Source organism: Pseudomonas sp. WSY_20, from assembly GCF_043104335.1.
Classification (GTDB): Bacteria; Pseudomonadota; Gammaproteobacteria; order Pseudomonadales; family Pseudomonadaceae; genus Aquipseudomonas; species Aquipseudomonas parafulva_B.
In genome coordinates this window covers 1-115,343 of the sequence record NZ_JBICKP010000077.1, presented here as the reverse complement: position 1 = coordinate 115,343, position 115,343 = coordinate 1, and the positions used below count along the sequence as shown (strand labels likewise).

Sequence of the window (115,343 nt, the reverse complement as noted above, 5' to 3'; positions counted from 1 at the left end):
GGCTGCCCCTATGCCAAGGGCGCGACCGGTAACGTCGCGACCGAAGATGTCGTTTACCTGCTTGATGGGTTGGGCATCGAGACCGGTATCGACCTGGAGCGCTTGATCGAGGCTGGGCAGCGCATCAGCACGGTGCTGGGAAGGGCCAATGGATCGCGCGTTGCACGTGCGCGACAGGCGCGCTAGGTCATCAAGGTGTCACAACAATGTGGGTGAAGTGTTACCGCTCGCTTGGCGACGAAGCCAGATACGGGTATCCCGGAAACATCCAGTGAGGTTTTCCCGACGTCATGCTCTCATGAATTTCTTCATGCCATTGATTTACAAGGGTTTTTCAAAACTGGCACGGGACCTGCTATATCTCTTGCATAACAAGAACAACAAAGCATCACTCAATAAAAATAATAGAGAACGGCTCTGACAGAACAAGAACAACACGGCAGAGGCGTAGCAAGCAGATTTTTTTGGAGTCGACCCGCATTCCTGGGGCAAGCCCCGCGAATTGGCACAGAACAATAAAACTACCTCAAGGTAGCGGCGGCCAACTCGGATCATGCGTGATGAAGGTCGGTCAGCGCTCAAAAAAATACGTTTGCTCTTGGCCCCGCATGGGGGCCTTGCACCACCAGGGCAGGCTGACAAAAACAACAACAGGCCAGCCCCAAGAATAAAAAGAGCAAGCAGCAACGCTTTGGGGGGAGCTTCGGCTCCCCTTAGTGCTTACCCCTCCTCCTTCTGTTTTTCCTCGTGCTTGCCCTCGGCCTTCTCCACCAGCAGCGGCATCGTGCCCAATACCAGCAGCGCGAGCACCGTACTTATCAATGCAGTGGCTTCCCGGCCCATCCCAGCGGCAGTGCCTATGGCAGCGGTCATCCAAAGGCCAGCGGCGGTGGTCAACCCTTTCACGTGGCTGGTGTCCCGTCCGTTGCCTTTCAAGATGGTGCCTGCTCCGAGAAAACCGATGCCGGCGACGATGCCCTGGATCACGCGGCTAAGGGCCTGTTCGTCGGCGCCTGCCATGCTGGGCGCCAACACGAACAGGGCAGCACCGAGCGACACCAGCATGTGCGTGCGCACCCCGGCGGATTTGCCCCGGTGTTCGCGTTCGAACCCCAAAACCGCGCCGAGCAGCGATGCCATCAACAAGCGAATTAGAATGCGTGTGACCTCGTGCGCATCGGTCACATCCGCGAATTCGATCTGGATGGCGTGCCAGATAGTTTCCATCCTGTACGTTCTCTCCAAAGGCTGAGTGCTTGGCAAACGTCAGGTGCCTAGGTCGTGGGGCCATGCTTGCCCCAAGTGCCAACACATCCACCACGGCCCTTGTGCGAGATCCTGGTTGCCGGCGATGGGCTGCACAGCTGCCCACACCACCGGGCCCTGCATTCCCTGTTCACCTTCATGGACCCCAAGAGCCTCTGCAAAGTGCCGTTGAGCCAAGGGGGTGCAACGATGCTCAATACCCTGCGGTCAACCGTTCGAATTCACATCAGGAGACGTGTCATGCCAGTCGAAATCGATGCTCAAACCCAACGCTGCACGCTCATCAACGACCAGCAGCGTCTCGAAGGCGCCGCTTGTGACATCGAAATCGTGACCGACGAGCGACTGCGCATGTCAGTCGCGGTACTGGGTGCAATGCACACGCCGATCACCGAAATCGAGGCCGATGCGCTCACGGTGGCCGGTGCGGTCGATAGCCGCAGGCATCTTAAGAACACCGCGCCAGGCTCGATCATATAAGGGGCTGCACGGCCTGCACCTCAACTGATATGGTTTTTATCGCCAAGGCTGAGCCTGTGCTGATAGCAGACTGACGGCCATAGTGCACATGCCTGATCCAGGCTAGATGAGCACGGAGCCATGACCGACAGAACGCCTTATTCAGTGATTGCCACTGTCCCTGCCAACCCTTCCCGCCGTGTCGGCGACGCCGCCATCCACACGCGCAGTTTCAGCGGGGTGTACCGCACGCTGCGCATCGGTTTCGCCGGGGCCCTGTTTGCCCTGTTCTTCGGCACTGCCTGGCTGAACTGGAACGGTCGTCAGGCGGTACTGTGGGACCTGGGCAACAGCAAGTTCCACATCTTTGGCGCGACCTTCTGGCCACAGGACTTCATTCTGCTCTCGGCGCTGCTGATCATCTGTGCGTTCGGCTTGTTCGCCATCACAGTCTACGCCGGGCGGGTCTGGTGCGGTTACAGCTGCCCGCAAAGCACCTGGACCTGGTTATTCATGTGGTGCGAAAAAATCACCGAAGGCGACCGCAACCAACGCATCAAGCTGGCCGCAGCGCCCTGGAGTCTCGACAAGGCCGCCAGACGCCTCACCAAGCATTCGCTGTGGCTGGCCATAGGCCTGGTCACCGGCGTGACCTTCGTTGGTTACTTCACACCCATTCGTCCGCTGGCAGCCGAACTGCTCACACTTCAACTGGGCGGCGTTGCGCTGTTCTGGGTGTTGTTCTTCACAGCCGCCACCTACTTCAATGCCGGCTTGCTGCGCGAAGCGGTCTGCCTGCACATGTGCCCCTATGCCCGGTTCCAGAGCGTGATGTTCGACAAGGACACCCTGGCCGTGGCTTACGATCCGCGCCGTGGCGAGGCACGTGGCGCGCGCAAGAAAGGCAGCGACGCCCGCGCCCAGGGCCTGGGTGACTGTATCGACTGCACGTTGTGCGTTCAGGTATGCCCTACCGGCATCGACATTCGCGACGGTTTGCAAATGGCCTGCATCGGCTGCGCCGCCTGTATCGATGCCTGCGACGGTGTGATGGACAAGATGGGCTACAGACGTGGGCTGATCGGGTACAAGTCAGAACACAGCCTGCAAGGGGGTACTACGCATTGGCTACGACCACGCCTGCTCGGTTACGCCGCAGCACTGCTGGTGATGATCGGTGCATTGTGCGTGGCGTTGTACCTGCGGCCGATGGTATCGCTGGATGTGATCAAGGACCGTGGTCTGTTCCGCGAAAATGCACTGGGTCAGATCGAGAACATCTACCTGCTCAAGGTGATCAACAAGACCGAGCACACTCAACACTACGCGCTGCGGTTGCTCGATGCCGAGGGCTTTACCCTCCAGGGGCAGACGGCGCTTACCGTATCGGCCGGCGAAATGAGCGAAATTCCGGTGTCGGTGGCGATGCTGGCCGACCGACCCGAAAGCAGCTCGGTGCCGCTTGCATTCGAAATCAGCGAACGCGACGACGCGTCGGTGCGCAGCGTGGCGCACAGCCGCTTCGTGGCGCCCATGAACCGATGACGCCTACACTCCTCTTCCCTTGCCTGCCAGGCTTCGACAGAAGGCCACAATGAAACGTTACGAACGCTTCGCCGACGACATCGCCGAACTCATCCGCTCCGGCGTACTGGGCCCTGGTGAACGCGTGCCCTCCGTGCGGTACGCCAGCCAGACCCATGGGGTCAGCCCCTCCACGGTTTTCCAGGCGTATTACCTGCTGGAACGGCGTGGACTGATTCGCGCCCGGCCGCGCTCGGGCTACTTCGTCAATGCCCACGCCACTCGTCAATTCAGCGAGCCCCAAGCGCTGCACCCGATCAGCGAGTCCACTGATGTGGACGTCAGTGCCCTGGTTTTTTCCATCCTTGATTCGATCAAGGACCCCAACACGGTACCCTTCGGTTCGGCCTTCCCCAGTCCCTCGCTATTCCCTCTGCAGCGCCTGTCCCGGTCACTGGCCAGCGCCAGCCGTGCCATGGACCCTCGTGTGGCGGTCACCGACCTGTCGCCCGGCAACCCGCAACTGCGTCGGCAGATTGCCCTGCGCTACATGGTCGGCGGGCTGATGCTGCCGATGGAAGAGCTGCTGATCACCAACGGCGCACTTGAGGCCCTGAACCTTTGTCTTCAGGCTGTCACCCAGCCAGGTGACCTGGTCGCAATCGAAGCGCCCGCGTTCTATGCTTGCCTGCAGATACTGGAGCGGCTCAAACTCAAAGCCGTGGAAATTCCCGTGCATCCCCGCGAGGGCATGGACCTGGAGGTGCTGGCCCAAACGCTGCAAAAGCACCCGGTCAAGGCGGTGTGGTGCATGACCACGTTCCAGAACCCGGTCGGCGCCAGCATGCCGGAGGCCAAGAAGCAGGCGTTGGTCGAGCTGGTGACACGCCACCAAGTGCCCCTTATTGAAGACGATGTCTACGCCGAGCTCTACTACGCCCAGCAGGCACCCAAGCCTGCGAAGGCATTCGATACCCAGGGCCTGGTCATGCACTGCGGCTCCTTCGCCAAGAGCCTCGCCCCGGGCTACCGCATCGGCTGGGTCGCCGCAGGGCGGTTTGCGCAGAAGGTCGAGCGGTTGAAGCTCATGACCTCGCTCTGCGCCTCGATGCCCGCCCAGGCTGCCATCGCCGACTACCTCCAGCACGGTGGCTACGATCGCCACCTGCGCAAGTTGCGTTATGCACTCGAAGGCCAGCAAGCCAATATGCTGGCGGCGATCGGGCGTCACTTCCCGGCACAGACACGGGTCAGTCAACCGTCAGGGGGGTACTTCCTCTGGCTGGAGTTACCGCAACAGATGGACGCGCTGAAGCTGTTCCACATGGCCCTGGCGCAAGGCATCAGCATTGCCCCGGGGCCGATCTTCTCGCCCACCCGACGCTTCGGCAACTGCATCCGGCTCAACTATGGCAGCCCTTGGAACGAAGCAGCCGAGCAGGCAATGGCCACCCTGGGGCGGATAATTCGCTCTTTCTGAGGTCTGCGTTCAACCCTTCATGCGCGCACGGCTATAGTTGTCGAAATTTCCAAGCCGAATCGCCCGCATGACATCACAAACGCCTCTGGATGACCGCGCAGCGCTACAGGCCAGGCTGCTTGAGCTCGAGGCCGAGCACGAGCAGCTGCGCCTGAAAGCTGCTGCCTATGACGCCGTCGTCGAGCAAATCGATGAAGGCCTGTGCGTCCTGCAAGTGCTCGAGGATGAGCACGGCCAACTCAATGACTATCGCTACCTGATGTACAACGCGGCTTGTGCCCGCCACACCCTCCATTTTAAAGAGGTAGGTTTGACCGCAAGGCAGACCATCCCCGACGAAGTGGACCAATGGCTCCCACATTTCGCCGAGGTGGCGCGTACGGGTGTGCCCCTGCACTTCGAGCAGCGGCTGGCAGTCTCGAACCGGTGGCTGACCTTGAAAGTTAGCCGCCTCGAGCCCGCCTGCGAGCGGATATTGCTGGTTCTGTTCACCGGCAGGCCCGACGAAAACGCTGGCATCCATCAGTTGCAGGCGCTCAACCAGGAACTGGCGCAGCAAGTGGACAGAGAGCTTGCCAGTCGCAAGCTGCTGGGCAATCTGGTCGATCACAGCGTTGCCAACGTATTCGCGGCCGATTGCAACTTCAGGCTGCTGGCGATCAACCGCACCGCGCAGGAAACCCTCAAACGCTGGCGCGGCCTGGTGCCCAAGGTCGGTGAGTACATCCCCGACTTCATCGCCGACCAGCCGGACATCGTCAAGCAACTGAACGGGCTGTGGCCAAGGATCATGACGGGTGAATCTTTCGTGGACACCGTTGCCGTTGGCCTGGAAGGAAATGTCCGCCACTACGAGGTGCGCTACAACCCGCTGCTCGATGCCGAGCAGGTCGTGCAGGGTGGTTTCATGTTCGCCTACGACATCACTGAGCGCGTCGCTGAACAACAGCGCCTTGAGCAAGTGGAAGAAACCCTAAGGCAGTCCCAGAAAATGGAGGCTATCGGACAGCTGACCGGCGGTATCTCCCATGACTTCAACAATTTGCTCGGCAGCATAATGGGGGCGCTGGAGGTTGCCGCTCAGCGACAAACCGAAGGTCGCTATCCGGATGCTGCCAGGCTCATGGGGTTGGCCAGGCAGGATACGAAGCGAGCGGCCACACTGGTGCAACGACTGCTGGCGTTCGCTCGGCAACAGAAACTGAGCCCGCAGACCGTCGACGTCCATGAGTTGGTGACCAGCATGCACGATCTCATCAAAAGCTCGTTGCACGCCAGCATCGAGTTCCAGGACCTCACCAAGTCTGGGCACTGGCTTGTCCAGATTGACCCTTCCCAGCTGGAAAACGCATTGCTCAACCTGTGCATCAATGCACGCGACGCCATGCCGGTAGGCGGCACGCTGATCATTCGCAACAGTGACGTGCGGGTATACCCTTCACTGGCCGAACGACTGCATTTGCCTGTCGGCGATTACGTCAGGATTTCTGTCAGTGACAATGGCGTAGGAATGAGCAGCGATGTGGCAGAACGTGCCATGGAACCGTTTTTCACCACCAAGCCGCTCGGCCAGGGATCGGGACTGGGGCTCCCCATGGTCTACGGCTTCATCCGTCAATCCGAGGGGCAGGTAAAGATCACCAGCTCGCCGGGGCAAGGAACCTGCGTAGACCTCTATCTACCCAAGGACACAGGCCAGGTCGCTGCGAGCATTGACAAGGTATCAACGCCCTTCTGCCCTCCCCAGCAGGGCAAGCATCTGGTCATGCTGGTGGAGGACGAAGACACATTGCGGCTGGTGATAGAGGAACTGCTCATTGATCAAGGGATGGAGGTGCGCGTCTTCACCGAGGGCTCGCAGGCCTTGAAAGCGTTAAGGGCCGGCCTGCAGCCATCGCTGTTGATTAGCGACATCGGTTTGCCAGGGAGAGTCAGTGGCAAGCAGCTGGAAACCGCCCTGCCCGACTCGGCAGCCCTGCTCTACATCACTGGCTACGCTGATCAACAGGGCATCGCCATGTCGCGCAGAGGTGCGGTGATGTGCAAGCCCTTCGCATTGGCCGCGCTGGTCGAACAGGTGGGCCTGCTGCTGGCGAGCGCCGCCGCCGACTCGAACAGGCGCAGTTGATGATGCGAGCAGCTGGTCATCTTCCGCCACTCAGGTCGATGAATGTACCTGTCGAATAGGAAGCTTTGTCAGACAGCAGCCAGAGGATCGCCTCGGCCACCTCCTCAGGCCGCCCGCCTCGGCCCATGGGCAACCCAGGCTCGAGTTTGCTGACGCGATCCGGATCTCCCGACAGCGCATGAAAGCCGGTGTGGATGTAGCCGGGCCTGACCCCGTTGACCCTTACCCCTTCAGCAGCCAGCTCTTTGGCCAGGCCCACCGTGAACGTGTCGAGCGCGCCTTTGGAGGCGGCGTAATCAATGTACTCGTTCGGTGACCCGAGGCGGGCGGCCAGGGATGAGACGTTGACGATGCCCCCGCCATTCCCCCCGTGACGTGCGGCCATTCGCAATACAGCGTGCTTGGCGCAGAGCATGGGGCCGACGATGTTGGTCTTCATCATGCTGAGCAATCGCGCCTCGGTCATATGTTCGAGGCGGGTTTGGGGAGCGATGGTGGCGGCATTGTTCACCAGGGCCGAGATCGGCCCCAGATCTTCATCTACACGTTGGAACATCGCGATGATGTCGGCTTCGCTGCTGACGTCGGCGCGCACGGCGATAGCCTTTGCGCCCAAGGTACGGACCTGGCTAAGGATGGCATCGGCAGCTTCATCGTTGCTGCGGTAGTTGATGCACAGATGGTAGCCATGCCGGGCGGCGAGCAGGGCGGTGGCAGCGCCTATGCCGCGGCTGGCACCGGTGATGAGGATGACGGGGTTCATGAGGTGCCGGATATGTTGAGGTGGTGGTTTGAAGATAGAGGAAATGAAAGGCGGTTGCCAGTTAAGCGGGCCAAGATGGGCTGAACAAGCAAACTTTCAGTTAGGCGTGAGTTCGTGAATTAATCGACTAAACCCTATCTAAGATAGTGATTTGTTGTCGGTAAATACTGCACCGAAGTCCGAGAATACTTATAGAAAGCGCGTTTCACAACGAAACTTCCTACGAAAATTTGGCCCCCCCTGCGCGATGACATCAGCAATTGAGAATATAGAAGATGGCAAATGGAACACTGTCCTGATTACCCATTCGCCACTGCACGGATGAGCGGCGACACAGAGCCATTGCCATGGAACGAACCCGAACGCAACGTAATGAGATGAGGGATGCCAGTGACAACCGTGAGGATGGCCACATGGGCCTCTTCGACGCGATGGCCAAGCCAGGGGTGGGGGTAGGAAGATCTGCCCCTGATCGGGACGTGCATGCACAAACGTCTTTCCAAGGTTACCGCGCTGATGCGGCGATGTTCAGCAGCGAGGACTCGAAATTCACGGTTCCCCATCAAACTCACTTGGGGCTGCTGCGCAGCCTATCGCGGTCGGTCCGGCGCCCCGGCAAGACCGCTACACAAGCCCCAGTACTTAGCAAAGGCACCGGTCGCGTACCCCAAATCAAACTCAATGCCCGCCCCCCGGCCCCGCCTTGGCCGTAAACGGCGGCTTCGCGAACCAGACCAACAAAATCAACCCTGCGAACACCCACGTCATCAACATGAAGTAGTCCACCGTCGACATCATGTAAGCCTGCCCGTTGAGCACCTGCTCCAGCTGCGCATAGTTGTGCAGGTTCGCCCCACCCATCTGCTCAAGCGTGTGCCGCGTCGCCGGCTCGTACTGACTGATGTGCTCACTCAAGTAGGCATGGTGCTGGTCAGCCCGTCGAATCCAGATCCACGTCGTCAACGAAGCCGCGAAGCTCCCACCCAATGTGCGCAGGAACGTTGCCAAGCCTGATCCGTCGGCTATCTGCTGGGGCGGCAGGTCCGACAACAGGATGCTCAGTGTGGGCATGAAGAACAGCGCAACCCCAATCCCCATGAACAACTGCACCAATGCCACATGCTGGAAATCCACCTGGCTGGTGAACCCCGCCCGCATGTAGCAGCTGCTGCCGATGGCCAGGAACGCTAGCCCTGCCAGAATCCGCAAATCGAAGCGATGCGCGTACTTGCCCACGAATGGTGACATGATTACCGGCAATATCCCGATAGGCGCCACCGCCAGGCCCGCCCAGGTGGCGGTGTAGCCCATCTGTGTCTGCAACCACTGCGGCAGGATCAAGTTGATGCCGAAGAACCCTGCATAGCCACCCACCAGGACGATGGTCCCCACGCGGAAATTGCGGTGGGCGAACAACCGCAGGTTTACCACCGGGTGCCGGTCGGTGAGTTCCCAGATGACGAACACGGCCAAAAACACGACGGAGATCAGCGTGCCGATGATGATGAACGAGGACTCGAACCAGTCCAGGTCATTGCCTTTGTCCAGCACCACCTGCAACGCCCCTACCCCAACAATCAAGGTCAGCAGCCCTATGTAGTCCATCGGCTGCCGGCTGGTGACCACTGGACGATCGCGCATCTGCTGGCGCACCACCGCAGCGGCGAACAGGCCGATAGGCACGTTGATGAAGAAGATCCATGGCCAGCTGTAACTGTCCGTGATCCACCCACCCAGGATGGGCCCGGCAATAGGCGCCACAACCGTTACCATGGCCAGTAGCGCAAGCGCCATACCCCGCTTGGCAGGGGGGTAGACCGCAATCAGCAGGGTCTGGGTCATGGGATACAACGGACCGGCTACCACCCCTTGCAACACCCGAAAGCCTACAAGCTCCGGCATCGATTGGGCGATCCCACACAAGAACGATGCCAGCACGAACAGCAAGGTCGCCCACAGGAACAACTTCACTTCGCCAAAGCGCCGGCTCAACCAGCCCGTCAGCGGCAAGGCGATGGCATTGCTCACGGCGAACGAGGTGATGACCCATGTCCCTTGCTCGTAACTGACCCCCAAGTTGCCCGAGATGGTCGGCAAGGCCACGTTGGCAATGGTGGTGTCCAGCACCTGCATGAACGTGGCAAGCGACAAGCCGATGGTGGTCAGCAGCAGGCTTGGCGGGGTGAACTGGGCAGTGGCGTTATTGCTCATCGCTGAGCCGTCTTGCCAGACGCGCTGTTGTCACGGATCAGTTGCTCGATCAGCTTGTCCGCCTCGACCAACTGGCGATCGTAGACGTCGGTGGTGTAGCTCGCCTGTTGCGGCGGTTGCTGGGCCAGGGCCGGGCCACTCTGGTCGTGCAGGTCCACATCCACAACCGTGGACAGGCCGATTCGCATGGGATGGTCCTTCAACTGGTCGGGGTTCAGGTGAATCCGCACCGGCACCCGCTGCACGATCTTGATCCAGTTGCCGGTCGCGTTCTGCGCAGGCAGCAAGGCGAAGGCGCTACCGGTGCCGGCACCCAGGCTGTCCACCGTGCCGCTGTAGGTGACGTCGCTGCCATACAGGTCGGCAGTGATCTCCACCGGTTGGCCGATGCGCATCTGGCGCAGCTGGGTTTCCTTGAAGTTGGCGTCGATCCACACCTGGTCGAGCGGGATCACTGCCATGGTGGCAGTACCGGGTTGCAGGCGCTGCCCGAGCTGCACGCTGCGCTTGGCAACGTAGCCGGTCACCGGCGCGACCAGCGTGGTGCGCGCATGGGCCAGGTAGGCCTGCCGCAGATCGGCCGCCGCGGCCATGACTTCCGGGTGCGAAGCCACCACGGTATCGTCGACCAAAGCAGCACTGGTACTCAGTTGCTGGCGGGCACTGTTGACAGCCGCCTGGGCAACACTCAGGTCATCGCGCGCATGGGAAAGCTCTTCGCCGGCAATGGCGCCGCTTTCGGCCAGCACCTTGCGCCGGTTAAAGTCCTGCTGAGCCTTGCGCAGTTCGGCTTGGCGCGTCTGCAACTGTGCCTTGAGCGAATCGACGTTGCTGTACAGACCACGCACCTGCCTTACGGTACGCGCAAGGTTGGCTTGAGCCGATTGCAGGGCCACCTGGCTGTCGGCCGGGTCGAACTGCAGCAAGACCTGGCCGGCATGTACCAGGTCGCCATCGTCGGCGCCAATGCTGGTGACCGTCCCGGTCACCAATGGCGTGATTTCGACCACATTGCCGTTGACGTAGGCGTCATCGGTGCTCTCGTACCAACGCCCAACCAGGCTGTACCAGGCCCAGGTGCCCAACCCGCCGAGGATCAGCAGCACCAGCAGGCCAATCAGCCAGAGCTTGCGCTTGCGCGAGGAGGCAGGTGCCTCGGTAGGTGCAGGGGTGTCTGAGGAAGTGTCCATGACAATACCTTGGAATAAAGGAAACGGGGTTCAACGATCACCGAAACGACGGATCGTCAGCGGATCGCCAGCGCCAAGCAGTACCTTGGCCAGCAGACGCTCCAGGTCTTGGAGCTCATCGGCTGCCAGTGCGCCACACAGCTCGTTCATGGCGGCAGCGCCGATCTCGGGCAAACGGTCGGCCAGCCGCTGGCCATCGGCGGTCAACGCCAGGCGCACCACGCGGCGGTCCGTGGGGCATCGGGTGCGTACAAGCAGATCCTTGTGCTCCAGGCGATCGAGCATGCGCGTCATCGATCCGCTGTCCAGACCCAGGTAGCGGCAGACCTCAGCGGGTGTATCGACCTGGTACTGCGTCACGATGATCAACACCTTGAACTGCGCAGCCGTGACGCCCTCGGACTCCAGATGCCAGTCGAGAATCCGGTCCTTCAGAAGCGCCGCACGGCCCAGCAACATGCCGATGGCGCACGTCTCGAAATTGTCAGGCGAGAAATGGGGCATGAATGATTGCTCGAACAAGTGTGTGCAAATATTACTGCCTAGGCAGTGAATGTCAAAGACTTAATTAGCTTGCTATGTACGCGTACCGAGGGCCTTTAGTCATGGCGCGAAGCGTTCTCAAAAGCGAAAAAATTTGAAAGCTTTCGCCGGAAAAGACCGGGAAATGAAAGGGATTAGCGGCTTGGCGTGTTCCTCGACGCATCGGTGGAACGTTAGAATGCGCAAAACCCGGAGCCGCGATGAATCAAGACCGCCCTACTATCCACATCGATGACAGCATGGCCGATGCCGCTGCGCACTGGTGCATGCGCCTGCATGAAGGCGATTGCACGACTGCAGAGCGTGAGGCGTTTGCCCGGTGGCTGGCAGCCGATCCGCGTCATGCCGAGGAATACCAAGCCATGCTGGCTATCTGGCACACGGCTGACCTGCTGCCGCGGCCCGCTCAAGCGATCGGGCACGCTGGCCCGGTCAGGCGCAGCGGTCGCAGATGGCGCGCCCAGGCTTACGCAGCCGTCATCGCATTGGCGGCACTCCCGTTGGTGGGATGGATCGGCTGGGAGCAAGGCTGGGTTCCCAACCGCTACCAGCATTTCGAGACCACGGACCACATGCAGACCGTGCAGTTGAGCGACGGCAGCACGGTGCAGCTCAACCTGAACACCGACCTGACCTACCTCAACTTCAAGCACCAGCGCCGTGTCACACTCAAGCATGGCGAGGCATTCTTCACGGTGCACCACGACAGCACCCACCCCTTCGTGGTCCGTGCCGGCAATGGCCAGACCCGCGTGACAGGTACCCGCTTCAATGTCTGGAAATACCAGGACAGCGTTAAAGTGACCCTGGTCGAGGGATCGGTGCTGGTCTCCAGCGAGGGCAAGACGGGCTATCGGCTTGGCCCTGGCATGCAGGCCATCTACCGCAAGGGCGATTTCGAGCCTCAACTGCTGGAAAACAGCAACTTTGCCGACGCGCTGGCCTGGCGCAGCGGCAAACTGGTGCTCGACAACTTGACCCTTGAACAAGCACTGCCGGCCATAAACCGCTACCTCGACAAGCCGCTCAGGCTTGCCGATTCCGGTACCGGTCAGATTCGTATCAGCGGCATCTACAACACCCGGGAGGTAGGCCAGCTGGTCAACAACCTGCCCAAGGTGCTGCCGATCTACCTAACCCGCAGCAACGACGGCAGCACGGTGCTCAACCGTATCTCGCCGCCGCCCGCCAAGCGCTGAGCCGCCTGCTGCTAGAGCGTCATCGCGGCCAGCCACCCGAAGGCCAGCAGCGGCAGATTGTAGTGAATGAATGTCGGCACCACCGTGTCCCAAATGTGATGGTGCTGCCCGTCCACATTGAGCCCGGAAGTTGGGCCCAGGGTGGAATCCGAGGCTGGCGAGCCTGCGTCACCCAACGCGCCTGCCGTACCCACGATACACACGGTCGCCAAAGGGTCGAAGCCGAGCTGGACGCACAGCGGTACGAAAATCGCGGCCAGAATCGGTACGGTGGAAAACGACGAGCCGATGCCCATGGTGACCAGCAGGCCCACCAACAGCATCAGCAAGGCCCCTACCCCTTTGCTGTGGTTGATCCAATGCGCCGACGTTTCGACGAGGCTTTGTACATCACCAGTGGCTTTCATGACGTCTGCAAAGCCTGAGGCGGTGATCATGATGAAACCAATCATGGCCATCATCTTCATGCCTTCGGTGAACAGGTCATCGGTGTCGCGCCACTTAACGATGCCCGACAGCGAGAAGATCAGAAAGCCGACCATTGCGCCGATGATCATCGAGTCCACCAGCAGCTGGACGACGAACGCGGCAACGATCGCAATGCCGGCCACCAACAGTGTCATCGGGTTGTAGCGCACGCTTACCTGCTCGACCTGCTCGATGCGCGCCAGATCGTAGTCGCGTTTTTTCCGGTAGCTGACAAACACGGCCAACAGCAGGCCTACCAACATGCCAGCGGCGGGAATGGCCATGGCGTGGGTGACGTTGACCCCAGTGATATCGACCCCTGCACGCGCTACGTTGGCCAGCAGAATCTGATTGAGGAAGATATTGCCGAAACCCACTGGCAGGAAAATGTAGGGCGTGATCAAGCCGAATGTAATGACGCAGGCGATCAGGCGCCGGTCGATGCGCAGGCGGGTCAGCACATAAAGCAGCGGCGGTACCAGCAATGGAATGAAGGCGATGTGAATGGGCAGAATATTCTGAGACGAGACGGCCACCACCAGCATCAGGCCGATCATCAACCATTTCACCCTGCCAGCTTGGTCGTGGCCTTGCCGGTCGATCATGGCCAAAGCCCGGTCGGCCAAGGCATGCGCCAGGCCGGATTTGGCGATGGCCACGGCAAAGGCACCCAGCAGCGCGTAGGACAGCGCCACGGTGGCCCCGCCACCGAGCCCGCCATTGAAGGCCTCAAGCGTGCCTTGCACGCCCAGACCGCCGACCAGCCCACCTGCCAGGGCACCGACGATCAGGGCAATGACCACATGTACGCGGGACAGGCTCAGTATCAGCATGATGCCAACCGCGGCAATCACTGCATTCATGGGGGGCTTACCTCACTGGGGACAAAAAAGCGCGCACTCTGACGCAGTGCACGGCAGATGTCAAAACTGCCACGCAGCGGCGATTTGCCCGCAACCGGGCGGATTAAATTGAATGTTTGAATAAAGAAAAGTCTGTAGGCGCCGATACCCACCTGGGGCTGGAAATCGCCTCGCCCGTGCCCTAACCCTTACTTGTCAAAAAAAGGGATCTGCCCCATGCCTCTGCGACACCTTTCCATCCAATGGAAAATCACATTGCTGGCCGGCCTGTGCCTGGCCGGCATCGTCACCCTGCTCATCGGGTTGTCCCTGTACCGGATGGACCACAGCTCGGACCTGGTCAAGGCCAGCAGCATGCAGATGCTGACCGAATCGGCCCAGTCGCGCATCGAATCCCAGGGCGAGGTACAGGCCCTGAACATCCGCCGCCAATTCATGGATGCCTACCAGTACGGCGCGGGCTTTGCCAGGCAGGTACTGTTCCTGCGCGAACAGGCCGAAAAGCGCTTTCTCGATGCGTTCGACCTGCGCGAGGACATGACCCGGCAGGTGCGTGCCGCGCTTCAGGCCAACCCCGATCTGCTGGGCCTGTCACTGGTGTTCGAGCCCAATGCGCTGGACAGCAAGGACAGCCTGTTCGCCGGCCAGGCACAGCTTGGCAGCAACGAAACCGGCCGCTTCGCCCTGTACTGGTCGCAACCGCACGTGGGCCAGCTGACCTCGATGGCTCTGCCCGAGCGCGACATGGCCGACACTTCCATCGGGCCTAGCGGCCAACCTGCCAATACCTGGTGGGTATGCCCGCGCACGTCGGGCAAGGTCTGCGTGGTCGAACCCTACTTCTATGCCATCGATGGCCAGCAGGTGCTGATGACCAGCATCGTCTTCCCGCTGGTGGTGGACGGCAAGGCGATCGCCACGCTGTCGGTGGACATCAACCTGAACAGCTTGCAGGCACTGAGCGAACAGGCCAGCCGCAGCCTCTATGAAGGCCGCACCACCGTGGGCATTCTGAGCCCAGTGGGCTTGCTGGCAGGTTACAGTCTAGATGCCAGCAAGCTCTCCCAGCGCTTCGACCAGATCGACACGACCAAGGGTGCAGACCTGGTGGCCAAGATGGCCGACGGCAAAATGACCATCATCAATGATCGCCAGCGCCTGAAAGTGCTCGCGGCCTTCCGTCCGATTCCGGACGCCAAGCCATGGGGCGTGTTGCTGGACGTCCCTGAAAACGCCCTGACCGGGCCTGCCGAGGCACTGAAACAGGAACTGGACGCCCTCAACACCAGCGGTACCCTCCTCGAACTGGGCCTTGGCCTGGCAGCAGCCATCTTCGGCCTGCTGATGGTGTGGCTGATGGCCCGTGGCGTTACCCGCCCGATCCTGGGCGTGGCGGCCATGCTCAAGGACATCGCCAGTGGCGAAGGTGACCTGACCCGCCGTTTGACCTACGACAAGCAGGATGAACTGGGCGAACTGGCGGGCTGGTTCAACCGTTTCCTGGACAAACTGCAGCCCACCATCGCCGAGGTAAAACAGTCGGTACAGGCCGCCCGCTCAACGGCCGATCAGTCATCGGCCATCGCTACCCAGACCAGCGCCGGCATGGAACAGCAATACCGCCAGGTGGACCAGGTAGCCACCGCCTCCCATGAGATGAGCGCGACCGCCCAGGACGTCGCCCGAAGCGCTGCGCAAGCCGCGCAGGCGGCACGCGACGCCGACCAGGCCACCCGCGAAGGGTTGGCGGTGATCGATCGCACCACCCACAGCATCGACTCACTGGCCGCTGACATGAGCACGGCCATGGCCGAGGTGCAGGGCCTGTCGCAGAACAGCGAGAAAATTGGCTCCGTACTGGAGGTCATCCGCTCGATTGCCGAGCAGACCAACTTGCTGGCGCTCAACGCCGCCATCGAAGCAGCCCGAGCCGGTGAGGCCGGGCGCGGCTTTGCGGTGGTCGCCGACGAAGTCCGCAACCTGGCCCAGCGCACCCAGGAGTCGGTCGAAGAAACCCGCCAGGTCATCGAAGCCTTGCAGGACGGTACCCGCGAAGTGGTGGGCGCAATGGACAACAGCCATCGTCAGGCCCAAAGCGGCGTGCAGCAGGTGGGCCAGGCCGTGACCGCCTTGCAGCGCATTGGCCAGGCGGTGACGGTCATCACCGACATGAACCTGCAGATCGCCTCGGCAGCCGAGGAACAAAGCGCGGTGGCTGAAGAAATCAACAGCAACGTGGCAACCATTCGCGATGTCACCGAGTCGCTGTCCGGCCAGGCCAACGAATCGGCGAGGGTCAGTCAGTCGCTCAATGCCTTGGCCAACCAGCAGCAGGCATTGATGGACCAGTTCCGCGTCTAAGTCTGCCGCCTGCGCCGCGTCGTCTACACTTGCCCCATCCCCGAAGGGCTGTAGACGACGAGGTTAGGCATGAAACGAGGTTCATCGCTGCTGTTCGGGGTGCTGTTCGCCCTGGGTCTGGCCACTGCCGACAGCGCTGGCGCTGCCGATCAGAAATCGCCCATTCGCTTTGGCGCCCTTACCTGGGAAAGCGGTGCCTTCACCACCGAACTCCTGCGCGTGATCGTCGAGCGTGGCTACGGCTACGCCACCGAAACACTGCCTGGGAGCACGGTCAGCCTGGAAGTCGCCCTGGCCCGTAACGACTTGCAGGTAATCGCCGAAGAGTGGGCGGGCCGCAGCCCTGCCTGGGTCAAGGCCGAGCAGGCAGGCCAGGTGTTTGCACTGGGCGACACGGTCAAGCATGCCGAAGAAGGCTGGTGGGTACCGGCGTATGTCATCGAAGGCGATGCGTCGCGTAACCTCAAGCCCTTGGCACCTGAGTTGCACAGCGTCGAAGACCTAAAGCGCTACGCCCCGGTGTTCCGCGACCCCGAATCACCCGACAAAGGCCGTTTCCTTAACAGCCCCAGTGGTTGGACGTCCGAAACCGTGAACAGCCAGAAGCTCAAGGCCTATGGCCTCGACGAACTGTACACGAACTTGCGCACAGGGTCGGGGGCCGCAATGGATGCCGAGATCGGGTCGGCTATTCGCCGGGGCCAACCCGTGCTTTTCTACTACTGGAACCCTACGCCGCTCATGGGCCGCTACAAGCTCGTGCGGCTACAGGAACCTGCATTCGATGCCCAGGCCTGGGCGACGTTGACCGACCCTGCCAACCCAGCTCCAACAGGCAGCAGTTCGCTGCCAGCCAAACTTTCGGTTGGCGTGTCCAAAGCCTTTCGTGAGCAATACCCGGACTTGGTCCAGGTGTTCGAGCGGGTGGACCTGCCTATCGACCCGCTCAACCAGGCACTGGCGCAAATGAGCGAAAAACGGACCCCTCCCCGTGACGCCGCCTTGGCGTTCATGCGCCAGCACCCGCAAGTGTGGAAGGCTTGGCTTCCCGAGCACGTGGCCACCAAGGTCGAGGGCGGTCTGTGAGCAATGGTTTTCCCCAGGCTTTGCAGTTTTCCTTCGCCGACCAGGTCAACCGCATGGTCGACTGGTTGGTACTCCACTACGGGGATCACTTGCGCAGCGTCTCCGACCAGTTGCTGCAAGTGCTCGTCGGCCTGGAAAACCTGCTGCGGCTCATGCCGTGGTGGCTACTGCTGGCGGGGGTCGGTGCGCTGGCCTGGCATGCGTGCCGAAGCCTGCTGCGAAGTTGTGTTCTGGTAGGGCTGCTGGCACTCATCGGCATGCTGGGGTTGTGGGACAAACTGCTGCAAACCCTGGCGTTGGTGCTGGTCAGTACCGGGCTGTGCGTGCTGGTGGGCATACCGTTGGGCGTCGTGCTGGCAGCTCGGCCGTTGGCAAGACGCCTGGTAATGCCGGTGCTCGACGTGATGCAGACCCTACCCGCCTTCGTCTACCTGATTCCCGTGTTGATGCTCTTCGGCCTGGGCAAGGTGCCTGCGGTTTTCGCGACCTTGATCTATGCCCTGCCCCCTTTGGTGCGGCTCACCGAGCTTGGGTTGAGCCAGATAGACCCATCGTTGCTCAAGGCTGCCCAAGGCCTCGGCGCGACCCGCGCTCAGCGACTCAGGCGCATCGCCCTGCCCCTGGCGCTGCCCAGCATCATGGCCGGGCTCAATCAGTCGGTGATGATGGCCCTGTCGATGGTCGTGGTCGCGTCGATGATTGGGGCGCGAGGGCTGGGTGAAGATGTACTGGCAGGCATCCAGACGCTGAACGTCGGCCAGGGCGTCGAGGCAGGGCTGGCCATCGTGGCACTGGCCATGGTCATCGACCGGATCAGCCAGGCATATGGGCGTGGACGGCGTTGAAAGGCGTTAGCCAGGCCGGTGGGACGGGCATGGCCAAGCGGGTGTCCGGCCGGTAGTCTGTGCAACGTACTCGGCCACGGATCTGTCTCCATGCTGCATGTGCTGTTGACCACCCTGCTTCCGATCATCCTGTTGATCGCCCTGGGCACGCTGCTGCGGGTGCGTGGCTTCGTCGCGCAGAGCTTCTGGCCAGGTGCCGAGCGCCTGAGCTACTACGTGCTGCTGCCCTCGTTGTTCCTCCATGGCCTGGCCACTGCCAACCTGGACGGGGTGCCGGTGCTGGGCATGGTCGCGGTGCTGATGCTCTCGACCCTGTCCGGGGCATTGCTGCTGGTGCTGTATCAAGGCGTTCGCCAGCACGACGGCGCCGACTTCACCTCGCTGTTTCAGGGTGGCATCCGGTTCAACAACTACATCGGCGCGACCCTGGCCGCGGGCATCTATGGCAGTGCGGGTATCGCCTTGGCAGCAGTGGCCAACGCAGCCATCGTGCCACTGGTCAATCTGCTCTGCGTGCTGGTCTTCGCGCGCTTCAGCGCCCGGCACAGCTCGCCGCTGGCGGTACTGCGGGCAATCCTGGCCAACCCGCTGATTCTAGGGTGTGCGGGGGGCATGCTGTTGCGGGTGACGGGGCTTGGGTTGCCAGCTGGTATCGAACCTACCCTCGGCGCGCTGGGCCATGCCGCGTTGCCGCTGGGGTTGCTGTGCGTTGGTGCGGCACTGGGTGGTGCACGTATCGGTGATCAGGCCCAGCCATTGATAGCGGCTTCTGTGTTCAAGTTTCTGGTAATGCCAGCGACGACATGGGGCTTGTGCCGCCTGCTCGGTCTCAATGGCCAGGCCGCTGTAGTGGCGGTGCTTTTCCAGGCGCTGCCAACGGCATCGTCTTCCTACGTCATGGCCAGGCAAATGGGCGGCAACGCGCCCCTCATGGCGACCATCATCGCGGTACAGACGGTGATGGCGGCGGCCACGCTTCCTCTGGTCCTTTCATTGCTACTGGGCTAACCGCCGCGCAAACCCAGCATGGCCCACGTCATGCTGGGTACACGTCGGGTCCAGGCCCACCAGGCGCTTACCACCAACGTTTGGCCTGGACATCGCCGCACTTTTTGCCCGGGCTGCGGTCTACTCTCCCTTACGACCGACAATGATTGCAGGCGTTTTCAATGCGTTGCACAGCTCGGGTCAAAACCATCGGGCTTGTGTAGGATAGGCAGCGCCTACTCGCCGCTGCCAGCCTCAGGGAGAACCATATGCGCGTCCTGTCATCTGTCGCTGCCTTCACGCTTGGGCTGATCGTTTCGTCCCAGGCGCTGGCTGTCACGGGCGAAGAAGCACAGCTGATCGCGTCGATCAACGCATACCGCAGCCAGGCGCAGCCCTGCGGCGAGCAAGCTTCGCTGGAACTACCGCCGCTTAACAGCGACACTCGCCTGGCGCTGTCTCCTGAAGGCACCCGTGACCTTCAGCAGGCCATGACCCGCGCCGGTTACCCGATGGTCAATGTGCAGGCGATCAGCCTCTCTGGTCCCCGTGATGCACGCGCAGCCATGCACGCCATCGAAGAAAGCTTCTGCCAGGTGGTGCTCGACCCTCAGTTCGTCGACATCGGCGTCAGCCAGGAAGGGCGGGACTGGCGCGTTGTGCTGGCTCGCCCCCTGCTCTCTGGCCGCTTGGGCGACTGGCAAGCGGAAGGGCAAAAGATGCTCCAGGAAATCAACGCCGCGCGTCAGCAACCCCGCCAGTGCGGCGGCCAGCCCTACGCCGCCGCCCCTGCACTTGGCTGGAACACGATGCTGGCCGGGGTGGCGGCCAGCCACACACGGGCCATGGCCAACCAGAATTTCTTCGATCACATCGACAAAGAGGGCCGCACCCCAGGCGACCGGGCTGAGCTTGCCGGTTATCTGTACCAGCAGATTGGCGAGAACATCGCCGCCGGGCGCGACACGCCGCACAAGGTGGTTCAAGGCTGGCTGGACAGCCCAGGCCACTGCGCAATCCTGATGAGCGCCGACTTCCGGGAGCTCGGCGCAGCCTATGCCGTAGACCCGAAGAGCGATGCCGGCATCTACTGGACGGCCCTGTTCGGCTCGCCGCAGTAGCGCCAGCTTTCACCAGCGACAGCCAACACCCGCAGTCTTGGCCCCGGGCTTCTTGCAGGCCGGATCAGAAACCCAGCGTGGCGGACAGCAGGTAGGTGCGTGGTGTCGACAAGGTCAGCCCCGGCTCGGCGTCATCCGGCGCGCCTGCTGAGCTCCAGTAACGATCATCGAGTACGTTTTCGACGCTGGCGCGTAGGGTCACCTGCGTGTCGTCCAGCTTGAACGCATACCGTGCCCCCACGTCATAGCGCTCCCAGCCGTCGATTTTCTTGCTGTTGTTCTGGTCCAGGTACTGGGAACTCGAGTGCGTGCCACGTGCCGTCAGGGTCAGCCCCTGCACCCCCGGCACATCCCATTCGGCACCCAGGTTGACGTTGTACGCGGGCGTTGCAGGCGCACGGTTGCCATCGTAGGCACCTCCGACGGTATCGGTCAGTTCGCTGTCGATGTACATCACCCCGCCCAGCACACGCACCCCTGTGGTGGGTTCACCGAACACGTTCAGCTCCACACCGCGGTTGTTGCGCTTGCCATTGGGGCCGAAGACCCGGGAGCCGGGGTTGGTTTCATAGGCAGGCTGACGGATTCTGAAGGCGCTGGCCGTAAACGCCACTTTGCCCAGGTCATACTTGGCACCCACTTCCACCTGGCGGCTGGTGAAAGGTGGGAATATCTGGTCCTCGTTGATCGACGTGGACGGTGCGATCTTGCCTTGGCTCAAGCCCTCCATGTAGTTGGCATACACCGACAGCTCGTCCGTGACCTTGTACAGCACGCCACCGGAGGGCGAGACCTTCTTCTCGTCATACGCCGTATCGCCTTTGACCCCATCACTCCAATCGTCCACCTGCACCCGCTGCCAGCGCAGCCCTAGGGTCAACAGCAATCGGTCATCGAAAAAGCCGAGGGTGTCGGACAACGCCAACCCGGAGAACCGGTTCTCGGTGTAATCCTTCGAATCGAGCCGCGTTGGGGTACCTGGCGTCGGCGTAGCCGTAGGATGGTAGAGGTTGCCGGGTGAGGAAGCGTAACGAGCCCCCCCATTGGTGAAGTCCATGTAGTAATACGTTGCAGCCAGGTTGACCTCGTGGCTGACCGGCCCAGTGTGTAACCAGGTTCTCAAGCCTGCCAAGGCGGTGCGCACCGATTCATCCCTGCTGAAATCGCGGGGCTGGATGGTGAAGTCGCCAGCATTGTTAATCAGAGAAACGTTATGGCGCAGGAAATCGTGCCGGCTCTCCCTGGCACCCACTGCGCCATAGGCCAGCACAGAATCGCTGAGATCATATTCGGCGTGCAGTGCCCCGAAGGTATCGTTGGTGCGCGCCTTGCTCCACGCCTGGGCGTAGTTGCGGTGCACACCGCCAGCACGCGGTACCTGGGCGCGGGGCCCAACCAGCACACGTTCCTGGGGGGCATCAGTATCACGCTCGGTATGCCCGAGGTCGGCCGAAAGCCGCAGGCGCTCGCCGCGAAAATCCAGCCCCAGCACGGCCATTTCGCGGTCCACTTGCTGGTGGTCCCACTCGGTATCGCCGGACTGTTTCACCGCATTCAGACGCATGCCGAACTGCTGCTGGTCGCCGAACCTTCGCCCTACGTCAACGGCCCCGCCTACCTGGCCCGCCGAGGCGTAGCTGCCGGTGAACTCGGTGATCGGCGTGTCACCGGCGCGTTTGGGTTGGATGTTGATGCCGCCGCCGACGCTGCCCCGTGGTGCGATGCCGTTGATCAGTTGGCTAGGGCCCTTGATGATGTCGACCCGTTCGGCCATCTCCATATCGATCGAGTAGGTAGGCAGCAAGCCATAGAGGCCGTTGTAGGACACATCACTGTTATACAAGCTGAAACCGCGAATGGTGAACTGCTCGAAACGCCCACCGGCCGGGTTGGTGGCACGAACCGAAGGGTCACTGGCGACCAGTTCGCTCAGGGTGCGCGCCTGTTGGTTCTTCACCAGATCGCTGGTGTAGCTGGTGATGCTGAACGGCGTTTGCATGAAATCGCGCGCACCCAGCAAGCCTTGTGCGCCCTGGCGAGCGACCTGACCGCCTGCATAAGGGAGCGCCTCGTCGGTCGTCGGTGGGCCGCCGACGATGCTGGTAGGGGCTATTTCCAGCGCGCCCCCTTGCTGCGGCGACGGCATGAGCGTAAAGGCATCGTGGCCCACAGGTACCCATTGCAGACCGCTGCCGCGTAGTAATTGCCTGAAGCCTTCATCGACGCTGTACTGGCCGGCCAGCCCTTCACTACGCAGGCCCTTGACCAGCGCCGGGTCCAGCGACAAGCTGACCCCTGCTTGATCGGCGAAGCGGGTCAAGGCCGCCCCCAGGCTCGCCGCTGGCACTTGGTACGTGCGCCGGACTGGCTCGTCGGCCCAGGCGGGAATGCCCAGTAGCAGGCTCATGGCGAACAATGGGCGAGCTGCGCGCACCCATGGGCGCAGGTGAATGGACTTTACTGCAGGCATCGATGAGGCTCCCCTTTATGGTGTTCTACGGGTAATGACAGGCGAGCACGAAAAAGGGGACAGCATCGCGTTGATATCACGTGCAATGCGCCGCAACGCAGCGCTCGGGTTCGAGCCTCAGGCAGTCGTTGTTCGCGGCACCAGCGTGATCCAATAGCGGGTACGGGCCACCACCTGCACCGGCAGGCTCGCGGCGAGCAGCGCCAATACCCGGTCGGTGTCATCCAGGCGGAAGGTGCCGGTAACCCTGAGCCTGTCCAGCGCCGGATCCCAGCGCAGCACGCCTGGGCGATAGCGGCTCAACTCCACCAGCAGGTCGCCTAGACGTTGATCGTCCAGGCGCAACACGCCATCTCGCCACCCCAGTCGCCAAGCTTGAAGAGGACCGACATTTCGCAGACCTGACGCCAGAACGGCAGCTTGCTGGCCGGCGGTGAGGCGCAGGCGATCTCCCTTCAGCGGCTGAACGTCTGCCCGGCCCTGGACAACTGCAACCTGACACCCTGGTTCGACCAGGCGGATGCACACCTGCCCCGGGCCAAGGGTTGCACCACCCACTGTCACCTGACCTGAAGGCACCTGGATGGTCAGGGGTTGAAGGCCAGGCGTGTCGACTGAAACTTCGCCGCGTCGCAACCACAGTCTATGATTGGCAGCGTCCACGTCGACAGCGCTGTCGGTGTTCAACTGCACCTTAGTGCCATCCCCCAGCGTCATGAGCCGCCGTTCACCCACACCCGTACGCAGATCAGCAGCCCAGGCCTCAAGGGGCAATTCGCGGCTCAACCACCAAGCCGTAGGCACCAGCGCTGCCAAACCGAGCATTTGAACAAGCGCGGCACGTCGACCGTGATCGGGACGGTCAAGGGTGGCCATGGCCAAACTGGCAGGCAACCCGGTAAAGCGCTCACGCAAGCGCAGCGCCTGCTGCCAGGCAGCCTCATGCACAGCGCTTTGCCCCCGCCACTGCTCAAGCCCGGTCAAGTCCGCCTCGCGGGTATCGCCTGAATCGATGAGCGCCAGCCACTGGGCGGCCTCGCGCAACGCCTCCCGTTGGTTCACAGGTGGGCTCACTGAAGTTCGGCCAACAGGCAGTGCTCGTAGGCCTGCGCCATGTAGCGCTTGACCGAACGCTCACAAACACCAAGCCGGCTGGCGATTTCGGCGTAGCTCAGCCCTTCGAGCTGGCTTAGCAGAAAAGCCTTGCGCACGACCGGCTTCAAACCGTCCAGCAATTGATCGAGCGCTTGCAGCGTTTCAAGCAACAACCAGCGCTGTTCGGGCGAAGGCGCGTGCTGTTCAGGCAGGTGCACCAGGGCCTCAAGGTAGGCTTTCTCGAGGCTGCGGCGTTGGTGAAGGTTGCTTAGAAGTCGCTTGCCGACCGTCAGCAGGTAGGCGCGTGGCTCGCGGATGTCGGTCAACGGCTGGGCGCTGGCCATCACGCGAAGGAAGGTATCCTGACTCAGGTCGGCCGCATCCCAGGCATTGCCCATGCGCCGTCGTAGCCAGCCTTCGAGCCAGCCGCGGTGCTCCTGGTAAAGGTCAGGGAAGCTTTGCGTGGGCGGCGGCGCGGCTTCGAACATGGACAAGTCCCTGCGATGATGTAAATAGGATTAATTCTAATTTACATCTCATCGCAGGGCCAAGCCCTTTATCACGGCTTACGCAATGGCCGCATCTACCAGCACCTGGGCTTCCTGAACCAATCGTTGCAAGTGGGCCTCGTCGACAAAACTTTCCGCGTAGATCTTGTAGATGTCCTCGGTGCCAGACGGGCGGGCCGCGAACCAGCCATTGGCGGTGATGACCTTAAGACCACCGATCGCCTGCCCATTACCCGGCGCGTGGCTCAGGATCTGCAGGATCGGCTCTCCAGCAAGCTCGGTAGAGGTCACCTGCTCAGGCGCAAGCTTGCTCAACAACCCTTTCTGGCGGGCATCAGCCTTGGCCTCGACGCGGGTAGCGAACGGCTTGCCCAGCGCCTGGGTCAGCTCGGCGTACGCCTGGCTCGGGTTACGTCCCGTCCGGGCGGTCATCTCCGCAGCCAGCAAGGCCGGGATGAGGCCATCCTTGTCGGTTGCCCATACCGAGCCGTCGCGGCGCAGGAACGAGGCACCCGCACTTTCTTCGCCACCAAAGCCCAGCGAGCCCTCGAATAGACCCTGGGCGAAGAACTTGAAGCCCACGGGTACTTCGTACAGCTCGCGGCCCAACCGCTCGGTCACGCGATCGATCAGGCCGCTGGACACGACCGTCTTGCCGACGGCCGCGTCGGTGCGCCACTGTGGACGGTTGCGGTACAGGTAGTCGATGGCCACGGCCAGGTAATTGTTAGGTTGCAGCAAGCCGTCGGGCGTGACGATGCCATGGCGATCATGGTCCGGGTCGCAGGCAAAGGCCACGTCGAAGCGCTCGCGCAGGCCGATCAAGCCCTGCATGGCGTAGGGTGACGAAGGGTCCATGCGAATCTGGCCATCCCAGTCGACGCTCATGAAGCGGAACGTCGGGTCGACCTCGGTGTTCACCACTTCCAGGTCCAGTTGATAGTGCTGGGCAATGGCCGACCAGTAGCGCACCCCTGCCCCACCCAGCGGGTCCACGCCCAAGCGCAGCTTGGCTGCACGGATGACCTCGAAGTCGATGACGTTTTCCAGGTCTGCCACGTAGTGGCTGATGTAATCGTGACGATGGGTGGTAGGAGCCTGCAGGGCCTGGGCGTGGTCGATGCGCTTGACCCCCGCCAGCCCGGCTGCCAGCAATTCGTTGGCCTTGGCTTCGATCCACTTGGTGACGTCGCTGTCGGCCGGGCCGCCGTTGGGCGGGTTGTACTTGAAGCCACCACTTTGCGGCGGGTTGTGCGAGGGTGTGATCACCACGCCGTCGGCCAGGCCGTCCTGGCGCCCACGGTTGTAGCAAAGGATGGCGTGGGACACCGCCGGTGTCGGGGTGTATTCGTCGTCCTTGGACAACATCACCTGTACACCGTTGGCAGCCAGCACTTCCAATGCACTCGCCGCGGCAGGCGCCGACAGCGCATGGGTATCAGCACCGACGAACAGCGGGCCATCGATGCCCTTTTCCTGGCGGTACAGGCAGATGGCCTGGGTGATGGCCAGCACATGGTGTTCGTTGAAGCTCAACTCGAGCGAAGTACCCCGGTGCCCCGATGTGCCGAAAGCGACACGCTGGCTTGCCACGCCAGCATCCGGCCGGCCGGTGTAGTAGGCCGTGAGCAGGCGGGGAATATCGACCAGCACGCTGGCTGGAGCCGGCTTGCCTGCCAAAGGACTGAGCGTCATGCATTAACCTCGAGTTCAGCGAAATGTGGGGGTTAGAGCGTGCAGTGTACTGAGAGTTGCAAGTGCGCGCGATGCAGTGCACGAAAGAAACCGTGGGTATCGCTCAAGGACAATTCGACGCCTACCGCCGTCGCTGCCCAGGGAGCGTATCGAGGCCCTGCCCATGCGGATCTTGGCACACGCCAGGCGGTCAGAAACCTTGTCGAGCACACCCCCTGCTGTGAGGCACCATGGCTTTCCATCGTCTAACGCGCACCCATCCTAGATTGAGCTTGGCCACAGGCGTAGGGTTGCTGGGCGCCTGGCTGGTCCCTGTCACTGACCCTGTGCAACGCCTGTTGGCGGGTTGGAACATTGGCGTTTGGCTGTACCTGATGCTGGTACTCTGCCTCAGCTGCACCGCAAGCCCTGCAAAGGTTCGCAGGGTGGCCCACAGCGAAGACGAAAACGCAGGCCTGGTGCTGCTTACCGTCTGCATCGCGGCAATCGCCAGCCTGGTCGCCGTGACGCTGCAACTGGTATCCAGCCGCGGGCTGCATGGCAGCGCATTGACGGCTCACTACTTGTACACCGGGTTCACCGTCGCAGGCTCCTGGCTGCTGATCGGCTGCATCTTCAGCCTGCACTATGCGCGGCTGTTCTATGCAGAGACGGCCACGGCGCCGCCTTTACGCTACGCCGATGGAGAAACCCAGCCGGACTACTGGGACTTTCACTACGTGTCGTTCACCATCAGCGTGGCCGTTCAGACATCCGACGTGGGTATAGCCGGTAGAGCGATGCGGCGGGTGGTACTGGCCCACTCGCTCGTGGGGTTCGTGTTCAACACCGCCATCCTCGGTTTCACCATCAATATTGCGGCTGGATTGCTTGGGTGACCGTCCGCCGGTCGGATTTCACGAATTCAAGCCGTACTCGGCCCTATAGGTTCCAAGAGCCCGTCGCGCGTACCCACGCCGGGCCTGGATCAGGGCGCTCGGTGCGCTCGCCAGGGGGGCAAAATGTGAAGATGCGCCTTGACCTGCTTCTGAAAGTCCTCTGCGCTGTGTTGCAGATCATGCCCTGCAACATTTGTCACATTTGCAAGTGAGAATGCCGTCAACCAGGTGCTATGGTTACTTTCCCGGCAGCCACAGTACGCGGCCGCCCTTCACCAGCTTTCAGTCACGTACAAGGAGGCTCGGATGAACAAGATGACCTTCCCCAACGCCTGCCAGGTCATGCGCTGGCACTTCCATCCGCTGGGCTTCGAAGCCAACATGGATGCGCCGCGCAGCATGGTGGCGCGGCTGTTCGACAGAAGCACGGGCGAAACCTTGCTGGCCATAGCGGGCATCCCCTGCATGGCCATCATGGCTGCCAGCGATGTCGAGCGCATCATCGAAGCGGTCGAAGCTGAACTCGAAGCCTTCCAGCCCCCGCCCCTGCTGCGCAACGCCAGTTAACCCATGACCGGGCCCGGGCTCGACCCCAGCAACTGCTCGGCCGGCACGGGTCGGCCGAGCAGGTAGCCCTGAAGCGCATCGCAGCCCAGCCGCGTCAGGAAGGCTTGCTGACTTGAAGTCTCGACCCCTTCTGCAACGATTCGCAATCCCAGTGCGCGGCCCAAGGCTACGATGGCTGACACGATGGCCGCATCCTCGCCCTCATCCTCCAGCTCGCGTACAAACCCTCGGTCGATTTTTAGCTCGTTGGCCGGCAAGCGCTTGAGGTACATCAGGCTGGAATAACCTGTACCAAAGTCGTCAATCGACAGGTCCACGCCCATGTCCGAGAGCTGCTGAAGGACAGTCAGGCTCACCTCCACGTCGGACATCGCCGTGGTTTCGGTGATCTCCAATGTCAGGCAGTTGGCGGGCAGTGCATGGCGTTCCAGAGCGCGCGCCACGCTATCAAGCAACCCCGCGTGGCAAAACTGGATGGCCGACAGGTTGACCGCGATCCGCCAACCCTCGATACCTTCATCCAGCCACAGGCGCATCTGGCGACATGCCTCGTCCAGTACCCAGTCACCGATGGAAATGATCAGGCCGGTCTTTTCCGCAAGGCTGATGAAACGGTCAGGGGCCAAGAGCCCGTGCTGCGGATGCTCCCAACGCAGCAGCGCCTCGGCGCCGATCGGTTGACACTGTTTGGCGTCGAACTTGGGTTGGTAATGCAGACGAAATTGCCCCGCCGCCACTGCCAGGCGCAAATCCTGCACCAACTGCAACTGCTGCCGGGCATTGCTGTTCATCGAGGCGTCGAAAAAGCTGTAGCCATTCTTGCCTATTCGCTTGGCGTGATACATGGCGGCGTCGGCGTTGCGCAGCAGCTCGTGCTGATCCTGACCGTTGCCGGGATACAGCACGATACCCAGGCTGGCCGAAAGCTGCAGGTCATGCTCAGCCACCTTGAAAGGCCGTGAGACCAGGTTCACCTGCTTGATGGCAACGTTCATGGCATCGCTCGGGTCCTGCAACTCGACCAGGAGCACAAACTCATCCCCGCCGATGCGCGCCAGTGTGTCCTGGCTGTGCAGGTGCCCGCGCAATCGCGTCGCCACAGCTTTGAGCAGCAGGTCTCCGGCATGATGGCCAAAGGCATCGTTGACCGGCTTGAACCCGTCCAGATCAATGAACATCAGCGCAAAGCAACCGCCCTGCTCGGCTACCTTGGCGATGGCCAGTTCGATGCGGTCAGCCAGCAGGCTGCGATTGGGCAGGCCTGTGAGCGTGTCGTGCAATGCCAGCTGAGTCAGCTCCTGGTTGGCCAGGGTCAGCGACCTGGCCAGCGCCGCCGTGCGGGCCTCGAGGCGCGCGTCCAGCACGGAGGTCAGCAAGGTCACAAGCAGCACCGCGAAGGTGGTGATCAGAACCAGCGACACCAAGCCATCCCCCTCCAGGCCACCGGGCAGGGCACCGCAGAAACTGCCCTGGGGAAAACCAGCGGCCGCCATACCGGTGTAGTGCATGCCGACGATGGCGATCCCCATGAGCACCGCTGCCAGCCCACGGATTTGACGCACGTAGGGGGTCTGTCTGCGCAGCCGGAACGCGATCCACAACGCCGCCGCCGAAGCGCCCACCGCGATCAGCAGCGAAGCCAGAAACAGACTCGGGTCGTAGTCGATGCCGGGTGTCATGCGCAGCGCTGCCATGCCGGTGTAATGCATGCTGGCGATACCGGCTCCCATGATGAGCGCGCCGAGGGCAAGCTGCAGGGCGGGCAAGCTGGGCTGGCTGACCAGCCAGAGGGCGAAGCCCGAGGACAGCACCGCAATCAGCAGCGAGCATGCGGTCAACGTCAGGTCATAGCCCAGCTCGATTGGCAGTTGCAAGGCGAGCATGCCGACAAAATGCATGGACCAGATGCCGGTTCCCATGGCCAGCGCCCCGCCGATCATCCACAGCGAGGCGGCATACCCCCTGGCGGTGGCAATGCGTCCGGCAAGGTCCAGAGCCGTGTAGGACGCCAGGATGGCCACGCACAAGGAAATCAACACCAGCGAAGAGGAGTAGCTAGCGGTCAGCATTTTGCGAAGTACCAAGGAGCCGGCAGAGGTAGGCACGAAAGGCCGACCATTGTACTCAAGCTTTGGTAAAACGCACGGTGTTTCGGCATATCAAATGGCCATGTCGACGGTAGGTCTGTACGTCGACATGGGTCAAAGGTTACGCATCAATCCTGGTCGGCGAACGCCCCTCGTGCATCCCAGCCACCGCCCAGCGCTGCCACCAATTGGACACTGGCAACCAAGCGGCCCTGCAACAGGTTGAGCACACTGCGCTCGTTGCTCAGCGCGGTGGCCTGAACATTGACCACATCCAGATAACCGATCAAGCCGGCCTTGTATTGATTTTCCGTAAGCCGCAGCGACTCGCGGGCGGCCTCCAGGGCCTCCTGGCGCACCACGGCTTCGTCCCCGTACACCTTCAGTTGCACCAGCAGGTTCTCCACCTCCTTGAAACCATCCAGCACGGTCTGGCGGTACTGGGCGACCGTCTGATCATATACGGCTACGGTACGGTCCACCTCGGCGCTGCGCCTGCCTGCATCGAACAGGGTGAGCGCAAGCTGTGGTCCGACCGACCAGTAACGGTTGGGCAACTCGATCCAGTTGTTGAAGCTGCTGCTCGAGTAACCGCCGTTAAGGCTCAGGCTAAGATCCGGAAAATAGGCCGCGCGCGATACGCCGATATTGGCGTTGGCAGCCATCACATTGCGCTCGGCAGCGGCGATGTCGGGCCGCCGCTCGAGCAGTTGCGATGGCAGCGCCACCGGAATTTGCGGCAATGCAGGAATCGCCTGGCTGTCGGCCAGGGCAAATTGCGCAGGCGTCTTGCCCAGCAGCACGGCAATAGCGTTCTCGAACTGGGCGCGCTGCCAGATCAGGTCGATCAGGTCAGCCTCGGTGCTCTTGAGCTGGGTGCGCGCCTGGGCCACCGCGTCGGGGCCGGCGATACCTGCGCGGTATTGGTTCTGATTCATCCGCAGCGAGCGCTCGTAGGCGGCCACCGTGGCTTGCAGCAGGCGCTTCTGCTCGTCGATGACGCGCAGTTGCAGGTAGTTCTGCACCAGCTCCGACTGCTGGCTCAAGCGCATGGCGGCAAGGTCGGCCAGGCTGGCCTGAGCACTGGCCTGGTTGGCATTGAGCGTCTCGCGCAACTTACCCCACAAGTCGATTTCCCAGCTGACTCCCAACTGGGCGTTGTAAGTGTCCCGAATGCCGCTGCTGTTATTGGACAGGCTTGAGCTGGAACTGCCAGTGCCCTGGGCCGACCTGTTCTTGGCCACGCTCAGGTCGAGACTTGGAAACAGTCCGGCGCGGCTGCTGCGCACCAGCGCCTGGGCCTGGCGATACTGCGCCTCGGCTTGCGCCACACTCTGGTTGTTGCGATTGAGCTCATCGACCAGTGCGTTGAGTTGCGCGTCGCCATAGATCTCCCACCAGGCACCACGGGCGATGGCGTCAGAAGGCGTTGCCTGCGTCCAGCCTTCGGCATGCTTGAATTGCGCCGTGCCGGTCATTTCCGGACGGTGATAGTCCGGGGCCAATGTACAGGCGCTGAGCAAGGCGGCCCCCAAGGCTGCCCCCAGCAAACGCGAGCCGCGAACACGGCTGAGCACTTGCAGGGCACGATGAAGCGGAGTCTGGGCAAAAGTCATAGCGGGTTTTCCAAGGCCGCGTCGGTGCGCACACCGCGCCAACGGTTGTAGCGGTGACGCAAGCGGTCCAGATACAGATAGACCACAGGCGTCGTGTAGAGGGTCAGGACCTGGCTGAAGACCAGGCCGCCGATAATGGTCAGCCCCAGCGGCTGACGCATCTCCGCCCCTTCTGCCTGGCTCAGCAGCAGAGGCAAGGCGCCGAGAATGGCCGCCAGCGTCGTCATCAGGATTGGGCGCAGGCGCAGCAGGCATGCGCGGCGAATGGATTCCTCAGGCGACAGCCCCTGGTGACGTTCAAGTTGCAGGGCCAGGTCGATCATTAAGATGGCATTTTTCTTTACCACCCCGATCAACAGGAACAGCCCCAGCAGGGAGATCAGGCTGAATTCGCCACCGGTCACATACAGCGCCAACAAGGCACCGACGCCGGCCGAGGGCAGCGTGGACAAGATGGTCAGGGGGTGGATGTAGCTCTCGTACAGAATCCCGAGTACCAGGTACACAAGCACCAGTGCGCCTAGAATCATGAAGGGCTGCCCCTGTGCGGTCTTGGTGAAGGCATCGGCGGTGCCGCCAAGCTTGGCGATCACCCCTTCCGGAAGGCCGAGCTTGGCCACGGCACGCTCGACTGCCGCCAGCGCCTGGTCGGTGCTGTAGCCTTCGGCGACGTCGAAGGCGATGTCCTCGGAGGCGAACTGGTCTTCGTGGCTGACCCGGTCGTTGGCCAGGCTGTTCTCATAGTGCGCGATGGTCGACAGCGGCACCCGCGCGCCCTCGGCGGTAATCACCTGCACCTGCTCCAGGGTACTGGGGTCCCAGGCGTATTTCGGGTTGATCTCCAGCACTACCTGATATTGGTTGAGGCTGTCATAGATGGTGGAGATCTGCCGCTGGCTGTAGGCATTGTTCAGCACGGTGGTGACCATCTGCATGTCGATGCCCAGGCGCTTGGCCTGGTCGCGGTCAACCACCAGCGTCACCTGCTGGGTGCCCGCCCCGTCGCGCGCGTCGATGGCGGTCAGCTCGGGCAAGGCGCGCATGGCCGCGACGACCTTGGGAAACCACTGGCGCAAGGCTGCCAGGTCGCCACTCTGCAAGGTATACAGGTACTGCGAGGACGATTGATCGCGCCCGCCACCGCCCAGTTGCAAGTCCTGATCGGCCATCAGGAACAGCCGCCCGCCAGGCACCTTGGGCATCTCCTTGCGCAGGCGTTCAATCACCTTCTGGGCATCGAGCTTGCGTTCGCTGATGGGCTTGAGCCTGACCAGCACCATGGCGTTGTTGGTACCGCTGTTGCCGCCGATGAAGCCTGCAACACTCTGTACGGCAGGGTCTGCCAGCAAGGCGCGCCGGTAGGTTTCCATCTTGGGCTGCATGACGCTGAACGACAGGCCGTCATCACCGCGGATGAAACCCATGAGCTGGCCGGTATCCTGCTGGGGCATCAGTGTCTTGGGCACCACGACGTACAGCGCCACGTTGACCGCAATGGTCACCAGCAGGCTGATCAGGGTCAGGCGCCGATGCCGCAGCGCCCAGCCCAGGCTGCGGTCATAGCCGGCAACCATGCGCCGGTGCACAACATCGCTCCACCGTTGCAGGCGAGTCTGCTCGGCCTGGTGCGCGGTCAGCCAACGGGCGCACAGCATGGGGGTGAGGGTTAGCGACACCAGCAGCGAAACCATGATGGCGGCCGCCAGGGTGATGGAAAATTCCTGGAACAAGCTGCGCACAATGCCGCCCATGAACAGGATCGACACGAACACGGCCACCAGTGACACGTTCATCGACAGGAGGGTGAAGCCGACTTCCTTGGCGCCCAGGAAGGCCGCTTTCATCGGTGGCTGCCCGTCCTCGATATGCCGGGAGATGTTCTCCAGCACGACAATGGCATCGTCCACCACAAGGCCGGTCGCCAGGATCAGCGCCATCAGCGACAAGTTGTTGAGCGAGAAGCCGCACAGGTACATGACCGCGAAGGTGCCAACCAGCGACACCGGCACCGCCAGGCTGGGAATCAGTGAAGCACGCAGGCTGCCGAGGAACAGGTAGACCACCAGGATTACCAGCACCACGGCGATCAGCAAGGTATGCTCCGCCTCCTTGAGTGTGGCCTTGATCACCGGCGAACGGTCCATGGCCACGTTCAGCTCGACGCTCGCCGGAAGTAGCGATTGCAGGGCAGGCAACTGCGACTTGATCTGCTCCACAGTGGCAATGATGTTGGCACCTGCCTGCCGGTTCACGACCAGCAATACCGCGCTCTGGTCATTGAAAAAGCCACTGTTGTAGCGGTTTTCGACGCCATCGGTGATGGTTGCCACATCCGATAGCCGAAGAACCGTGCCGTTCTCCTGGCGAATCACGAGCGGCCCGTAATCCTTGGCGCTTTCCAACTGGTCGTTGGCCCGCACCTGCCAGTTGCGCTCGGCATCCTCGACAAAACCCATGGGCCGGCGCTGGTTGGCATTGGCCACCGCGGTACGCACCTCGTCAAGCGCCAGGCCGTACTGGTTCAGCAACTGTGGCTCGACCGAAATGCGCACGGCCGGCAGCGAACTGCCACCGATCTGCACCTCGCCCACGCCCGGCACCTGGGCCAGGCTTTGGGACAGGATGGTATCGGCCAAATCGTACAGCTGCCCTTTCTGCAGCACGCTGGAGGTCAGCGACAAAACCATGACCGGCGCCTGGGACGGGTTGATCTTCTTGTAGGTCGGCATGCTGCGCATGCCGCTGGGCAGCAGGTTGCGGGTGGCATTGATTGCGGCCTGCACCTCGCGCGCAGCCCCGTCGATGTCGCGCCCAAGCTCAAAACCAATGATGACCCGCGTGGAGCCCTGGTTGGAGCTGCTGGTCAATGTGGTAACCCCGGCAATGCTGCCCAGCTTGCGCTCAAGCGGCGTTGCCACGGTCGAGGCCATGACTTCGGGGCTTGCACCCGGCAGGTTGGCCGACACCACGATCACCGGGAAATCCATCTGCGGCAGCGGCGAGACCGGCAGCAGACCGAAGCTGACCGCGCCCAGCAGCATGATCGCCAGGCTCAACAGCATGGTTGCCACGGGCCTGCGGATGAATGGCGCAGACAGGTTCATCGGGCCGCCCCTACTGAAGCGCTGCGCGTATTCATACCGGTTCCTGCGCCAGGTTGCGCTTGCCGAAACGACGCCCCAGCCGGTCGAAGTACAGGTAGATGACCGGCGTGGTGAATAGCGTCAGCACCTGGCTCACGAGCAGCCCACCCACCATCACCAGGCCAAGGGGTTGGCGCAGTTCGGCGCCGGACCCGGTGGCCAACATCAACGGCACGGCTCCGAACAAGGCCGCCAGCGTGGTCATGAGGATTGGCCGGAACCGCAGCAGCGCGGCCTGGTAGATGGCATCGCGCGGGCTCATGCCCTGGTGACGTTCGGCTTCGAGCGCGAAGTCAATCATCATGATGGCGTTTTTCTTGACGATACCGATCAGCAGGATGATGCCGATAATGGCGATCATGCCCAGGTCGTTGCCACTGATCAGCAGCGCCAGCAAGGCGCCCACGGCAGCCGAAGGCAGCGTCGAGAGGATGGTCACCGGGTGGATGTAGCTCTCATAGAGCACACCCAGCACGATGTACATGGTCACCACCGCCGCGAGAATCAGCAGCAAGGTGCTCGACAGTGATGCCTGGAACGCCTGCGCCGCGCCCTGGAACCGGGTCTGGATGCCCAACGGCATGCCGATGTCCTGCTGAACCTGCTCGATCACCTGCACGGCTTTGCCCAGCGAGGCGCCCTGCCCCAGGTTGAATGACAAGGTGACCGCCGGGAACTGACCGATGTGAGAAATGGCCAGCTGCGCCTGGCGCTGCTCGATGCGCGCCAGCGCCGACAGACGCACCTGCCCGCCATCACTGGCCTTGACGTGGATCGACTCCAGTGCCTGGGGACCGATCACGGCCGCGTCTCGCGACTGCAGCACCACCCGGTATTGGCTGGCCTGGGTGTAGATAGTCGAAATCTGCCTCTGGCCGAAGGCATCGTAGAGCGCGTTGGTGATCTGCGACACGCTGATACCCAGCCGGCTGGCCATGTCCCGGTCGATCACCAGGTACACCTGCAAGCCATTCTCCTGCAGGTCACTGGCCACATCGGCAAGCTCGGGGCGCAGGTTCAGGGCCTGGACCAGTTTGCCACTCCACTGCCCCAGCAGTTCGGCATCGGGCGATGACAATGTGAACTGGTACTGCGTGCGGCTGACCCGGTCCTCGATACTCAAATCCTGCACCGGCTGCATGAACAGGCGGATGCCCACCAGCTTGTCGAGCTGGGGTTGCAAGCGCTTGATGACATCGCTTGCAGTGACATCGCGCTCCCCATGAGGCTTGAGGTTGATGAGCATACGGCCGCTGTTGAGGGTGGCATTGTCGCCGTCCACGCCAATGTAGGACGAGAGGCTCTGCACGGCAGGGTCCTGCAGGATGACGCGGCTCAGGGCCTGCTGCCGGTCGCTCATGGCCGCGAACGAGGTGGACTGGGGTGCTTCGGAGATGCCCTGAATGACGCCCGTGTCCTGGACCGGGAAGAACCCCTTGGGCACCACCATGTACAGCAGCACCGTCAACGCCAGGCTTGCCACCGCCACCAGCAGGGTCAGGGGCTGGCGCTTGAGTACCCATTGCAGGGCGCTGGCGTAGTGCTTGATCAACCAGTCGATCCAGGCACCGCTGGCCCGGTAGAAACGGCCTTGCTCATCTGGGGTGGGTTCGCGCTTGAGCAGGCGCGCGCACATCATCGGCGTCAGGGTCAGCGAGACCACCAGGGAAATCAGGATGGCCACTGCCAGGGTGATGGCGAACTCCCGGAACAGGCGCCCTACCACATCGGCCATGAACAACAGCGGGATCAGCACGGCGATCAGCGAGAAGGTCAGCGAGATCAAGGTAAAGCCAATCTGCCTGGCGCCTTTGAGCGCCGCCTGCAGCGGCGTTTCGCCTTCCTCGATGTGCCGTGAAATGTTCTCCAGCATCACGATCACATCGTCCACCACAAAACCGGTGGCGATGGTCAGCGCCATCAGGGTGAGGTTGTTGATGGAAAACCCTGCCAGGTACATGACGGCGAAGGTGCCGACCAATGACAGCGGCACGGCGATCGAAGGAATGATCGTAGCGCTGACCCGCCGCAGGAACAGGAAGGTGACCATTACCACCAGGGCGATGGCGATCAGCAGTTCATGCTGAACGTCGCGCACGGCGGCGCGGATGGTCTGGGTGCGGTCGGTGAGCACGGACACGTCCAGGCCGGCGGGCAGGTTGTCGGTGATCGAGGGCAGCATGTCCTTGATGCGGTCCACCACCTCGATGACGTTGGCACCTGGCTGACGCTGAATATTCAGAAGCACGGCGTGATTCTGGTTGGCCCAGGCCGCCAGCCGTTCGTTTTCCGCGCCGTCGACGATCTGCGCCACATCCTTCAAACGCAGCGGGGCGCCGTTGTTGTAGGCCAGGATGAGGTTGGCGTATTCCTCGGGCGAGCGCAGTTGGTCATTGGCGTCGAGCATCGAGACGCGTGTAGGGCCATCGAAATTGCCCTTGGGCTGGTTGACGTTGGAGGCCCCGATCAGTGTGCGGACATCCTCCAGGTTGAGCCCGTTGGCCGCCAGTGCATCCACGTTGACCTTGATGCGCACAGCCTGGCGCTGGCCCCCTGCGATGCTGACCATGCCCACCCCGCTGGTCTGGGCCAGCTTCTGGGCCACGCGGGTGTCGACCAGGTCGTTGAGCTTGGGCAGCGGCATGGTCTTGCTGGAGATGGCCAGCGTCAGCACTGGCGTATCGGCCGGGTTGACCTTGTTATAGACCGGGGGGGCCGGAAGGTCGCTGGGCAGCAGGTTGCTGGCGGCGTTGATCGCGGCCTGCACTTGCTGCTCGGCCACGTCCATGTTCATGTCCAGGTTGAAGCGCAGGGTCAGGACCGACGCGCCCCCTGAACTGGTCGAGGCCATCTGTTCAAGGCCGGGCATCTGGCCGAACTGACGTTCAAGTGGCGCGGTGACGGCACTGGTCATCACCTGGGGGCTTGCCCCGGGGTATAGGGTCATGACGCGAATCGTGGGGTAATCGACCTGCGGCAGCGCGGCGACAGGCAGCATGCGGTAGGCGATCAAACCGGCCAGCACCAAGGCCAGCATGGTCAAGGTCGTTGCGACTGGCCGCAGGATGAACAGGCGCGAGAGGTTCATGCGCCCGCCTTGCCTGCGGTGCTATCAGCCTGGCCCGGCGCATTGCTTTCCTGGCCCTGCAAATGCTGGCCTGGCGTGGTCGGCACCTGGGCGCTGTCATCGACCACTTCCACCTTGGTGCCTTCACGCAGGCGGTCGGTGCCTTCGAGCACCAGGCGATCACCGGCCGCCAGGCCGTCGAGGATCACGCTGTTTTCACCGTCGCTGGGGCCGACCTTCAGCTTGCGCACGTTGACGGTATTTTCGCCGTTGATCACATAGGCGAACGTTCCGTCGTTACCGAACTGAATGGCGGCGGCTGGCGCCAGCACCACCTGCTTGAGCGTATCGGCAAGCAGGCGCACGTTTACGAACTGGTTGGGGAACAGGGCCAGGTCCTTGTTCTCGAAACGGCCCTTGAACTTGAGGGTGCCGGTGGCAGTGTCGATCTGGTTGTCGATGCTGCCCAGCACGCCGGTGGCCTGCAGCTTGGGGTCGCCCCGATCCCACGCCTCCACAGGCAGGCTGGCGCCGGTGCGATAGCGTTCAAGAACGGTACCCAACTCGGTTTCCGGCAGCGTGAACGCCACGTTGATCGGCTCGGTCTGGGTGATCACCACCAGCGCTGTGGTGTCGTTGGCGGCCACCAGGTTGCCCAGGTCGAGCTGGCGCAGGCCGACGCGGCCGCTGATCGGCGCGCGAATCTGGGTGAATTCAAGGTTCAGGCGCGCATCGTTGACCTGTGCCTGGTTGGTCTTGACCAGCCCCTGAAACTGCGCGACCTGCGCCTGTGCGGTGTCCAGGGTTTGCTTGGCGATACTGTCCTCGGCATACAGCCCTTTGTAGCGAGCGACGTCGACCTGGGCATTCTTCAGTTGCGCCTGGTTCTGGGCCAGGGTGCCCTCGGCCTGTTGCAGGGCGATGCGGTAGGCACGCGGGTCGATTTCGGCAAGCAAGTCACCGGCCTTTACCTGCTGCCCTTCCTTGAAGTGAATCTTGACCAGCTCACCGCCTACACGGCTACGCACATTCACGGTATTGGTCGCGGTCACCGTGCCAAGCGCCTTGTAGTAAAGCGGGAAATCGCCCACCCGTGCAGGTTCCACCCTCACCGGGACCGGGTCAGTAGACCCGCCGAAACCGGGCCGCCCGCTTTTGCCGCCCGGCCCTCCAGCAGCCTGGTCGGTGGCTGGCGTGGCAGGCCATAGCCACCAGGCCAGCACTGCGACCAGCAACACGATCAGCAGCGTGACGAGCCAGCGACGGGGAGAACGGGATTTTGGCGCTTGCATGGGTTGAACGAACCTTGTTCGGATTGACGATTCAGGAGGGTGAACGATAAGCACTGTCGACGGCCAAGCAAAGCGCCTTTACCAGAGGTTTACCTTTGCCTGACGTTGCCAAGACCCTGAACTTTAAACGAAAACGGCCCGGAAAAGCGTTCCGGGCCGTTACAGGGTATAGCTTGGAGCAATGGGCAGGCGGAAGGTTCGATCCCTGCCCGGCGCCGTCACTTCAATGCGGCAAGGGCTGCGTCGTAGTCGGGCTCGTCGGCGATTTCAGCTACCAGCTCGCTGTGCAGCACCTTGTCGTGCTCGTCCAGTACCACGACGGCGCGGGCAGCCAGCCCAGCCAATGGGCCGTCGGCGATGGCCACACCATACTGCTCAAGGAATTCACGGCCACGCAAGGTGGACAGGTTCTTGACGTTTTCCAGGCCTTCGGCACCGCAGAAGCGAGCCTGGGCAAATGGCAGGTCGGCGGAAACGCACAGTACGACAGTGTTGGCCAGGTCATTGGCCTGGGCATTGAACTTGCGCACGGACGTGGCGCAGGTAGGCGTATCGACACTTGGGAAGATGTTCAGCACCTTGCGCTTGCCGGCGAAGTCCTTGAGCGACTTGTCGGCCAGCCCCTCGCCTACCAGGGAAAACGCCGGCGCCTGAGCGCCAACCTGTGGCAGCGAGCCATTGACCTGGACGGGGTTGCCTTTGAGAGTCACTTGAGCCATGACGAAATCCTCGATCTTGGGTTGGGAAAAGGATCAAGAGTTAACCATGACGGCCAGCATGTGCCTATGGGGCAAGGTAAATTTGTTGCCGGTGAGGCAATGGCCCGCCCTGGCGCACTTGCCGGGCACCGGGGCGGGCCTGCTGCTGCGGGCTTAGGCCAACAGGCCGTAGACGACCGAAGTCAGGGCGACCAGGCCGATCACGGTGACGAACACGTTCGACAGCGCCCCGCTGTACTTGCGCATGGCAGGCACGCGGCGAATGGCATACATGGGCATCAGGAACAGCAATACTGCGATGATCGGGCCGCCGAGGGACTCGATCATGCCCAGGATGCTGGGGTTGAGCGTGGCAACGATCCAGCACACCACCAGCATCAGCGCCGCTACCACGCGGTCCAGGGCCTTGGCACCCGGGCGCGCGCCAGTCTTGCCGATGATGCCCTTGAGGCCTTCGCTGGCGCCGATGTAATGGCCCAGGAATGACTTGGCGATAGCGACGAAGGCGATCAAGGGCGCGGCAAAGGCGATGGTCGGGTTGCTGAAATGGTTGGCCAGGTACGACAGGATCGACAGGTTCTGCGCCTTGGCTTCGGCCAGTTGCGCGCTATCGAGGGTCAGCACGCAGCTGAAGACGAAAAACAGCACCATGGCCACCATCAGCAGGTGCGCACGTGCCAGGATCTGGCCGCTGCGGGCGTCGGCATGATCGCCATACCGGCGTTTCTGGTCGACCGCGAAGGCCGAAATGATGGGGGAATGGTTGAACGAGAACACCATGACCGGGATGGCCAGCCATACCGTGTGCAGGAAGGCCGAACCGCTGGGCACCGTGTGGGCGCTGTCGAGAATACCACCGGTCCAGTGCGGGATCAGGTACAGGCCCAGCAGCGCCAGGGCCACGATGAATGGATAGACCAACAGGCTCATGACCTTGACGGTGGCCTGTTCGCCGCAGCGTACGATCGCGAGCAGGCCCAGGATCAGCACGAATGACAGCAGCGCACGGGGTGGAGGCGCGATGTGCAGCTGGTGCTCCATGAAGCTGCTGACGGTATTGGTCAGGGCCACACTGTAAATGAGCAGGATGGGGAAGATGGCAAAGAAGTACAGGACTGTGATCAAGGCGCCAGCCTTGATGCCGAAGTGTTGTTCTACCACGTCGGTGATGTCTGCCCCTTCGCGCCCCGAAAGCACGAACCGGGTCAGCCCGCGGTGGGCGTAGTACGTCATCGGGAAGGCCAGCACCGCCAGCACCAGCAACGGCCAGAACCCGCCAAGGCCGGCATTGATCGGCAGGAAAAGCGTACCTGCGCCAATGGCGGTGCCAAATAGGCCGAGCATCCAGGTGGTGTCCTGCCGGGCCCATTTGCCGAGGCTGGCGGCGGTCGTTTGTTCGTAACGCTGTTCTACGCTTGAGGCCTGCTCATTCATCCGGGTGACGCTCCACTCGCAAGACTGCAACAGGCTGAGAATGACGAAGCGTTGGCTGCGCCCTACTCAACCGGAAAAAGAGGGGCGCGATTGTGCACGGAAAGGTTGCACTTGCGAAGCCTTTTTCGGAGGGGCGGTTGCACTTGTCTGTACAAGCGGTAGGTGCAGCCGGGCGGCCCAGCACGCTCCGCGTGGAGAAGGCCCTGGCTGGCACAGGCGTCCGTGAGCACGGAATGCGGAAATGGAAAGGCAATCGCCGAAGCCACAGGGCGGCCTCGGCGAGGGTTGCTGCAAAACGTCAAGCCTGGGGTGCTTACTGATGTACAGCCGCGAAGGCCTCGGCAACCCGCTGCAGGTTCGCCGGCCGCAGGCCTGACATGCACACGCGGCCACTGTCGATCAGGTAAACGCCAAACTCATCGCGCAAACGGCGCACCTGCTCCACGCTAAAGCCGGTGTAACTGAACATGCCCCGCTGACGCAGCAGGAACTGGAAATCACGCCCCGGCAGCAGCACACCCAGCGCATCGACCAGCGCCTGGCGCATGTCCAGGATGCGGGTGCGCATCACCTCTACTTCCGCAGCCCACTGGGCATTGAGGGCGGGATCGTTGAGCACGCCTGCGACCAGTTGGGCGCCGAAGTTGGGCGGGCTGGAATAATTGCGGCGCACGGTGGCCTTCAGCTGGCCGAGCACGCTCTGCGCCGTGGCTGCATCGTCGCAAACCACCGACAGGCCGCCCACACGCTCCCCATATAGGGAGAAGATCTTGGAGAACGAGTTGCTGACCAGGCATGGCACGCCTGCGCTGGCCATCTCGCGGATGGCGAACACGTCTTCGACCAGACCCTGGGCAAACCCTTGGTAGGCGATGTCCAGGAAGGCGATCAACTGGCGGGCCTTGACCACCTCTACCACTTGCTGCCACTGGCCCTGATCCAGGTCGGCACCCGTCGGGTTGTGGCAGCAGGGGTGCAGCAGCACCACACTGTTGGCAGGCAAAGTGTGCAACGTGGCAAGCATGCCCTCGAAGTCCACGCCACGGGTGGCCTGGTCGAAGTACGGGTAGGTGTTAACGGTGAAACCTGCACCCTCGAAGATGGCGCGATGGTTGTCCCAGGTAGGGTTGCTGACCCAGACTTGCGCCTGCGGGAAATAACGCTTGAGGAAGTCGGCACCGACCTTCAGGGCCCCGGAACCACCGACGGTCTGCACCGTCGCCACGCGACCGCCAGCAACCGCCGGATGGTCGGCACCGAACAGCAGGGCCTGAATGGCCTGGCGGTAGCTGGCAAGGCCTTCCATCGGCAGGTACAGCGAAGCATCGTGATCCTGACCTGCGATGCGCTTTTCCACTGCATCCACTGCAGCGAGCTGCGGCACTACTCCGGCTTCGTCGTAGTAAAGGCCGATGCTCAGGTTGACTTTGTCGGCGCGCGGATCGGCCTTGAAGGTTTCCATCAACGAGAGGATCGGGTCGCCGGCGTAGGCTTCGACATGTTTGAACACAGCGTGCAGCTCCTTGGGATCAGGGCGAGTCAAAAAGGCAGCCAAGAGCATACCCGTACTGGCTGGGAATGGGCACCAACTATCGTGCAAGGGGGATATGCAACACTGCATGATCGGGTGCGGGTCCGCCTACCCTGCCCGGCCGCGATCAGGTGAGCAGATCGCGCAACGCCTGCAGGGCACTGGCGGTGATCGCCACCCCTTCGCGCTGCGCCCGCTCACGCTCCAAGTGCCGCCGCGCACCTGGCATGCGGCTGACACCGGCCGCCTCCATTTGCTCCAGCAGCAGGCGACTGCGCTGGGCGAACCGTTGACCTTGTGCAACCTGCGGGTCGATGACGATCAGCAACTGCCCCGTCCACGGCGTCTTGGCCCCGGGATGGCCGGACCAGTCGAACTCCCACGAAAAATGCCCGCCGGTGAGTGCAGCTGCCAGCAGCTCTACCATCATCGACAGGGCTGAGCCCTTGTGCCCGCCGAACGGAAGCAGGGCACCGCCGTCCAGGATCTTGGCCGGGTCCTGAGTCACCTGGCCCTGCTCGTCCACGCCTACCCCCAGGGCCACTGCCTCCCCGGCGCGGGCTGCCAGCTGCACATCGCCATGGGCCATCGCGCTGGTCGCCATGTCGAATACGATGGGCGGATGCCCTTCGCAGGGCGCAGCGAAGGCGATCGGGTTGGTCCCGAATACCGGCTTGCGTGCACCGTGAGGTACGACGCAGGTCATGCTGTTGACCACGCTCAGGGCAACCAGGCCCTGTTCGGCGAACGGTTCCACGTCCGGCCACAATGCGGCGAAATGGTGGGAATTGTAGATGGCCAGCACTGCGATCCCAGCAGCACGCGCCTTGGCTACCAACAAGTCCCGGGCAGCCGCCAGTGCAGGCTGCGCAAAACCACCCCGCGCATCGACGCTAATGTAGCCGGCCGCCAGATCACTGATCTCGGGCGTAGCCTTGCCGTCCACCCAACCGCTGGCCAAGGTCGAGACGTAGCCGGGCATGCGGAACACGCCATGGCTATGGGCGCCATCACGCTCGGCGCTGGCACAGTTGGCGGCCAGAACCCGAGCCACTGCCGGTGTGCAGCCATGTCGTTCGAAGATCGACTCAAGCAAGGCTTTGAGCTCAGCAAAGGGAACATGCACGACGGGCTCGCGGGTGGGAATGGCCATCAAACTATCCTTCTTCTGATCATGGAGGGTTGAGCTGCACCGCAACAGCTCAGCAGACTAACCCACGCATGCTGGCAGGGCCACGCGATCCGGTCAGATCAACCTCACAACCTCAACGGCTAGCACATGAAACCCGTGGATCATTGCGCCGCTGCAATGAGTCGACTGCGTCGTTAAGTATTATTGACCCTCGCCCCAGCCAAACCCACGCCGGCGCTGACTTATAGCCCGGTCGACCCCGCAATCCGGGCTTAGAGACCGGCTGCAGCCGTTTGACATATCAAACGGCTCTGGCAATCTAACACCAAGTCCCGACCGACATCGTCGACGCCGACGAGTCGGCAGTGCTCGGGGCCCCAGGTTGCACCAGCGCCGCGCGCCTTGCACCTGCACAACAACGACAGGTTCAACCTGTCCCAAGGTGACATATGTCCAACAGCAACATTGGCAACAAGCAACCTTCCCTGCGCAAACCCATCGTTCTGATGACCATGGGTACCCAAGAGCGCAAAGGCCATGACTACCAAGTCATGACCCACAAATACATCACCCCGCTGGTCGACTTCGCCGATTGCGTCCCGGTCCTGGTGCCCACCTGCTGTGGCACCGAGGCACTGGAGACCTACCTGGACATGGCCGACGGCGTGTACTTGACGGGTGCGGGCAGCAACATCGACCCAGCGCTGTATGGCCAGGAGAACGAGACCCCGGGCAAGGGCCAGGACAAGAACCGCGACCTGTTCGACATTCCGCTGGTCAAGGCCGCAATCAAGCGCGGCCTGCCCATCTTCGGCGTGTGCCGGGGCATGCAGGAAATCAACGTGGCGCTGGGCGGGGACATCTATCAGAAGGTCTACGCCGAGCCTGGCTTCAATGATCACCGCGAAAACCCGGAAGACCCTGTCGAGGTGCAGTACGCGCAGACCCACAGCGTGAAGATCAAGCCCGGTAGCTGGCTGCGCGACACCCTTGGCACGGATGAGATTCGCGTCAACTCCCTGCACGGCCAAGGGCTGCGCAACCTGGGCAAGGGCATCGAAGCTATTGCCCACGCCGAAGACGGGCTCGTCGAGGCCATTCATGCCCCGAGCCTTTCGCCCTTTCTCTTTGCCGTGCAATGGCACCCAGAGTGGCAAGCTGCCAAGAATCCTGATTCGATCAAGATCTTCCAGGCGTTTGGCGATGCGTGTAGAGCGCACGTGCGCAAGGTACAGGGCAAGCCTCAACAGGCTGCCTGATCACTCGCACGCATGCGAGCAGTAAAGCATGGGGCGGCGCAAGGCCGCCCCAGTCGTTTGTGGATGCAACTGCCTAACCCTAGAGATACGATGACCTGACAGCAGAACCCGCTGTCCACGGCCCCTGCCGCACGCTATCACCCCGCCATGGCGAGTCATCGACGCCACCCTTAAATCAGCCCGACCAAAAAAACCTCCCTAAGGGACTGGTCTTGAAAGAGGTTGTACGATAACTTACCTCACATACACCGCATCACTCCCACCCAAGCGTCTGGATGCCTATAACAATGAACCCACAAGAACTGAAATCCATCCTCTCCCACGGCTTGCTGTCGTTTCCTGTCACCGACTTCGATGCGCAGGGCGATTTCAATCAGGCCGGCTACATCAAACGCCTGGAATGGTTGGCCCCATACGGCGCAAGTGCGCTGTTCGCCGCCGGGGGTACGGGCGAATTCTTCTCCCTGGCTGCCAGCGAATACAGCCAGGTCATCAAGACAGCGGTGGACACCTGCGCCACGTCGGTACCTATCCTGGCGGGCGTTGGTGGTGCAACCCGCCAGGCCATCGAGTATGCGCAGCAAGCCGAGCGCCTGGGTGCCAAGGGGTTGCTGTTGCTGCCGCACTACCTCACCGAAGCCAGCCAGGATGGCGTCGCCGCCCATGTAGAGGCCGTGTGCCAGTCGGTCAACATCGGGGTGGTGGTCTATAACCGCAACGTCTGTCGCCTCAACGCCACCTTGCTCGAACAATTGGCCGAGCGGTGCCCGAACCTGATCGGCTACAAGGACGGCTTGGGTGACATTGAACTGATGGTGTCGATCCGCCGCCGGCTGGGTGAGCGTTTCAGCTACCTGGGCGGGCTACCGACTGCCGAAGTTTACGCTGCGGCGTACAAAGCGCTGGGCGTGCCGGTGTATTCATCGGCGGTATTTAACTTCATCCCCAAGACCGCCATGGACTTCTACCACGCCATTGCCCGGGACGATCATGCCACCGTGGCCAAGCTGATCGACGACTTCTTCCTGCCCTACCTGGACATTCGTAACCGCAAGGCCGGTTACGCCGTCAGCATCGTCAAGGCGGGTGCCCGCATTGCCGGCCATGATGCAGGCCCGGTTCGTGCCCCACTGACCGACCTGAGCCCCGATGAGTACGAAATGCTTGCGGCCCTGATGGACAAGATGGGGCCGCAGTAAACCCTCGCGGCGCCTGCCAGCGCCGCGTCCGGAGTGGGCTCGTCTTACTCCGGCATAAATCGAAGACCCCGCACAACAATAACTAGTGGGAGTACTACCAGCATGCAAGCGACGAAGAAAACGCATGTGCGCTACCTGATCCTGTTCATGCTGTTCGTGGTGACCACGATCAACTACGCCGACCGCGCAACCATCGCCATTGCAGGGTCGAGCCTGCAAAAAGACCTGGGCATCGACGCCGTCACCCTGGGCTACATATTCTCGGCCTTCGGCTGGGCCTATGTGGCCGGACAGATCCCCGGCGGATGGTTGCTCGATCGCTTCGGCTCAAAAAACGTCTATGCATTCAGCATCTTCACCTGGTCACTGTTCACCTTGCTGCAAGGCTTCGTCGGCGGCCTGCCGGTGGCCTGGGCAGTGGTCACTCTGTTTACCCTGCGTTTTCTGGTCGGTTTTGCCGAAGCGCCGTCGTTCCCCGGCAACGCCCGCATCGTCGCCGCCTGGTTTCCGACCCAGGAGCGCGGCACGGCCTCGGCGATCTTCAACTCGGCGCAGTATTTTGCCACTGCCCTGTTCGCACCGCTGATGGGCTGGATCGTGTTCAGCTTCGGCTGGGAGCATGTGTTCGTGGTCATGGGCGTGCTGGGCATCCTTTTCTCGATCATATGGCTCAAGACCATCTACAACCCCCGCCAGCACCCGCGTATCAGCCCCGCCGAGCTTGAACACATCGAGCAGAACGGCGGCTTGGTGGACATGGACCACAAGCGCGGCAACGACGGGCCCAAGTGGGGCTACATCAAGCAATTGCTGACCAGCCGCATGCTCCTGGGTGTGTACCTTGGCCAGTACTGCATCAACGCCATCACCTACTTCTTCCTGACCTGGTTCCCGGTGTACCTGGTTCAGGAACGGGGCATGACCATCCTCAAAGCAGGGTTCATCGCTTCGCTGCCAGCCATCTGTGGCTTCATCGGTGGGGTACTGGGCGGCGTGATCTCGGACTGGCTGCTGCGCCGCGGCCATTCGCTGACCTTCTCGCGCAAACTGCCCATCGTGTGCGGCCTGATGTTGTCCACCACCATGGTGTTCTGCAACTACGTCGATGCCGAATGGATGGTGGTGGGCTTCATGACCCTCGCTTTCTTCGGCAAAGGCATAGGTGCGTTGGGCTGGGCAGTGGTGGCCGACACCTCCCCCAAGCAGATCGCCGGCCTGTCCGGCGGGCTGTTCAATACCTTCGGCAACATCGCCTCGATCACAACGCCTATCGTGATTGGCTACATCATCAGCGCCACCGGCTCGTTCAAGTGGGCGCTGGTCTATGTGGGCGCCAACGCGCTGGTGGCAGTACTGAGCTACCTGGTGATCGTCGGCCCCATCAAGCGAATCGAGCTGCGCGAAGAGTCGCCTGAGTCCAAGCCGGCGTCAGTGCCGGATGCCCAGCTTGCCAGCCCGCGTCACTGATTGAGCACGTGCGCACGGACTAGCCCGTGCGCACGCACGTACAAAAGCCTGAGAACCTGAACAATAGGGCCCGAACATGCAGCTGATCGAACATTCCGAATCGCCGCGCTACATCCGCCTGCACGAGGACGACAATGTCGTGGTGGTGGTCAATGACGGCGGCCTGGGCGAAGGGGCCCGGTTCGTCGACGGGCTGACCCTGGTAGAAGACGTGCCGCAGAGCCACAAGGTGGCCACCGTGCCTATCCCCAAGGGCCAAGCGGTTCGACGCTATGGCCAGGTGATCGGTTATGCCCTTGAGGACCTGCGCCAGGGCAGTTGGGTGCAGGAGGGGCAGCTGGCCATGCCCGCCCCGCCTGAGCTGGACAATCTGCCATGCTGCGATGCAGTTCCCCAGCCACAACCGCCGCTGCAGGGCCATACCTTCGAAGGCTATCGCAATGCCGACGGCACGGTTGGCACTCGTAATATCCTGGGTATCACCACCACCGTGCAATGCGTCACTGGGGTGCTGGAGCATGCCGTCAAGCGCATCCGCCACGAGCTGCTGCCGCGCTATAGGAATGTGGACGATGTGGTCGCCCTCACCCACAGCTACGGCTGCGGCGTGGCCATCAATGCCCGCGATGCCTATATCCCCATCCGCACCGTGCGCAACCTGGCGCGCAACCCCAACCTGGGTGGCGAAGCGCTGGTCATCAGCCTGGGTTGTGAAAAACTGCAGGCCAGCCAGGTGATGCACGACGACGACCCCTCGGTCGACCTCAGCGAGCCCTGGCTGTATCGCCTGCAGGACGCAAGCCTGGGCTTCACTGAGATGATCGAGCAGATCATGGCCCTGGCCGAAACCCGCCTGAAGAAACTCGACAAGCGCAGGCGCGAGACCGTGCCGGCCAGTGAGTTGATCCTGGGCATGCAGTGCGGCGGCAGCGATGCCTTCTCGGGCATCACCGCCAACCCGGCACTTGGCTACGCGGCAGACCTGCTCGTGCGGGCCGGTGCAACGGTGCTGTTCTCAGAAGTGACCGAGGTGCGCGACGCCATCTACATGCTTACCTCCCGCGCCCAGGACCGGCAGGTGGCCGATGCGCTGGTACGCGAAATGGACTGGTACGACCGCTACCTGCACCAGGGCGCTGCCGATCGCAGCGCCAATACCACGCCAGGCAACAAGAAAGGCGGCTTGTCGAACATTGTCGAGAAAGCACTGGGGTCGATCGTCAAGTCAGGCAGCGGCGCCATTCAAGGTGTGCTCGGGCCAGGGAACGGGTGAGCGGCAAGGGGCTTATCTTCTGTGCCACCCCTGCCAGCGACTTCGTCTGCGGCACCCTGCAGCTGGCCGCCGGGATGAACCTGCATGTGTTCACTACCGGCCGCGGTACGCCCTATGGCCTGGCGATGGCGCCGGTAGTGAAGGTGTGCACCCGCACCGAGCTGGCGCAGCGCTGGCCGGACCTCATCGACATTGACGCCGGGCGCATCGCCACGGGCCGCAGCACCATCGAAGAGCTGGGCTGGGAGCTATTCCACTTCTACCTGGACGTGGCCAGCGGGCGCAAACACACCTGGGCCGAGCAACACCGCCTGCATAACGACATCACCCTGTTCAATCCCGCACCCATTACCTGATCCCTTGTCCCTGAGGAGTTCCAGATGCCAGAGATTCTTGGCCACAACTTCATCGCCAGCCAGCGCAGCGCAGCCGGCACGCAGCGCCTGCAAAGCCTGGATGCCACCACTGGCGAGCCCCTGCCCTATAGCTTCGCACAAGCCACCGAGCGCGAGGTGGCCGAGGCGGCCGAGGCCGCACAGGCCGCCTTCGCAGGGTTTCGCCAATTGCCACCGGCACGCCGCGCCGAGTTTCTGGACGCCATTGCCGCGGAGCTCGATGCGCTCGACGATGCCTTCGTGGCGATCGTGTGCCGTGAAACCGCCTTACCGACAGCTCGGATCCAGGGTGAGCGCGGCAGGACCAGTGGTCAGATGCGCCTGTTTGCTCAGGTGCTGCGCCGAGGCGACTATCTGGGTGCGCGCATCGACCTGGCCCAACCAGACCGTAAGCCGCTGCCGCGGGTGGACCTGCGACAGATGCGCATCGGCGTTGGTCCTGTAGCGGTGTTCGGCGCGAGCAACTTCCCCCTGGCCTTCTCTACCGCCGGTGGTGACACCGCTGCTGCACTGGCTGCCGGTTGCCCGGTGGTATTCAAGGCGCACAGCGGCCATATGGCCACCGCCGACCTGGTCGGTTGTGCCATCGAACGCGCGGTCGCCCGTACCGGCATGCCCAAAGGTGTGTTCAACATGGTGTTCGGGGCAGGCGTGGGTGAGCCATTGGTCAAGCATCCGGCCATCCAGGCAGTGGGCTTCACCGGCTCGCTCAAAGGTGGCGATGCCCTGTGCCGCATGGCCGCCGAGCGCCCCCAGCCGATCCCGGTGTTTGCCGAAATGTCGAGCATCAACCCGGTGATTGTCCTGCCCGGGGCGCTGGCCAAGCGCGGCGAAGCCATTGCGCGTGAACTGGCAGGCTCCGTTTGCATGGGGGCTGGGCAGTTCTGCACCAACCCGGGGTTGGTGATAGGCCTGCAATCCCCCGCTTTCAGCCAACTCCTCGAAGACTTGGGCACCCATCTGGACCAACAGGCCGGCCAGACCATGCTCAATGCAGGTGGCCTGCGAAGCTATGTCAGTGGGCTGGATCACCTTCACGCCCATGACGGCATCGTGCACCTGGCCGGCCAGCCGCAGACAGGCCCCCAGGCACGTGCACAACTGTTCAAAGCCGAGGCCCGCCTGCTAGTGGCGTCCGACCCGCTTTTGCAGGAAGAAGTCTTCGGTCCGACGACAGTAGCGGTGCAAGCGCGCGACGAGGAACAACTGCGCAGCGCCCTGCAGGGCCTGAGAGGCCAACTGACCGCGACGCTGATCGGCGAGCCGGAAGACTTTGCTGCGTTCGCCTGGTTGGTACCGCTGCTTGAGGAAAAGGTCGGCCGCATCCTGGTCAACGGCTATCCAACAGGTGTGGAGGTATGCGATGCCATGGTCCACGGCGGCCCGTACCCCGCCACCTCGGACGCTCGGGGCACGTCTGTCGGCACGTTGGCCATCGACCGATTCCTGCGGCCGGTGTGCTACCAGAACTACCCCCAGGCGCTGCTGCCCGAGCCGCTGCGCGACAGCAATCCGCTGGGGTTGCGCCGGTTGGTCAATGGCCAGTGGAGTGAAGAAGCGCTCCAAGGTAGATCTTGAGTCATTAGCCGGGATGAGGGACACCCGGAGGCTGGGGCGGTTAGGTCACGCCCCGCTCACCTGCGCCCGCTCATGGGCTTGGCGCAGCCGCTCCCGACTGTTGCTCAGGTGCATGCGCATGGCCATCTTCGCCCCTTCACTGTCCTGGCGAGCAATCGCCTCATAGATCGCTTCGTGCTCATGCATCAACCGGCTCATGTAGTGGGGCTGGTCGTCGTGGGCCAGGCGAGCAGAGTTGAGGCGGGTTCGAGGGATGATGCTGGTGCCCAGGTGGTTGATGATGTCGGCGAAATAGTGATTACCGCTGGCCTGGGCGATGCGCAGGTGGAATTGAAAGTCCGCGGACACTGCGTCGGTAGCATGGGCTGCTTGTTCATTTAGCTCATCGAGGGCTGCACGCATCCCGGCCAGCTCTTCATCGCTGCGTCGCTGAGCCGCCAGGCTGGCCGATTCGATTTCGAGGGCGATGCGCAGCTCCAGTACCGCAAGTACTTCGCGCAGCGTCACCACCGTGGCCGGGTCGATGCGCAGCCCCCCGACCGGCGGAGCGTCCAGCACGAAGGTACCGATACCGTGACGGGTCTCCACCTGCCCGGCGGCTTGCAAGCGCGAGATCGCCTCACGCACGACCGTGCGGCTGACCCCTTCCTCAGCCATGATCTGCGATTCGGTCGGCAGCTTGTCACCGCGCTTGAGTTGACCACTGCGGATGCGTTCGGTCAGCACTGTGACCAGTTCCTGGGCCAGGCTGCGCGGCTTGCGCCTGGCCCGTGGCGGTGGTTGTAGATCTGACATGCCCTGGGCTTCACCTTGAAAGACAGCCGCCATGATAGCGCAGGCAGTTGTACGATCACATACGGCTGCAACGCTATCGGTGCTGGCACTATCACCACACCGTTTGTTAAGGTCCGGGCTTTCCACGGAAGGATGCCTGCATGAAATTGCTCGACCGATCACTGCTCAGCTGTGGCTTGCTCATTCCATTGTGGCTAGCTCTGGGCGTCACGCTGACCGCCATGGCCTACCCCGGCTACGATCATCTGCAATTGGCCATGAGCCAGCTTGGCGCCGTCGGTGCCCCAACCCATCATCTTTCCCCGCTGGTGAACAATTTCCCATTAGCATTATTGTTCGCCTTGTTCGCCTGGGGCATTGCCCGGCGCTGGCGCGGCTCCCGGCTGGCCATGGTCAGTGCAGTGCTGTTGTTGCTGCACGCCGTTGGCAGCTTGGGCACGGGATGGTTCGCCTGCGACCAGGGCTGCGCGCCTGAACAGCCTTCCACGTCGCAGCAGTTGCACAACCTGTCCGGGCTGTTGATGTTCTTGTCCTTGACCCTCGCCAGTGCCCTGTGGATCTGGCTTGGCGCCCGCATCGCGCACTCGCGCGCCCTGGCGGTCTTCTCGCTGGCCTGTACCCTTGGGGCACTTGTCACAGTCGGGTTCATGGGCCAGGCCATGCAGAGCGGCGAATTGTTCGGGCTTTACCAGCGCCTCAATTATGGGGTGGGCGTGCTGTGGGTAGCGGCTATTGCCTGGTACAGCCTGCGCGAACATGCCAGCACAGGCGCCAAAGCTGCGCTGGCCTGAAGGCAAACTGCTGGCCCCCGGCTTTGGAAGGAGGAGGCAAACTTCCTTTTCCTTCAGAAGCTTAGGACAGGAACATGCGAGTAATTCTAGCAATCACGACGGGCTGCCTGCTGGCTACGGCAGGTATCGGCGCCAACGCCCGACCTTTGACTCAGAACGATCGCCAAGCCTGCAAGTGGGGCGCCCAGATTGCAGCCCAGGCCCAGCAGGCCAAGCTGTCTGGGATCACGCTGTATACCGCGCGCAAGAAGCTGCAGGCACGCAAGTTCGCCAAGCCGTGGATGCGCATGACCGCCTTCGGCATTACCGAGCAGACCTATAACAGTCGCTCGAGGCTCTCACCTGCTGCCATCAGCAAAACCTACCAGGAGCAATGTGTGCAACATGCGCTGGCACGCAGATAGCTATACATATCAATTAGTTACTAAACATAGTTGATAAAAAATATTAGCAACTACCCTTCCCGCCATGCTTGGTTCAGCCATTTCGAACCTTGCGTTGAATGGCCCAGTCGGGTATCAACGGGCCAGCCCTTCGCCTTAACAGCCGGTCAAGGTCGTCGCGCGACGCTCCCCTGCAAAGAACGCAGGGCGCAGCCGCACCCCGATCACGTTGCCCAGGTAGGCGGCGATCAGCCATAGCCAGCCGTGCACGCTCCCTGAAGCGATGCCGCTGAAATAAGCGCCGATATTGCAGCCGTAGGCCAGGCGCGAACCGTAGCCCAGCAACAGGCCGCCGATGACGGCGGCGATCAATGACGGCAGCGGGATCTTCAGGCTTGGCGCAAAACGCCCGGCAAGGCCTGCTGCAAGCAACGCCCCCACCACGATGCCCAGGTCCATGACGGTGGTCACATCCTGCCAGACCGGCGAAGCCAAGGCTTTGGCATTTGCCGGTGCCTGCCAGAACACCCAGCTGCTCACCTGAACACCCAGGCTGTCCAGCACCTTGGCGCCCCATAAGGCGAAGGCTGAGGTGATGCCCCAGGGCCGTCCAGCCAAGGCCAGGGTGGCATAGTTGAGCACGGCCAACGCGACGGCGCCCCAGAGTAACGGCCAGGGGCCTCGCACAAAGCGTTGCAGACCTGCCCGGTCATGCTGCTCGGGCTGTTCAAGCCTGCCGTGGCGGCGCTTTTCCAGGTGCACAGTGACCCAGGCGATCAGGCCGAACACGCCCAGGCTCACCAGCAAGGCAGGTACCAGGCCCCATGCCTGCACGATTGAGGTCGCAGGCAAGGATGGCAAGGCAAACCACCAGTCGGCGTGGTGCGTGGCGGTCACGGAACCGATGATGAAGAACAGCAGGGTTACCAGCATGCGGGCATTGCCGCCGCCAACGGTGAACAAGGTGCCCGACGCGCAGCCGCCCCCCAGTTGCATGCCGATGCCGAAGATGAAAGCCCCGAACACGACGGACACCCCGGCCGGTGCCACAAGGCCCGTCACGGGGGTGCCGAACAGGTTACCGGCCGCAAGCGCCGGGAAGAACAGCAGTACAGCCAGCGCCAGCATGACCATCTGCGCACGCAAGCCGGCGCCGCGCCGCTCATTGATGAACACGCGCCAGGCAGAGGTGAAGCCGAAGGCCGCGTGATACAACGTCAGGCCCAGCGCAGCCCCCAGCAGCAGAAGCAGGACCTGCCTGAAGCCTGCATTGACATCCAGGAACCAAGCGCCAGCTATCAGTAGACCCAACGCGACAAGGGGTGCGCCCAGACGGCGCGGTTCAGGTGAAACGGTAGCGGAAAGACCCATCGAAATACTCGGAAAAAAATCGAACAGGTGCGCAGTATAACGGCAACCACCGGTGAGGTCGTGTAGTGCCGCCAGCGGTGCAGGCGCGCATTTGTTAGGCTTGGCCCCTGCCCCCTTACGGATCAGACCCACGAACCATGGATCAATTGCGCCGAATCGACCTGAACCTGCTGCTGGCCCTGCACGCCCTGCTTACCGAGCGGCATGTAACACGCGCTGCCATTCGCCTGCACCGCAGCCAGCCGGCCGTCAGCCATGCGCTGGCGCAGTTGCGCGAGCATTTCGATGATCCTCTGCTGGTACGTCAGGGTGGCACGATGACGCTCACCGCGCGGGCTCAGGCGTTGGCCCAACCGCTGGAGGACGCATTGGCCAATCTGGAGGGGCTGCTGAGCACGCCGCAATTCGATGCTACGCAGGCCCGGCGACGCTTCCGTCTCTCGCTGTCGGACTATGCAGCACGGATCATCCTGCCACCTCTGCTGCGCCATGTGCGGCGCGTTGCCCCGGGCATCGACCTGGCGGTCAGCCAGGCCAGTCGCGAGGCAATGGTGGCTCAATTGCTCGATGGAGAACTGGACCTGGCGCTGGGGGTCTTTCCGGAATTACCTCAAGGCATCACCGCCCAGTCACTGTTTGCAGATCGCTTCGTAAGCGTGGCTGACCATCAGACGCTGCCGGCCACGGGCAAATTGAGTTTGAGCCAGTGGTTGGCGCGCCCCCATGTGCTGGTGGCTACGCGCCCCGACGCCTTCGATGAGATTGACCGTGCACTGGCCTCCCAAGGTCAGCGCCGGCACATTGCCCTGGCGCTGCCGCACTGGAGCGCAGCCGTAGAAGTAGTGAAAGATACCGACCTGATTCTGACCGTAGCGCGACGGGCCCTCGCCCCGCTGCCTGCCCATGGGGGGCTGTGCGAGTTCGTCCCCCCGCTGCCTTTGGACAGCATCGATTACCGGCAAGCCTGGCACAGCCGCAAGCAGGGTGATGCAGGGCATCGCTGGCTGCGCGAGACGGTGCTGGCATGCTGTCAGCCAGAGGTCTGATCGTGGCTTGAGCGCTCCACCGCGGGCTCGCTTTTGCTGGGGGTACTGGTGGCCCACTGACCCTGCACCAACCACACGCCGGCCAGGATCATCACAAGTCCAAAAATTCGCGCCAGCCCTAGGGGCCTGCCAGGCAGGTTCATGATGGCAAAATGATCAGCAACCACCGCCGTAACGATCTGCCCTGCCACCACCAGCACCAGAAAGCCTGCCGCGCCAAGCTTGGGCGTCAGCGCCGCCGCCCCTGCCACGTACAGGGCGCCCAGCACACCGCCGATCCAGAGCCACCATGGGCCTTGCAAGGCGTTGCCGATGTCAGGCGCAGGTACCCGCAACACCAGCAGCGCTGCAATGACAACCACGGCGCTGACGGCAAGCGATGCGAAGGCGCCCCACAGCCAGTGGCCAAGGGCCCTGCCCGCAGCGGCATTGCCCGCCGCTTGAAACGGCAGAACCGCGCCTGCAATCAATGCCAAAACAATGGGTAACAGCACTATCATCATGGATTTACTGAACATTACCGTTCTCGCTAAACAGGACGGGGTTCAGCATGAGGCTATTGACGCCTCGCATGGAAATCGAAAGCCGAGATGGAAACTATTCGTGTGGCGAATAGCGAATCTGCGTGGCTACGCCAAGACGTAATAACCGTGATCCTAGAGAGTAAGCCACAGGGACGGACAGTCCCGCCCCTGCAGCCGATTGCATCAGTTGCGGGTCACCCGCCATACGGTGTTGGCCAGATCGTCCGCAATGATCAATGCCCCACGCGGATCGACTGTCACACCCACTGGACGCCCACGCGTCTTGCCATCTTCACCTCGAAAGCCGGTGGCGAAATCGATGGGCTCGCCTGCCGGCTTGCCGTTGCTGAACGGCACGAAGATGACCTTGTAGCCAACCGGGTTCGGCCTGTTCCAGCTGCCGTGCTCGCCCACGAACACCCCCTCAGCAAAGCCTTGGCCCATGGCGGCCGTTGAGAAGTCGACACCCAGCGCCGCGACATGGGACCCCAGGCTGTAGTCGGGCTTGATCGCCGCAGCTACTTTGTCAGGATTCTGCGGCCGCACCCGGTCGTCGACGTTCTGCCCCCAGTAACTGTAGGGCCAACCGTAGAAGCCGCCCTCACGCACGGAGGTCAGGTAGTCGGGGACCAGGTCTGGGCCCAGTTCGTCGCGCTCGTTGACCACTGTCCAGAGCTGCCCGGTACCCGGCTGGATAGCCAGTGCAGTGGGGTTGCGCAGCCCGGTGGCGTAGGGCCGATGTGCGCCCGTCTGGGCATCGACTTCCCACACCATCGCACGGTCGATCTCGACTTCAAGGCCGCGCTCGGTAATGTTGCTGTTCGAACCGATGCCGACATAGAGGAAGCGGCCGTCCGGGCTGATGGTGAGCGCTTTGGTCCAGTGGTGGTTGATCTCGGCCGGCAGGTCGGTGAGCTTGACCGGCGGGCCGTCGGCCTTTGTCTGGCCGTCGCGGTAGTCGAAGCGCACCAGCGCATCCTGATTGGCCACGTACAACTTGCCATCGGCAAATGCCAGGCCATAAGGCGCATTCAGGTTCTCGGCAAAGACGGTCTTAAGCTCATACTTGCCATCACCATCGGCATCGCGCAACAGGGTCAGGCGGTTGCCGCCCTTGACCTGGGTATTGCCCTTGGCCTTGATCTGGCTGGCGATCACATCCTTGGGCTTGAGTTTGGCAGCGCTGCCGCCACGCCCTTCGGCCACCAGGATGTCGCCGTTGGGCAGCACCAGGCTCTGACGCGGGATCTTCAAGTCGGTCGCGATGGCCGTGACGCTGAAACCGTCGGGCACGGTCGGCTTTTGCTGGCCCCAGGCCACCGGCTCGGCGATCTTCATGCTGGGCAGCAGACCGCGCTGGGGCTCGGGCAGCTTCGGGTCAGGCCCACGGGCCTGGGTGGGATCACCCTCACCGCCGCAAGCCGCCAGCAACAGCGAAAGGGACAACAAGCTCACAGCGTGCAGCGCTCTCATGCTTCACCTCCCGAACGCAGGTTGCTCAAGCCAAGCCACGCCGTCACCACAGCGAGCACGGTCACGATCACCGACAGTACCAGCCCGGACGGCATCACAGCCCAGGCGTCCTTGGCATGCTCGAAGGCGTTGACCAACCCCAGCGCCCACGTCACCAGCAAGAGCAAGAAGTAAAGGGTTGGCCGCCCGGCCTTGTGTCGAGCGCTGATCAGGTTGGCCAGGGCGAACAGCAGGGCCAGCCCGCAGAACACCAGCCCGCCTGCGATCAGCCAGGCGGCAAAGTTGCTCCATTGGATCTGGTAGCTGTTGTAGTAGGCAATGTCACTGATCATTGCCCCCAGAAACAGTGGCACGGTGCCCGCCAACAACAATGCATGCAGCGGGCCAGGTCTGCAGCGGTACAGGGTAGGGTCGGAAACGGTCACGGTGCCTCCTTTTCGTTCAGTGACCGGGGCCGACGAGAGACGGCCCACGGGGATACGCAGGGTGCGCCTAGCAAATGAGCACCCTGGCGAGCCGATAGTTCAGCCATACATAGCTGAAATATCCTGCAAAAAACCCCGAACCGCTGCCCTTCGTGGCATACGCGGCCTATCCAGGCCCGCATGCCTGCCAGACGTCAGGCCAGCCGCGCCCGAGCGGCGTGCAGCTTCTTGTAGCTGTCGATCAGACGCAGGTGGCGATCCAGCCCTTCGAGCTTCATGCTGGTCGGGGTCAGGCCGTGGAAGCGCACGCTTCCCTCGATCGAGCCCAGCACCGCATCCATGCGCGGGTTGCCGAACATGCGGCGGAAATTGACTTCGTAGTCGGCCATGTCCAGTTCATCGTCCAATTGCACTTCCAATGCCACGTTAAGCGCCTGGTAGAACAGCCCACGCTCCACGGTGTTGTCGTTGAACTGAAGAAACGCCTCGACCAGCTCCTTGGCCTCCTCGAAGCGCTGCACGGCTAGGCAGATGAGCAGCTTGAGCTCAAGGATGGTCAGTTGCCCCCATACCGTGTTGTCGTCGAATTCAACGCCAATCAGCGTGGTGATGGTGGTGTAGTCATCGACATCGCAATTGTCCAGGCGTTTGAGCAGCAGCTTGAGCGAGCGATTGTCCAGGCGGTGCAGGTTGAGGATGTCGGCGCGGAAGGAAAGCGCCCGGTTAGTGTTGTCCCAGATCAGGTCCTCGACCGGGTAGATTTCCGAATAGCCTGGTACCAGGATTCGGCAGGCGATTGCACCGAGGTTGTCGTACACCGCCATGTAGACCTCTTTGCCAAGGTCTTCGAGGATGCCGAACAAGGTGGCTGCCTCCTGAGCATTGGCACCTTCGCCCTGGGCAGTGAAATCCCAATCGACGAACTCGAAGTCAGCCTTGGCGCTGAAGAAGCGCCACGACACAACACCGCTGGAGTCGATGAAATGCTCGACGAAATTGTTCGGCTCGGTCAGGGCGTGGCTTTCGAAGGTGGGCTGTGGCAGGTCGTTCAAACCTTCGAAGCTGCGGCCCTGCAGCAGTTCGGTCAAGCTGCGCTCCAAGGCCACCTCAAGGCTTGGGTGCGCACCGAACGAAGCGAACACACCACCGGTGCGCGGGTTCATCAGGGTGACGCACATCACCGGGAATTCGCCACCCAGCGAGGCGTCCTTGACCAGTACTGGGAAGCCCTGCTCCTCCAGCCCCTGGATACCCGCGACGATGGACGGATAGCGGGCCAGCACCTCGGCGGGAACGTCCGGCAGGCACAGCTCGCCTTCGAGGATTTCACGCTTGACCGCACGCTCGAAGATTTCGGACAAGCACTGCACCTGCGCTTCGGCCAGCGTGTTGCCCGCGCTCATGCCGTTGCTCAGGAACAGGTTCTCGATCAGGTTCGACGGGAAGTACACCACCTGCTGGTCTGATTGGCGCACGAACGGCAGCGAACAGATGCCCCGGGCGGTGTTGCCCGAGTTGGTGTCGTACAGGTGCGAGCCGCGCAGTTCGCCATCGGGGTTATAGATGGCCAGGCAATGCGCGTCGAGGATTTCGTCAGGCAGGGCATCCCGAGGGCCGGGCTTGAACCACTGTTCGTCCGGGTAGTGCACGAACGCCGCATTGGCCAGCTCCTCTCCCCAGAACTGATCGTTGTAGAAGAAATTGCAGTTCAGCCGCTCGATGAATTCGCCCAGGGCAGACGCCAGCGCCGCTTCTTTGGTAGCGCCCTTGCCATTGGTGAAGCACATGGGCGACTGCGCATCGCGCACATGCAACGACCAGACGTTGGGCACGATATTGCGCCACGAAGCAATTTCGATCTTCATGCCGAGGTCGGCCAGGATGCCGGACATGTTGGCAATCGTCTGTTCCAGTGGCAGGTCCTTGCCAGGGATACGGGTGCTGGTTTCGGCCACCGGCATGAGCAAACCCTGGGCATCGGCATCGAGGTTGTCGACCACCTCGATCACGAATTGCGGACCGGTCTGCACCACCTTCTTGACCGTGCAGCGCTCGATCGAACGCAAGATGCCCTGGCGGTCCTTGTCGGTGATGTCTTCCGGCAGCTCCACCTGGATCTTGAACACCTGGTTGTAGCGGTTCTCGGGGTCGACGATGTTGTTCTGCGACAGGCGTATGTTTTCGGTGGGAATGCCGCGTGTCTGGCAGTAGAGCTTGACGAAGTAAGCCGCGCACAGCGCCGAGGACGCCAGGAAATAGTCGAATGGCCCAGGGGCCGAGCCATCGCCCTTGTAGCGGATCGGTTGATCGGCGATCACCGTGAAGTCATCGAACTTGGCTTCGAGACGGAGATTGTCGAGAAAATTGACCTTGATTTCCATGCGGGTTTACCGTGATTTTAAGCGTGCAAAACACAATGGTCGGCATTATCCGGTTTTTCACAGCGGAAATCCTCCCCGACCGGCATGCGCGTCAATGGCGGCCTCGCGCTTGCGCATTCCGGGGAAATCCTTGCCTGATCCTCTGTATCTGCACAGCCTGGCGCAGGCACCGGTTCAGCGCTGTGCTAGCGTTTCTACACGGGGCGACGCACCCCACGATCATGACAAGAACAGCGCTAACCGATGACTGGCAGGTGAACCATGGAACTACTCATCAACGGCACGACCCACCAGGTCGATGCAGACGCCGACACGCCCCTTTTGTGGGTGATCCGCGACGATCTGGGCATGACCGGTACCAAGTATGGCTGCGGCCTGGCCCAGTGCGGGGCTTGCTCGGTGCTGGTGGACGGCGTTGTGGTGCGCGCCTGCGTGACCCCGGTGTCCGGCGTGGTTGGCCGACACGTGTCGACCATTGAGGCGATCGAGGCGGACCCTGTGGGCAAGCGGGTGGTAGCGGCTTGGGTGGAACACCAGGTCGCGCAATGCGGGTACTGCCAATCCGGTCAGGTAATGGCAGCGACCGCGCTGCTCAAGCATACCCCGGCACCCAGCGCCGAGCAGATCGATGCAGCCATGATCAACCTGTGCCGCTGCGGCACCTACAACGCTATTCATGCAGCCATGCATGACCTGGCGTAGGGAGCCAAAGCCTGATGAGCACGCCTGATCCCGTTGCTGAACTGCATAGATTGCAAGCTGGCGAAACCGTCAATCTCTCGCGTCGCCGCTTCCTCGTCGGCACGGCTGCAGGCGCATTGGTCCTGGGCTTCGGCCTGCCGACGGGCGTTGCGCGTGTGCAAGCTGCTGCCGATGCGCAGCGAGGCACCCAGGTACCGGCGTTCCTGGAAATTCGACCGGATGGCACGGTCCGTCTGCTCAGTCCGTTCATGGAAGGCGGCCAAGGACCGTTCACCGCCATGGCGCAGATTGTTGGCGAGGAGCTGGATGTGGATCCTGCTCACTTCATCGTGGACAGCGCCCCACCTGGCCAAGCCTATGTGGTGATGGAAAACGGCATGCGCATCACCGGCGGCAGCATGTCCGTACGCATGAGCTACCCCACCATGCGCCGCCTGGGCGCACTGGCGCGGGCGATGTTGCTGCAGGCCGCTGCGCAGCAACTGGGTGTCGCGGTGGGCGAGCTCACCACGACGCCGGGTACCGTAGTACATACCACGTCAGGGCGCACGCTTGGGTACGGCGAACTGGCCGAGCGCGCCATGGACCTGCCGGTCCCCGACCCTGCCACCGTCAAGCTTCGTGATCCTGCCCACTTTCGCTGGATTGGCAAGCCAGTTCGGCGCCTGGACGCTTACGACAAGTCCACCGGCAAGGCCATGTACTGCATCGACCTCAGCGTGCCGAACATGCTTCATGCCGCCGTGCAGCATGCCCCTCGCCTGGGCATGACGGTGGGCCAGGTGCGCAATGAGGCACAGGTGGCTGCCATGAAGGGCGTGCACTCGGTGCATCGCCTGCCCGGTGCTGTAGCGGTGGTTGCACCGCGTTGGTGGCACGCCAAGCGTGCGGTCGAGGCACTGCAAGTACAGTGGCTGGAGCCAGCCGCAGATTCCACCGTGCGGGCCATGCCGGCGGATTTTTCCAGCGACGGCTGGCTCCAGCACCTGGCCAGTGCCACGGGTCCAACCCGTGATGAAGAAACGGCCGGAGACGTGGCAAGCGCGCTGGACAACGCCGTGACCACCGTCGAGGCCAGCTACCACAACCAGTACCTGAACCATGCCCAGCTCGAGCCCCCTTCTGCCCTGGCCCGCTTCACCCCCGACGGCACACTGGAGGTCTGGCTGCCCAACCAGGCGCCCGACATGTTCCGCGATGACATCGCCAAGCGTACCGGGCTGTCACCCGACCAGATTACGCTGCACTCGCCGCTGCTTGGCGGCTTCTTCGGTCGACACTTCCTGTATGAGTCCGCCAACCCTTACCCGCAGGCCATCGCCCTGGCCAAGGCGGTAGGCCAGCCCGTCAAGCTGATCTGGAGCCGCGAGGAAGAGTTCCTTCGCGATGTGCTACGCCCTGTCGCCGCGGTCAAGTTCCGCGCCGGGCTCGATGCCGAAGGCTTGCCGGTAGTCCTGGAGGCGGTCAGCGCCACGGAAGGCCCCACCGAAGCCCTGGCCGGCAAGCAAGGTGACAAGGTCGACCCCACGGCACTGGAAGGGCTATCGGGCAAGGCCTATGCCATAGCCAACAAGCGCATCGCACAGGTGTACGTCAAAGGCCCGGCCATGCTCGGTTATTGGCGGTCGGTGGGCAACTCGCTCAATGACTTCTTCTATGAGTCTTTCCTGGACGAGCTGGCGGACAAAGGAGGCCAGGACCCTCTGGCCCTGCGTCGGCACCTGCTGCGAGACAACCCGCGCCTGACCCAGTTGTTGCAAGCGGTCGTCGAGCTTTCAGGGGGCTGGAAACGAGGGCCTTTCACTGCCGAGGATGGCACGCGGCGGGCCCGAGGCTTGGCGATGGCGTCCCCTTTCGGGTCCGAAGCGGCCGTGATCGCCGAGGTCTCCATCGAAGACGGCCAAGTGAAGGTCCACGACATCTGGCAGGCGATCGATCCGGGTAGCATCGTCAATCCGGCCATCATTGAGCACCAGGTCAATGGCGCGGTGGCCTTGGGGTTGTCGCAGACGCTGGTCGAGGAAGCGGTGTACGTCGATGGCATGCCGCGTGCGCGCAACTATGACCTGTACCCGATCCTGCCGCCTGCGCGCATGGCTCGGGTACATGTACGCATCGTTGAGAGTGGCGCGAAGATGGGCGGTATCGGCGAGCCACCGTTGCCCGCGGTAGCACCGGCGGTGGCCAATGCCGTGGCCCAACTGACCGGACAACGGGTTCGCAGCCTGCCCATGAGCCGTCATACCTTCAGCTGACCGACAAGGACGCCGCCATGCACCCTCGTACTGCTAGAACCCTTGGCTGGCTGTTGCTGCCCTGCGCGGTCGCCGCCGGCCTGGCCGGTTGGTACGTCACCCGTGAACCTGCCTCGCCGTTCTCTGATGAGCAGGCACGCGCCACCGACGACCCGGCATTGATCAGTCGCGGGGAATACGTCGCAAGGCTGGGCGATTGCGTCGCCTGCCACAGCCTGCCTGGCGAACCGCCGATGGCCGGGGGGCTCGAGATGGCTACCCCGCTTGGCACGATCCACGCCACCAACATCACACCCGACCCGGAGACAGGCATCGGCGCCTACTCGCTGGCCGACTTCGACCGGGCCGTGCGCCACGGTGTGGCGCCTGGCGGGCGCCGCCTCTATCCCGCCATGCCGTACCCCTCCTACGCCAAGCTCAGCGACGACGACATACGTGCGCTTTACGCCTTCTTCATGCGCAGTGTTCAGCCTGCACGACAGCCGAACACGCCTGGCGACATACCTTGGCCATTGAACCTACGCTGGCCCATCGCCCTGTGGAACGGCGCGTTCGCACCTGCGAGCCCTTACGTGGCGAAGGACGACCAGAATGCACTGTGGAATCGCGGCGCCTACATCGTGCAGGGGCCTGGGCACTGCGGCAGCTGCCATACCCCCCGAGGCCTGGCTTTCAATGAAAAAGCCTTCGACGAGTCAGGCGCCCCGTATCTCGCAGGCGCCTTGCTCGACGGCTGGTACGCGCCCAGTTTGCGCAATGACCCTAACACCGGCCTTGGCCGCTGGAACGAAGCTGAGGTGGTGCAGTTTCTCAAGACCGGTCGCAATCGACATGCCGTGGTCTTCGGCTCGATGAACGAGGCATTCAACAACTCCACGCAGTTCATGACCGATGGCGATCTACAGGCCATCGCCCACTACCTCAAGGCACTGCCCGGCGATCCATCCCGAGATGGCAAACCCTGGCAGTACCAGCCTGAGCCGACGCTCGCCCAGCTGGAGCGCCCAGGCGTACGCACGTACATGGCGCGCTGTGCTACCTGCCACGGCATGGACGGCAAGGGCCAGGGTGAGTGGATGCCGCCCTTGGCCGGCGCCACTTCGTTGCTTGCAAAGGAGGCTGCTTCAGCCATCAACATCACCCTGAACGGGTCGCAGCGGGCCGTGGCCGATGGCAGGCCCGATGCCTACCGCATGCCCGCCATGCGTGCACAACTGAGCGATCAGGAAACAGCAGAGGTGCTGAGCTATATCCGAAGTGCCTGGGGTAACCACGGCAACGCCGTCGAAGCCGCGGCAGTGGCCAAGCTGCGCAAAGATACCGATCCTGCCAGCCCTAGTCCGATCATCCTGCAGATGCGCTGACCCATGCCGCGCATTCGAGCACCGGAAGGCCTTAGCGGCTGCGCTCCAGGTTGAGTTTGAGCAGCTGCTGCGGTACCTCCTGCGCGTTGAGCTGCTGCATCGCCCGGCTCAGGGCTTCGCGCAGCGCCGGCTGATTGCACGGCGAAGCCTTGGACAGGGCCAGGTACAGGCCTTCGCTGGAGACAGGCGGCTGCAGCACCAGCACCTGCTGGTCGATGCCCAAGGTGCGCGCCAGGGCTAGGCCTGGGTACTGCTCATAGATCACATAGTCACTGCGCCCGTGCATCAGCTTTTCGAAAGCTTGCCTGGCGCTGGGCACCGCTTCGAGCGTCAGGTGCTGCTTGGCGTAAGCATCGAACGGCTGGCCGTGACTGTTATTGACCAGCGTTCCACCCTTGAGCCCCTGCAGGTCCGACCATTGCCCGTAGACGAAGCCATGCCCCTGACGGGCCCAGATCACGCTCGGCGTGTAGAGAAACGCCGGCAGGATGAAGTCCATTTGCTGCTGGCGGGCGTCGGTGATGAAGTAGCCGGCCATCAGGTCGACCCTGCCGGTACGAACCTCTTCCTGGGCCCTGGACCAAGGGCCTACATAGAGGACGTCGATTTCCAGGCCAAGGCTGTTGGCCAGGCGCGTGATCAGATCCGCACTGGCCCCAATCAGATGGTGCGGGTCCAGGGGGTCACGCCAAAGGTAGGGGGGATATTCCGGGTTTCCAGTGGCGGTAAGCCGTTTACACGGCTCGGCAGCCATTGCCAGCAGTGGCAATAGCCCAAGGCACAACAGGCCAACCCAACCCTTGATCATGCGAGACCTCCGGCAGACGACGCTGTGATACCTCGTTCCCTGCGCTGGGCCCTAGACAATAAGCTGCTTCAGGCGGTCAGTTCCAGCCGCGCGCGCGCCCCTGCCCGCTGGAACACCTCGCGCACCTCGTCGGCCTTGGCCTTGGTGACCGACTTGCCGCTCAGCAGCTCGTCGACCACGCGCAGGCCTTGCTCGACGGCAGTGGCCAATTGTTCAGCATCGGAGGCGTCGGCGATATCACCCAGATAAGGCGCGATGAGGTAGACATAACGATCCTGCAGTTTCAGCGTTTCCAGGGCGTCGAGGGCCTGCTGGAAGCGATCGGCCGCAGCGGGGCTCATGCTCAATTTATCGAAATGAATCAGGCTCACACGATCAGTGGCCATGTTGACGAATCTCCGTTTCCTGATGCGGCGCAGGCCACGAGCAGCAGCGTGTCCACGCTACTCGGACAAGCAGGCCCGGGTGATGTCGATCAGGTTAACAGAACACGGCACAGAAAGGGTCATCCGCCCAAGAACTAAAAGTGACCAGCAGGTCGCGCAATGGAAGCCCCACGGCGCAACCGGGACAGGCAGCGGGATTTGACGCGCAGGATAATCGCCCGGCAAACCACCCTGCCGAGAACGCCACCACGCGCTCGCCTCTACAACAACAAGCCTGTTTCAGCAGGCACGCCACACAGGGCTCCCACTTCATGGCAAAGGAACACTCCGCAGAGACACCCGATCTTGGCGTTACCGACCCCTCCAAAACCGACGAAGCCCGACAGGACCGGCGCCTGGAGGGCAAGCTCGACTGGGTCGTATTCGGCTTGACCAGCCTGTTGGCCATCGCGTTCGTGCTGTGGGGTTTCCTCAACCAAGTCAATTTGGCCAGTAGCGCGTCCAGTGCGCAGTCGTGGGTCATTCTCAACTTCGGCTGGTTCTTCGTACTGACCTCTACTGTGTTCGTCGTGTTCGTGCTGTGGCTGGCTGCCAGTCGTTATGGTCGCGTGCCGCTGGGCCGGGATGGAGAACTACCTGAGTTTCGAACGGTGTCGTGGGTGGCGATGATGTTCAGTGCCGGCATGGGCATCGGCCTGATGTTCTTCGGCGTGGCCGAGCCGTTGTCGCACTACGTTTCCCCGCCGCCGGGCTCGACCACTGGCCAGTCGAGCGAAGCGATGCAGGTGGCCATGGCCACCACCCTGTTTCACTGGACGCTGCACCCTTGGGCGATGTATGCCATCGTCGGGCTCGCCATCGCTTACGGCACCTTCAGGCGCGGCCGCTCCCAACTGATATCCGCAGCCTTCAGGCCCTTGATCGGCAAGCATGCCAATGGCCCGCTCGGCCGTCTGATCGACATGATGGCAATCTTTGCCACGCTGTTCGGCTCGGCCGCCTCGTTGGGGCTTGGTGCGCTGCAAATTGCAGGCGGCCTCGAATACAACGGCTGGATCGAGCACCCCGGCAAGCTGTTCTACATCGCACTGATCACCGTGCTGACCATTGCCTTCGTCACCTCGGCCGTATCGGGCATCGGCAAGGGTATCCAGTGGCGGTCCAATACCAACATGGTGCTCGCACTGATGCTCGCCGTGTTCGTGTTCCTGGTCGGGCCTACCTTGCTGATGCTGAACCTGCTGCCGACATCGATCGGCATCTACATCAAGATGCTGCCGGAAATGATGGCGCGGACCAATGCAAGCGGCGGCGAACCCATGAACGCCTGGCTGGCCGGCTGAACGGTGTTCTATTGGGCGTGGTGGATTTCCTGGACGCCTTTCGTTGGCATGTTCATCGCCCGTATCAGCCGGGGGCGCACCATTCGCCAGTTCGTCACCGGGGTGTTGCTGGTGCCGAGCCTGGTCAGCCTGGTGTGGTTCACCATCTTCGGCGGGGCGGCCATCGATGCCTTGCGCGAAGGCGCCTTCGTACTGGCGGATGGTGCGGTCAACAGCAACCATGCGCTGTACCAATTGCTCGCCAGTTACCCGTTGGCCTCTGCCACGTCGGTCCTGGTGATGATCCTGGTCGGTATCTTCTTCGTCTCCGGTGCCGACGCGGCGTCACTGGTCATGGGGACGCTGTCCGAACATGGCACCACTTCCCCTTCGCGGCGCACGGTGATTTTCTGGGGAGCGCTCACCGGCACGGTCGCAGCCATCATGCTGGCCATCGGTGACCCCAGCGCGCCAGACAAAGCCCTGACCGGGCTGCAGAACCTGACCATCGTAGTGGCCCTGCCCTTCGTACTGGTCATGGTGCTGCTGTGCCTGGCGCTTTATCGCGACCTGCGCAAGGACCCCATGATGCTGCGCCATCTTCGCGGAACCGAGCTGATCGAAAAGGCCGTGTTGTATGGCGCAGTCAAGCATGGCGAAGAGTTCTACATCGTCGTTCAGGAGAAGAAAGCCTCGGTGAAAGCGGTTGCAACCAAGGAGCTGACCGAATCGTGAGGTCAGCAGATCGGTCGCTCTGATACCTACCCGCGAAACTGGTAAAAGTGCCAGTTTCGTATTGCCAGCGACCGACGCAATATCGTCAGCGCCTCCCAGCCGAATGAGCGCAGCGCGCATGAATGACCTCCTGCAAGGTAGAGTCGCCTGGTTCGATACCGACCAGGCGTTTGGCTGCATTCTGGGAGCCAACGGCGTCGGCTTTCTTCTTCAGGGGCGACACCTGCTCGACCCAGGTACACCGCCCTGCCGCGGGCAGGTTTACCAATTCGCACCGGTGTACAGAAAAAATGCCTGGTGGGCCCTGCAGGCCTCGCCCTTACTGCCCCTGCCTGACGAATTGACGGTCGGCGTGCCGGACGATCATCCAGATTGACCTGATGCACACTGCTGCGCAGCTCATCCATTTGCGCAACATGTTGAAGACTTTTCGCGATGCTAGCGGTGAACCAGCTTACAAAAAAACGGTCTTTCGCTGACGGTTCACTACCCGACCGGTTCGCGGCCCATCCACCGGCCTACATTTGTCCAGTTTCAGCGAAGACCCCAAAATGCCCGACTCCCGCCCAACTGCCTTTGCCCTCACTGCCCTGCGCGGCGGTCTGCTTGCCAGCGCGCTGGCGCTTGTCACGCCCGCGCACGCCGAGGCGCCAGCCAGCGATGCACGCTGGGTCAGTGACAGCCTCAGCACCTACGTACGCAGTGGCCCGACCGACGGCCACCGTATCGTCGGTACGCTAAAGTCCGGGCAGCCACTGACGCTGATCGGTACACAGGGCAACTACAGTCAGGTTCGTGGACAAAACGGTGATGTGGTGTGGATCCTTTCCAGTGACCTGCAATCAGTGCCCGGTCAGAACGAGCGCCTGCCTCAGCTCGATGCTCAGGTGGCCGAGCTGACAGGGCAATTGAAGACCATCGATGACAGCTGGAAAAACCGGGTGCAGGGTATGCAGGAAACCCTGGATTCGCGCAAGCAACTGGTCGATGAACTCCAGGCGCGCAACAAGGACTTGAACGAGCAGCTGGACCAGAGCCAATCGAACCTTCGCGACGCTCAGGCGCGCCTGGGTGACGAGAACAAGCAGGTGATGATGCGCTACATGGTGTACGGCGGCAGCATCGCAGGGGCAGGTTTGTTGGTCGGGCTCATCCTGCCGGCCTTGACCCGTGGGCGGAAAAAGAACGATCGCTGGTTTTAGGGCTGTGTTGAGGATTGTCTGTCTTGCACAGACCGGCAGATTCTTAAATTTCGAACCGGACTTGCCGGTTCGTCGGACTGGCCGGGACGAGCTATAGATCCGGGGCTGCGGCGCAGCCCTGTTCCGGTAGATGCTCAACCCGTCATTCCCAGCATCCACCGCTACTGCGCCTTCCCATACTACTGACCCAGCCGCTCCAGTGCCTGAAGCACCAAGGTAGTGGCCCTCTCCTGCCTGGCGTCCCGGCAGGCGATCCCCAACTGCCGCCACAACCCAGGCCGCAAGGGTCGACAGACCAGACGCGGGTCCGCCTCCATCGCTTCACCTTCCTGCGGCAGCAACGTAGCACCGTACCCGGCGCCAACCAGGCGCTTAACCGCGTCGTTGTAGTTCAACTCGATGCGCGGCTGTGGGTGCAGCCCGGCCGCTGCGAACCATTCGGTGCAGACCCGCGACAACTGCGTGCTGCTGTCATTGAGAATCAAAGGCCGCTCGGCCAGCCACTGGGGGGTGACAGCTGCCGGCGGCTGCCAGTCAGCCGGCATGTAGGCCAGGATGGGGTCTCGGCGCCAAGCGGTGACCGCCAGGCCCTTGCCCGCCACTTGTGGTAGCGCCACCAGGCCAATGTCCAGCAGCCCTTCACGCAGCTGCACCAGGGACGCTTGTGAAGTGAGCACTTGCACCTGCACGTCGATGCCAGGGTGTTCACTGCGAAGGTGCTTAAGCGCCTCGGGCAGCAGGTGCGCGATGGCCCCGGTCGATGCGCCCAGCCGCACGCGGCCTGTCAGGCCTTGCACTTGATTGCGCACCTCATCCAGAGCCATTTCGGCATCGGCAAGCAGGCGTCTGGCGCGCACCAGCAGGGTTTCGCCGATGACTGTCGGTCGAACCTGGCCGCGTGTGCGGGTCAGCAGCGTGGCGCCCACCCGCGACTCCAGCTCGGCCACATGCAGGCTAATGGTGGGGGGTGCCAGATTGAGCTGACGGGCTGCCGCCGCAAAAGACCCAAGCTGGCTGATCACCACCAGCGTACGCAGGCGGTCAAGGCTGATTTCACGCACAGGGCTACGGCTTCCTTGAGGTAAACGTCGGAAGATTCAGAATAACTGAACGTGCCCGTCATGAAATGTAAATTTTCTTTATGCCCAGCTTGAGCGACTCTGGTGTCCGACCTACCCGCCTGGACACGTGAACATGCATCTACCTCTTGTTTTCATCGATGGCGATCAAGGCACTACCGGGCTGCAAATCCATGCCCGCCTGCACGATCGCACGGACCTGCGCCTGCTGACACTTGCCGACGCGCAGCGCAAGGACCTCAGGTACCGCAGCGAGGCCATCAACCGTGCCGACATCGCCATACTTTGCCTGCCCGATGACGCTGCACGCGAAGCGGTGAGCGCGATCCACAACCCCGGTGTACGGGTGATCGATGCCAGCTCCGCCCACCGCACCGCGCCAGGTTGGACTTACGGTTTTGCCGAATTGAATCGGGACCAGGCTGCGCATATCGGCCAAAGTACCCGGGTCAGTAACCCTGGCTGCTACCCGACGGGCGCGATCGCATTGCTCGGCCCCCTGATCGCGGCAGGCTTGGTACCTGCCGACTACCCGCTGGCCATCCATGCCATCTCGGGCTATTCCGGCGGCGGGCGCTCAGCGGTGCAGCGGCACGAGCAGCAGGACGGTAGCGCCGCCTCGGCCTGGCTCATGTACGGTCTGGACCTGGCGCACAAGCATGTGCCCGAGATCCAGGCCCACGCCGGTCTATCGGCCCGCCCTATGTTCATACCCGCCTACGGCGCCTATCGCCAGGGCATCGTCCTCAGCATCGCCCTGCACCTACGCTTGCTGCCCGGCCAGGTCAGCGCGCAGCAGTTGCAGGCGTGTCTGGAGCAGCACTACCAAGGCGCCCGCCACGTGAAGGTGATGCCGCTGCAAACCCAGGGCATAGCCGAGCGCCTCGACCCGCAGGCGCTCAACGGGACCGATGATCTGCGCCTGGCCCTGTACGCCAACCCCTCGCAAGGCCAAGTGCTGTTGACCGCCGTCTTCGATAACCTGGGCAAAGGGGCTGCCGGGGCTGCCGTGCAGAACCTGGACTTGATGATCGACGCCATGCGCGCCCACGGCGATAACGGCAAAAACGGGTAGACTGTACAGCCCGCGCACTCATGTTGCGGGCTGTATTCCATTCGCCGGAGCCTGTTTGCCGATGTACATCCTGAGCCGCCTGTCCAGCGTGCCACCCGAGTCGTTCCAGAACCAGATCCGTGAACTGGTCATCCACGAAGTGGGTGAGCTGAGCAGTGTCGCCATTACGCCTGATAACCCGTTGTACCCCTTGTACCAGTACGGTGTAGGCATGGAGGTGCACCAGTATCTGCAAGCACTCGATGGTACCCGCGGGCTGCGCGTTGCCCTGACTCTGGCACTCGATGCCGATGCCCCGGACCAGTTACTGGGCTTTGCTCTGGCATTGCCAGCCGACAACGACGACCAGGCCTGTGCCCTGGCATTTCTCGCTGTAGCGCCCACGCACCGCCGCCAGGGGATCGCGCGCGCCTTGCTGGCCGACCTGCAGGCTCAGTACCGCTACATTGAACTGAATGCCTTTGCCCACCAGGTGCCGTGGTTCGAAGTCATGGGCATGCAAGCGGTCTCGGCCAACGGCCCACAGGTACTGATGAGCAGTACCGGTCAAGGCGGTGATGCCCTGATCGGGCGCTTGGACATCGCGCCTATCTACCAGACGACCGAAGTCATGCAAATCCACACCTATCTGCTGAACCAGCACGGCGAAGACGCCATGATTGAGGCCGAACAGCGTCGGGACGAGCATCTGGATGAGCTAGCCCTTCAGGCCCAGGCCTGCGTGCAGCAACGCCTGACGGTACATTGATTCCCCTGCTCCTGCGCCCGTGACAAGGCGCAGGTCGTCCGCACTCAGGCATGCACCCAACGTCGATGCAGGCCGCGGGCCAGCGCATCCAGGGCAAAGCCCAACACCCCGATCAGCAGCACCATGGCCATCAGCTCGGAATAGGCCAGGCGGTCGCGTGTATCGAGAATGAAGTATCCCAAGCCTGCGCTCACCCCGAGCATCTCGCAGGGCACCAGCACGATCCACAAAATGCCGATGGCCAGCCGTACCCCTGTGAGCACGTGCCCGATCACGCCGGGGACAATCACCTTGCACAGGGTTTCCCAACGGGTGGCGCTCAGGCTTCGGCTGAGCTGCAGCCAGCGCGGGTCCAGTTGCCGCACCCCGGCAGCGGTATTGAGCAGGATCGGCCACAGCGCAGCGAACGCCAGCAGGAAGTAGATGGGCTGATCGCCCACCCCCATCAGCATCACCACGACCGGCATCCACGACAGCGGCGAGATCATGCGCAGGAACTGGAACGCAGGGGTAGTCGCCGCCTCCAGGTGCCGGTAGCTGCCCACCAGCAGCCCAAGGGGCACACCGATCAGCAGCGCCAGCAGCAAACCGATCAGGATGCGTTTGAGGCTGACCCAGATATGTCCGTACACCTCGCCTTGCCCAAGCAGCTCGATCAGGCTGGTAAAGGTGGCCGAGGGCGAGAAGCGTGCCGACAGGCCATCGGGCTGGCCGAAGGCTGCCACCCCTGCCCACCAGACCAGCAGCAACCCCAGCAACCCGGCCAGCCCCAGGCTGGCATGCACCACATGCTTGCGCATCAGACCGCGAACTCCTCGCTGCGCTCGAAGGTGTCGGCAATACCGAAGACCGAAGGCCCCCCGACGCTGGCGATGGCATTGCGCACAAAACGGTCGTCTACCAGGTCACCGGCCACGTGTGCCGGGTCCAGGTCGGCGAGAAACGCGTTGTTGCCTTCGATCAAGGTGCGCTTGAGCCGTGTGACGAGCTCCTGGGTGTAGCTGGGGTACGGATAAGGCTGGAAGTCGATGCGTTTCTCATCCCACTGCTGGTGTTGTATGGCACCGGTGGCGATGTAGTCGGCACGGTCGCTGGCAGCAGGTGCCAGCACCTTGGTCAACACCGCGGGGTCGTGTGGGGTGTACTTGTTAGGGCCTGCCTTGGACAGCAAAGCAGCCGCCTCGGCCCGGTGCTCGCGGGTCCATTGCTGGGCCTTGACGATGGCGTTGACCACCTTCTGCGACCAGTCCGGCCGGTTGTTCAGGTCGTGTTCATGCATGAACACCACGCAGCAGGCGTGGTTGCGCCAGACGTCCCCGGTGAAGCGCTGCACGCGCCCGACCTTGAGGTTTTCGGCCAAGGCGTTGAACGGTTCGGCGACGATGTAGCCGGCGATGCGCTTGCTGGCCAGGGCCGGGGGCATGTCCGAGGGAGGCAGCACCAGCAGGTTCACTTCGTTGGCGGCAAGCGCTGCTGTGGCGGGTTTGGACACGGCGGTCAGGCCACTGTCCGCGAGCATCTGTTGCAGCACAACGTTATGAATCGAATACCAGAACGGAATGGCCACGGTCTTGCCACCGAGCTGTTTCATGTCGGTAATATCTGGCGCCACCGTCAGCCCCGAGCCGCCCACATGGTTCCAGGCCACCACTTTGGCCGGCACCTTGCTTGCGTAACGCGCCCATACCGTCATCGGGGACAACAGATGGATGACGTTGACCTGCCCGGAAATGAACGCTTCGATCACCTGTGCCCAACTGCGCAGCAAGACCGGCCGTTCGGCTTTGATGCCTTCGGCCTCGAACAGGCCATTGTTGTGCGCCACCAGCAGCGGGGTGGCATCGGTGATGGGGAGATAACCGATGCGCACAGGCGCATCGGGTTCGGCGGCGGCGCGTGCCTGTAAGCTGGACAGCAGCGGCAATGCGCCCGCTGCGGTCAGCAGTGCGCTCATCTTGAGAAAATCGCGACGCGAAGAAGCGGCGCAGCAGTCATCCATGCACATGGACAGCCTCCGAGGACAAGGGGGTGGGTTGGGGTTCGACTGTGCGGCTTGCCCGCCGAAGGGTTTTGAGAATCTCGATGCGCAAGGCGCCCAATGCCTCGACCTGCTGCGTCCGGGGTTGCGGCAGGTCGACGAGCCATTGCCCGAGCGTGTGCGCTGGGTGGTCGCCCAGTAGCAATACGCGGTCGGACAACAGCAGGGCTTCGTCGATGTCATGTGTAATCAGGACCGCCGCGGTGTTGTGCGTGGCGATCAATTGCAGCAGCAGTTGCTGCATGTCGGCGCGGGTCACCTCGTCCAGCGCGCCGAACGGCTCGTCGAGCAGCAGCACTTCTGGCTGGCGCGCCAGGCAACGGGCCAATGCCGTGCGCTGGGCCATGCCGCCGGAGAGCTGGGCCGGATACTGGTTGCGTGCATGGTCCAGGCCTACGGCAGCAATGGCATGGTCGACGCGTGCCCGACGCTCGTCTGCGGCAAGCGTTGGCTGGCGGGCGAAGTCCAGGCCGAAGGCGACATTCTTCTCCAGGCTCAGCCAAGGCAGCAGGCTTGGGTCCTGAAAGGCCACCGCCAGGCGCGGATGCGGGCCCTGCAGCGGCTGGCCGTGCAACATTACGTGCCCGCCTTGGGGTTGCTGAAGGCCCGCAAGCACGCGCAGCAGGCTGGACTTGCCGACACCGCTGGGGCCCAGGATGCTCACCACCTCGCCTGGGGCCAGTTGCAGGTCGAACCGGGCCAGTACCTGCTGCCAGCCCTCGGCACGGGGGTAGCCCAGGCTGATGGCCTTGGCTTGTAGCACAACGTGGGTCATGCCGATGCTGCCTGGCGATGAAGTTCAGCGCGCAGTTGCACCAGGCTGGGCGTGACGATGGGCACGAAGGCTGACTCACGCCAGCGCCGCGCGAAGCCTTCGCCATATTCGCACAGGTAAGCTTTGCCGCCGCTGGCCTGTAGCTCAAGCTGCACGGCATCGGCGGCGCACTCGGCCAGGGTGATGCGCAATTTGAACAGCGCTGCCGGCTGCTCCCTGAAGCGCTCATCGAGCAGCCCTTGCTTGAGCTCACTCACGGTGTTCTCCAGGCGAGCACTGAGTACCTGCCTGGCTTCATCCAGGAACGAAGCGCGCCCGTGCAGGTGACCCTGGACTTCTTCCAGCGCCCTGCGCGCCAGGCCGATGGCCATGCCGCACTGCAGCCCCAGGAAAGCCGGCCGGACACGGGGCAGGAATTGGCGGGCGTTGTCGTGCAGCAACCAGTCACGCGACAATTGCACCTGGTGGAAGGCCAGCGCAGCGGTGTTACTCGACTGCAAGCCCATCAGTTGCAGGTCGTCAGAGCGCTCAAGACCTTGTGCATCGGACGGAATGGCCAGCACGAAGGGGGCGCCACCGGCGTCATCCTCGATGGCAGCGGCTACAACGAAGCCGCTCTTGCGCAGGTTGGTCACCCAGTGCAACCGCCCTTCCAAATCCCAGCCATCCTCCTGGGGCCGACCGCGCACCTGTAGCGTCTCGATACCCGAAAGAAACTTCATGGCGTTGGACAAGCCCGTGGCGCCGGCCAGCTCACCGCTCAACAGCGCAGGCAGCAGCCGTTCGCGCAGCCCGGTATTGGGGCTCTGCAGCAGGTATTCGATGAAGGCCCGCTGCCCCCAGCACACGAAGGCCGTGGCCAGTGAACGGCTGGCAATGGTTGCGATGGCCTCCACCGCGTCGGTGATCTGGCCACCTGAACCGCCCAGGGCAGGGTCGATGCCAACGCGCAGCAATTGCGACTGCGCTATCTGGAACAGCACCTGTTGCGGCTCGCACTGGCCACGGTCGATGGCTTCGGCATTGGCATCCAGCCACTGTCGAAATGCGCACTCTTGCATGTTTTCTTGCTCCTTTTGAAACGCCGCGGGCGCCTGGCGACCCGTTCACGGCCAATGGCCGTTCCAGTACCGACCGCAGTGCGGCGGGTTGCCTGCGTCCTACGCAGACGGCTGTTGCCAGCGATACTTACCCAGCTCATCGTTGAGCGGCGTCTGGGCGAACACATTAGCAAAGTTGCACAGGGTTGCGAGGCTGACGCCCAGAATCACTTCCAGCGCATTGCCCTCGGTGAAGCCAGCGTCGCGAAAAGCCTGGTAAGTCGCCGGGCTCACATCGCCGCGGGTGGCGATGACTTCGCGGGCAAACGCCGCCAGGGTTTCGTATCGCGCGTCGGGAAGCTCGCCGCGCGCGCGCAGGGCGTCGACCACTTCGTGGGGCAGCTTGGCTTTGTTCAGGGCCACTGCCGTATGGCCCGCCACGCAGAAGTCGCAACCGTGCTGGGTGGCGGCGATCAACTGCACCACTTCGCGCTCGGCCAAGGTCAGCTCCGACTTGCCGTTCAACGCCGAAACGGTGACATAGGTTTCCAGCGCGGCTGGGGCGTTGGCCAGGACACGCAGCAGGTTGGGGATGAAGCCCGAGTTCTTCTGGGCGTTTTCGAGGAACGGCTTGGCCGCCTCTGGTGCGGTCTGCAGGTCGTGTAGGGTAATGCGCGAGGACATGGGGTACTCTCCTTTGCCGTGTATCAGTACAGTCTGTTGGTTATAAGAAGTACGCTCCATATTCATCAGTCGTTTTTACTTGCTCCTGAGTGTTTGCCTTAGATGATTTCGTCCAGCCATCTCGTCGAGCGGTTATTAGAAAGCCTCGAGCTAGACGCCAGCCTGTTTCATGTCGCCCGTTACTGTGGAGGCTGGCACGCCAGCACCCACGGCATGGGCCACGCCAGTTTTCACCTGGTCGTGCAAGGTGGCTGCTGGCTGCACGCAGAGACCCTCGAGCAGCCGGTGCGCCTGGAGCGCGGCGATGCCGTGTTCCTGCTGCGTGATGTGAGCTATCGGCTTGCCAGCGAAGCCGATGCCGCGCAGGCCTGCGCCCAACCGCGCCAGCCCATGCAGCCCCTTGATGCCGAGGCGAGCGATGGGGTGGGCCTGGTCTGTGGGTTCTTCCATTTCAGCAGCGGCCTTTCGGCGCTGATCATCGACGCAATGTCCGATCTGATCATCCTGCGCGCCGAGGACCCCGCAGGTAGCGCTGCACGCGCCTTGTTCGATCTGATTCTGGAAGAATGCCGGCGCGCCAACGGGCCCTCTCAAGTCTTGCTGGAGCGACTGACGCACCTGTTGTTCCTGTATGCCCTGCGCCAACAGGTGCATGGCGCTCAGCCGCTGGGTGGGCTGATCGCCCTTGCCCGCCAGCCAGTGTTTGCGGACTTGCTCGAACAGTTGATCAAGGCGCCTGGGGCCATCTGGACGCTGGAACGCATGGCGGCGTGCACGGGTTTGTCGCGGTCGGCGTTCTTCAAGCGTTTCAGCGAGCTGGCCGGGCAGTCACCCGGCCAAGTGCTGTTGGCACTGCGCATGCGTCATGCCAGCCAGTTGCTTCGCGCCGGCCATACGGTCGAACAGGTAGGTGCTCAGGCGGGGTATCAATCGGTAGCGGCGTTCACGCGTGCCTTCGCCAAGGCCGTGGGCGTACAGCCGGGGGCGTATCGGCGTCAGCAAAGTGGACGGTGAGAGGCCGCTTCAAGAACTCAGTGTAGGGGCACCGGCACTCTCATCTCGTTACATTGCATGACTGTCCTACAATAATGGCTTTATGTCATCATCCGCGCGTTCAAGTCCACCGCACTCTCCCTCCCGCCCCTTAGCATCTACAGAGCCTGGCGCCGTCCCGAGTGGCTTGCGCCAACGCGCCTCGCCCCCTGCACGCCATCCCTAGGAGCTTTCGATGCATTTCAGGAACATGAAGATCGGCATTCGCGCAGCCTGCGTGTTTGCTTTGTTGGGCATGCTGATCCTGACCATGGGGCTTGTCGCCCTGTATGAAACACAGCAGATGGATGAGTCCACGGATGAAATCCGCCTGACCTGGATGCCCACCGTCATGTCGCTCAGTGCAATCAACAGCAACCTGGGCCGTACTCGCGCCCTCACCCTGCGCAGTGCATTGGAAGAGAATGCCAGCGAGCGCACCCGCTACCTGAGTACGATCCAGAGTATCGAACGCGAATTGGATGAAGGCTTCGAGGCCTATGTGGCCACCATCGTGTCCAACGAAGACCGCGGGCTGTTCGAAACCGCTCGCAGCGCCTATCAGCACTACCATGAGCTCCAGGAAACGGTCCTGGCCGAGCTTTCGGCCGGGCGCATGGACAGGGCTCGCCAGCAGATCAACGGCCCGCTGACGGCACGTGCCGAAACGATGATGCAAGCCATGTCCACGCTCATCGCCTTCAACGCCAAAGGCGCAGAAGCTGCCTCCCAACTGAGCAGCGACGTGGCCGATGAGGCATTGGTGGCCATTATCACGGCACTGGTTGTGATCCTGCTGGCACTGGTGCTGATCGCCTACCTGCTCACACGCAGCATCATCGTGCCGCTAGCCCAAGCCGTTACCGCCGCAGAGCGCGTGGCGGCCGGTGACCTGACCCAGCCCATCCAGGCTGAGGGCCGCGACGAGCCCGCCTTGCTGCTGAAGGCCTTGGCCCGCATGCAAGCCAACCTGCGCCAGACCATTGCCCGCATTGCGGCCTCGTCGGACCAACTGGCGTCGGCGTCCGAAGAGCTGCACACCGTGACCGAAGACACCAGCCGTGGTCTGCACCAGCAAAGCGCCGAAATCGACCAGGCTGCCACGGCCGTCAACCAGATGACCGTCGCCGTGGAAGAAGTCGCCAGCAATGCCGTGAGCACGGCCGATGCTTCTAAAGGCGCAGACCGCACGACCCGCGACGGCCGTGACCAGGTCAACCAGGCATTGCAATCCATCGAGCAGTTGGTAGCCGAAGTTACCGGCACTTCGGCGCAGGTGCAGCAGCTGGCCAACAGCGCCAATGAAATTACCCGTGTGCTGGACGTGATCGGCTCTATCGCAGGGCAGACCAATCTCCTGGCACTCAACGCCGCCATCGAAGCGGCGCGGGCAGGTGAAGCGGGCCGAGGGTTCGCGGTGGTGGCCGACGAAGTGCGCGCCCTCGCCCACCGCACTCAACAATCGACTGCGGAAATCGAACAGATGATCGCGGGCATCCAGAACGGTACCGAACGCGCCGTGACGGCGATGTCCAGCAGTCAGGGTCGGGCGGCCGGTACGTTGGAGGTGGCCCAAGGTGCAGGGCGCGCGCTTGAGGTCATCGCCGAAGCCATCGCCTCGATCAACCAGCGTAACCTGGTGATCGCAAGCGCCTCGGAGGAGCAGGCTCAGGTGGCCCGAGAAGTGGATCGCAACCTGGTCAACATCCGTGATCTGTCAATGCAGACCTCGGCCGGGGCCAACCAGACCAGCGCAGCAGCGCAGGATCTGTCACGCCTGGCGGTAGACCTCAATGCCATGGTTGCGCAATTCAAGGTGTGATCCTGAGAGAGGGGCCGACCAGCGGCCCCTCAACGTGAGGCCACTGGCTCACTTGCTGACGCTGACCACCCGCCCCACGTTCTGCGCTGCCTTGCCACGGGTTGCCAGGCAGTAGTACAGCGGCACCGTTACCAACAAACCGAACAGCCACGACAGATCGGCCCCTTCGACGATGTTCGAGTACGGGCCGACATACAGCGCCGTGTTGGCGAATGGCAATTGCACCAGGATGCCGCAGGCATAGGCAATGATCGCGTGGTGGTTGAAGCGGCCATAGATGCCGCCATCGGCGCTGAAGATCGAGGCGATGTCGTACTGGCCTTTCTTGATCAAGTAGAAGTCGACCAGGTTGATCGATGCCCAGGGTACCAGCACCAGCAGAAGCGCCAGGATCAGCCCGATGAACTGGCCGATGAAGTCGGCCGAAGCATTGAGCGCCACCAGTGCGCAGGCCACGAGGATGACGCTGGCCAGCACCACACGCACCTTGATGCTCGGCGTCCACTGGGCAAAGAATGTCTGGATTGCCGTCACGATCGAAAGCACGGCGCCGTACAGGTTCAGGGCGTTATGACTGATGATGTTGAGCAGGAACAGCACCATCAGGATCGGCCCGAGCCAGCCGGTGGCCTGTTTGACGGCATCCATGGCATCGGTGCCTTCGGGCACGCACAGCACGGCCACTGCCCCGAAGCTGAAGCACAGGATGGTGCCCAAGGTGGCGCCGAAGTAGGTCGCCCAGAATGGACGGGCGATCCCCACCTCACGCGGCAAGTAGCGCGAATAGTCGGAGGTGTACGGCGAGAAGCTGATCTGCCAGATCGTGCCCAGCGACACGGTGGCGATGAACCCGGACAGGTTGAAGGCACCACGGCTGAAGAAGTCGCCCGGCAGTACCTGCATGAACATCATGATGAACCCAGCCAGCAACGCAGAGCCCATCACCCAGGTGCCGATGCGGTTCAGAATGTGGATGAAACGGTAGCCCACGACGCCGATGGCAGTGGCGCTCAAGGCGCCGATCACGATCGCGCCGGGCATGGGGACCGTGGGTGCGATGCCGTGGATGGTCTTGCCTGCCAGCACGATGTTGGAAATGAAGAAGCCCACGTAGATCAGCGCGGTGAAGAAAACGATCAGCAGCGCGCCGTAGCGTCCGAACTGGCCCCGGCTCTGCACCATCTGCGGGATGCCCAGCTGCGGCCCCTGTGCAGAGGCCAGGGCAATCACCACGCCTCCCAGCAAGTGCCCCATGACGATGGCGATCAGCCCCCACAACAGGTTCAGGTGGAACACCTGGATCACCATGGCGCCGGTGACGATGGGCAGTGGCGCAATGTTGGTGCTGAACCAGAGGGTAAACAGGTCGCGCGCCTTCCCATGGCGCTCGGCAGGTGGAACGTAATCGACCGTGTGATTCTCGACAAACTGATGTTGCGACGACGGTTGGGACATGGTTTTTAGCTCGAAAGGTCGTTTTTATCGTTGTAAGGAAACCGCATCTAGGCGGCCTCTCAGCTGAAGACCATATTATGGTATTCCAAATTTTTGACAATACTGATCCGCATTTCTAAATGTCAGCTGATCCGATTCAGCCATTAACGAAAAGTGATCATGAGCGCTTGTAACCCTTTAAATACGCGGGTTTGGACCACTCATCGCGGTTTTAGCCAAGTCTAAAAATGTGCTTGCAAAAAAGGTATTACGGTATACCATCAGACACATCAACGATAAAAACCGCGGCCCACCGCAGCTTTAAGAGGTACATCAGATGATCGACGCAACCGTCTACAAGAACGTCCTGGGTTCCTTCCCCTCCGGCGTTACCGTCATCACCACCCTGGACGACGACGGCTCGGTCGTTGGCTTGACCGCCAGCGCCTTCTCATCCCTGTCGATGGACCCTCCCCTGGTGCTGTTCTGCCCCAACTACACGTCCGACTCCTACCCGGTGCTGATCAAGCACAAGCGCTTCGCCATTCATCTGTTATCCGGCAATCAGCAGGCCGAGGCCTACGCCTTCGCCAAGAAGGGCAAGGACAAGGCCGCCGGCATCGAGTGGTCGTTGAGCGCGCTGGGCAACCCCATTCTCGCCGGTGCTACCGCCGTGATCGAATGTGAGCTGTGGCGCGAATACGAAGGGGGCGATCACGCAATCATGGTGGGCAAAGTGCACAACCTGATCGTGCCGGAGCAAGCGCCGCTGCCGATGGTGTACTGCCGCGGGAAGATGGCCAGCCTGCCTGCACTCGCCTGATCTCTGCCCCCCGTGAACGCACTTGGCGCAAAGCATTGCGCTGTCCGCTGCGATACCCGGCTGTACGCCGGGTGACACTACCCAGTCCGAGGAATGCCCCATGAAATTTTCGTTGTTCGTGCACATGGAACGTTGGGATGAACAGGTCAGCCACCGCCAGTTGTTCGAAGACCTCACCGAACTGACCTTGATGGCCGAAGACGGCGGTTTCAGCACCGTGTGGATCGGCGAACATCACGCCATGGAATACACCATTTCGCCAAGCCCCATGCCATTGCTGGCTTATCTGGCGGCGCGTACCGAGAAGATCCGCCTGGGCGCTGGCACCATCATCGCCCCGTTCTGGAACCCGATCCGCGTCGCCGGCGAATGCGCTTTGCTCGATGTGATCAGCAACGGGCGCATGGAGGTGGGTCTGGCCCGTGGCGCCTATCAATTCGAATTCGATCGCATGGCCAATGGCATGCCAGCCACCGATGGCGGCAAGGCGCTGCGCGAAATGGTGCCTGTGGTACGCAAGCTGTGGGAGGGTGACTACGCCCATGAAGGCGAGGTGTACAAGTTCCCGACCTCCACCAGTGTTCCCAAGCCGTTCAATGCCACTCCACCCATGTGGATCGCGGCCCGTGACCCTGACTCGCATAACTTCGCCGTGGCCAATGGCTGCAACGTGATGGTGACGCCGCTGATGAAGGGCGACGAGGAAGTGCTGGACCTTCGCAACAAGTTCCAGGCCGCCTTGGACAACAACCCCGACGTGCCGCGCCCACAATTGATGGTATTGCGCCACACCCACGTACACAGCCCGCAAGAGCCGGACGGCTGGAAGGTGGGCGCCAGCGCCATCTCGCGCTTCTACCGCACGTTCGACGCCTGGTTCGGCAACAAGACCACGCCGGTCAATGGTTTCCTGGAGCCCAGCCCTGAAGCGAAGTTCGCCGAAGTGCCTGCATTCGAGCTGGAGAACATCCGCAAGAACACCATGATTGGCACTGCGGAAGAAATCATCGCGCGCATCAAGTACTACCAGGAACTGGGCGTCGATGAATTCAGCTTCTGGTGTGACAACAGCCTGCCCCACGCCGAGAAGAAAAAATCGCTGGAGCTGTTCATCAAGGAAGTGATCCCGGCATTCACCTGAATTCCCTTTACCTGATTCTTTGCGGGGCATGCCCGCTCGCGCGGGTCGTCTGGCCATGCGCGAGCGGGTTTTTTTCAGCCCAAATACAGGTACCGCCCCCGCGCGCTCGATACAGATGCGGTGCGGACCTGCACATCAGCTCACCTTTCGTCTCGGTGGGATGAGAAAACGCCACGCAATGCTTGCAGAACAAATATTATGGTATACCATCAGACAACAAAATCTGATCACACCGTACAGGAGCCCCCCATGAGTTTTGAAATTCGCAAGATCGTCACCTACTCCGAAGAGACCCGTATCGAAGGTGGCAAAGCCACTGACACGCCGGTCACCATGGTGGGCCTGGCGGTGGTCATCAAGAACCCTTGGGCTGGCCGTGGCTTCGTCGACGACCTCAAGCCCGAAATCCGCGCGCATTGCTCGGAACTTGGCGCGCTGATGGTCGAGCGACTGACGGCCGCCATCGGTGGTGCCGACAAGATCGAGGCCTACGGCAAGGCGGCAGTGGTGGGCGCTGACGGTGAAATCGAACACGCATCGGCCGTCATCCATACCCTGCGCTTCGGCAACCACTACCGCGAAGCCGTGCAGGCCAAAAGCTACCTGAGCTTTACCAACAAGCGCGGTGGCCCTGGCACGTCCATCCAGATTCCGATGATGCAAAAAGACGACGAAGGCCTGCGTTCGCACTACATCACCCTGGAAATGCAGATCGAGGACGCACCTCGCGCCGATGAAATCGTGGTGGTCCTTGGCGCTGCCGATGGCGGCCGCCTGCACCCACGCATTGGCAACCGCTACATCGACCTGGAAGAACTGGCGGCCGAGAAGGCCAACGCTCAATAACAACAATCAAGCCGGGCCTGGGTGTGGCGATCAATTCGCCACGCCCGACCTCAAAGGAGCGCCCTCCATGATTCAGCCCGTCGCTGAACGCACCCCCGCCGGCACCAGTTACCTGTCCGTCGGTCAGGGTCAACCCGTGGTACTTATTCACGGCGTGGGCCTGAACAAGGAAATGTGGGGCGGTCAGATCGTTGGCCTGGCCAACGACTACCGCGTCATCGCCTATGACATGCTCGGCCACGGCCAGAGTGCCTTGCCCCCGGCCGACGTCGGCCTCGAAGGCTATGCCGCCCAGTTGGCCGAGGTACTCGATCACCTGCAACTGAGCCAAGCCATCGTCATCGGTTTCTCCATGGGCGGCCTGGTCGCACGTGCCTTCGCCCTGCACTACCCCCAGCGCATCGCTGCCCTGGTGGTGCTCAACAGCGTCTTCAACCGCAGCCCCGAACAGAGCGCCGGGGTTATTGCCCGTGCCGCTCAGGCAGCAGAGCTGGGCCCGGACGCCAATGTCGAGGCGGCACTGGACCGCTGGTTCAGCCGCGAGTACAAGGCGGCGAACCCCGCCCAGGTGGCTGCCATCCGTCACGTGCTGGCCAGCAACGACCCACAGGGTTATCACACCACCTATTCGTTGTTTGCCACCCAGGACATGTACCGCGCAGGTGACCTGGGCAGCATCCAGGTGCCGACGCTGATCGCCACGGGAGAGCTCGATACCGGCTCGACGCCGGCCATGGCCCGCCAGCTCGCCGCCCGTATCCCGGGTGCGCACAGTGTGGTGCTGGCCGAGCAGCGGCATATGATGCCGGTGGAGGCACCGCGCGAAGTGAACAAGATGCTGCTGGACTTTCTCGCCAAAGCCCGCAGCCTGACCGAATCAGCCAAGGGGATAGTGGCATGAGCCTCGTTCGTTTTCAGATGTGCATCGACGGCCAATGGTGCGATGCGCAGAGCGCCAAGACCTTCGACAGCTTGAACCCGGCCACCGCACAGCCCTGGGCGCAGCTGCCGGACGCAGGCGAAGCCGACGTGGAACTGGCGGTTCAAGCCGCGCAGCGGGCATTCGAAAGCCAGGCTTGGCGGGGCATAACCGCTACAGCCCGTGGCAAGCTGTTGCGCCGTCTCGGGGACCTGATCGCCGAGAACAAGGAACACCTGGCCCAGCTGGAAAGCCGTGACAACGGCAAGCTGATCCGCGAAACCCGCGGTCAGGTGGGTTACCTGCCAGAGTTCTTCCATTACACCGCAGGCCTGGCCGATAAGCTTGAAGGCGGCACGCTGCCCTTGGACAAGCCGGATCTGTTCGCCTACACCGTGCACGAGCCTATCGGTGTGGTCGCCGGGATCATCCCGTGGAACAGCCCGCTGTACCTGACGGCGATCAAACTGGCGCCGGCCCTGGCCGCTGGCAATACCATCGTGCTCAAGCCCTCCGAGCATGCCTCGGCGACCATTCTGGAGCTGACCCGCCTGGCGTTGGAAGCAGGGTTTCCGGCTGGCGTTGTCAACGTGGTCACAGGCTACGGCCCGAGCACCGGCGCGGCGCTTACCCGTCACCCGCTGGTGCGCAAGATCGCCTTCACAGGCGGTGCGGCCACCGCTCGCCATGTGGTGCGCAGCAGCGCCGAGAACTTCGCCAAGCTGTCGCTGGAACTCGGCGGCAAGTCGCCGAACATCATTTTTGCAGACGCCGACCTCGACAGCGCCATCAACGGTGCCGTGGCGGGGATCTATGCAGCGTCCGGACAAAGCTGCGTGGCCGGGTCGCGCCTGCTGGTGCAGGATGAAATCTTCGACGAGTTCGTCAAGCGCCTGATCGAGCGTGCCCAGCGCATTCGCATTGGCAACCCCCAGGACGATGCCAGCGAGATGGGCCCGATGGCCACTGCACAGCAGTTGGCCGTGGTCGAACAACTGGTCGCCGCGGCCAAGGCCGAAGGCGCCAAGCTGCACCTGGGCGGTAAACGGGCCCAGGTCGACGGCGAGGGCTGGTTCTACGAGCCAACGCTGTTCGAATGCGACAGCAACTCGATGAGCATCATGCAGGAAGAGGTGTTTGGACCGGTGGCGGCCGTCATTCGCTTCAAGACCGAGCAAGAGGCGCTGGCCATTGCCAACGATTCACAGTTCGGCCTGGCCGCCGGTATCTGGACCCGCGATTTGGGTCGAGCCCACCGCCTGGCGCGCGACGTGCGTTCGGGGATCATCTGGGTCAACACCTACCGCGCCGTATCTGCCATGGCGCCCATCGGCGGCTTCAAGAACAGCGGCTACGGACGCGAAAGCGGCATCGATTCCGTGCTGGCCTACACCGAGCTGAAAACCGTGTGGATCAACCTGTCCACCGCCCCCATGCCCGACCCCTTCGTGATGCGCTAAGAGGTAACACCGATGATCGAACCTGGCATCTACAAAGACGTGATGGGCTCCTTCCCGTCCGGGGTGACGGTCGTCACCACCCTGGACGCCGAGGGTGGCATCGTCGGCATCACTGCCAGTGCCTTCAGCGCGCTGTCGATCGACCCGGCGCTGGTGCTGTTCTGCCCCAACTACGCCTCCGACACCTACCCGATCCTGCGCGACAGCAAGCAGTTCGCCATTCACCTGCTGTCGGCAGGCCAGACGGCCGAAGCCTACGCCTTCGCGGGCAAAGGCAAGGACAAGGCCAAAGGCGTACAGTGGCACCTGAGCGCCTTGGGCAACCCGCTGCTGGACAACGCCACGGCGATCATCGAATGCGAGCTGTGGCGAGAGTACGACGGCGGCGACCATGCAATCATTGTGGGCGCCGTAAAAAACCTGGTGCTGCCCGCCGACCCGATGACGCCCATGGTGTACCACAAGGGTAAGCTGGGCGCCCTACCCCCACTGGGCTGAGGCGCGACTTTTTCAGGGCGCGCGCTGGCTTCTCACTCTGCTTAGCGCCGCTGTTTTATTCCGGAGTAGCGTACATGAGCAATGAAAAGTACGAAAAAGGTCTGCAGATTCGCACTCAGGTCCTGGGCGAAGACTATGTAAACCGGTCGATCCAGAATGCCGACGCATTCACCCAGCCTCTGCAGGAGCTGGTGACCGAGTACTGCTGGGGCCATGTCTGGGGCCGCGAAGGCTTGTCGCTCAAAGAGCGCAGCATGATAAACTTGGCCATGATTTCGGCACTCAACCGGCCGCACGAGCTCAAGCTGCACATCCGCGGCGCCTTGCGCAACGGCCTGAGCCGCGAGCAAGTACGCGAGATTCTGCTCCAGGTCGGCATTTATTGCGGCGTCCCGGCGGCGGTGGACAGTTTCCGCCTGGCCCGGGAAGCGTTCGCCGAGGCCGACGCGGAGTCCACCCGTTAACACCGGGCTGTTCGTACCCACGCAAGGAGCACCCAGGGTCGTGGTGCCCCGTTACGGTCGTGGCCGGGCAGCCTCATTCAGAGCGCACTCGATGAAACGCCAGCCACTGGACGACAGCTTCAAGGTCAATCGCAACCCCGTCACCCTGCGCGAAATCGTGCTCGACAAACTGCGGGGCGCGATCATGAACTTCCACCTGCTCCCAGGCGACCGCCTGGTGGAGCGCGATCTGTGCGACCGCCTTGGCGTCAGCCGCACGTCCGTGCGTGAAGCCCTGCGCCACCTGGAGTCCGAAGGCCTGGTGGAGTTCGCCGACGCCAAAGGCCCGCGTGTTGCGATCATCACCCTTGAAGATGCACGCGACATCTATGAGTTGCGCTGCGTACTCGAAGGCCTGATCGTGCAGCTGTTCACGCTCAATGCCAAGGCCAAGGACATCCGCGCGCTGGAACGCGCCCTGGACGTTAACCGTGAGGCGTTGGAAGAAGGTGAGCTGCAGCAGGTGCTCGAGTCGGTGCAAGGGTTCTATGACGTGCTGCTCGAGGGTTCGGGCAACCAGGTCGCGGCGCAGCAGCTTCGTCAGTTGCAGGCGCGCATCAGCTACCTGCGTGCCACATCGGTATCCCAGGCCAACCGCCGTGGTGCCAGCAACCTGGAAATGGAAAAAATGGTCGAGGCCATCAAAAGCGGCGACCCCCTGGTAGCTCACCAGGCCTCGGTCGATCACGTGCGTGCAGCCGCCAAGGTTGCACTGGACTATCTGCGCCAGAAACAAGACGACAACGCCAAGGTTCGCGAGATCGTCGCTCCCCTGGCCCTCAAGGAACCTCGCATAGGTCGCTGATCATGCCCAGTGCTCCCCGCTACTGCCCTCATTGCACCACGACGCTGGCCCAGGGCACACCTGCGGGGGACACCCATGAACGGCTGCACTGCGCCAGCTGCGGCTACATTCATTACATCAATCCGAAGATCATTGCCGGTTGCATCATTGAGCGCGACGGCAAATACCTGTTGTGCCAACGCGCCATCCCCCCTCGCCCCGGCACCTGGACGCTGCCGGCAGGCTTCATGGAAGCCGGCGAGACCACCGAACAGGCGGCGCTGCGCGAAGTGTGGGAGGAAAGCGGCGTACGGGCGGAGATCGTCTGCCCCTACTCCATTTTCAGCGTGCCCAAGATCAGCGAGGTCTACATCATCTTCCGCGCCTTCGTCACCGAGGAAACGGGCCGGTATGGCCCGGAAACCCTGGTCTATCGGTTTTTCGAACCAGAGCAGATCCCGTGGGACGACATCTACTACCCCGCCATCCGGCAGATTCTCGAGCGTTACATTCTCGAGCGTCAGGCCGGTGTCTACGGGATTTACACCGGCAACGATGACGTGGGCAAGGTGCACTTCATTCGCTGACTGGCCAAGCGCCATAAAACGCTCGCCAATCGTGCCTTCAGGGTGCACCCTAGAGCACCCTGTTTCAATGACCGGCAGAGCAGATGGCGAAGTGGCTAGCAGGCGGCGGCGTGATGGCCGACCGCATTCTTGGGCATGACTGGACGTGCACCTTGTTGGGTCCGCTGGAAAACTGGCCCGATACCCTCAAGACCACCTTGGCGCTGTGCCTGGGCTCGCATTTTCCACAGGCTGTGCTGTGGGGGCCCGATCTGCTGACCTTCCACAATGATGCCTTTCTCCCGATTCTGGGGCGCAAGCCGGTGGCGCTGGGGGTACCGTTTGCAGAGGTCTGGCAGGAGGCATGGGACGATATCCGCTGCATGGCCGACAGGGCCCTCCAGGGCGAAGCGGTCTACATCCAGGACTTCCCCTTGGTCATCGACCGTAACAACGGGCCGGAGCGTGCCTATTTCACGTTCTGCTACAGCCCAATTCGTGACCTGCATGGCAATGTGCTTGGAATGCTCGATACCGTCACCGAAACCACGGCCACCGTGCTGGGTAACCAACGCCTGGCGTTTCTGGACACACTCGGCCGGGCAGTGGCACAAGCAGTAGACCCTGAGGAGATCCTGGCAACGACCACGCGCCTGCTCGCGGAGCACCTAGGGCTATCAAGCTGTATCTATGCGGTCATGCAAGCAGACGATGACACCTTCACGGTCTGTGGCGAAGCGGTGACCGACGCGAGCCCCTCGTTGATCGGAGAGCATCGCCTGGGAGCTTTCGGCAAGCAGGTGAACGAACGACTGCGCAGCGGTCTGACATTGGCGCTCGATGATTGCAGGCAGGCACTTCCCGAGTCCGAGGCGGCTGTATTTGCAGCCCTTGGGATCAATGCCACGTGCTGCGTGCCGCTGATAAAAGGCGCAAGGCTCACCGCCTTGATGGCGGTCAACAGCGCGTCAGCGCACGCGTGGACCGAATACGAGCGGGTCTTGCTCGGTGACGTGACCGAACGCAGTTGGGCGCATATCCAGCATGCCCAATCCACGGGCGAGACGCAGGCCGCCTTGCTCGCGCTCGAGGCGCTCAACTCCAGCCTGGAGCAACGTGTGCAGACCCGCACCACGCAACTGCTGCACACCGAAGCGGAACTGCGTCAGGCCCAGAAGCTTGAGGCCATCGGCCAGCTTACAGGGGGTGTGGCGCACGATTTCAACAACATATTGACCATCATCCATGCCTCGCTGCATTTCTTGCAGCGTCCGGGCCTGGACGACGATCGGCGCATGCGCTATCTACGCACCATGGTCGAGACGGTCGAGCGCGGCTCCAAGTTGACCGGCCAACTGTTGGCCTTCGCACGGCGCCAGGCCTTGAATCCGCAGGTGTTCGACGCAGCGGCACGGCTGGCAGCCATGGCCGACCTGTTCGATACCGCAGCAGGCGCGAGCATTGATGTCGAGCTGGACTTGCCTGCTTCGCCGTGCCACGTGCGCGCCGACATCAGCCAACTGGAAACGGCGGTTATCAACCTGATGCTCAATGCCCGCGATGCTATGGCCGGTGTGGGCACCGTGCGCGTGCGTCTCCAAGCCCACCAGCACCTGCCGGTCAGCCGCGATGAGGTTCCCGATCCGTGCGCGTATGCCGCGATTTCCGTCACCGACACGGGAGTTGGCATCAGCACGGAGCTGTTCGAGCGGATATTCGACCCTTTTTTCACCACTAAACCTGCCGGGCAAGGCACTGGGCTGGGGTTGTCCCAGGTATTCGGTTTCGCCAAGCAGTCCGGGGGGGATATCAAGGTCAGCAGTGTCGAGGGCAAGGGCACGACCTTCACCCTGTACCTGCCGCAACAGGCACCGACGGCCTTGTCCGAAACGGATAGGACATGCAGCGTGCAAGCGGGCTAAAGCTTGCGTTTCAGCCTCGGTTATGGGTAGTTCCGGCCAGCAGGCACGCCACGCTCTGGGCGAGTTCGGCGCGTCGATAAGGCTTGCGCAGCACTTCGAAACCGCTTAGCTGGCGCGGCGTCAAATTGGCATAGCCCGTGATGATCAGCACCGGCAGCTCGCTGTGATGCTGGCGCATTTGCTGGGCAAAGCGTACACCGGTCATCTCCGGCATGACGTGGTCGGTCACCAACACATCAGGCAGCCACCCCTTTTCCACCAAGCGCAAAGCGGCCACGGCACTTGGCGCTTCGGTCACCTCATAGCCCAGGTCGCGCAATTGCAAAGCCGTTGCGTGACGCACAATCTCTTCGTCGTCCACCAACAACACCCGGCTTGGACGCTCGGCCACAGGTCCGTCGCAAGCCTCGGCATCGCGATGGGTGGGTAATGCATCGCTGGCCGGCAGCCACAATGTCGCCTGGGTGCCTTTCCCTGGCGTGGACTGGATGCCGAACCCTCCGCCGGATTGAACCGCCAAGCCCTGGACCATGGGCAAGCCCAGGCCAGTCCCCTTGCCCACCTCCTTGGTAGAAAAGAAGGGTTCGATGCACCGCCTGAGCTGTTCATCGTCCATGCCGCAGCCATTGTCCCTGACCTGAATCCATACCAGACGTTTGCCCGCAAGGTCCTCGGGGGGTGTCAGGCAGTAGGTGTCATCACCGGCAATGATTTGCAGCTGGCCGGCGCCGCCGATAGCATCCCGGGCATTGACCGCCAGATTCAGCAGGGCCAGTTCCAGTTGGTGAGGATCCACCACGACGCAGGGCAACGACGGGTCGATGTTCACATGCACGGCAATGGTGGGTCCGAGCGAACGCGCCATCAACTCGTGCATGTCCTCGACCAGTGCTGCCAAGGACACCGGTTGCGGTTTGAGTGTCTGACGGCGTGCAAAGCTGAGCAGGCGAGCGACCAGATTGCGCGCCCGTTCTGCTGCCTGCAGGCCCCCGTCGATCAGCCGGGGCGCGCGCTCGGCATGTGGATGCCGGCGCAGCAGCTCGAACGACCCAATGATCGGCGTGAGCATGTTGTTGAGGTCGTGGGCGATACCGCCGGTCAATTGCCCGATCATCTCCATCTTGTGGGCTTCGTGCAGTTGCATCATGACTGATTCGCGCTGGGCCAGCGCCGTGGCAACCCGCTCCTCGAGGCTCTGGTTCAGCAAGTGCAACGCCTGCTCGGCACGGGCATGGAGGATTGCAGCCCACACTTGCTTGGCGGTTTCCTCCACAAGCTGACAGTCCTCCTCGAAGCACCCTCGCGCATCGCTGAAATGAACGCCTAACACTGCTTCGAGTCGCCCACCCCGTAGCACAGGGGCATGCAAGGCGGTGCTTATGCCCGCCAGACAAGGCTCAGGCTGTTCGTACCTGTGCTGAACGGTCCTGCCATCGCTCAATTGCTCATACAAGTCGGCGCCGAACGTCATGTACGAATGGGTGCCCGTCAAGGACGCCACGCCATCGGACCAATCATGGCTGACTTTGAAACCAACACCGTCGCCTTTGTCTTCACCGAAGCAGACCCTGGCTGCGCCCAACTCCTGGGCCAGGCGCTGAACCGCATACGACTCGATACGTGCGGCATCACCCAGCCCAGGCAACGTACGGCTCAATTCCAGGAGAAAAGCCTGGCGCTGGTGGAAACGCACCCGGTCCGTGGTCTCGGTGACCAGGCACAAGACCCCGCCGACGCTTGCATCAGCCTCGCGCACGGCGGAATACGACACGTCGAAATACACTGTCTCACCGTGCCCTCGGCGCTCAATGTAGAAGGGACGGTCCTTGGCCGAAAACGTCTGTCCTGTTTCACGCACACCGCGCAGCAACGGTTCGAGGTCGTCCCACAGTTCGGCCCAGTGCTCGCGCGCCGGGCGCCCGAGGGCTTGCGGGTGCTTATGGCCAATAGTGGGCGCATAGGCATCGTTGTACAGCGCGACATAATCCGGGCCCCAGAACAACACGACCTGGGTCTGCGCTGGCAGCAATGTGGCCATGGCGGCCTGAAGGTGCGGGGACCAGCCATGCGGCGTCCCAAGTGGCGAATTCTCCCAGTTCATCGTTTGGAGCAGACGGCCAATCTCACCGCCATTGAGCAGGAAGCTCAGCGGTGTGGAGGCGTCGTCGATTAGAGGGGTTTGAAGCGATCTCATGTCAGGGGAATCCGCGGCACAGGCCAGCCATCTCTGGATAAGAGGCATTGATTCGCGGTTCGTTCCACTGAGATTGATCAGTCGTTCAATGTCAGCGCTGACCGCCCCGCGCAGTCAATCTGCCAGAGGGATGCTTAACTGCCCTCCGGCAGCAGGCTACGGTCGAACATGAATGGCCCCTGCCCTTGCGCCGTGTATTGGTACAGTTGCTGCGGACGCCCCATGGGTGGCTGATTCTTTTCGCCTGTGTCCCTGACCCAGCCGAGCACGCGCAAACGCTCCAGGCGCTTGCGCAGCGACGTTGCATTTACAGGCTGGCCCAGGCACGCCTGCATGGCCCCCAGCGCGTCGAGCACGGTGAACCGGGTGTCGAGCAGGTACAACGGCAAACTGCTGTAGACGGACTTGGCCGCGAGCCGCTCACAGGCTCGGCGCGCCAACAAGTTGTGATCGAATGGCAGCAGCACCCTGCTATCAGCCACGTCGGCGAGGTCGAAAAAGGCTAGTTGCTCATCCTCGACTTCCTGGCGGGCGGGCAACAGCGCCAAATAGCAGGTGCTCAATGACCAACCCCGCGGATCCCGAAAGGCATTGCCTTCAGTGCCGACTTGCTCCAGATAGTGTGGCTGGACGCGCGCTTTTTCGCTCAAGGCGCGATGGGCTGCGCTCTGGAGGCTGGTATCAGGCGTGCGCCCATTGATGATCACCCCAGGCAGTGCCCATTGGCCCTGATGCGGTTCTCGCTCACGGCGATGCAAAAGCACCTGCAGGTGCTCGCTGCCGGGCGGCAGGCGCAGCGCGACTATGTCGACGCTTGCCAGGACTTCAGCTGTACTCACTCGTAACTCCTTGACCGAAGCCTTTTATAGTTCACCAGAGCGAATAAGTAAATCGGCCGTAACGTCCAGATAATGGATGCTTGACACATATACAACACCAGGTGGATTATGTAGCCATTCCAGCGAGGAGAACCTCCATGAAAATCGCCAGCTTCGATGTCGACGCACAAATAGGCTTCACGTGCCATGCGCCCCAGGAACTCCCAGTCCCCGAGGGTCATGAAATCGCACCAGACCTCAACGCCATGGCACAACGGGCCGACCTGCGATTGGGCAGCAAGGATGCGCATCCCGCCAATGCCGCGTGGGTAGTGGCCCAAGCCACGCAGATGCTGCAGCCGCTGACCCTGGCCAACGCGGACCTCACCTGGGTCAGCCATTGCGTCCCTGGCACTCCCGGTTTCGAGCTGCTGCCAGGCCTGCCTGCCCCCATCGAGTACGACTATTTCGTGTGGAAAGGCGTGGAGCCCGACCTGCATCCCTATGGTGCCTGCTACCACGACTTGGCCGAGCGCCGCTCCACCGGCGTCATCGAATACCTCAAGGTGCATCAGGTGGGTGCTGTGATCGTTGGCGGGCTCGCACTGGACTACTGCGTGCGCACCACTGCCCGACAATTGCGCCAGGCCGGGTTCGAGGTGCTGCTGTACCTACCGGCCTGCCGCGCCCTGAGCCAGGCCGGTGCGATAGAGGCCTGCGGCGCCCTGGCTGCCGACGGTGTGAAGCTGTGCGGCGACGAGTCGGCCCTCGACCATCAACTGGCCCTGATCAAGGAGCAAGCAGCATGAGTGACAGCGTATTTGGCCCCCGTATCGTTCAGAACCTGCTGGACACCGACTTCTACAAGATCACCATGATGCAGGCGGTGCTGCACAACTACCCCAATGCCGAGGTGGAGTGGGAATTTCGCTGCCGCAACGGTGAGAACCTGGCCCCGTATCTCGCAGAAATCCGCCACCAGGTCGAGCAACTCGCCGAAGTCACCGTCACCCAGGATCAGCTTGCTTACCTTGAGAAGATTCCCTTCATCAAGCCTGACTTCATTCGCTTTCTTAGCCTGTTCCGCTTCAACTTGCGCTACGTGCATGTTGGCCTGGACGACGCCGGCCAGCTTGCGATACGCGTACGCGGCCCCTGGTTGCACGTCATCCTGTACGAAATCCCGTTGCTGGCGATCATCAGCGAAGTCCGCAACCGTTACCGCTACCGGGAGGTGGTGATCGAGCAGGTACGCGAACAGTTGTACCGCAACCTCGACTGGCTCAAGGCCCAGGCCAGCAGTGATGAATTGGCGGGCTTTCAGCTGGCGGATTTCGGCACTCGTCGACGCTTCTCCTATCGGGTGCAGGAAGAGGTGGTGCACATCCTCAAGCGCGATTTCCCAGGCCGCTTCGTCGGCACCAGCAACGTGCACCTGGCCCGGGAATACGAGCTACGGCCAATTGGTACCATGGCCCACGAATGGTTCATGGCCCACCAGCAGCTGGGTCCTCGCCTGGTGGACAGCCAGGCTGCAGCCTTGGAGTGCTGGGTGCGCGAGTATCGCGGCCTGCTCGGTATCGCGCTGACCGACTGCATCACCATGGATGCCTTCCTTGGGGACTTCGACCTCTATTTCGCCAAGCTCTTCGACGGCCTGCGTCACGACTCGGGCGACCCGCTGGCGTGGGCGGAGAAAGCCATCGCGCACTACCACCGGCTGGGTATCGACCCGAAGACCAAGACCCTGATCTTCTCAGACGGCCTGGACATGCCCAAGGCGCTTGGGCTTTACCGCGCGCTGCACGAGCGCATCAACGTGAGTTTTGGCATCGGGACGCGCCTGACCTGCGACATCCCGGGGGTCGAGCCGATGAACATGGTGATCAAGATGACGGCCTGCAACGGTGCACCGGTGGCCAAGATTTCGGACAGCCCAGGCAAGACGCAGTGCCGGGATGAAAATTTCGTGGCCTATTTGAAGCACGTATTCAACGTAGGCGCGTGACTTTCTGCAGGTGGCATTGCTAGGCCCGTGTACGTATCATGCTGCCCGGTTCAACAATCACCTGCCCTTTCAGCACACCAGGAGAAAGATCGCGATATGGACATCAAATTGGCAAAGCTGGTCACGGCAATGGGCTTGGCAGCCTTGCTCGCAGGCTGCAGTGAAGAAACGGTGCCCGAGCCGACCGCTGAGAACTGCACCCCGCAGATGCAGAAGAAAATTCTGGCGGATTTGTCCAAAGAGGCCAATCGCAATACCTTTACCGCCAACTGCAACAGCTTCCTCCAAGCCCGCAAGCATACCGACTGGACCTTCAAGAAGAGCCCGAAAGACGACTTCTGATGAGGTAGCGGCGGCCCTGACAGCACACGTGCCGCGTGGCAGTCGGGCTGCCTTGCGGCGATGTCTGCAGGGACGGGCGCATGTGTCATGAAGTGCCGGTGGTGGGTGAGCGTGAAACGTGGGTCGAAGCCCCGGAAAAGGCCACACAAAGCTCGTGAAAGCGGGCAGCCGCTCGAGAGGGTGAACCTGCGTGGGGCAGGACTATCGAAAACCGGCGAAGCAGTGAACGCGGCCCCACCTGGACCTTGCGCAAAACCATCCCTTCGTGACGAATCGACATGGCAGACACGAAACCTACGCCCATACCGGCGCGTACTGCTTCCTTCACCCCCTCCACGCCGGCGATCTCCAGGCCAATCCGCATCTGTAGTTGACTGTCGGCAAACGCTTGCTCGACGACCTGACGCACGCCCGAGCCCTGCTCACGCAGCACTATTGGGAAGTCGGCCACCTCCTTCAAGGCGCGAGGACCGGCGCAAGCCAAGAAGTGTGCAGCCGGGACGATGGCGACGATTTCGTCCTCCAGCCACTCGGTCACGCCAGTGCCCACGGGCAGGTCTCGCCCCGGCGGCCCTTCGATCAACGCCAAGTCCACGTCACCCAAGGCGGCGACGATTTCGGCGGTGTTGCCCTGGATGGTGGTGATCACCACCTCAGGGTAGCGTGCCTTGAATTGGGCGATCAGGTACGGCAGCGCGTAGCTTGCAGGCGTAGTGCTGGCACCGATCCGCAAGGTACCGCGCTGAAGGCCGCGCATCGCTTCGCGAAGTGACCGCGCCTGATCGAACGTATCGCGCAGGCGGGTCGCATGCGCCAGTAGCTGTTCACCTGCTGCTGTCAGGCGCACCCCGCGCCCTGCCCGATGATAAAGAGGCTCGCCAAACGCCTCCTGAAGGAGTTTAAGTTGGCCAGACACCGCTGGCTGAGACAGATGCAGGGCCATTGCGGCATGGCTGATGTTGCCGTGCTCGGCCACGACGGCGAACGTTATAAGCTGTTCTGGAGTCATCCCGGAAAACTATCAGCTAAGTGGATATTTTTCATCCCTAATTACGATTTTTCATAAGCTTATAACCAACATACCGTGGTGCTCATTGATTCCAGTTGCTGGAGAATTCCATGACACCTGCCCCTTATACGCCATCTGACGCACCTGCCGCGCACCGCTGCGCAACGCTCAAGGGTGTGCTTTTGGTTACCGTTCTTGCGTTGGGCATCAGCCAAGCGGCTGCCCTACCCCTTTTCGTCCAGCTTGGCCTCAGCCCGTTGATCCTCGGCATCGTGGCCGGCGCGTTCGTTGGCAATGTGCTGAAAGATCGCCTGCCGGCCTGCTATGCACAGGGCATACACTTCTGCGCCCGGGCCCTGCTCCGGGTTGCCGTCGCCTTGTTCGGCCTGCGGATCAGCTTGCAGGAAATTGCACACGTTGGCTGGCCTGGCCTGGTGATCTCGCTGCTGGTGATCAGCAGCACATTGGCGATAGGACTGTGGTGTGGCATGAAACTGCTCGGGCTTGACCGCGAGACTGCTCTGCTTACAGCTGCGGGCAGCGCCATCTGCGGGGCTGCGGCCGTTTTGGCCTTTGAATCGGCACTGCGCAGCGCGCCGCATAAAAGTGCAGTGGCCGTAGGCAGCGTGGTGCTGTTCGGCACGGCGTCGATGTTTTTCTATCCCTTTCTGATTCGGGCTGGCTGGCTGCACCTGGATGCCCAGACCGCTGGGCTTTGGCTGGGCGGCACCCTCCATGAAGTGGCTCAAGTAGTCGGCGCCGCCAGTACCCTTGGCCCTGATGCCAGCCATGTGGCAACCATCGTGAAAATGACGCGTGTGATGCTGCTGGTGCCTGTCTTGTTACTGGTTGGCTTGTGGATCAGCCGTACCCCAAAATCCGGCTTGGCGTCAGGCAAGGGTCGGCTCACGGTGCCGTGGTTTGCGTTCGGGTTTCTGGCACTGGTAGCGGTCAATTCGCTGGAGGTTCTACCTTTGAGCCTGCGCGAAGCCGTCAACGGCCTGGACACCTTTGCGCTGACCATGGCCATGACGGCATTGGGCATGGAAACTCGCTTCGAACAGATACGCCACGCCGGGCCTCGCGTGCTGGCAACGGGGGCAATTCTCAACCTGTGGCTGTTTGGGGGCGGCTTGGCCATTACCCTGGCCGTGCAGCGGCTGCTGGGGTGATTGTTTCGCAACGCGCGCCGCTGAGGCCGCCATGAAGTGCCGGGCTTTTTTTGCATGCCTCTCGTTGCCGCTTCCATTTCTCGGTATGGTGTGGTCAAAGAAGGATGTTTTACCCGCACAGGAAAGACTTAGATGCCCCAACGCCATGTCATCAATGCATCCGTCAGCCCCAAAGGCAGCCTAGAAACGCTGTCCCAACGTGAAGTACAGCAACTGAGCGAAGCCGGCTCCGGCACTCTTTACACCCTGTTCCGCCAGTGCGCCCTGGCCATCCTCAACACCGGCGCCCATGTCGACAATGCCAAGACCATCCTCGAGGCCTACCAGGATTTCGAAGTGCGCATCCATCAGCAGGACCGAGGCGTTCGCCTGGAGCTGCTGAACGCCCCGGCAGATGCCTTCGTCGATGGTGAAATGATCGCCAGCACCCGGGAGATGCTCTTCAGCGCCTTGCGCGATATCGTGTATACCGAAAGCGAGCTGGCCAGCCAGCGCATCGATCTGGAAAGCTCCCAGGGCATCACCGATTACGTGTTCCACTTGCTGCGCAACGCCCGCACCCTGCGTCCTGGCGTCGAGCCGAAGATGGTGGTGTGCTGGGGCGGTCACTCGATCAGCACCGAGGAATACCAGTACACCAAGAAGGTGGGCCATGAGCTGGGCCTGCGTAAGCTGGACGTGTGCACCGGTTGCGGCCCTGGCGTCATGAAAGGCCCGATGAAAGGTGCCACCATTGCCCATGCCAAACAGCGCATGCAGGGCAGTCGCTACCTGGGCCTGACGGAACCGGGCATCATTGCCGCCGAGGCGCCCAACCCGATCGTCAACGAACTGGTGATCCTGCCAGATATCGAGAAGCGCCTGGAGGCGTTCGTGCGGGTTGGTCACGGCATCATTATCTTCCCGGGCGGTGCAGGCACGGCAGAAGAATTCCTGTACCTGCTGGGTATCCTGATGCATCCGGATAACCAGGATGTACCCTTCCCGGTCGTGCTGACGGGCCCACGCAGTGCAGAGCCCTACCTGCAGCAATTGCATGCCTTCGTCGGCGCAACGCTCGGCGAGGCAGCGCATCGGTTGTACGAGATCATCATTGACGACCCGGCTGAAGTGGCGCGCCACATGGTCGAAGGGCTCAAGCAGGTCAAACAGTTCCGTCGCGAGCGCAACGATGCGTTCCATTTCAACTGGTTGCTGCGGATCGAAGAGAGCTTCCAGCGACCCTTCGACCCCACTCACCAGGCCATGGCTGACCTGGATCTGCGCCGCGAGTTGCCACCTCACGAACTGGCGGCCAATTTGCGCCGAGCGTTTTCCGGGATTGTGGCGGGTAACGTTAAGGACAAGGGCATTCGCCTGATTGAAGAGCACGGGCCCTACCAGATTCGCGGTGACAGCGCTGTATTGGATCCGCTGGGGCGTTTGCTGCAGGCATTCGTTGACCAGCATCGGATGAAGTTGCCGGGTGGGGCGGCTTATTTGCCTTGCTATCAGGTTGTGACTTGATTCACGCTTGACGGATAAAAGGGTCGCTGCAATGGATGGCGCAGCGGCCCCAGCCTACAAACGTCCCAGCCCCTTTTGCCCGGACACTGCGGCCCACTCCGGCCGGTGAGGCCTACAGGGCTGCACACGTAGATCAATGACGAGGCAGGATTAGCCGAACAACCACACCCCTACCTCGCTCAAGAAAACTCGCCACCTGTCACCTGTCGCTCCACAAATCGAATGCTGTTGCGCCCTGCGCGCTTGGACTCGTACAACGCCACATCCCCCTGCTCGATCAGCGCCGCCAGACTCGCTGGCGCCTGGTCAAACACATTCACCCCAATGCTCAACGTCACCGCTGCAGGTGTCGGGACTGCCCCGCCGGCATAGGCCTGAAATTGCTCCCGTAGTCCCTTGGCCAACCCCAGGACCCCTTCACGGCTAGCCCCACTGAGCAAAATCACGAACTCATCCCCGCCCAACCGCGCCGCCAGGGAGCGCTCGGGCAACACCGCACGGATCATTTCACTCAAGGCCACCAGCAACCGGTCCCCCGCTGCATGCCCATGCAGGTCGTTCACCAGCTTGAAATTGTCGATATCGATCAACAACAACGCTGCAGGCCGGACATTGCTGACCTCCTTGAAGAAAGGCCCCGCACGTACTTCCAGGGCACGCCGGTTGTACAGCGCAGTCAGCGGATCCCGTGCGGCCAGCCGAGCGATGCGTTCTTCGCGGCGGTAGCGAACCGTGCCTGTCATGGACAGCGCGATCAGCATGATCGCCATGGCACCCTCCACCAGGGAGATCTGGATGATCAATCCCCCGAAACTGGCCAGGTCAATCAACGTGCCCGGCGCAATCGCAATGATCGCCTTGATCACGTAGAACAACCCATGGACCAGAAGCACGTACCGCAACTGGACTGCACCTACGCTCAGCGACTGCCCATGCGGCTGCAGCAGGCTACTGGCCTTCAAGGTCAGGGCGGCAACCAGCAGCGAGTTGGTCATCAGCATGACTTTCGACCACTCTGGGCCTGCAGGCAGCAGTAACAGGGCAAACCAGATCAGCACGATCACCAGCCAGGCCCGCGAAATACGGTCCTGGGTGAAGCGCAGCACGCCCAGCAGGAACAAGCCATGGGCCACGACCAGCAGGCCGTTCGCGAACCAGATGCCGATGAACAAAAGGCCAACGCCTCGCAGCAGCGCCAAGGTGCAACCGACGGTAATGGTCGCGAACCCGGCGCTCCAGTACAGCAACGATGACTCGCGGACACTGCGCCACTCTATTGCCAGGTACAACGCCGCCGCAGCCGCCAAGGCGATGGAAATGGTGAGCATGGTAGGTGGGTCTAGCGCCATGGCGGGTGTAGCCTATCGAAGTGGTTCGTAAAGACGGCGATTGTATGCGCTCACGCTGGATTTTCAGAGCAGCAGACGACCGCGTGCGCCAGACTTTTCTGCCGCCGTGACTTGCAGCTTCATAGCAGCCCTCTGGTAGGAGCGGCCCTTGTGCCGCGATGGGCCGCGATGGGCCGCGCAGCGGCCCCGGCGATCCGTGGTACAGCGTTCAAATCCCAGGGCCGCTGCGCGGCCCACCGCGGCACAAGGACCGCCCCTACAAGTGCTACGTTAATCAGGGGTATGTGTGGCGGCCGACGCCATCAATGAGATCAACGCCTGGTTGTCCACCGGACGACTCAACCAGTAACCCTGCACCTCATGGCACTGGTCATCACTGAGCAAAGCGAGCTGCTCCGCAGTTTCCACCCCCTCGGCCGTGACCGTCATGCCCATGGCGTTCCCCAGGCTGATGATCGCCTGCACCACACTGCGGTCACTGCTGCTCTTGCCCAGCGACTGGACGAACCGACGATCGATCTTGATGCTGTCGAACGGGTAAGTACGCAGATAGCCCAGTGACGAATAGCCTGTGCCGAAGTCGTCCATGTTCAAGCGCACACCAAGTTCCTTCAATGCGTTCATCGTCTGCAACGCGCCTTCAACGTCGTTGAGCATCACGTTCTCGGTGATTTCCAACTCCAGCCGGTGCGCAGGCAGCCCGGTCGTGCGCAAGGCCTCGGCCACATCGCGTACCACGTCGCTGCGGCTGAACTGGGCAGGGGACATGTTCACGGACACCAGCACATCGAGCGGCCAGGCTCCTGCCTCCTTGCAAGCCTCCTGCAGCACCCAGTTGCCCAGCAACACAATCACATCGCTTTCCTCGGCCAAGCCGACAAATTCGTCCGGCATCAGCAACCCAAGGCGGGGGTGCTGCCAGCGCACCAGCGCTTCGGCGGAGGCGATCGTTATCCCGTCCACCTTGAACCGTGGCTGGAAATGCAAACGCAGTTCGCCACGGGGGATGCCTTCGCGCAGCTCCTGTTCGAGCACGCGCTTTTCAAGCAGCGCAGCGCTCATCTGCGTGGAGAAATACCGCCATGTGTTCTTGCCCGATTGCTTGGCCCCGTACAGCGCTACGTCGGCATAACGGATCAGGTCGCTAGGGCCACCTGGGTAATCGTCGGAGATGACCACACCCAGGCTGGCGCCTATCTGTACCTTGTGGTGCTCCACCGCCATCGGCTGCTTGAGGGTGTCGATGAGCCGGGCGCAGAACCGGTCGAGTTCATCACGCGTGCCCGGTGCGATCAGGACGATGACGAACTCGTCGCCCCCCAGACGCGCTACCAGGTCGCTGGAACGGGTCATTTGACCAAGCCGCGTCGCCACCTCCATCAACACTGCATCACCGGCCGGGTGGCCGAGGCTGTCATTGATTGGCTTGAAGTTGTCCAGGTCGAGCATCAGCACGGCCCGCGACACCTTGGCGCTGTCCTCGAGGAAGCGGAACAGCTTGTTACGGTTGGGCAGCCCGGTCAGGGCGTCATGTTGTGACAGGTGCTGAATTCGGGCATGGGCTGCCACCTCATCGGTGATGTCGGTACAGGTGCCGCGGAATCCCTTGCAGATTTTGTGCTCGATGATGGCCCTGGCCGCGATTCGGCACTCGCGTCGCTGCCCGGCCTTGTCCAGGTAATGGCAGCGCAGCGTGCCGGTAGACTCGCTGGCGCCCAGGCTGTGCAGCCAGGTTTCGACATGACCGGTTTCACAATCGAACAACGTGCAGATCGGCTGATTGAGCCAGAGCTCGGCGTCGTGCCCGGTCAGTTCGGCAAAGCGTGGTGAAAGATAGATCAGGTGCTGCTGCGCATCGGTCTCCCAGATCCAGTCGGAAGCCGCCTCGGCCACGGCCTTGAAGCGCGCTTCGCTGGCCTCCAGCGCCCGCTTGGAAATAGCCAGCTGATGGTAGCTGCGGTCAATGTCGGCGCTGGTGCGCATGGCATAGCGTGCAAGCAATACCATCAGCGCCAGGATAATCAGCAGCGCCACCGCCAGCGGTGTGAATACCGTTTGCAACAGATCGCTGCCGGGCTGGTCCATGCGCCAGGTCAAACGATAGGGAACCCCCTGAAGTCGCAAATGCCCCATATCGTCCGCAGCATTGTCGCTTGCCGCGATAGCCAAGTCCGTGAGGCCGGCCGTCTTACCCATCTGACTCAGCAAGTCGGCCTCGATCAATCGAATGAAGACCATCACCGAGTGATGCTTAGCCAGGCTGTCGGCGAGGCCAGGAGGACGTATCACGGCAGAGGTAAAGACCGCGGGCTGGCCAGCAAACATGACGTAGCCTGACGCCGGTTGCTTCTGCGCCATGGCCTGGCGGGCTTGTTGCAGGATGCGATGACCCTCGGGGCTGAAGTGATCGAAACCCAAGTCTGTCAGACGCCCTTGCACTATTGCATAAAGCGTACCCTGATCATCCAGGACGAACACGCCCGCATAGCCATCATCGCTATAGAGCGTGGCACCAACGTTGCCCTCATCGAACGCCCATTGCCGGTCCGCTGGACGCGCCAGATGGTCGTAAGCTGCCTGCCAGGAAGCATGGGTCCACAGATAGGCGCGCTCGGCCTTGTGCAACTGTGCCAAGGCCGCATTCGCATGGAATCGGCTTTGTTCCAGCTCCCGCTGATCGAGCGAAACGGCGATGCGATAAAGCGACACCAGCCCCAGGATCATCGCCAACAAAAGCAGGCCCGAAAAAGCCAGCACAAGGCGGCGAACCATACGGCTGCGCGGCGAATCATTGCCAAAAGCTGCTTCCATTCCTTGAGCGCCTATTGTCGGGGATGCACAGGGTGGACCTACAGCGTGCCCGGCCGATCAACGCTATCGACCATCGGGCAGGCCGCACTACAGCCCCTGCCCTACAGCACCCGCTTGATCAACGGTTCCAACCGACTATAGCGTAGCCTGCGCAGCAGCTTGCGCACGGGTTTGGGGTGTTCGGCCTTGACGCCTAGAGCGTGCGCCGAACCGATAGCCGGGGCATGTTCACGCAATGCGCTCAGCTCCTGCTCGCACGGCCCCCGCCATTGCCCAAGGGGGTCATCGATAAGCAGGCCGTTCTCCAGGTCCAGGTTGAAGCCGCGCGGGTTCAGGTTGTTGCCAGTCAGCAAGCTATAACGTTCATCGACCCACACGCCCTTGGCATGAAAGGTGTGCCCGGGATCGTTCCACAATCGAACCTGCAGCTGACCACTGGCCAGCAGGTGCTCGCGACGGCGCGCAAAGGCCCTGAGGTTGTCCTCATACAGATAAGGCAATGCCCCGCTGGCATGGAACGGTTCTCCCGGAGGGACGTAGAAGTCATTGGCAGTACGATGGCCGACGATGAACTCTACCCGCACGCCGCGTGCCAACGCGTCGTCAATTTCGCGCATCACGACCCGCGGCGGATTGAAGTACGGGGTGCTGATGACGATACGTTCGCGGGCCACGGCCAACAGCGCGCACACCGTTTTGTTCAATGCATTGCGCCTGCCGACGCCGATCAGCGGAATCACTCGCAGGTGCCCCGGCTCGGTTGCAGGGCCTGGTGCATATGTCAGCCGGCGCATCCGTGCCCGCAGACGGCGAATGTCACTGCGCAAATCGGCGGTCGAAGGCGGCGCAGGAAGGTCCAGGCGCGGCGTGGCCTGCGGGTGAAGCAGCCGATGCACCAGGTCGACCATGCAATCGGCCAGGGCCCTGCTGTGGAACAGGTGGTAGCGATCGAGCCGGTAACGGTCGAACCGATGCAGGTAGACGTTGTTGAGGCTGGCACCGGTGTAGATGACGCAGTCATCGATGATGCTGCCCTTGAGGTGCAGCACCCCGAAGAGTTCGCGGGTCTGCACAGGCACGCCATGGATCGCGATGTCCAACTGGCGGCTCTGGCGTTCGGCCTGGTACCAGGCTGCATTGCCAGGCTGCCTGCCCGCCCCCAGCAGGCCTCGCCGGGCCCGGAACCAGTCCACCACGACGGTTATTTCAAGCCCTGGACGAGCCGCCTTGGCCTGATAGAGTGCGTCCAGCACCTCCTGGCCCGCCTCGTCATGTTGCAAGTAGAGCGCCACGATGACGATCCGCCGGGTCGCTGCGCCGATACGCTCGAGCAGGCAGGCTCGGTAGGCCTGGGCATCGGGGAGCACTTCGATCGCATCGGCGGTCAACGGGTAGCCTGGCAACTGGGCCAACAGGTTTTCTGGGTTCACTTGCAGCCACCTTCTGGGCAAACTATGCCCCAGCTTGCACAGGAATCGCCCAATGGTCCACCCCGCTTCGGTAAATCCACACTCCGGCACGGTCAAGACATTCGGTTTTCTGATCATGCCCAATTTCACCACCATCGGCCTGGCATCGGCGGTGGAAACGCTGCGCAAGGCCAACCTGGCCGCATGTAGGCCCGTGTTTCACAGCGTACTGATCGCGGCGCAGGAGGGGCCGGTCACCGCCAGCAACGGCATGCGCGTGCTGCCCGATTACACGCTCGTGATGACCAGCGCTGGACGTACTGTTGGTAGCGGGCCTTAACCCCATCGAGCGCGGCCCTGCCACCGGGGCGCACATCCGCTGAAGTCGTTGCGATCATGGAAGCCAACCTCGAGGAGCCGTTGGCACCCAGCGAGCTGGCCAACCTGACCGGCATCACCGTGCGCCAGCTCGAGCGCCTGTTCAAGCATCAGCTGCAACGTACCCCCACGCGCTATTACCAGGAACTACGGCTAACCCATGCCAGGCAGTTGCTGCTGCAAGGCGACGCGCCGGTTGGCGACGTCGCACCGGCCTGCGGCTTCGGCTCGGCGGCGCACTTTTCCAAGGCGTACAGCCGACTGTTCGGTGTTTCGCCTTCCGCGCAGCGCCGCCTGGCAGCCTTGCGCTGACAGAGCGCTCGCTGCTCATTTGCAGATGACGTTGTGCTGCGGCCCATAGGGGAACTGGGTAATGTTATCGGCCCCCTGCTCGGTCACGACCAGAATGTCATGCTCGCGATAGCCGCCTGCCCCTGGCAGGCCCTGTGGCAGCATGATCATGGGCTCGATCGACACCACCATGCCCGGCTCCAGTACGGTGTCGATGTCCTCGCGCAACTCCAGGCCGGCCTCGCGCCCGTAGTAGTGGCACAACACGCCGAAGGAATGGCCGTAGCCGAAGGTACGGTATTGCAGCAGGTCGTGCTGGCGGTAGATTTCATTGAGCTCAGCAGCAATGTCGCAACACCGTACGCCTGGACGGACGAGGCGTTGACCTGCCTCGTGCACCTGAACGTTCACCTGCCACAGGCGCAGGTACTCGTCCGGGCAGTGATCGAGAAAGAGTGTGCGCTCCAACGCCGTGTAGTAGCCGCTGATCATCGGGAAGCAGTTGAGGCTTAAGATTTCACCCCTGCCCACGCGACGGCTGGTTACCGGATTGTGGGCGCCATCGGTGTTGGGCCCGGATTGAAACAGCGTCCAGGTGTCCATCAACTGGCTGTCGGGATAGCGCCTGGCAATGTCCCGGACCATGGCCTGGGTGGCATGCAGTGCCACCTCGAACTCCGGCGCCTGGTCAGCCAGCGCGTCGATCACCGCCGCGCCGCCAACATTGGCGACCTGTGCCCCCTGGCGGATCAGGGCCTGCTCTTCAGCCGACTTGATCAGCCGCAGGCGCATGCAGGCGGTGCTGATATCGACCAGCTCGGCATGCGGGTAGCATGCCGCGAGTGCGGCATGGGTGTGGCGCGTCAGGTGATCACCCTCCACGCCAATGCGCCCCACCTGCGGCAGCGCCTGGCGCAGGGCGGTGAAAAAACTGCCCTGCCGCCAGTCGGTGTAGACGATGTTGTCGGTGCCGATCGACCGACGCCATGGCTGACCGCCATCGATGTTGGCACTGATCGGGACGACCTGATCAGGGGTGATCACCACCGCGTAGGCGCGCCCAAACGCGCAATAGAGGTAGTCACTCTAGTAGTTGACGTTGTGGTAGGAAATAAAGACGAGTGCCTCGAGCTGCTGGGCGCTCATCAGGGCGCGCACCTCGGCATGCCGGCGGGCATATTCTTGAGCCGAGAACGTCGCTTCGACCTTCTGGCCATTGCGAATCCTGAGGGTATCGGGCATGTGCATGATCGTGATTCCTTGGGGTTGTGAGCACGCAAGTCAGGCCGGCCGCCTGAAAGCATTGCAGCACGCAACCCACATGCACGTTTGTACCCAAGCGACTTCGAATTGGCAGCAGTACTGCCTTTCACATCTGCAGTGGCACTGGCCAGTGCGCTAACGCCGCCGTTGCATCCAGGCTGCCCCCAGCCCACTGAGGCAGATCACGCAAATCCCGACCAGGCTGAGCGTATCGGGGGCCTGGCCATAGAACACCAGGCCCAGCAGGCCAGCGAAGACGATCTGGCAGTAGCTGAACGGCGCCAACAGCGCAGGCGCTGCGAAACGGAAGGCCTGGGTCAGCAGCAGGTGAGCGGTCATACCGAAACCACCCAGCGCCAGCATCAGCAAGGCATGGTCCCAGCGCGGCGTTTCCCAGAAAAACGGCACCAGCGCACTCATGGCCAGGGTGTTGCACAACCCTGCATAGAAATTGCTGGTGGTCGGGCTGTCGTGCGCCGCCAGGATGCGCGTCAACAATTGGTAGAAAGAGAAGCCCAGCGCCGAGCCGAACGGGTACAGGATGGCGGGCGTGAACAGCGCCCCGCCTGGATGCACGACAATCAGCACCCCCAGAAAGCCCAATACCACTGCCACCCATTGCGCTATCGTGACCCGTTCCTTGAGCAGTGGTACAGACAGGGCAGTGACCAGTACCGGTGCAAGGAAGTTGACCGCAGTCGCTTCGGCCAATGGCAGGTACTGCAACCCAGAGGTGAACAGCAGGCTGGTGCTGAGCAGGCTCAAGGCGCGCAAGGTTTGCAGCAGCGGGCGTCGGGTGCGCAACACGTTGAGGCCCGAGCGCGGCAGGAAAATGCCAGCCATCAACAGTGTGTGCACCACGTACCGTGCCCACACCACCATCACGATCGGGTACAGCCCTCCCAGGAACTTGGACAAGGCGTCGTGGCTGGCGAACATGAACGTGGCGCACACCACCAACACGATGCCGCGAAGCGGTTGGTTGACGCCGGACAGCGGGGTACTGGAACTCATGGCTCTCTCGAAGTGGACGCAAAACCGCGCTGCGCCATTATGAAGCCGCGCGCACGCCCCGATTGGGCGTGGCAGCAGGATTCTAGAAGAGATACCGGGCACGCGGAAGTTCAATCATCACCACAGCGTGTTTTTCCTTGGGGCAACGGGTACGGGCGCCACGGCTGTCAGCCCTGCACCACATGCTGCAGCCTGGCCCAGAGACGTTGCACATCCTCCCTCTCAGTGCCCAGGGCGCCAATCGACACACGCACCATCCAGCGTCCGTCGAGCACCGCGGGCGTCACATAGGCGTCGCCCGATGCATTCAGGCGCTCGGCCCAGGCTCGGGTATGGGCGTCCAGCGCCTGGCCGGCCATCCCTTCAGGGCAATGCCGAAGGCACAGCGTCTGCAACGGCACAGGGGCGAGCAACTGCCAGTCGCTTGCCGCGCGCACTTGTTCGGCCAGCCACCTGGCATTGTCCAGGTCCCTGCGCAGCCGTGCTTGCAAGGCCTCGACACCTTCTGCGCGCAACATGAACCACAGTTTCAAGGCGCGGAACCTGCGCCCCAAGGGAATGCCCCAGTCGCGCAGGTTCTTGACCTGCCCATCGACCGAGGACTGCAAGTAGCTGGGGTTGGTGCTCATCACGCGCACAAGGTGCTGGGGGTCGCGCACATAATAGACCGAGCAGTCGAACGCTACCCCCAGCCATTTGTGCGCATTGACCACCACCGAATCGGCAAGCTCTATCCCATCCCACATCCAGCGGCACTCGGGCAGTATCATCGCCGAGCCGGCCATGGCTGAGTCCACGTGCAGCCACAGGCCATGTTGCTGGGCCAGCGCGCTGATGGCGCGCAGCGGGTCGAGGGCCGTAGTGGCGGTAGTGCCGCAGGTGGCAACGATCGCACACGGCCGATTGCCAGCCGCCAGGTCCTGTTCGATGGCCTGCTCGAGCGCAGTCGGGCACAGCGCATAGGCTTCATCGGTCGCGATCAGGCGGATATTGTCGCGGCCAAAGCCTGCCAGCAACGCCGCCTTGTCCACCGAACTGTGGGCATGGGCGCTGACATACACGATCAGGGGCTGGTCCTGGCCTTGAAGCCCGTGACGGACCAGGGCGTAATCACTTGAGCGCTCACGGGCGCAGATGAGCGCGACCAGGGTGCTGGTCGAGGCGGTGTCCTGAATCACCCCGCTCCACTGCTGCGACAAACCCAGCATCTGGCGCAACCAGTCCAAGGTCGTTTCTTCCAGTTCGCTCAACGCTGGGCTCGATTGCCACGACAAGCCCAGTACGCCAAGCCCGGTACTCAGGAAGTCCCCCAGCACGGAGGACAGCGTCCCATTGGAGGGAAAATAACCGTAGAAATCCGGGTGCTGCCAATGGGACAGGCCCGGCATGATCAACCCGTCCACGTCCTTGAGAATCGCGTCGAACGGCTCGCCCTGTTGCGGCGCGGCCGGCGGCAGCGCCGCCTTCAGGTAACCGGGCTCGACCTGGGCCATGACCGGGCGCTGCTGCACGGTCTGGCGGTAATCGGCGATCAGGTCGATCAGTTGATGGCCATACTGGCGAAACGCTTCGGGGGTCATGCACGTGCTCCTGTGGTGGGCGCCTCACACGCTGATGGCGGTCAGTGCGGGTCGGCGGCTGGCTGGGAGCAGTGTAGAGCGCGCCGCCTGCGCGAAGAACCGCGCCCTGCGCATAGCTGCTATGGCAAATACGCAACGCCGCCCTGGACACCGAATTGAGATTGGCGCCACAGGTCGAACACCCGGTTTCGAAACCAGCGATGCTCGGCCGACCCATGCAAACGTTCGTGCCACACCACCCAATACCGCTGACTGTGCTCGACGAACCCCAACGGGCGCCACGCCAGCGGATGCAGGCGGCACAATTGGCGGGCGATGTGTTCGGGCACGGTAGCTACTGCCTGGCTGCTGGCGACCACCTTTACCGTTGCGCAAAAAAACGGCACTTGCAGGCTGATGTGCCGTTGCAGGCCCTGCGCACGCAGATGCTGGTCAATGAAGCTGTCCTTGTCCCCGCCACCGGAGATTCGTACATGCCTGCACGCCAGGTAGTCGCTTTGCGAAACCCGCCCATGGGCGGTCAAGGGATGATCCGGTGCCATCAGGCACACCGCCCGATCCTCGCCCAGCAGACGCCCGTGCACATTGGGCGGCGACTCGTCGAACAAGGTGGTGGCAAGGTCGATCTCGCCACTGGCGAGCAGGTCATATTGCCCGGCTTGCCAGGTGCGGTACTCCAGGCTGATGCCTGGCGCTTCCTGCTCCAGCGCCGTCACCAGCAAAGGGAGCATATGCTCGGCGACATAATCGGAAGCAGCAAGGCAAAAGCGGCGTTGGCAGCGGGCAGGCTCGAATAACGCAGGCTGACGAAGCGCCTGCAGCTCGTCCAGCACCTGGCGCAAGGGCTCGCGTAGCGTCTGGGCATGCTCGCTCAGCACGTAGCCTCGGCCTTGACGCACCAGCAGCGGGTCGTCGAAGGCCTCGCGAAGTTGAGCCAACTGGCGGCTCAAGGCCGACTGGCTCACGCCCAGGCGCTCAGCCGTCCGGCTGAGGTTCTGCACCTGCAGCAGGTGATCGAGCACCCGCAGGTGCCCAAGGCTGAGCGTGGCAAAGGCTGGATTCACGGCAGCTCCCGCTCGGGGCACGCCCCGGTGCAGCGCTGCCCAGCCATCGCCTGTACGAGACGCCTGGCAATGGGCAGCATCGGCAGATGGGGCTCGCGCTTACTGCGTCAAGCCAACGTAGACGTTCTGGACGTCGTCGTTCTCGTCGATGGCTTCGAGAAACGCCTCGACTTCGGCCAGGGCTTCGGCACTCAGGCTCGAAGCACTCACCGGGTTTTTTGGGGTGTAGCCGATCTTGGCCGACGTGACGGTGAAACCGTGCACCGGCAGGGCCTTCTGCACAGCGTCCAGGTCGGTGGTATCAGTGATGAACAGGGTAGACCCCTCCTCTTCGCCTTCTTCGAAGTCCTGGGCCCCGGCTTCGATGGCAGCCATCTCAGGATCAGCGTCACCGTTGGGGGTGGCTTCGATCAGCCCCACATGGTTGAAGTCCCAGGAGACCGAGCCGCTGGCACCGAGTTGGCCCTTGCGGAACAGCACACGAATTTGCGCGACCGTGCGGTTGACGTTGTCAGTCAGGCACTCGACGATCAGCGGGACCTGGTGCGGGGCGAAGCCTTCGTAGCTGACAGCCGCATACTGCACGGCATCGCCATCCAGGCCAGCACCCTTGCGGATGGCCCGCTCCAGGGTTTCGCGGGTCATCGAAGCCTTCTTGGCCTGTTCGATGGCTAGGCGCAAACGCGGGTTCATGTCCGGGTCAGCGCCGGATTTGGCGGCGATCTGGATTTCCTTGGACAGCTTGCCCATGATCTTGCCCTTGGCATTGGCCGCGGCTTCTTTATGTTTGGCTTTCCACTGTGCGCCCATGTCGACTCTCTTGTTTCAGCGGCCGGTTCAGGAAACGACCGGCACAAAAAGTGGGAGCAGTTTATACGCCTATGGGCAAGGATCGACAACCGTCTGCGCTGCACCGACACTCCACCAGACGACTCAGCGGGTAGCGACTACGAACAAGCGCGGAAACGGCAGCAGCACCTTGCCATCGGAAGCTGGCGGGTAGGCGCCTTGCATCGCCTGCAGGTACATCTGCAGGAAATCATCCTGCTCATGCGGTTGCAGCCGCGACAGGTAAGGCCGCAAGGCCGAACCCTTGAACCACTGCACCACGCCCTCAGCGCCGTCGGCCAAGGGGTGGTGGTAGGTGGTGCGCCACACTTCCACCCGGGCACACAGCGGGCTCAACAGATCGTAATAGAACGCCGCGCCATGGCGCGGCGGCAACTGGAAGTCCTCGAACTTGGCCGCCCACGGGCCACGGCAGGCGATCTCGCGCAGTGCGGTATGCGCGGGCTCCTCCAGGTTGTCGGGCGTCTGCACCGCAAGGCTTGCCCCTTCGCTGAGCTGACGCACCAAGTGCGGGTACAGCCGCCCGTGGTCGGGCACCCATTGCAGCGAGGCGTTGGCCAGGATCAGGTCCTGGGGCTCAGGAGCGGCCCAGCCTGCGATGTCCGCCGTGACCATGTGCACGCGGGGGATGCACAGCCGCTTGCGCTCTCGGGCCTTCTCGATCATGTCCGGGTCGCTGTCCAGCGCGGTCACCTGCGCATCGGGGCAGCGTTGCAGCAGCACTTCGGTGGAATTGCCTGGCCCGCAGCCCAGGTCGGTGGCATGCCGCACCGGGCGCGGCGGCACCGCCCCCAGCAAGTCGCGCACCGCCCGGGTGCGTTCGTCTTCGAACAAGGAATACTGGGTGGCAGACCAGGACATGGCGACGTTCTCCGATGAGCGATGCCCTTCAGCATATGCCATCTGCCGCCCAAAACGCGAAGCGGCCGGCCCCTTGGAGGGAACCGGCCGCTTCGCAGAGCCGATGAGGCTTAGTGTCGAGGCGCGCTGCGCATCTGGTGCACAACCCCCATCGCCACCACCAGCGCCGCCGCGATGCCGGTAGAGATCACCAGGATCTGGTAGTCAGGCATGAACGCCATGGTCACCAGGGCCGCCACGATGAAGGCGATCACCAGGTAGGTGAGCCACGGGAACAGCCACATTTTCAGGCGCACTTCCTTGCCTTCGGCAATCAGCTTGCGGCGCATGCGCAGCTGGGAGAACGCGATCACCAGGTACACCAGCAGGGCAATCATGCCCGTGGTGTTCATCAGGGTATCGAGTACGTCCTTGGGGCGCAGGGTCTCGCTGAAATTGATCAGCGCACACACCACTGCCACCGCGCACGAGCCCATGATCGCGTACACCGGCACGCCAGTGCCGGCACGGGTGATCTTGAAGAACGACGGTGCGTCGCCACGCTGGGCCAGGGAGAACAGCATGCGCGAGGCGGTGTAGTGGCCAGAGATCAGGCAGCTGCTCACCGAGGTCAGCACCACGAAGTTCATCAGCAACTCGGCGTAAGGCACGCCCAGCAGCTCAAGGGTACGGCGATAGGCGCCGTAGCCGGAGACGCCCAGGTGCGGGTCGTTCCACGGTACCAGGCAAACGATCAGGAAGATCGAGCCTACGTAGAACAGGCACACGCGCCATACCACCGAGTTGGTGGCCTTGACGATCTGCGCTGCCGGGTCCTTGGCCTCGGAGGCTGCGATGGTCACGATCTCGGCGCCCAGGAATGCAAACATCACCCCCAGCAACGCCCCGATGACTGTGGTGATGCCATTGGGCATGAATCCTTCGGCGGTCAGGTGGGTAATGCCCCGCACCTCGCCGAATTGCCAGATGTTGAGCACCGCTGCGGTACAGACGATCAGGAAGCAGACGATCGCGATGACCTTGATCAGGGCGAACCAGAACTCGAACTCACCGTAGTGCTTGACGTTGAAGAAGTTGACCGTGATCAGCAGCAACGTCGTGGCCAGCACGAACACGTTGACACTCACATCTGGGAAGAACCCGTGCAGGATCTTGCCGGCTACGTAGGCTTCCCAGGCCATGAGAATGACCCAGTACCACCAGTACAGCCAGCCGATGGTGAAGCCGGCCCAGCGCCCGATGGCGCGGTCGGCGTAGGTGGAAAACGAGCCCGTGTCGGGTGAAGACGTTGCCATTTCGCCAAGCATGCGCATGATCAGCACCACGAGGATGCCGCCTGCCAGGTAGGCCAGCACCGCGGCCGGCCCGGCGCTGTGGATCACGCTGCCGGATCCTACGAACAAGGCGCCGCCGATGACCCCGGCGATGGACATCATCGTCAGGTGGCGCGACTTCAGCGAGGCACTGAGCTTGCTCTCATGCCCGCCGTTCGCGGTGGTGGTTGTGGATGTTGCGTCCATCAGTTGTGTACCCCGTGCTTCTTTTTATCCAAGGAAAACCGTGAAACCCCGATGGCTGGCGGTTTCACCTGTACATCAGTGCTAATGCGCGCAGGAGGTGTGAACGAACACACGCAGGCCATCCATGGCGGCCTGCTGACGCGCCCCAGGGCTGAGGCCTGGAGCGAACTGAACATGCTTTGTGTGGCGATATCCGACACCTAATGTAAAAATGTCCATCGCAGAGAGCCATGCACAGTGGCATGAAACTCGCACTGCACTGTACAGGTCGCCAACCCTATACACCGGGCCAGCACCTGGCGTTACACACCTGAAGGTCCCCCATGCTGCAATTGAACCCAGACGCTTCCACACCGTTGGTCAACCAGATCATCGACGGTCTGCGCACCCTGATCGACACACAGACGCTCAAGCCTGGCGCCAAGGTGCCGTCGATCCGCGCCTTCGCCGCCACCTACTCGGTCAGCACCTTCACCGTGGTGGAAGCCTACGATCGCCTGGTCGCCCAAGGGTTGCTGGTAAGCCGTGGCAACGCTGGCTTTTTCGTCAATCGCGCCGCCGCTGAACTGCTGGACACGCACACGGCTGACCCTGATGCAAGCCGACCAACGTTCAACACCGAGTGGTACCTGCAGCAGATCTTCGAAACCCGGCAGTTGCCGTTCAAGCCAGGCTGCGGCTGGCTGCCCAATGACTGGATGTACGAAGATGGCCTGCGCCGAGGGCTGCGGCAGGTGGCTGGCAGCCCACTGGAACTGTCCGGTTACGGCGACCCCATGGGGTTACCCGAACTACGCGCATTGACGGCGCAGAACCTGCAGCAGGATTTGTCGATCGTCGCCAACCCCGCTCAGCTGATGTTGACCCACGGTGCCAGCCAGGCCCTGGACCTGGCCGTGCGTACGCTGGTCCGGCCAGGTGACGTGGTACTGGTGGACGACCCTGGCTATCCCAACCTGATGAGCATTCTGCGCACCCAAGGCGCAACGCTACTGGGGGTGGCGCGCACGCCCAATGGCTACGACCTCAATCAGCTTGAGCGGTTGCTGGCGCAACATAGGCCCACGGCTTTCTTCACCCAGCCTCACTTGCACAGCCCGACGTGCTCGCGCACGCCGTTGCCCCAGCTGCACCGCCTGCTGCAACTGGCCAACCAGCATGGTTTCCGGCTGGTCGAAAACAACCTGTACGCCGACATGATCGCCGATCCGCAACCCTGCCTCGCCAGCCTGGACCACCTGCAGCAGGTGGTCTACGTGGGCAGCTACTCGAAAAGCATCTCGCCCAATGTGCGGGTGGGCTACCTGCTGGCCAATCCTGAACTGGCGCAACAGCTGGTACACCTGAAAATGCGCTCGGGCCTGACCACTTCGCAGGTCATGGAGCGGGTCGTCTATGCCGCCATCATCGACGGTCGCTGGCGCAAGCACCTCAAGCGTCTGCGCCAACGCCTGGCCGAGGCGCATCAACGGGTGGGAGAGCATCTGCACCGGCTAGGCTTCGAACTGTTCACCGAATCGGACGAGGGGATGTACATCTGGACCCGGCATCCCTCGATTCCCGACAGCGCGCTGTTGCTCGATGACGCGCTCGAAAAAGGCATCATGCTCGGCCCCGGACAGTTGTTCATGGTCGATGCCAGGGCAACGGGCTGGATGCGTTTCAACGTGGCGTTCAGCCTGGACCCGGTCATGTGGGAACTGCTGGAAACGGTATTTGCCCGGCATGCCAGGCGATAGGGTCAGTGAGCACGCTATTGCTGCGGCGCTCTGGCTTGAGCTTCACAGGTTACGCGGCCCCCTGTAGGAGCGGCCCTTGTGCCGCGATGGGCCGCGTAGCGGCCCCAGGATTTA

At 62.4% G+C, this 115,343-nt stretch carries 91 protein-coding genes and 5 pseudogenes (1 of these 96 running past the window's edge); 49 read left to right on the top strand and 47 right to left on the bottom strand.

All coding sequences use genetic code 11. The features are described from left to right. On the top strand, positions 1-186 hold the end of the coding sequence (locus tag ACF8E5_RS18485) for a hydroxymethylglutaryl-CoA lyase (protein WP_058638308.1). The gene continues 714 nt to the left of window position 1, outside the view; only the last 186 of its 900 coding nucleotides appear in the window; its start codon lies off the left edge, out of view; the stop codon is at positions 184-186. Between the two features lie 534 nt (positions 187-720). Here the strand turns inward: ACF8E5_RS18485 and ACF8E5_RS18480 are convergent. Further along, entirely contained in the window at positions 721-1,227 is a 507-nt protein-coding gene (locus tag ACF8E5_RS18480; RefSeq protein WP_058638309.1) for an MgtC/SapB family protein, read from the bottom strand. A 279-nt stretch (positions 1,228-1,506) separates the two neighbouring features. On the opposite strand from ACF8E5_RS18480, the gene ACF8E5_RS18475 reads away from it, so the two are divergent. The 4 genes from ACF8E5_RS18475 to ACF8E5_RS18460 all read left to right on the top strand — a co-directional run bounded on the left by ACF8E5_RS18475 (position 1,507) and on the right by ACF8E5_RS18460 (position 6,857). Next, a complete protein-coding gene (locus tag ACF8E5_RS18475) occupies positions 1,507-1,746 on the top strand; it encodes a DUF3203 family protein (protein ID WP_058638310.1) in 240 nt (79 codons plus the stop codon). Between the two features lie 120 nt (positions 1,747-1,866). After that, positions 1,867-3,270, top strand: a complete 1,404-nt coding sequence (ccoG, locus tag ACF8E5_RS18470; RefSeq protein ID WP_078478548.1) for a cytochrome c oxidase accessory protein CcoG — start codon at positions 1,867-1,869, stop codon at positions 3,268-3,270. Positions 3,271-3,319: 49 nt separating this feature from the next. Beyond that, on the top strand, positions 3,320-4,729 hold the full coding sequence (gene mapR, locus ACF8E5_RS18465) for a GntR family transcriptional regulator MpaR (protein ID WP_058605418.1): 1,410 nt from the start codon (positions 3,320-3,322) through the stop codon (positions 4,727-4,729). 484 nt (positions 4,730-5,213) lie between these two features. Next, positions 5,214-6,857 (top strand): ATP-binding protein, encoded by a 1,644-nt coding sequence (locus ACF8E5_RS18460; RefSeq protein ID WP_392475653.1) that lies wholly within the window; start codon positions 5,214-5,216, stop codon positions 6,855-6,857. 16 nt (positions 6,858-6,873) lie between these two features. Here the strand turns inward: ACF8E5_RS18460 and ACF8E5_RS18455 are convergent, their stop codons facing one another. The 4 genes from ACF8E5_RS18455 to ACF8E5_RS18440 form a co-directional block, all read right to left on the bottom strand. Continuing rightward, positions 6,874-7,620 carry an SDR family oxidoreductase gene (locus tag ACF8E5_RS18455; protein WP_058638312.1) on the bottom strand — a complete coding sequence of 249 codons (747 nt, stop codon included), beginning with the start codon at positions 7,618-7,620 and terminating at the stop codon, positions 6,874-6,876. Positions 7,621-8,298: 678 nt separating this feature from the next. After that, a complete protein-coding gene (locus ACF8E5_RS18450; RefSeq protein ID WP_058638313.1) occupies positions 8,299-9,831 on the bottom strand; it encodes a DHA2 family efflux MFS transporter permease subunit in 1,533 nt (510 codons plus the stop codon). Next, positions 9,828-11,021, bottom strand: a complete 1,194-nt coding sequence (locus ACF8E5_RS18445; RefSeq protein ID WP_392475641.1) for an efflux RND transporter periplasmic adaptor subunit — start codon at positions 11,019-11,021, stop codon at positions 9,828-9,830. Before ACF8E5_RS18445 ends, ACF8E5_RS18450 begins: the two co-directional genes overlap by 4 nt. A 30-nt stretch (positions 11,022-11,051) precedes the next feature. After that, positions 11,052-11,525: a MarR family winged helix-turn-helix transcriptional regulator gene (locus tag ACF8E5_RS18440; protein ID WP_058638315.1), complete on the bottom strand. Its 474-nt coding sequence runs from the start codon at positions 11,523-11,525 to the stop codon at positions 11,052-11,054. 239 nt (positions 11,526-11,764) lie between these two features. On the opposite strand from ACF8E5_RS18440, the gene ACF8E5_RS18435 reads away from it, so the two are divergent. Then, positions 11,765-12,763, top strand: coding sequence for a FecR family protein (locus ACF8E5_RS18435; protein ID WP_392475639.1), 999 nt, complete (start codon positions 11,765-11,767; stop codon positions 12,761-12,763). A gap of 11 nt (positions 12,764-12,774) precedes the next feature. Here the strand turns inward: ACF8E5_RS18435 and ACF8E5_RS18430 are convergent, their stop codons facing one another. After that, positions 12,775-14,094, bottom strand: a complete 1,320-nt coding sequence (locus tag ACF8E5_RS18430) for a Na+/H+ antiporter family protein (protein ID WP_196185476.1) — start codon at positions 14,092-14,094, stop codon at positions 12,775-12,777. A 216-nt stretch (positions 14,095-14,310) separates the two neighbouring features. Between ACF8E5_RS18430 and ACF8E5_RS18425 the strand changes: the two are divergent. From ACF8E5_RS18425 to ACF8E5_RS18400, 6 genes and pseudogenes are all read left to right on the top strand, one after another. Beyond that, positions 14,311-15,597: pseudogene (locus ACF8E5_RS18425) on the top strand (HAMP domain-containing protein); the annotation flags it as partial. A 102-nt stretch (positions 15,598-15,699) separates the two neighbouring features. Further along, complete coding sequence (locus ACF8E5_RS18420) at positions 15,700-16,455, top strand: methyl-accepting chemotaxis protein (protein WP_371259672.1); 756 nt, start codon at positions 15,700-15,702, stop codon at positions 16,453-16,455. A gap of 69 nt (positions 16,456-16,524) precedes the next feature. Further along, on the top strand, positions 16,525-17,541 hold the full coding sequence (locus tag ACF8E5_RS18415) for an ABC transporter substrate-binding protein (RefSeq protein ID WP_058638319.1): 1,017 nt from the start codon (positions 16,525-16,527) through the stop codon (positions 17,539-17,541). Further along, on the top strand, positions 17,538-18,386 hold the full coding sequence (locus tag ACF8E5_RS18410; RefSeq protein ID WP_078478541.1) for a proline/glycine betaine ABC transporter permease: 849 nt from the start codon (positions 17,538-17,540) through the stop codon (positions 18,384-18,386). The genes ACF8E5_RS18415 and ACF8E5_RS18410 overlap by 4 nt, the downstream gene beginning before the upstream one ends. 90 nt (positions 18,387-18,476) lie before the next feature. Then, positions 18,477-19,394, top strand: a complete 918-nt coding sequence (locus tag ACF8E5_RS18405) for an AEC family transporter (RefSeq protein ID WP_392475638.1) — start codon at positions 18,477-18,479, stop codon at positions 19,392-19,394. A 248-nt stretch (positions 19,395-19,642) separates the two neighbouring features. Beyond that, complete coding sequence (locus tag ACF8E5_RS18400; protein ID WP_196185472.1) at positions 19,643-20,494, top strand: CAP domain-containing protein; 852 nt, start codon at positions 19,643-19,645, stop codon at positions 20,492-20,494. A 64-nt stretch (positions 20,495-20,558) separates the two neighbouring features. Here the strand turns inward: ACF8E5_RS18400 and ACF8E5_RS18395 are convergent, their stop codons facing one another. The 4 genes from ACF8E5_RS18395 to pgm form a co-directional block, all read right to left on the bottom strand. Then, positions 20,559-22,964, bottom strand: a complete 2,406-nt coding sequence (locus ACF8E5_RS18395; RefSeq protein WP_392475637.1) for a TonB-dependent siderophore receptor — start codon at positions 22,962-22,964, stop codon at positions 20,559-20,561. Positions 22,965-23,081: 117 nt separating this feature from the next. Then, positions 23,082-24,038 (bottom strand): FecR domain-containing protein, encoded by a 957-nt coding sequence (locus ACF8E5_RS18390; protein ID WP_058638323.1) that lies wholly within the window; start codon positions 24,036-24,038, stop codon positions 23,082-23,084. Then, on the bottom strand, positions 24,035-24,547 hold the full coding sequence (locus tag ACF8E5_RS18385) for a sigma-70 family RNA polymerase sigma factor (RefSeq protein WP_392475636.1): 513 nt from the start codon (positions 24,545-24,547) through the stop codon (positions 24,035-24,037). The genes ACF8E5_RS18390 and ACF8E5_RS18385 overlap by 4 nt, the downstream gene beginning before the upstream one ends. A gap of 78 nt (positions 24,548-24,625) precedes the next feature. Next, on the bottom strand, positions 24,626-26,263 hold the full coding sequence (gene pgm / locus ACF8E5_RS18380; RefSeq protein ID WP_197844050.1) for a phosphoglucomutase (alpha-D-glucose-1,6-bisphosphate-dependent): 1,638 nt from the start codon (positions 26,261-26,263) through the stop codon (positions 24,626-24,628). A gap of 230 nt (positions 26,264-26,493) precedes the next feature. On the opposite strand from pgm, the gene ACF8E5_RS18375 reads away from it, so the two are divergent. Next, on the top strand, positions 26,494-27,141 hold the full coding sequence (locus tag ACF8E5_RS18375) for a DUF1345 domain-containing protein (protein ID WP_392475635.1): 648 nt from the start codon (positions 26,494-26,496) through the stop codon (positions 27,139-27,141). A 306-nt stretch (positions 27,142-27,447) separates the two neighbouring features. After that, entirely contained in the window at positions 27,448-27,708 is a 261-nt protein-coding gene (locus ACF8E5_RS18370) for a DUF1652 domain-containing protein (protein WP_196141795.1), read from the top strand. Here the strand turns inward: ACF8E5_RS18370 and ACF8E5_RS18365 are convergent. The 9 genes from ACF8E5_RS18365 to ACF8E5_RS18325 form a co-directional block, all read right to left on the bottom strand. After that, positions 27,705-29,777, bottom strand: a complete 2,073-nt coding sequence (locus ACF8E5_RS18365; protein ID WP_392475634.1) for a putative bifunctional diguanylate cyclase/phosphodiesterase — start codon at positions 29,775-29,777, stop codon at positions 27,705-27,707. The genes ACF8E5_RS18370 and ACF8E5_RS18365 overlap by 4 nt on opposite strands. Positions 29,778-29,923: 146 nt before the next feature. After that, positions 29,924-31,411, bottom strand: coding sequence for an efflux transporter outer membrane subunit (locus ACF8E5_RS18360; RefSeq protein ID WP_196125812.1), 1,488 nt, complete (start codon positions 31,409-31,411; stop codon positions 29,924-29,926). Beyond that, positions 31,408-34,515: an efflux RND transporter permease subunit gene (locus ACF8E5_RS18355; RefSeq protein ID WP_392475633.1), complete on the bottom strand. Its 3,108-nt coding sequence runs from the start codon at positions 34,513-34,515 to the stop codon at positions 31,408-31,410. The genes ACF8E5_RS18360 and ACF8E5_RS18355 overlap by 4 nt, the downstream gene beginning before the upstream one ends. A gap of 31 nt (positions 34,516-34,546) precedes the next feature. Further along, positions 34,547-37,642 carry an MdtB/MuxB family multidrug efflux RND transporter permease subunit gene (locus tag ACF8E5_RS18350; protein WP_392475632.1) on the bottom strand — a complete coding sequence of 1,032 codons (3,096 nt, stop codon included), beginning with the start codon at positions 37,640-37,642 and terminating at the stop codon, positions 34,547-34,549. After that, complete coding sequence (locus tag ACF8E5_RS18345; RefSeq protein WP_392475631.1) at positions 37,639-38,913, bottom strand: MdtA/MuxA family multidrug efflux RND transporter periplasmic adaptor subunit; 1,275 nt, start codon at positions 38,911-38,913, stop codon at positions 37,639-37,641. The genes ACF8E5_RS18350 and ACF8E5_RS18345 overlap by 4 nt, the downstream gene beginning before the upstream one ends. A gap of 218 nt (positions 38,914-39,131) precedes the next feature. Next, positions 39,132-39,632, bottom strand: coding sequence for a thiol peroxidase (gene tpx / locus ACF8E5_RS18340; protein ID WP_392475630.1), 501 nt, complete (start codon positions 39,630-39,632; stop codon positions 39,132-39,134). 153 nt (positions 39,633-39,785) lie between these two features. Next, positions 39,786-41,066, bottom strand: coding sequence for a serine/threonine transporter (locus ACF8E5_RS18335; RefSeq protein WP_078478533.1), 1,281 nt, complete (start codon positions 41,064-41,066; stop codon positions 39,786-39,788). A 313-nt stretch (positions 41,067-41,379) separates the two neighbouring features. Next, the gene (locus ACF8E5_RS18330) at positions 41,380-42,576 is read right to left on the bottom strand and encodes an amino acid aminotransferase (RefSeq protein WP_078478532.1); all 1,197 of its coding nucleotides are present in this window, start codon (positions 42,574-42,576) and stop codon (positions 41,380-41,382) included. Positions 42,577-42,724: 148 nt separating this feature from the next. Continuing rightward, positions 42,725-43,750: an Ldh family oxidoreductase gene (locus tag ACF8E5_RS18325; protein WP_392475629.1), complete on the bottom strand. Its 1,026-nt coding sequence runs from the start codon at positions 43,748-43,750 to the stop codon at positions 42,725-42,727. A gap of 428 nt (positions 43,751-44,178) precedes the next feature. On the opposite strand from ACF8E5_RS18325, the gene ACF8E5_RS18320 reads away from it, so the two are divergent. The 5 genes and pseudogenes from ACF8E5_RS18320 (at position 44,179) to ACF8E5_RS18300 (ending at position 50,900) form a co-directional block, all read left to right on the top strand. Further along, a complete protein-coding gene (locus ACF8E5_RS18320) occupies positions 44,179-44,988 on the top strand; it encodes a gamma-glutamyl-gamma-aminobutyrate hydrolase family protein (protein ID WP_392475628.1) in 810 nt (269 codons plus the stop codon). A 287-nt stretch (positions 44,989-45,275) separates the two neighbouring features. Beyond that, entirely contained in the window at positions 45,276-46,187 is a 912-nt protein-coding gene (gene kdgD, locus ACF8E5_RS18315) for a 5-dehydro-4-deoxyglucarate dehydratase (RefSeq protein ID WP_078478530.1), read from the top strand. A 102-nt stretch (positions 46,188-46,289) separates the two neighbouring features. Then, positions 46,290-47,654 carry an MFS transporter gene (locus ACF8E5_RS18310; RefSeq protein ID WP_058638335.1) on the top strand — a complete coding sequence of 455 codons (1,365 nt, stop codon included), beginning with the start codon at positions 46,290-46,292 and terminating at the stop codon, positions 47,652-47,654. Positions 47,655-47,730: 76 nt separating this feature from the next. Continuing rightward, a pseudogene (gene garD / locus ACF8E5_RS18305) lies at positions 47,731-49,283 on the top strand (galactarate dehydratase). Positions 49,284-49,307: 24 nt separating this feature from the next. Beyond that, the gene (locus tag ACF8E5_RS18300) at positions 49,308-50,900 is read left to right on the top strand and encodes an aldehyde dehydrogenase (NADP(+)) (RefSeq protein ID WP_197844046.1); all 1,593 of its coding nucleotides are present in this window, start codon (positions 49,308-49,310) and stop codon (positions 50,898-50,900) included. Between the two features lie 45 nt (positions 50,901-50,945). Here ACF8E5_RS18300 and ACF8E5_RS18295 read toward each other — a convergent pair whose 3' ends face one another. Beyond that, positions 50,946-51,695, bottom strand: coding sequence for a FadR/GntR family transcriptional regulator (locus tag ACF8E5_RS18295; RefSeq protein ID WP_058638384.1), 750 nt, complete (start codon positions 51,693-51,695; stop codon positions 50,946-50,948). A 140-nt stretch (positions 51,696-51,835) separates the two neighbouring features. Between ACF8E5_RS18295 and ACF8E5_RS18290 the strand changes: the two genes are divergently transcribed. Continuing rightward, the gene (locus tag ACF8E5_RS18290) at positions 51,836-52,486 is read left to right on the top strand and encodes a DUF998 domain-containing protein (RefSeq protein WP_078478527.1); all 651 of its coding nucleotides are present in this window, start codon (positions 51,836-51,838) and stop codon (positions 52,484-52,486) included. A gap of 74 nt (positions 52,487-52,560) precedes the next feature. Then, positions 52,561-52,890 (top strand): hypothetical protein, encoded by a 330-nt coding sequence (locus ACF8E5_RS18285; RefSeq protein ID WP_078478526.1) that lies wholly within the window; start codon positions 52,561-52,563, stop codon positions 52,888-52,890. A 135-nt stretch (positions 52,891-53,025) separates the two neighbouring features. Here the strand turns inward: ACF8E5_RS18285 and ACF8E5_RS18280 are convergent, their stop codons facing one another. Then, the gene (locus tag ACF8E5_RS18280; RefSeq protein ID WP_058638385.1) at positions 53,026-54,240 is read right to left on the bottom strand and encodes a YeeE/YedE family protein; all 1,215 of its coding nucleotides are present in this window, start codon (positions 54,238-54,240) and stop codon (positions 53,026-53,028) included. Between the two features lie 137 nt (positions 54,241-54,377). On the opposite strand from ACF8E5_RS18280, the gene ACF8E5_RS18275 reads away from it, so the two are divergent. After that, on the top strand, positions 54,378-55,286 hold the full coding sequence (locus ACF8E5_RS18275; protein WP_392475627.1) for a LysR family transcriptional regulator: 909 nt from the start codon (positions 54,378-54,380) through the stop codon (positions 55,284-55,286). On the opposite strand, the gene ACF8E5_RS18270 is transcribed toward ACF8E5_RS18275, so the two are convergent. The 4 genes from ACF8E5_RS18270 to ACF8E5_RS18255 form a co-directional block, all read right to left on the bottom strand. Then, entirely contained in the window at positions 55,271-55,804 is a 534-nt protein-coding gene (locus ACF8E5_RS18270; RefSeq protein WP_392475626.1) for a DMT family transporter, read from the bottom strand. The two genes, ACF8E5_RS18275 and ACF8E5_RS18270, sit on opposite strands and share 16 nt — an antisense overlap. A gap of 189 nt (positions 55,805-55,993) precedes the next feature. Continuing rightward, on the bottom strand, positions 55,994-57,283 hold the full coding sequence (locus ACF8E5_RS18265) for a sorbosone dehydrogenase family protein (RefSeq protein WP_058605382.1): 1,290 nt from the start codon (positions 57,281-57,283) through the stop codon (positions 55,994-55,996). Beyond that, entirely contained in the window at positions 57,280-57,708 is a 429-nt protein-coding gene (locus ACF8E5_RS18260; RefSeq protein ID WP_058605381.1) for a DUF2231 domain-containing protein, read from the bottom strand. Before ACF8E5_RS18260 ends, ACF8E5_RS18265 begins: the two co-directional genes overlap by 4 nt. A 194-nt stretch (positions 57,709-57,902) precedes the next feature. Further along, on the bottom strand, positions 57,903-60,089 hold the full coding sequence (locus tag ACF8E5_RS18255; protein WP_058638344.1) for an OsmC domain/YcaO domain-containing protein: 2,187 nt from the start codon (positions 60,087-60,089) through the stop codon (positions 57,903-57,905). Between the two features lie 261 nt (positions 60,090-60,350). Between ACF8E5_RS18255 and ACF8E5_RS18250 the strand changes: the two genes are divergently transcribed. From ACF8E5_RS18250 to ACF8E5_RS18240, 3 genes are read left to right on the top strand one after another with little or no spacing between them, the layout of a single operon-like run. Continuing rightward, a complete protein-coding gene (locus tag ACF8E5_RS18250) occupies positions 60,351-60,791 on the top strand; it encodes a (2Fe-2S)-binding protein (protein ID WP_392475625.1) in 441 nt (146 codons plus the stop codon). A gap of 14 nt (positions 60,792-60,805) precedes the next feature. After that, a complete protein-coding gene (locus tag ACF8E5_RS18245; protein ID WP_392475624.1) occupies positions 60,806-63,046 on the top strand; it encodes a molybdopterin cofactor-binding domain-containing protein in 2,241 nt (746 codons plus the stop codon). 17 nt (positions 63,047-63,063) lie between these two features. Further along, positions 63,064-64,410 carry a c-type cytochrome gene (locus ACF8E5_RS18240; RefSeq protein WP_392475623.1) on the top strand — a complete coding sequence of 449 codons (1,347 nt, stop codon included), beginning with the start codon at positions 63,064-63,066 and terminating at the stop codon, positions 64,408-64,410. A 31-nt stretch (positions 64,411-64,441) separates the two neighbouring features. Here ACF8E5_RS18240 and ACF8E5_RS18235 read toward each other — a convergent pair whose 3' ends face one another. Together ACF8E5_RS18235 and ACF8E5_RS18230 are read right to left on the bottom strand one after the other, a co-directional pair. Further along, entirely contained in the window at positions 64,442-65,218 is a 777-nt protein-coding gene (locus ACF8E5_RS18235; protein ID WP_145255913.1) for an ABC transporter substrate-binding protein, read from the bottom strand. Between the two features lie 68 nt (positions 65,219-65,286). Next, positions 65,287-65,604, bottom strand: coding sequence for a hypothetical protein (locus tag ACF8E5_RS18230; protein ID WP_058605375.1), 318 nt, complete (start codon positions 65,602-65,604; stop codon positions 65,287-65,289). A gap of 311 nt (positions 65,605-65,915) precedes the next feature. On the opposite strand from ACF8E5_RS18230, the pseudogene ACF8E5_RS18225 reads away from it, so the two are divergent. The 3 genes and pseudogenes from ACF8E5_RS18225 to ACF8E5_RS18215 all read left to right on the top strand — a co-directional run bounded on the left by ACF8E5_RS18225 (position 65,916) and on the right by ACF8E5_RS18215 (position 68,863). Then, positions 65,916-67,661: pseudogene (locus ACF8E5_RS18225) on the top strand (BCCT family transporter). A 118-nt stretch (positions 67,662-67,779) separates the two neighbouring features. Continuing rightward, positions 67,780-68,037, top strand: coding sequence for a hypothetical protein (locus ACF8E5_RS18220; protein ID WP_078478518.1), 258 nt, complete (start codon positions 67,780-67,782; stop codon positions 68,035-68,037). A gap of 175 nt (positions 68,038-68,212) precedes the next feature. Beyond that, the gene (locus ACF8E5_RS18215) at positions 68,213-68,863 is read left to right on the top strand and encodes a TIGR04211 family SH3 domain-containing protein (RefSeq protein ID WP_058638351.1); all 651 of its coding nucleotides are present in this window, start codon (positions 68,213-68,215) and stop codon (positions 68,861-68,863) included. A gap of 179 nt (positions 68,864-69,042) precedes the next feature. Here the strand turns inward: ACF8E5_RS18215 and ACF8E5_RS18210 are convergent, their stop codons facing one another. Next, complete coding sequence (locus ACF8E5_RS18210; RefSeq protein WP_392475622.1) at positions 69,043-69,924, bottom strand: LysR family transcriptional regulator; 882 nt, start codon at positions 69,922-69,924, stop codon at positions 69,043-69,045. A 133-nt stretch (positions 69,925-70,057) separates the two neighbouring features. Between ACF8E5_RS18210 and argC the strand changes: the two genes are divergently transcribed. Both argC and ACF8E5_RS18200 read left to right on the top strand, forming a co-directional pair. Next, entirely contained in the window at positions 70,058-71,017 is a 960-nt protein-coding gene (gene argC / locus ACF8E5_RS18205) for an N-acetyl-gamma-glutamyl-phosphate reductase (RefSeq protein ID WP_392475620.1), read from the top strand. Positions 71,018-71,078: 61 nt separating this feature from the next. Beyond that, on the top strand, positions 71,079-71,765 hold the full coding sequence (locus ACF8E5_RS18200; RefSeq protein ID WP_197844037.1) for a GNAT family N-acetyltransferase: 687 nt from the start codon (positions 71,079-71,081) through the stop codon (positions 71,763-71,765). Between the two features lie 44 nt (positions 71,766-71,809). Here ACF8E5_RS18200 and ACF8E5_RS18195 read toward each other — a convergent pair whose 3' ends face one another. From ACF8E5_RS18195 to ACF8E5_RS18175, 5 genes are all read right to left on the bottom strand, one after another. Then, positions 71,810-72,565 carry an ABC transporter permease gene (locus ACF8E5_RS18195; RefSeq protein WP_058638355.1) on the bottom strand — a complete coding sequence of 252 codons (756 nt, stop codon included), beginning with the start codon at positions 72,563-72,565 and terminating at the stop codon, positions 71,810-71,812. Continuing rightward, the gene (locus tag ACF8E5_RS18190; RefSeq protein WP_058605889.1) at positions 72,565-73,770 is read right to left on the bottom strand and encodes an ABC transporter substrate-binding protein; all 1,206 of its coding nucleotides are present in this window, start codon (positions 73,768-73,770) and stop codon (positions 72,565-72,567) included. The genes ACF8E5_RS18195 and ACF8E5_RS18190 overlap by 1 nt, the downstream gene beginning before the upstream one ends. Beyond that, the gene (locus ACF8E5_RS18185) at positions 73,757-74,578 is read right to left on the bottom strand and encodes an ABC transporter ATP-binding protein (protein ID WP_392475619.1); all 822 of its coding nucleotides are present in this window, start codon (positions 74,576-74,578) and stop codon (positions 73,757-73,759) included. Before ACF8E5_RS18185 ends, ACF8E5_RS18190 begins: the two co-directional genes overlap by 14 nt. Next, positions 74,575-75,639, bottom strand: a complete 1,065-nt coding sequence (locus ACF8E5_RS18180) for an acyl-CoA dehydrogenase family protein (protein WP_197844036.1) — start codon at positions 75,637-75,639, stop codon at positions 74,575-74,577. Before ACF8E5_RS18180 ends, ACF8E5_RS18185 begins: the two co-directional genes overlap by 4 nt. A gap of 99 nt (positions 75,640-75,738) precedes the next feature. After that, the gene (locus ACF8E5_RS18175) at positions 75,739-76,302 is read right to left on the bottom strand and encodes a carboxymuconolactone decarboxylase family protein (RefSeq protein WP_023535132.1); all 564 of its coding nucleotides are present in this window, start codon (positions 76,300-76,302) and stop codon (positions 75,739-75,741) included. A gap of 102 nt (positions 76,303-76,404) precedes the next feature. Between ACF8E5_RS18175 and ACF8E5_RS18170 the strand changes: the two genes are divergently transcribed. Together ACF8E5_RS18170 and ACF8E5_RS18165 are read left to right on the top strand one after the other, a co-directional pair. Further along, positions 76,405-77,316 (top strand): AraC family transcriptional regulator, encoded by a 912-nt coding sequence (locus ACF8E5_RS18170; RefSeq protein WP_392475618.1) that lies wholly within the window; start codon positions 76,405-76,407, stop codon positions 77,314-77,316. A 214-nt stretch (positions 77,317-77,530) separates the two neighbouring features. Further along, positions 77,531-79,156: a methyl-accepting chemotaxis protein gene (locus tag ACF8E5_RS18165; RefSeq protein ID WP_392475617.1), complete on the top strand. Its 1,626-nt coding sequence runs from the start codon at positions 77,531-77,533 to the stop codon at positions 79,154-79,156. Between the two features lie 48 nt (positions 79,157-79,204). Here ACF8E5_RS18165 and ACF8E5_RS18160 read toward each other — a convergent pair whose 3' ends face one another. Beyond that, complete coding sequence (locus ACF8E5_RS18160; RefSeq protein ID WP_058638359.1) at positions 79,205-80,611, bottom strand: cytosine permease; 1,407 nt, start codon at positions 80,609-80,611, stop codon at positions 79,205-79,207. Positions 80,612-80,927: 316 nt separating this feature from the next. Between ACF8E5_RS18160 and ACF8E5_RS18155 the strand changes: the two genes are divergently transcribed. The 10 genes from ACF8E5_RS18155 to ACF8E5_RS18110 all read left to right on the top strand — a co-directional run bounded on the left by ACF8E5_RS18155 (position 80,928) and on the right by ACF8E5_RS18110 (position 90,052). Continuing rightward, positions 80,928-81,413, top strand: coding sequence for a flavin reductase family protein (locus ACF8E5_RS18155; RefSeq protein ID WP_023535123.1), 486 nt, complete (start codon positions 80,928-80,930; stop codon positions 81,411-81,413). A gap of 100 nt (positions 81,414-81,513) precedes the next feature. Beyond that, a complete protein-coding gene (locus tag ACF8E5_RS18150) occupies positions 81,514-82,554 on the top strand; it encodes an LLM class flavin-dependent oxidoreductase (protein ID WP_058605895.1) in 1,041 nt (346 codons plus the stop codon). 249 nt (positions 82,555-82,803) lie between these two features. Further along, complete coding sequence (locus ACF8E5_RS18145; protein ID WP_058605896.1) at positions 82,804-83,400, top strand: amino acid synthesis family protein; 597 nt, start codon at positions 82,804-82,806, stop codon at positions 83,398-83,400. Positions 83,401-83,467: 67 nt separating this feature from the next. Next, positions 83,468-84,301 carry an alpha/beta fold hydrolase gene (locus ACF8E5_RS18140; protein ID WP_196141775.1) on the top strand — a complete coding sequence of 278 codons (834 nt, stop codon included), beginning with the start codon at positions 83,468-83,470 and terminating at the stop codon, positions 84,299-84,301. Continuing rightward, entirely contained in the window at positions 84,298-85,779 is a 1,482-nt protein-coding gene (locus ACF8E5_RS18135; protein ID WP_392475616.1) for an aldehyde dehydrogenase, read from the top strand. The genes ACF8E5_RS18140 and ACF8E5_RS18135 overlap by 4 nt, the downstream gene beginning before the upstream one ends. 12 nt (positions 85,780-85,791) lie before the next feature. Beyond that, positions 85,792-86,277: a flavin reductase family protein gene (locus tag ACF8E5_RS18130; protein WP_058605899.1), complete on the top strand. Its 486-nt coding sequence runs from the start codon at positions 85,792-85,794 to the stop codon at positions 86,275-86,277. A 74-nt stretch (positions 86,278-86,351) separates the two neighbouring features. Next, entirely contained in the window at positions 86,352-86,741 is a 390-nt protein-coding gene (locus tag ACF8E5_RS18125) for a carboxymuconolactone decarboxylase family protein (protein WP_058638362.1), read from the top strand. 91 nt (positions 86,742-86,832) lie between these two features. Next, complete coding sequence (locus tag ACF8E5_RS18120) at positions 86,833-87,585, top strand: GntR family transcriptional regulator (protein ID WP_058605900.1); 753 nt, start codon at positions 86,833-86,835, stop codon at positions 87,583-87,585. Positions 87,586-87,587: 2 nt separating this feature from the next. Continuing rightward, a complete protein-coding gene (locus ACF8E5_RS18115; protein WP_392475615.1) occupies positions 87,588-88,151 on the top strand; it encodes an NUDIX hydrolase in 564 nt (187 codons plus the stop codon). Positions 88,152-88,234: 83 nt separating this feature from the next. After that, positions 88,235-90,052, top strand: a complete 1,818-nt coding sequence (locus tag ACF8E5_RS18110; protein ID WP_392475614.1) for an ATP-binding protein — start codon at positions 88,235-88,237, stop codon at positions 90,050-90,052. 10 nt (positions 90,053-90,062) lie between these two features. Here the strand turns inward: ACF8E5_RS18110 and ACF8E5_RS18105 are convergent, their stop codons facing one another. Next, the gene (locus tag ACF8E5_RS18105) at positions 90,063-92,246 is read right to left on the bottom strand and encodes a response regulator (protein ID WP_392475613.1); all 2,184 of its coding nucleotides are present in this window, start codon (positions 92,244-92,246) and stop codon (positions 90,063-90,065) included. Between the two features lie 134 nt (positions 92,247-92,380). Further along, positions 92,381-93,085: an NUDIX domain-containing protein gene (locus tag ACF8E5_RS18100; protein ID WP_196185445.1), complete on the bottom strand. Its 705-nt coding sequence runs from the start codon at positions 93,083-93,085 to the stop codon at positions 92,381-92,383. A 137-nt stretch (positions 93,086-93,222) separates the two neighbouring features. Between ACF8E5_RS18100 and ACF8E5_RS18095 the strand changes: the two genes are divergently transcribed. The 3 genes from ACF8E5_RS18095 to trbK all read left to right on the top strand — a co-directional run bounded on the left by ACF8E5_RS18095 (position 93,223) and on the right by trbK (position 95,414). Further along, positions 93,223-93,873 carry an isochorismatase family protein gene (locus ACF8E5_RS18095; protein WP_058605905.1) on the top strand — a complete coding sequence of 217 codons (651 nt, stop codon included), beginning with the start codon at positions 93,223-93,225 and terminating at the stop codon, positions 93,871-93,873. Further along, positions 93,870-95,072 (top strand): nicotinate phosphoribosyltransferase, encoded by a 1,203-nt coding sequence (gene pncB / locus ACF8E5_RS18090; protein WP_197844033.1) that lies wholly within the window; start codon positions 93,870-93,872, stop codon positions 95,070-95,072. Before ACF8E5_RS18095 ends, pncB begins: the two co-directional genes overlap by 4 nt. Before the next feature lie 96 nt (positions 95,073-95,168). Beyond that, positions 95,169-95,414, top strand: coding sequence for an entry exclusion lipoprotein TrbK (trbK, locus tag ACF8E5_RS18085; RefSeq protein WP_078478507.1), 246 nt, complete (start codon positions 95,169-95,171; stop codon positions 95,412-95,414). A gap of 85 nt (positions 95,415-95,499) precedes the next feature. Here the strand turns inward: trbK and ACF8E5_RS18080 are convergent, their stop codons facing one another. Then, entirely contained in the window at positions 95,500-96,423 is a 924-nt protein-coding gene (locus ACF8E5_RS18080; RefSeq protein ID WP_392475612.1) for a LysR family transcriptional regulator, read from the bottom strand. A 110-nt stretch (positions 96,424-96,533) separates the two neighbouring features. Between ACF8E5_RS18080 and ACF8E5_RS18075 the strand changes: the two genes are divergently transcribed. Together ACF8E5_RS18075 and ppnN are read left to right on the top strand one after the other, a co-directional pair. Further along, positions 96,534-97,595 (top strand): YeiH family protein, encoded by a 1,062-nt coding sequence (locus ACF8E5_RS18075; RefSeq protein ID WP_392475611.1) that lies wholly within the window; start codon positions 96,534-96,536, stop codon positions 97,593-97,595. A gap of 132 nt (positions 97,596-97,727) precedes the next feature. Beyond that, positions 97,728-99,101 carry a nucleotide 5'-monophosphate nucleosidase PpnN gene (gene ppnN / locus ACF8E5_RS18070; RefSeq protein WP_392475610.1) on the top strand — a complete coding sequence of 458 codons (1,374 nt, stop codon included), beginning with the start codon at positions 97,728-97,730 and terminating at the stop codon, positions 99,099-99,101. Between the two features lie 179 nt (positions 99,102-99,280). On the opposite strand, the gene ACF8E5_RS18065 is transcribed toward ppnN, so the two are convergent. From ACF8E5_RS18065 to pssA, 3 genes are all read right to left on the bottom strand, one after another. Further along, positions 99,281-100,429, bottom strand: coding sequence for a GGDEF domain-containing protein (locus ACF8E5_RS18065; protein WP_230375118.1), 1,149 nt, complete (start codon positions 100,427-100,429; stop codon positions 99,281-99,283). A gap of 291 nt (positions 100,430-100,720) precedes the next feature. After that, positions 100,721-103,261, bottom strand: coding sequence for an EAL domain-containing protein (locus ACF8E5_RS18060; RefSeq protein WP_196127561.1), 2,541 nt, complete (start codon positions 103,259-103,261; stop codon positions 100,721-100,723). A gap of 101 nt (positions 103,262-103,362) precedes the next feature. Beyond that, entirely contained in the window at positions 103,363-104,691 is a 1,329-nt protein-coding gene (pssA, locus tag ACF8E5_RS18055; RefSeq protein WP_392475609.1) for a CDP-diacylglycerol--serine O-phosphatidyltransferase, read from the bottom strand. Positions 104,692-104,743: 52 nt separating this feature from the next. Between pssA and ACF8E5_RS18050 the strand changes: the two are divergent. After that, positions 104,744-105,360 (top strand): annotated as a pseudogene (locus tag ACF8E5_RS18050) (helix-turn-helix domain-containing protein). A 15-nt stretch (positions 105,361-105,375) separates the two neighbouring features. Here the strand turns inward: ACF8E5_RS18050 and ACF8E5_RS18045 are convergent. The 7 genes and pseudogenes from ACF8E5_RS18045 to ACF8E5_RS18015 all read right to left on the bottom strand — a co-directional run bounded on the left by ACF8E5_RS18045 (position 105,376) and on the right by ACF8E5_RS18015 (position 113,490). Continuing rightward, positions 105,376-106,587: pseudogene (locus ACF8E5_RS18045) on the bottom strand (M24 family metallopeptidase). 150 nt (positions 106,588-106,737) lie between these two features. Beyond that, positions 106,738-107,616, bottom strand: a complete 879-nt coding sequence (locus ACF8E5_RS18040) for a DMT family transporter (RefSeq protein ID WP_196127563.1) — start codon at positions 107,614-107,616, stop codon at positions 106,738-106,740. Positions 107,617-107,783: 167 nt separating this feature from the next. Then, the gene (locus ACF8E5_RS18035; protein WP_326384376.1) at positions 107,784-109,196 is read right to left on the bottom strand and encodes a DOPA decarboxylase; all 1,413 of its coding nucleotides are present in this window, start codon (positions 109,194-109,196) and stop codon (positions 107,784-107,786) included. 119 nt (positions 109,197-109,315) lie between these two features. Next, entirely contained in the window at positions 109,316-110,260 is a 945-nt protein-coding gene (locus ACF8E5_RS18030; protein WP_326384375.1) for a LysR family transcriptional regulator, read from the bottom strand. A 99-nt stretch (positions 110,261-110,359) separates the two neighbouring features. Then, the gene (locus ACF8E5_RS18025) at positions 110,360-111,070 is read right to left on the bottom strand and encodes a YebC/PmpR family DNA-binding transcriptional regulator (RefSeq protein WP_196122013.1); all 711 of its coding nucleotides are present in this window, start codon (positions 111,068-111,070) and stop codon (positions 110,360-110,362) included. Positions 111,071-111,193: 123 nt separating this feature from the next. After that, positions 111,194-111,970, bottom strand: coding sequence for a trans-aconitate 2-methyltransferase (tam, locus tag ACF8E5_RS18020; RefSeq protein ID WP_196122012.1), 777 nt, complete (start codon positions 111,968-111,970; stop codon positions 111,194-111,196). A gap of 110 nt (positions 111,971-112,080) precedes the next feature. Next, positions 112,081-113,490, bottom strand: a complete 1,410-nt coding sequence (locus ACF8E5_RS18015) for an amino acid permease (protein ID WP_027914808.1) — start codon at positions 113,488-113,490, stop codon at positions 112,081-112,083. 323 nt (positions 113,491-113,813) lie between these two features. Here ACF8E5_RS18015 and ACF8E5_RS18010 point away from each other — a divergent pair, with 323 nt between their 5' ends. Continuing rightward, the gene (locus tag ACF8E5_RS18010; RefSeq protein WP_078478500.1) at positions 113,814-115,229 is read left to right on the top strand and encodes a PLP-dependent aminotransferase family protein; all 1,416 of its coding nucleotides are present in this window, start codon (positions 113,814-113,816) and stop codon (positions 115,227-115,229) included. The last annotated feature ends 114 nt before the right edge of the window (positions 115,230-115,343 follow it).

Excerpts from the sequence above, each read along its gene's own strand:
- ACF8E5_RS18160 (WP_058638359.1), bottom strand. The coding sequence starts at position 80,611 with ATGTCCCAACCGTCGTCGCAACATCAGTTTGTCGAGAATCACACGGTC.
- ACF8E5_RS18060 (WP_196127561.1), bottom strand. The coding sequence starts at position 103,261 with ATGGAAGCAGCTTTTGGCAATGATTCGCCGCGCAGCCGTATGGTTCGC.
- ACF8E5_RS18140 (WP_196141775.1), top strand. The coding sequence starts at position 83,468 with ATGATTCAGCCCGTCGCTGAACGCACCCCCGCCGGCACCAGTTACCTG.
- ACF8E5_RS18475 (WP_058638310.1), top strand. The coding sequence starts at position 1,507 with ATGCCAGTCGAAATCGATGCTCAAACCCAACGCTGCACGCTCATCAAC.
- ACF8E5_RS18185 (WP_392475619.1), bottom strand. The coding sequence starts at position 74,578 with ATGACCCACGTTGTGCTACAAGCCAAGGCCATCAGCCTGGGCTACCCC.
- ACF8E5_RS18200 (WP_197844037.1), top strand. The coding sequence starts at position 71,079 with ATGTACATCCTGAGCCGCCTGTCCAGCGTGCCACCCGAGTCGTTCCAG.
- ACF8E5_RS18095 (WP_058605905.1), top strand. The coding sequence starts at position 93,223 with ATGAAAATCGCCAGCTTCGATGTCGACGCACAAATAGGCTTCACGTGC.
- ACF8E5_RS18275 (WP_392475627.1), top strand. The coding sequence starts at position 54,378 with ATGGATCAATTGCGCCGAATCGACCTGAACCTGCTGCTGGCCCTGCAC.
- ACF8E5_RS18215 (WP_058638351.1), top strand. The coding sequence starts at position 68,213 with ATGCCCGACTCCCGCCCAACTGCCTTTGCCCTCACTGCCCTGCGCGGC.
- ACF8E5_RS18150 (WP_058605895.1), top strand. The coding sequence starts at position 81,514 with ATGAAATTTTCGTTGTTCGTGCACATGGAACGTTGGGATGAACAGGTC.
- ACF8E5_RS18420 (WP_371259672.1), top strand. The coding sequence starts at position 15,700 with ATGGAACAGCAATACCGCCAGGTGGACCAGGTAGCCACCGCCTCCCAT.
- pncB (WP_197844033.1), top strand. The coding sequence starts at position 93,870 with ATGAGTGACAGCGTATTTGGCCCCCGTATCGTTCAGAACCTGCTGGAC.
- ACF8E5_RS18250 (WP_392475625.1), top strand. The coding sequence starts at position 60,351 with ATGGAACTACTCATCAACGGCACGACCCACCAGGTCGATGCAGACGCC.
- ACF8E5_RS18435 (WP_392475639.1), top strand. The coding sequence starts at position 11,765 with ATGAATCAAGACCGCCCTACTATCCACATCGATGACAGCATGGCCGAT.
- ACF8E5_RS18015 (WP_027914808.1), bottom strand. The coding sequence starts at position 113,490 with ATGGACGCAACATCCACAACCACCACCGCGAACGGCGGGCATGAGAGC.
- ACF8E5_RS18350 (WP_392475632.1), bottom strand. The coding sequence starts at position 37,642 with ATGAACCTCTCGCGCCTGTTCATCCTGCGGCCAGTCGCAACGACCTTG.
- ACF8E5_RS18395 (WP_392475637.1), bottom strand. The coding sequence starts at position 22,964 with ATGCCTGCAGTAAAGTCCATTCACCTGCGCCCATGGGTGCGCGCAGCT.
- ACF8E5_RS18155 (WP_023535123.1), top strand. The coding sequence starts at position 80,928 with ATGATCGACGCAACCGTCTACAAGAACGTCCTGGGTTCCTTCCCCTCC.
- ACF8E5_RS18130 (WP_058605899.1), top strand. The coding sequence starts at position 85,792 with ATGATCGAACCTGGCATCTACAAAGACGTGATGGGCTCCTTCCCGTCC.
- ACF8E5_RS18175 (WP_023535132.1), bottom strand. The coding sequence starts at position 76,302 with ATGTCCTCGCGCATTACCCTACACGACCTGCAGACCGCACCAGAGGCG.
- tpx (WP_392475630.1), bottom strand. The coding sequence starts at position 39,632 with ATGGCTCAAGTGACTCTCAAAGGCAACCCCGTCCAGGTCAATGGCTCG.
- ACF8E5_RS18325 (WP_392475629.1), bottom strand. The coding sequence starts at position 43,750 with ATGGCCATTCCCACCCGCGAGCCCGTCGTGCATGTTCCCTTTGCTGAG.
- ACF8E5_RS18335 (WP_078478533.1), bottom strand. The coding sequence starts at position 41,066 with ATGAATGAGCAGGCCTCAAGCGTAGAACAGCGTTACGAACAAACGACC.
- ACF8E5_RS18310 (WP_058638335.1), top strand. The coding sequence starts at position 46,290 with ATGCAAGCGACGAAGAAAACGCATGTGCGCTACCTGATCCTGTTCATG.
- ACF8E5_RS18455 (WP_058638312.1), bottom strand. The coding sequence starts at position 7,620 with ATGAACCCCGTCATCCTCATCACCGGTGCCAGCCGCGGCATAGGCGCT.
- ACF8E5_RS18235 (WP_145255913.1), bottom strand. The coding sequence starts at position 65,218 with ATGATCAAGGGTTGGGTTGGCCTGTTGTGCCTTGGGCTATTGCCACTG.
- ACF8E5_RS18120 (WP_058605900.1), top strand. The coding sequence starts at position 86,833 with ATGAAACGCCAGCCACTGGACGACAGCTTCAAGGTCAATCGCAACCCC.
- ACF8E5_RS18040 (WP_196127563.1), bottom strand. The coding sequence starts at position 107,616 with ATGAGTTCCAGTACCCCGCTGTCCGGCGTCAACCAACCGCTTCGCGGC.
- ACF8E5_RS18230 (WP_058605375.1), bottom strand. The coding sequence starts at position 65,604 with ATGGCCACTGATCGTGTGAGCCTGATTCATTTCGATAAATTGAGCATG.
- ACF8E5_RS18255 (WP_058638344.1), bottom strand. The coding sequence starts at position 60,089 with ATGGAAATCAAGGTCAATTTTCTCGACAATCTCCGTCTCGAAGCCAAG.
- kdgD (WP_078478530.1), top strand. The coding sequence starts at position 45,276 with ATGAACCCACAAGAACTGAAATCCATCCTCTCCCACGGCTTGCTGTCG.
- ACF8E5_RS18165 (WP_392475617.1), top strand. The coding sequence starts at position 77,531 with ATGCATTTCAGGAACATGAAGATCGGCATTCGCGCAGCCTGCGTGTTT.
- ACF8E5_RS18065 (WP_230375118.1), bottom strand. The coding sequence starts at position 100,429 with ATGCTCACCATTTCCATCGCCTTGGCGGCTGCGGCGGCGTTGTACCTG.
- ACF8E5_RS18290 (WP_078478527.1), top strand. The coding sequence starts at position 51,836 with ATGAAATTGCTCGACCGATCACTGCTCAGCTGTGGCTTGCTCATTCCA.
- ACF8E5_RS18355 (WP_392475633.1), bottom strand. The coding sequence starts at position 34,515 with ATGAACCTGTCTGCGCCATTCATCCGCAGGCCCGTGGCAACCATGCTG.
- ACF8E5_RS18220 (WP_078478518.1), top strand. The coding sequence starts at position 67,780 with ATGAATGACCTCCTGCAAGGTAGAGTCGCCTGGTTCGATACCGACCAG.
- ACF8E5_RS18345 (WP_392475631.1), bottom strand. The coding sequence starts at position 38,913 with ATGCAAGCGCCAAAATCCCGTTCTCCCCGTCGCTGGCTCGTCACGCTG.
- trbK (WP_078478507.1), top strand. The coding sequence starts at position 95,169 with ATGGACATCAAATTGGCAAAGCTGGTCACGGCAATGGGCTTGGCAGCC.
- ACF8E5_RS18445 (WP_392475641.1), bottom strand. The coding sequence starts at position 11,021 with ATGGACACTTCCTCAGACACCCCTGCACCTACCGAGGCACCTGCCTCC.
- ACF8E5_RS18025 (WP_196122013.1), bottom strand. The coding sequence starts at position 111,070 with ATGGGCGCACAGTGGAAAGCCAAACATAAAGAAGCCGCGGCCAATGCC.
- ACF8E5_RS18375 (WP_392475635.1), top strand. The coding sequence starts at position 26,494 with ATGGCTTTCCATCGTCTAACGCGCACCCATCCTAGATTGAGCTTGGCC.
- ppnN (WP_392475610.1), top strand. The coding sequence starts at position 97,728 with ATGCCCCAACGCCATGTCATCAATGCATCCGTCAGCCCCAAAGGCAGC.
- ACF8E5_RS18240 (WP_392475623.1), top strand. The coding sequence starts at position 63,064 with ATGCACCCTCGTACTGCTAGAACCCTTGGCTGGCTGTTGCTGCCCTGC.
- ACF8E5_RS18115 (WP_392475615.1), top strand. The coding sequence starts at position 87,588 with ATGCCCAGTGCTCCCCGCTACTGCCCTCATTGCACCACGACGCTGGCC.
- ACF8E5_RS18075 (WP_392475611.1), top strand. The coding sequence starts at position 96,534 with ATGACACCTGCCCCTTATACGCCATCTGACGCACCTGCCGCGCACCGC.
- mapR (WP_058605418.1), top strand. The coding sequence starts at position 3,320 with ATGAAACGTTACGAACGCTTCGCCGACGACATCGCCGAACTCATCCGC.
- ACF8E5_RS18400 (WP_196185472.1), top strand. The coding sequence starts at position 19,643 with ATGCGCGTCCTGTCATCTGTCGCTGCCTTCACGCTTGGGCTGATCGTT.
- ACF8E5_RS18415 (WP_058638319.1), top strand. The coding sequence starts at position 16,525 with ATGAAACGAGGTTCATCGCTGCTGTTCGGGGTGCTGTTCGCCCTGGGT.
- pgm (WP_197844050.1), bottom strand. The coding sequence starts at position 26,263 with ATGACGCTCAGTCCTTTGGCAGGCAAGCCGGCTCCAGCCAGCGTGCTG.
- ACF8E5_RS18450 (WP_058638313.1), bottom strand. The coding sequence starts at position 9,831 with ATGAGCAATAACGCCACTGCCCAGTTCACCCCGCCAAGCCTGCTGCTG.
- ACF8E5_RS18280 (WP_058638385.1), bottom strand. The coding sequence starts at position 54,240 with ATGGGTCTTTCCGCTACCGTTTCACCTGAACCGCGCCGTCTGGGCGCA.
- ACF8E5_RS18125 (WP_058638362.1), top strand. The coding sequence starts at position 86,352 with ATGAGCAATGAAAAGTACGAAAAAGGTCTGCAGATTCGCACTCAGGTC.
- ACF8E5_RS18295 (WP_058638384.1), bottom strand. The coding sequence starts at position 51,695 with ATGTCAGATCTACAACCACCGCCACGGGCCAGGCGCAAGCCGCGCAGC.
- ACF8E5_RS18145 (WP_058605896.1), top strand. The coding sequence starts at position 82,804 with ATGAGTTTTGAAATTCGCAAGATCGTCACCTACTCCGAAGAGACCCGT.
- ACF8E5_RS18405 (WP_392475638.1), top strand. The coding sequence starts at position 18,477 with ATGCTGCATGTGCTGTTGACCACCCTGCTTCCGATCATCCTGTTGATC.
- ACF8E5_RS18440 (WP_058638315.1), bottom strand. The coding sequence starts at position 11,525 with ATGCCCCATTTCTCGCCTGACAATTTCGAGACGTGCGCCATCGGCATG.
- ACF8E5_RS18190 (WP_058605889.1), bottom strand. The coding sequence starts at position 73,770 with ATGTGCATGGATGACTGCTGCGCCGCTTCTTCGCGTCGCGATTTTCTC.
- ACF8E5_RS18480 (WP_058638309.1), bottom strand. The coding sequence starts at position 1,227 with ATGGAAACTATCTGGCACGCCATCCAGATCGAATTCGCGGATGTGACC.
- ACF8E5_RS18245 (WP_392475624.1), top strand. The coding sequence starts at position 60,806 with ATGAGCACGCCTGATCCCGTTGCTGAACTGCATAGATTGCAAGCTGGC.
- ACF8E5_RS18365 (WP_392475634.1), bottom strand. The coding sequence starts at position 29,777 with ATGCTGACCGCTAGCTACTCCTCTTCGCTGGTGTTGATTTCCTTGTGC.
- ACF8E5_RS18135 (WP_392475616.1), top strand. The coding sequence starts at position 84,298 with ATGAGCCTCGTTCGTTTTCAGATGTGCATCGACGGCCAATGGTGCGAT.
- ACF8E5_RS18430 (WP_196185476.1), bottom strand. The coding sequence starts at position 14,094 with ATGAATGCAGTGATTGCCGCGGTTGGCATCATGCTGATACTGAGCCTG.
- tam (WP_196122012.1), bottom strand. The coding sequence starts at position 111,970 with ATGTCCTGGTCTGCCACCCAGTATTCCTTGTTCGAAGACGAACGCACC.
- ACF8E5_RS18110 (WP_392475614.1), top strand. The coding sequence starts at position 88,235 with ATGGCGAAGTGGCTAGCAGGCGGCGGCGTGATGGCCGACCGCATTCTT.
- ACF8E5_RS18285 (WP_078478526.1), top strand. The coding sequence starts at position 52,561 with ATGCGAGTAATTCTAGCAATCACGACGGGCTGCCTGCTGGCTACGGCA.
- ACF8E5_RS18270 (WP_392475626.1), bottom strand. The coding sequence starts at position 55,804 with ATGTTCAGTAAATCCATGATGATAGTGCTGTTACCCATTGTTTTGGCA.
- ACF8E5_RS18195 (WP_058638355.1), bottom strand. The coding sequence starts at position 72,565 with ATGCGCAAGCATGTGGTGCATGCCAGCCTGGGGCTGGCCGGGTTGCTG.
- ACF8E5_RS18035 (WP_326384376.1), bottom strand. The coding sequence starts at position 109,196 with ATGACCCCCGAAGCGTTTCGCCAGTATGGCCATCAACTGATCGACCTG.
- ACF8E5_RS18105 (WP_392475613.1), bottom strand. The coding sequence starts at position 92,246 with ATGAGATCGCTTCAAACCCCTCTAATCGACGACGCCTCCACACCGCTG.
- ACF8E5_RS18170 (WP_392475618.1), top strand. The coding sequence starts at position 76,405 with ATGATTTCGTCCAGCCATCTCGTCGAGCGGTTATTAGAAAGCCTCGAG.
- ACF8E5_RS18300 (WP_197844046.1), top strand. The coding sequence starts at position 49,308 with ATGCCAGAGATTCTTGGCCACAACTTCATCGCCAGCCAGCGCAGCGCA.
- ACF8E5_RS18010 (WP_078478500.1), top strand. The coding sequence starts at position 113,814 with ATGCTGCAATTGAACCCAGACGCTTCCACACCGTTGGTCAACCAGATC.
- argC (WP_392475620.1), top strand. The coding sequence starts at position 70,058 with ATGCATCTACCTCTTGTTTTCATCGATGGCGATCAAGGCACTACCGGG.
- ACF8E5_RS18265 (WP_058605382.1), bottom strand. The coding sequence starts at position 57,283 with ATGAGAGCGCTGCACGCTGTGAGCTTGTTGTCCCTTTCGCTGTTGCTG.
- ACF8E5_RS18080 (WP_392475612.1), bottom strand. The coding sequence starts at position 96,423 with ATGACTCCAGAACAGCTTATAACGTTCGCCGTCGTGGCCGAGCACGGC.
- ACF8E5_RS18180 (WP_197844036.1), bottom strand. The coding sequence starts at position 75,639 with ATGCAAGAGTGCGCATTTCGACAGTGGCTGGATGCCAATGCCGAAGCC.
- ACF8E5_RS18360 (WP_196125812.1), bottom strand. The coding sequence starts at position 31,411 with ATGACTTTTGCCCAGACTCCGCTTCATCGTGCCCTGCAAGTGCTCAGC.
- ACF8E5_RS18385 (WP_392475636.1), bottom strand. The coding sequence starts at position 24,547 with ATGTTCGAAGCCGCGCCGCCGCCCACGCAAAGCTTCCCTGACCTTTAC.
- ACF8E5_RS18320 (WP_392475628.1), top strand. The coding sequence starts at position 44,179 with ATGTCCAACAGCAACATTGGCAACAAGCAACCTTCCCTGCGCAAACCC.
- ccoG (WP_078478548.1), top strand. The coding sequence starts at position 1,867 with ATGACCGACAGAACGCCTTATTCAGTGATTGCCACTGTCCCTGCCAAC.
- ACF8E5_RS18370 (WP_196141795.1), top strand. The coding sequence starts at position 27,448 with ATGAACAAGATGACCTTCCCCAACGCCTGCCAGGTCATGCGCTGGCAC.